The following is a 115,343-nucleotide window of genomic DNA, read 5'->3' as shown; positions in this document are numbered from 1 at the left end:
GCACGCCCACACCGATGTGCGGCCCGACTGAGGATGTCTTCTCGATCGGCGTGACACCGCCGTCGGACGGGTCGTATTCCACCTGGCTGACGTTGACGCCCGCATCGACGAAGATGTCCACGTTGCGCGCCGCTTGCTCGGGCAATGGCTCGATCGGTCCAGCGAACTCTTCCCGGGCGCCCGGCGAGTAACGTACGAACGCGCCGACGCGACGAAAATCCTCACCGAACACATCGCTGCCGACGTTGACCTCGGCGCCATAGACGAATTCGTTCCAGCTGCGCGAGTATCGGAGTGCGACGTCATGCTCGCGTTGATAATCGCCGACCCCGTAGTCTTCATTCTGCAGCGTTCGATAGCGCACATCGAACGTTCCGCCGAACGGAGCAGCCCAGCCGACGCGCAGCATGTGACTGGTCGCGCCGACGGCATCGCGGGCCAGCCGATCGTCGGCGCCCCAATGCCCGATCACGTGACCGTCGTTGGACGTGCCGTCTGGATAGACGCCGTTCACGTACCAGGCGTTCTGCCAATCGGAGACCTCGTAGGTCATATCGAAGCGCCGCCAGATCCGCGGAATGTCGATGCCCGCGGACAGCGACACGTTACCGAGACGCCAACCTTCCGCGCGCGAGCCGTCCTCTCCGGCATACTCGAAATACACCGAGAATGGCACCCGCGCGGGAAACACGAACTTGCTGGTCAGCGCCGCCACCTGGTTGCCGAACTGATCGTCGCTGCCGGTCTCGTCGCTGATGTTGTCGTAGCGCGTCGGCGAAAAGAACGCATTGAACAGATCACCGAACGAGCGCTTGCGCTCGCCGCCCCCGTATTGCAATACCCGACTTGCGCCAAGCGACCAGCCCAGCACCGGCTCGATAGCCAGGTTCACGCCCGCGAGTCGCGGATAGCCGGCAGTCGTCCCGCCCTGGTAAGCGATATCCTCGACGTAGTCCATGCGTGCGATGAACGCTTCATACGTGAAATTCCAACCGGTCATCGGCTTGTAATTCGATAGCGTCACGCCAGGCATGGTCTGCGCCTGCGTGCCGATGAGCATGGCGCTGTCGCTCATCGGCGACCACCAATGATCCCGATAACCGATATCCAGCTGAAAGTAATGATTGCCGATGCTGAGCATGGAACCGGACGGAATGATTTCGTCGGGATAGGCGACTGCGCCCAATTGCAGCTGCATGTAATCGAAAATACGAAACTGGCCGGCCACCGATGCCGACCATTCATCCCCCGCGCTCATTCCGAAACTATTCGGCAGAGTCTTTTCGGAATTGCGCGTTCCGGCTGCCTCGAGACCGACGTGCGCGACCCCGAAACGCTCGGTGTAAGAGCTGAGATAGGCGCGCACCCGCTCGCAGAGAAGCGAATCGACCTGACAAGCGGCGGGCAGCGCCTCCAGCACTGTGACGGCCGCAATCGGACGGCGCACGATCGGGCGGCCCGCCAGCAGCAGCACCTGATCGATCTGACGTTCGATCTCGGGCGCCATTTTCAGGGGGAGATAAGGACTCGGCCCCTGCGCCAGCGCGGCGCTTGACGAAAACGCAGCGGCCACCGCGACGGCGACCTGGACCCTTCGACTGCTGCTCAAACTTGCACCTTTCCCGCGCGTATCCAACCTTCCATGATTATTGTACCGACTCGAGCAGCGCCGATCTCACTCGCAGCGGAAAATCGTCCCGGTTGCTCTGGAACCAGCGGCGCGCGTTAGCAGACATGCGCGCCCACTCGCTGTCGCTCATTGCCACTGCGCGCTCCACTGCAGCTTCCAAGCCAGCGGTGGAAAAATAATAAGTGCTCGTCAGGCGCTGCTCGCCGACCCGCTCGTACGGCACTAGCAAGCCACGCTCCGCGGTGACCAACTCATCCATCGGCGGCGCCGCCACCGTCAGCACCACCGCTCCGACGCTCAGGGCTTCGACGATGTAGTGACCCCAGCCCTCCGACAAGGACGGGCAGACATGGAACATGCAAGCGTTCTGCTGTTCCAGCAATTCGGTTTCGCTCAGATAACCGTGGCGACGATCGATGTTCGCAGCCTGAATTTCCGGCGCGTGCGCATCGCGGCCATGCTGAATCACCGTCAAGGTCGGCCAGTCGGGCCGTTGCGCCCAGAGACGCAGCAAGCGGTCCGTTCCCTTCATCGTGCTCTTGCCGGCGAGGTGAAAAAAGCGCCGCTCCCGCGGCACCTCGGGGCGATGCCGATCGTCGCTGTCGAAGCTCAGGAATAACGTGTCCCGGCCCAGGCGCCGGAAAATATCTTCGCTGTGACGGGTCTTCGCCCAGACGTGATCCACGTGCGGCAGGAAACGAACGTCGTGACGGTCGAACCATTCAGGATTGGGCACCACGACGCTGCTGCGCGCCAGCGGCAGGAATTCGGCCCAGACGTGCTCCAGCATGATGTTCAGGTCGACATCGCGCGGTGTCGCGCGCGGCCGACCGAGCCGCAGCTTCAGGAGCAATTGGCGGAGGCCGGAGCGCCGCCGCTTGGCTGCATCGGCGTCAATGGCATGCACGCTCACGTCGTGCCCTTCCAAGCGCAAGCAATCGCTCAGCAATTTGATGTCACGCGTCAACCCGACGCCGTTGACTTTACCGATGATGCGGATCTTGTAAGGAGTTGCCACTCTATTTAGCACGTGTATCGCTGACCTCCGGCGCACTGGGCGCGCGCCGCTAACCGGGCCATTGGATATTACCCACCATGAACGCCGCCTTGATAGCCGAACCGGCCAGGGAGCGGGACGCTCGTGCCATTCTACTGGCACGCCCCATGCGACCGATCGTGTACGCGCCGTTTCCGCAAGCGAAGGCTGAAGCGGCGACGCCAAACGCGTCGCCACGGCGATTCGCTCGTGCTCGCGCCTCACGACTCAGCGTGGTCGGCACGATATGCCAGCGCATGACCCGCCCGCCCGCGCCACTGCAGCCCTTGCCCCACCTGCCGGCCATGCCGTTCCAGCCGCGCCTGAATGCCGGCCATGGTTCGGTCATGTGCCTGAGCGAGTTGCGCAATCGACTGACCGGCGTCGAATCTTTCCAGTAAATCACGATCCTCCTGTTCCGCCCACGGCTTGCCGGCATTGACCGGCAGTCGCGCGCGGTTGCCCCGGCCCTTGGATCGATTGCTCAACTCCAGCGCGCGGACCGCGACATACAGTGCGCGGATCACATCCGCGGCCTGATATGGCGAGTCGATCTCGAACATTTCACCGGTCTGCGGGTTGACGCCATTCGCCAGCGCGGACACGATGCTCAGAGCCTTGTTGTCATCCATAATGCTGTTCTCCATAAAAGCGTTGCACTCGATGAATCAGAATCCTTTCCGCCTCGGGGCGCGCAACCTCGAGGCCGACGGCAGTGTAGGCGCGCGCACGCCGCGCAGATCCGCCGTATACCTGGCGATTCATCGAGAAATGGCGCGCTTTCCGACGCGCGATCTGTTGTTAAGCGCTCGCTGACCCATGCGCGCGTTTGCTTTGTTCGTCGCGCTGCTTGCGGGCTCGCTGCTGGTTGCCGCGGTCTTCACCTATCCGGCCTGGTGGCTGGTCAGCCTCGTTTCCATAGAACCGGTTCACCGCGTCATGCATCGCATCGCCATGCTGTTGGCGCTGATCGGACTGGTGGTGCTGACGCGCCGACTCGGACTGACAGATAAGGAATCGCTGGGGTACGGCTTGCCCCGCCGTGAATTTCTCCGGCAGATGAGTATCGGGTTCGTGTGCGGCATCGGCCTGATGCTGCCGCTCACGGCATTGTTGCTCGGCCTCGATATTCGCGAAGTGAAGCCAGGCTTCGACGGCGCGTGGCTCGGCCTCATCGCGGGTGGCCTGCTCACGGGCGTGACCGTAGCGTTTATCGAAGAAACATTTTTCCGCGGCGTGTTGTTTACCGCTGTCTCACGAACGTCGGGCGCGGCTGCGGCCGTGATTGCACCGAGCGTGCTTTACGCATCACTGCACTTTCTGGGCGGAAAATTGCGCGTGCCGCCGGAAGAGGTGTCGTGGGTGCACGGCTTCGAGGTGCTGAGCAAGCTGTTCGAACGATACGTGCAGCCGCTGACGTTCGCTGATTCGTTCGTCGCGCTCGCGATGTTGGGCGTGTTGTTTGCTCTCGTTCGGCTCCGCACGGGCGCGATAGCAGGGTGCATCGGATTGCACGCCGCGGGTGTGGCGTTCATCGCCGTGCTCCGTGAAGCGACGCTCGTGAACCCGAGCACGGAGTTCGCGGCGCTGGTCGGCAATTACGACGGAGTTATCGGTTGGGCGGCGCTGGTCTGGTTCGCGGTGATCGCCGCTATGTTTGCTGTTTTGAGCCGGCGCCGGATTGGGAACTAAGAGACGTTGGAGAACAAGCGTCGACTTAGTCCAATGGATGAAAGTCCTCTAGTAACGACTCCTCGATCGTCGGCACCCTGGGGATCGTCGCGCGGCGGGATTGTTAGCCGCAAGTGGGTTGGGCCCGCCAGCTCATGCTCAGGTGACAGGTGACTCAGGTTGCTACGACAGGCGCGCACGGCGGCGCGCACCGCAGTCTCAAGCCTGCCGAATATCCAACCGTTCCCGCAGCAGCCGCAGCCGCTCCACCGCGTTATCCATCTCCAGGCACTGCTGCTTCTCCGGCATGGGCAGCGGCAGGATCTCTGCCAGCCTCATTCCCACCCAGCTCGCGTTCTCGAAGTGCGGCGGCTCTGCTCCGTACGCCGTCCCCACTTGCACGAACGCTTGTTTCAACAGCTCGGCCAGGATCGCGAGATCGTCCGGAATTTCCATCGCCGGCTCGTCCGGCAGAAACTCGACGTCGGCGACGTTCAACCCATCGCTCTGCGTTTTGACTTCGATGATGCTGAAACGCTGCCCGCCCCGCGCAGTGATGCCGAGCAGCCCATCGTCCAGACGTTCGAAGTCGACGATGCGTGCAGTTGTGCCAACGACCGTGGTGCGCGCAGTGCCTCCAGCCTCGCGCCCCTCAGTGATGAGCGCGACGCCGAAGTTGCTGTTCTCGCGCATGCAGCGGCTGATCATGTCGAGATAGCGCGGCTCGAAGATGCGCAGGCGCAGCGGGCCGCCCGGGAACAGCACGGTGTTCAGCGGGAATAAAGGCAGGACCACCGACATGTGTCCTCCTCGCGCCCTCAACGCTTCCGCAAACGGTCCAGCAACTTTCCGTGGATGCCGCCGAAGCCGCCGTTGGACATGATAAGCACATGATCTCCGCTTACCAGCGACGCGTCGAGCTGGGTAATGAGCTGATCCAGATCCTTCACCGTCTCCGCCCGTTTACCGAGCGCAGCGACCGAGCCCGCAACATCCCAAGTGACATTCGGTCCTTGATACATCCATACATGATCGGCCTGTGACAACGCGCCCGCCAGAGCCGCGGAGTGCGTACCCAGCTTCATCGTGTTGGAGCGCGGCTCCAGCACAGCGATCAAACGCGCCGAACCGATCTTTCGTCGCAAGCCATCGATGGTGGTCGCCACCGCGGTCGGATGGTGTGCAAAATCGTCATAGACGGTAATGCCATTGACCACACCGCGCACTTCCATTCGCCGACGCACGCCCTGGAATTCCTTCAACGCGGCAACCGATGTTTCTATCGGCACGCCGGCGCTGCGCGCGGCGAGGATGGCAGCCAGTGCATTTTCGGCATTGTGACGGCCCAGCATGGACCAGTTCACCTCCGCCACTGCGGCGTTGCCCTCCATGATGGAAAAACTGCTGTAGTCCCCGCCCGGCGGCGCGATCGCATACCACGCCGTGTCGCCGTGCGTGCCGGTTGAGAAACGCTCCACCGGCGTCCAGCAGCCCATGTCGATCACGTGCATCACGTTCGCGTCGCCCGAGTTGGCGACGACCAGCCCGTGCCTCGGCACCATGCGCATCAACTGATGGAACTGCCATTGGATGGACGCCACGTCGGGGTAGATATCCGCGTGGTCGTGCTCGAGATTGTTGATGATGGCCGTGCGCGGCCGGTAGTGGACGAACTTGGCGCGCTTGTCGAAGAACGCGGTGTCGTATTCGTCGGCCTCGACCACGAAATGCTGACCTGTGCCGAGGCGCGCGGTCACGTTGAAATTGCCCGGCACGCCGCCGATCAGGAAGCCCGGCTCCAGGCCGCCGTATTCCAGCAGCCAGGTGAGAATGCTCGAGGTGGTGGTCTTGCCGTGCGTGCCGGCGACCGCCAGGGTCCAGCGCTTGTTCAACACGTGCCGCGCCAGCCACTCCGGCCCCGACGTGTAGGGAATGTCGCTTTCCAGCAGCGCTTCGATCAGCGGATTGCCGCGGCTCATGACATTGCCGACGACGACCACGTCGGGTTTCAGCTTCAGCTGCTCCGGCCCGTAGCCCTCGATGATGTCGATGCCCAGCTCGCGCAGCTGATCGGACATGGGCGGATAGACGCTCTGGTCCGATCCAGTAACGCGATGGCCCGAGGCGCGCGCCAGTGCCGCGATGCCGCCCATGAAGGTGCCGCAAACGCCAAGAATGTGAACGTGCATGAATCCTCTATCTTTCCTGGCCTTAACCGCGCAGATCGAGCATCAGCTGCACGACCGCCTGAGTGGAATAAATGATTGCGATGGTGAGCGCGATGCCGGTGATCAGGCCGCGATCCAGCGCCAGCATGAAAACGCGGCCGAGCACCAGGGCGACGACCAGAAAGCGCAGCTTCAGCCAGGTCATCGACACTTCATTGCCCCAGCCCAGCGCCAGCTGCGCCGAACGGATCGTCACATCCAGCAGCAATACCAGCAGACCGACCCCCAGCGTCGCCGTGATGGTCTGCACGAAACGCTGGCGGCGCCCGAAGAACGCCAGCACCAGCCACAGCCAGGCGCCGAGCATCAAAGCGTCGACACAGATGAACAACAGCGCGGTCGGCCGATCGAGCGTGAACAGCCGCATGCGCAGGAAGCCGGTGCTCAGATAAGCGATCAGGGCCAGTGTCGCCAGAGTGCTCGAAGCCGGCAGGTCCTGCGGTCCCTTTCGCCAGAGCGCGATATCCAGGAAGCTTTGCAGAAATCGCAAAATGACCATGAGCGAAACGCGTGTTGTACCGGCGAGCCATGCCGGCGGACTCCCCTATAATGCGATGAATTGTACACGCACGCCCATGCAGCCACCGCCAATAGTCACCACGTCCGCTGAACTTCTACACGCGCTCGAACAGCTTCGCGCTGCCGACTTCATCGCGCTGGATACCGAGTTCATGCGTGAGAGCACGTACTTTCCCAAGCTCTGCCTGGTGCAGATGGCGGCGCCCGGTCGCGACGGAACGACACCGTGCGCACTGGTCGATCCAGTGGCGGTCCCCGACCTGCAGCCATTGTGGGATTTTCTGAACGACCGCGCCCGGATCAAAGTCGTGCACGCCGCGCGCCAGGATCTGGAAGTCCTGGCGGTTGCCATGCGTGGCGCGCTTCAGGGTCCGATCTTCGATACCCAGATCGCGGCCGCCCTGCTCGGCCAGCCGGCGCAAATCGGCTACGGAGCGCTGGTGGCCGCGCGGCTCGATCACCAGCTGGAAAAAGGCCATACGCGCACCGATTGGTCGCGTCGACCGCTGAGTCCCGAACAACTGCAGTACGCCGAGGACGATGTGCGCTATCTGGTGCCGTTGTATCAGAACCTGCGCGACGCCCTGCAAGAAGCCGGACGCATCCCGTGGCTCTATGAAGAGACACGCGAGCTGGAATCCCCCGCGCTCCATCGCACCGAGCCGGAAGCAGCCTGGAAACGCTTGAAAGGGCTGGATCGGTTGCGCCCTGAGCAGCGCGCCACCGCTAAATTGCTCGCGCACTGGCGTGAGGAAACAGCGATCAAACACGACAAGCCGCGCGGCTGGATTCTGGCCGACGATGCGCTGCGCGAGATCGCCGAGCGCTTGCCAGGCACGGCGGCAGATCTGGAAAGCATCCGTACGCTGCCCGCAGGTGTTGCGCGCCGGCGCGGCGAAGAATTGCTGGCGCTGGTCACGCGCGGCCGCGAACTGGCGCAATCGGAGCCGGCCGCGTTCATCCCGCCGAAACCCGAGACTCAGAAGCTCGCGCTGGTCACGAAACTGATGAACCTCGCGCGCACGACGGCGGAAGAATTGAAGATCAGTCCGGAAATACTGGCGACCCGACGCGACGTGGAACAGCTGGTGTTCTCACGCCGCACCGACCGCCTCAGTAGCGGTTGGCGCAAAGATGTGATTGGCGATCGATTGATCGCACTTTCGCAGGAAGCGTCCGCTCGCTGAGCGAATTCGAGCGCGCCATCGGCTACGTCTTGAACGTAGCGCTTCGCATTGAATCTGGCGCTACCTCGCGAACATCGCGCTCTCAGCAGGCTGAGCGCGCTACGGCGCGCCAGCCGGCAATCGAGATTATTTCTTCTTGCGAGCCTTGGTCGCGCGACGCGCAGCTTTCTTGGCCGGCGCCTTGCGAGCAGCCTTCTTGGGGCTGCGAGCGGCAGTCCTGGAAGATTTCTTCGCCGACTTCTTGGCGGCTTTGCCTTTCGCGGCCGGCGCCTTGCTCTTGGCAGCAGACTTCGACTTCGACTTGGCCTTGGCCTTGGCCGACTTCGACGCAGTCTTGCTGGCGCTCCTGGCCGCCGGCTTCGCCGACTTGACCGCTGAGCTCTTGCGTTTGGCCTGCGCCGGCGTCTTCGTGACTTTCACTTTCGAGGCCGGCACCGGCTTCGCCAGCGCGGCGGCTTCCATGCGCTCGGACACTTCTTCCAGCTCGCCCTCGCCCGCGACTTTGCGCAGCAGGCCCAGCTTGGAATAGTGCGCAATCAGCGGCTTGGTCTGCTGGTCATACACAGACAGACGCTTGCCGATGACTTCTTCCTTGTCGTCGGGGCGTTGATACAGCTCCGTGCCGTCCTTCTCGCAAGCGGTGGTACCGGCCGGCAGCGAGTGAATGTTGTAAACCGTGCCGCACTTCGGGCAGATGCGACGGCCGGCGAGGCGTTGCATCAACGTCTCGTTGCGCACGTCGAGCAACAGCACCGCGTCCAGCGGCTGGCCGATTTCTTCCAGCAGCGCATTCAGCGAATTCGCCTGGTCGATGTTGCGGGGGAAGCCGTCGAGGATGAAACCATTGGCGGCATCGGCACGGCTCAGGCGTTCGCGAATCAGGCCGAGCACGATGTCGTCGGAGACCAGCTGGCCGGCGTCCATGACCGATTTGGCTTGTTTGCCGAGCTCGGTGCCCCGCGCCACGGCATCGCGCAGCAGATCGCCGGAGGAAACCTGCGGCACGCCATATTTGCCCATGAGGCGCTGCGCCTGAGTTCCTTTGCCCGAACCGGGTGCCCCCAGTAATACGATCCGCATCATTTTTGAATCCGACCTCCCGACAAGAGCCGGGGAGGGTACAGAAAGCGCCGTTCGAGCGCTATCCTTCGCGCCGACGATCTTGGTTCCATTGCACAGGTCGAAACATGCCAAAAAAGACTGGGAACAGAGTTACTAACTCGAAAACTGGCCGGGCGAAGAAGACCGCCCGCCCCCGCAACGCCTTTTACGCCCAGTCCGGCGGTGTTACCGCTGTCATCAACGCGTCGGCGGCCGGCGTCATCGAAGCCTGCCGCCGCGCCGGCAGCCGCATCGGCAAGGTCTATGCGGGCCGCAACGGCATCGTCGGCGCTTTGACAGAAGACCTGATCGACACCAGCAAGGAGTCGGCCGCGGCCATTCGCGCCCTGCGTCATACGCCCTCGGGCGCGTTCGGCTCAGCACGTTTCAAACTGAAAAAATTCGAGGACAATCCGGCGCAATATCAGCGCCTGATCGAAGTGTTCCAGGCGCACGACATCGGTTATTTCTTCTATAACGGCGGCGGCGACTCGGCCGACACCTGCCTGAAGGTCTCGCAGCTGGCCGACAACCTCGGCTATCCCATTCAGGCCATCCACGTGCCCAAGACCGTGGACAACGACCTGCCGATCACCGACTGCTGCCCCGGCTTCGGCTCGGTGGCGAAATATGTCGCAGTATCGATCCGCGAGGCGGGCTTCGACGTGGCCTCGATGGCCAAAACCTCCACCAAGGTGTTCATCATGGAAGTGATGGGCCGCCATGCAGGCTGGATCGCAGCCGCCGGCGGGCTCGCCGCCGAGAAGGAAGGCGACTCGCCCCACATCATCCTGTTCCCGGAAATCACATTCGACGAAGACAAGTTCTGCGCGCGCGTGAAGGAGTGCGTGGAGAAGTACGGCTATTGCGCCATCGTCGTGTCGGAAGGCGTCAAGACCGCGGACGGCAAGTTCCTGTCCGATGCCGGCCTGCGGGACGCGTTCGGTCATGCGCAGCTCGGCGGCGTCGCGCCGGTGATCGCGCAGCTGGTCAAAGCCAAGCTGAATTACAAATATCACTGGGCTGTCGCCGACTACCTGCAGCGCGCCGCGCGCCACATCGCTTCGAAGGTCGACGTCGAACAGGCTTATGCGGTCGGCAAGGCGGCGGTGGAACTGGCGCTCAAGGGTCACAACTCAGTGATGCCGACCATCGTGCGCACCTCCAGCAGCCCGTACAAATGGAAGATCGGCATGGCGCCGCTCGACCAGGTCGCGAATCAGGAAAAAATGCTGCCGCGTGACTACATCACCGAGGATGGCTTCCACATCACCGCCAAGGGGCGCCGGTATTTGAGCCCGTTGATCCGCGGTGAAGACTATCCGCCGTATAAAGATGGCCTGCCCCAGTACGTGACGCTGAAGAACGCACCGGTGAAGAAAAAGCTCGACACCCCCTTTGTGCTATAGTTTCGCGACTTTTTTCCGGCACTTAGTCACTGCTGAGGCCGGACAAGCTTGCTCTGAGACAGCCCGCGCCGGCGACTGCCCGGCGCGGGCTCGATTCAACGTTTGATTTGGAACTGCCTTACTGACGATCTGCCTGCTCTAAAAATTTGCTCACAACGATGCACCCGCAAGGGGGAGGAAGTTGATGTCCACAGATGTCGCGCTTTGGCTCGCGATCGGCGCCGGTGTTCTGGCCGTGCTGTATGGCGTAATTTCGGTCGGTTGGATCAACAAGCAGCCTGCGGGCAATGAGCGAATGCAGGAGATCGCCGCGGCGATTCAGGCAGGCGCCAAGGCATATCTCAATCGTCAGTACTCCACCATCGCCATCGTTGGCGTCGTTCTATTGATCGTGCTCGGCCTGGCGCTGGACTGGGCGACTGCGGGCGGCTTCGCGGTCGGCGCCATCCTCTCCGGCCTCGCCGGCTACATCGGCATGAATGTTTCGGTGCGCGCTAACGTGCGCACCGCACAGGCTGCCAGCGTCGGGCTGAATCCCGCTCTGCAAGTCGCCTTCCGTGGCGGCGCCATCACCGGCATGTTGGTGGTCGGCCTCGGCATGATCGGCGTCGCCGGTTATTTCACTTTCATGCGTGGAGTCATCGGCGATGAGCATGCGCTGCATTCACTGGTCGGCCTCGCCTTTGGCGGCTCGCTGATCTCCATCTTCGCGCGTCTTGGTGGCGGCATCTTCACCAAGGGCGCCGACGTCGGCGCGGACCTGGTCGGCAAAGTCGAAGCCGGCATTCCTGAAGACGATCCGCGCAACCCGGCCGTGATCGCCGACAACGTCGGTGACAACGTCGGCGACTGCGCCGGCATGGCAGCTGACTTGTTCGAAACGTATGCGGTGACCGTGGTCGCCACGATGGTGCTCGGTGGTTTGATGTTCACGGCGGCCGACGGCGGCCTCGACATCCGCTACATCATCTATCCGCTGGTGCTCGGCGCCGTTTCTATCGTCGCTTCCATCATCGGCTCGTACTTCGTGAAGGCGCGCGACGGCGGCAAGATCATGAACGCACTGTATCGCGGCACGGCCGTGTCGGGTGTGCTCGCGCTGATCGCGTTCTATTTCGTGACCCCGATGATCATGGGTCCCGAACTCGCCAGCGACCTGTTCGCCTGCGCCGTCATCGGCCTGGTGCTCACCGCCGCATTGATCGTGATCACTGAGTACTACACGGCGACGGAATACGCGCCGGTGCGTTACGTCGCAGCTGCTTCCCAGACGGGTCACGGCACCAACGTCATCGCGGGTCTCGCGGTGTCCATGAAGTCCACCGCACTGCCGGTGCTCGCTGTGGTCGCGGCCATCTGGGGCGCGTATTACATCGCTGATCTGTACGGCATTGCCATCGCAGCCACCTCGATGTTGTCGATGACAGGCATGATCGTCGCACTCGACGCGTACGGTCCGATCACGGACAACGGCGGCGGCATCGCCGAAATGGCGGGGCTGCCGAAAGATGTGCGCAAGATCACCGATGCGCTCGACGCGGTCGGCAACACGACCAAGGCCGTGACCAAGGGCTACGCGATCGGCTCCGCTGGTCTCGCCGCGCTTGTGCTGTTCGCGGACTACACCCACAACCTCGAAGCGGCGGGCAAGCTGCAGGTGTTCTCGCTGTCCGATCCGGCTGTGATCATCGGCTTGTTCATCGGCGGCCTGGTGCCCTATCTGTTCGGCGCCATGGCGATGGAAGCCGTCGGTCGCGCCGCGGGGTCGGTGGTCGTGGAAGTGCGCCGTCAGTTCCAGGAAATCAAAGGCATCATGGAAGGCACGGCCAAGCCGGACTATTCCAGGGCCGTGGACATGCTGACGCGCGCCGCAATCAAAGAAATGATCGTGCCGTCGCTGCTGCCGATCCTGGTGCCGGTGGTGGTGGCGTTCGGCATGAACTTCCTGATGGGTCCGGGCGCAGGCATTCGCGCACTGGGCGGCCTGCTGATTGGAACGATCGTGACCGGCCTGTTCGTCGCCATCTCCATGTGTACGGGCGGCGGCGCCTGGGACAACGCCAAGAAGTACATCGAGGAAGGCAACTTCGGCGGCAAGGGCTCGGACACGCACAAGGCGGCCGTGACCGGCGACACGGTCGGCGATCCGTACAAGGACACGGCTGGCCCGGCGATCAACCCGCTGATCAAGATCATCAATATCGTGGCGCTGTTGCTGGTGCCGCTCCTCTAACAACGCCGCCAAGGCGATATTTGCAAACGGCGCAGCTAACGCTGCGCCGTTTTCGTTTCAGCCGGCGGCACGTGGTGCTATTTGGATTGACGGATCGGCTAGGGATAAGGGCAAACTCCGCCGATGGATCACACCCGCAAACCCCTGCCCACAGTGGTGCGCTATCTGCTGCTGGTGTTTGCGGTCGTGTGCCTCGCGATCGGGGTGATCGCGCTTTTCATTCCCGGCCTGCCCACCACCGTCTTCATTCTGATCGCCGGTTGGGCGGCGGCGCGCAGCTCGCCGCGATTTCACGACTGGCTGGTAAACCATCGCCACTTCGGCCCGATGCTGCGAGATTGGCGAGCGCACGGCGCCGTGAGTCGTCGGGCGAAAATCATGGCGACCGTCATGATGTCCGGGTCTGCGGTGATCTTCTTCATGGTGAGTCCGCGAAGGTGGGTCGCGGAGCTCCTCACCGCCGTGATGGCGCTGGTACTGATGTGGCTATGGCTACGGCCCGAGCCGCCGCCGAAAGCCGAATAATCTCAGCCGATGCTCCGCGCCGGCACGACGCGCGCCAGCGGTTGGGGCCGCCCCAGATAGAAACCCTGCAGGAAATCGACGCCCATCTTCTTCGCCGCGTCGAGCGCGCCGGCATCTTCGACCTGCTCGGCGATCACCTGGAAATTCAGCGTGCGCGCCAGCTTGATCATCGCAGCGACCATGGCCTGGTTCACCGAGTCCACCGCCAGGTTGCGGATGAACGTGCCGTCGATCTTCAGATAATCAAGCGACAGGTTCTTCAGATTGCCGAACGAGGACAGCCCGCGGCCGAAGTCGTCCAGTGCGAACTGGCAGCCCATGCCGTGCAATACGCCGATGAAGCGCTGCGCATGTTCAATGTTCGTAATCACGGAGTTCTCGGTGACTTCGAAGCACAGCTGGGTCGGCGCCACGCCGGTACGATCGAGCACGTCGACGACGAACTCCAGGAACTGCGGGTCGCCGAGAGTCTGGCCGGAAAGATTGATCGCAAGACTGCGGCTCGACGGCAGACGAATGCCGCCGCGTCCCAACGCCGTCAGCGCCGTCTGCACCACCCAGCGATCGACGTCCGACATCAATCGATAACGCTCCGCCGCGCGCAGGAATTCCGCCGGCGAGATGCCGCCCGGCACATTGTCGTCCTGCAAACGAAGCAGCACTTCGAGCGCCGGCCCTGTCTCCGTCGCCGAGGACGCGATGATGGGCTGAGCCATCAGCTCGAAACGATTGTCCTTGAGCGCGGACTGCAGGCGCTGCAACCACTGGATCTCGCCACGATGACGCGCGACCGCTTCATCGCGCGCCGAATAAACATGGACGTGATTGCCCTGCTTCTTGGCGACGTAGCAGGCCGAGTCGGCCGCGCTCATCACTTCATCCGGCGCGCCGCTCTCGCGTGAGATCTCGATCAAGCCGACGCTGATGCCGATGTTGAAGATCTTGTCCTTCCACACGAATCGGTAGTCACTGATCTTCCTCACGACGTCGTCGGCGATCTGCCGCGCTTTGTCGAGCGGACAGCCGACCAGCAGCAGACCGAACTCGTCGCCGCCGAGACGGCCGACAGTGTCGGAATCGCGCACTGTTTCTTTAATGAGCGCCGCAACCTCGCGGAGCATGCCGTCGCCGGCCATGTGACCGCAGGTGTCGTTCACGGCTTTGAAGCGATCGAGATCGAGGTAGCACAGCACGTGCTTGGCTTCGTTGGTGTGCGCCGTCTGCAGCGACTCTTCCAAGCGACGCTCGAACTCGCGGCGATTCACCAGGCCGGTAAGCGCGTCGTGACTCGCCTGGTACGACATCTGCTTGGTGATGCCGCGCAGCTCGCTCACATCGCGCACCACGACCACCGTGCCGACCAGCTCGCCCTTCTGCCCTTTCAACGGCGTGACAGTCAGCTCCACCGAGCGCTCTTCGCTGCCGTCGCGGGAGATCATCACACCACGGCGACCGGCAGAGACTTTCGACTGGGTCGCGAGGCAATGACGCACGGGGTCGCCGAGCGAGCGGCGGTCGCTTTCATCCAGCAATTGAATGATGTCGGTGATGCTCTTGCCGAGCGCATCCACGGCACTCACGCCCATCAGCTGCTCGCCGGCTTGATTCACGTAGTCGATGCGGCCGCTGACATCGGTGGTGATGATGCCCTCGCCGAGCGAATCGAGCGTTTCCCAAGCGGTAGGCCGCCCACTGCGCGCCGGTATCGACGCCGGCAACGAACGCGGCCCCATCTCGAGCAGCGTCAACAACAAAGCCGGGCCGCCCTGATAGTCGATACGCACGGCGCTCAACTCGACCCGCGCGGTCCCGCCCTCGGTATCGGGGTGCAGCTCGATCTCCAGCCGCTCCAGCCCCGGCTCGCCGGCCAGCGAGCGACGCAGATGCTCGACGACCAGCTCGGTGTAATCGGGGTGCAGCAGCTCGGCGATCTTCTTACCGGTGAGATGCTCGGCCGCCGCGGCGCCGGTCAGCGCGGCGAAGCGCTCGTTGGCAAACACGATGTGATCGCGATGGACGGCAACCGCTTCCTGCAGGCCCGCCAGCAAGCCGACCAACGAGCGCTCACGCTCGCCGATCATCAGATCCTTCATCGCCATCTGCTCGAGCAGACGGTTCGCATTCTCGGCGAACTCGGACGCCGGGCCAGCGACGCGGACGCGCTCGGCGAATTTCCCGGAGCGAACGATAGCCTCCAGTTGTCCGGCAGCGCGAGTCAGGGCCGCGCTCCGGCGCTCCCGCCAGAGGATGAAACCCAGCAGCAGCAAGACCGCGACGGCGAGAGAAATGGTCAAAGTCCCCAACAGGGCACTCACATGAAAACGCTCTTTGCTTCGATCCCCTAGGTTGCCGCGGCGAGCCCCGGCACCCGGTAAATTGGAGTGGCGCTGAGAAGAGACGAGCGCAGGCACCTAATTAGCCGGGAAAGGAGCATAGCGAACGGCTGAACATCTGCCGGGGGGATTGACCATATTGTATGCGGCGAGCAGGTAAATATTGGCCTGAATGCGGCCGAAGAGGAAAATTCAGGGTTCCCTGCAGGCGCATCGGCACTGCGCCATGCCCGCCGGGGAGCTGTCCGCCCTTTAACTTGTACCGCCGAATCAAAGTCCGTACCCTTGCCGCCGCCAGCCTATCCGGCCTGATTTGTCTACGAATTTGCCTATGAATATCGAGTTGGCCCGCCAGCAGATGATCGAACAGCAGGTGCACGCCTGGGACGTGTTCGACGAGCGGGTGTTGAGCACCATGCGCACGGTCCGGCGCGAGCAATTCGCCCCGGCGCCCTTCAGCCAGGTCGCCTTTGCCGACGCCTCGATTCCGCTCCCGGGCGGCCAGTCGATGCTGCCGGCCAAGGTTCACGGCCGCATCCTGCAGGCGCTGCTGCCGAATCCGGCGGACGTCGCGCTGGAAGTCGGCACCGGCAGCGGCTACCTGAGCGCTTGCCTGGGCATGTTGGCGGCTCGTGTGCGCACCGTCGAGATCCTGCCTGAGCTGGCCGAGATCGCCCGACGCAACCTGTTTGCCGCCGCGGTCAACAACGTGGCCGTGGAGGTGGGCGACGGCATGCAGCTCACCGAACAGTCCACCTACGACGTGATCGCCGTGACCGGCTCGCTGCCGTTGTATGACGAGCGCTTCCAGCAGGCGCTGCGTATCGGCGGCCGCTTGTTCGTGGTGGTCGGTCAGGCGCCGGTGATGGAAGCCTGGAAAGTCACGCGCGTCGGCGAACGTGAATGGCAGCGTGAGAGCCTGTTCGAAACCGTGCTCGCGCCGCTGGTGAACGCGCCGCGCCCGTCCGAATTCGTGTTCTGATCAAGTCTCCTCGCCATCATGAGCACTCCACAGATTGCCGAGATCACCCCGACCGAATTCGTCGCCCGCCGCCAGCGCGGCGATGTGCTGACGCTGCTCGACGTGCGCGAAGCCTGGGAGCTCGGCGTCGCCAGCGTGCCGGCCGATCAGCAGGTCGTACACATTCCCATGGGCGAAGTGGCCGAGCGCATCGGCGAGCTCGACCAGAGCAAGGAAGTGGCGGTGTTGTGCCGTTCAGGACGGCGCAGTCTGGAGGTCGCCAGGTATTTGCAACAGAACGGTTTCCGCACGGTCAACGTAGCGGGCGGCATCCTCGCGTGGTCGCGCGAGCTCGATGCAACCATTCCGACTTATTGAGCGTCTCAAGCCGCATCACTGACCTGGCCGCTGTATGGCACCCACGGACGGTGGCTGAACGCGCCGGGTCTGTGGCATGAATGGTTAAGCTCGTCCGGCGCGCGTGGTCTAGACATAAATTAATTCGCCAGCGTGTCATCATCCGGCGAACGCAACTGGGACTGGAACGAAACAAGATGAAAGTACGCGCTCCGCTCATCGTCGCCGCTTGCAGTCTGATCCTGGCTTCGGCGGCGGCCGATGCTGCCGACCTGGTCACTGTTTATCAACGCGCCTTGCAGAACGATCCGCAGATCAGAGAAGCGGACGCGCTTCGTCTCGCCAGCCGCGAATCCAAGCCGCAAGCGCTGGCGGCGTTGCTGCCGCAGATCGAAGTCGGAGGCTCGTACAGCAAGTTCGATGAAGACAGCGGCCGCACCACGCTGACCCGCAGCGACCCGTCCGATCCGCTCAGCCCGCTGGTGCCGATCGATATCACCAGCACCTCCGATATCACCGCCAAACAATATGACCTCACCCTGCGGCAGAGTCTGTTCCGCTGGGATCAGTGGATGACGTTGAAGCGCGCCGACGCCGAAGTCGCGCAGGCCGAAGCGGATTATATGTTCGCCCAGCAGGATCTGATTCAGCGCACTTCGGTGCGTTACTTCGACGTGCTGGCCGCGCAGGACACGGTCGACGCCGCCGCGGCGGCGCTGGAAGCGTTCTCACGTCAGCTGGAACAAGCAAACAAGCGTTTCGAAGTCGGCCTGATCGCCATCACCGACGTTCAGGAAGCGAAGGCCGCGCACGACCAGGCAGCCGCTGCCGTGATTGCAGCCAAGCGCACACTGGCGACGGCTCGTGAGTTGTTGCGTGAGTTGACCGGCGAATCGTTCGATACGTTGGCGACACCGGTCGACGACATGCCTTTGCAGTCGCCCAATCCCGAGGACGAGGAGCAATGGGTGAGCCGCGCGTTGGAACAGAATCTGGCGGTCATCTCGGCGCGGCTCGCAACTGACATCGCCAAACAGGACGTGCGGGTCGCGCGCTCGGGTCACCTGCCCTCCATCGACCTGGTCGCGAGCCGAGGCGATCAGGACTTCACCGGCGACCAGGTCGGTCGCAATGAAGGCGGCGTGTCGCGCGCCCCCGCCGATCAAACGCAGACGACGGATTCGATCGGCATTCAGGTCACCGTGCCGATCTACTCAGGCGGCGCCACCTCCTCGCGGGTGCGCCAGACGGTCTATCTGCACCGCGCCGCCCGTGAGCGTCTGGAGCGAGCCAATCGCGAAACCGAACGCTCCGCTCGCGACGCTTATCTCGGCGTGCTGAGCGAAATCTCCCGCGTGCGCGCGCTTCGCCAGGCGCTGGAATCCAGCCGCACGGCGCTGCAAGCCACCGAGGCGGGATTCGAAGTAGGAACTCGCACCACCGTCGACGTGCTCGATGCGCGCCGTAGATTGTTCGAGGCGCAAACCAACTACGCGCGCAGCCGATACGACTACATCCTGAATGTATTACAGCTGCAGTTCTCGACCGGCACGCTCGACCGGGCCGACCTGGAAGAGATCAACGCCTCGCTGAGAGAGCGAACGATTACCCGCTGATCCGTTGTTGTCATCGGCCGGGGTGCACGCCCGGCGCTTGGACATCCTGTCCATCGGAACTCGACCGGCCTCGGCGCGTTGCCCATCTTATTCACGCTAGGGACCTGGCGCCGAAGGATCGGGCTTCGACGGAGGCTCTCATGAGCGTCGCTACTCAGCACCCACCTGGCCGCGAACAACTCGGGACGTTCAGTCCCGAGCCGCAGCCGTTGTCCTTGCTCATCAACGGTGAAGTGCGCACAGCGCTCGCCGATCCCGCCACCACACTGGTGGAATTCCTGCGCGACGCGCTCGGGCTCACCGGCACCAAGATCGGTTGCGATCGAGGAGCGTGCTCGGCGTGCACGGTATGGATCGATGGCGAGGTTGCGGCCAGCTGCATGACGCTCGCGCTCGACGTGCGCGAACGGAATATCACCACAATTGAAGGCTTGAGCCGTGCAGGCGAGCTGCACCCGGTACAGCAGGCCTTCATCGAGCACGATGCGCTCCAATGCGGCTTCTGTACGCCTGGCATGGTGATGAGCTGCGCGCAGCTCGTGAACCGGAATCCCGATTGCACGCTCGACGATGTGAAGACCGCAATCTCCGGCCACCTGTGCCGCTGCGGAACCTATCCCAACATCTTCAAAGCCACGCTGGCCGCCGCAGCCGCCAGCCGGAAAGGCAAAACGAAATGAGCGCGGACGCTTTCGAACAGCGCTCGCTGCCCGCGGGCATCGTCGGCGATGCCGTCAAACAGGTCACTCGCAACGTACCTCGAGGCGAGCCGCCTGCGTGGCCTGCGAACGCGGAACTGCAGGTCGTCGGCAAAGATGTGCCACGCATGGATGCGCTGGACAAAGTCACCGGCCGGGCACGCTACACCTTCGACGTGCAGCTGCCGAGAATGCTGTACGCGCGGACACTGAACAGCACGGTGCCACACGCTCGCATCAAGTCGATCGATACCTCGCGAGCGGAAAAGTCTCCGGGCGTGCGCGCCGTTCACGTGCTCGAACGCTTACTCATGATCGCAGAGCTGCGCGATCCCGGTGACGAAGCAAGCGAGCCTTATCCTATCGTGCGCTTTACCGGGCAACCGATCGCGGCCGTCGCTGCGACATCCGCTCGAGCCGCGGAAGCCGCGCTCGAATTGATTCGAGTCGAATATGAGCCCATCCCTCATGTCACGGAGTTCGAGGACGCGATCCAGTCGAGCTCTCCTCCGGTATTTCCTGGTCCCACCGAGCAGCGAGCCACCGCCGGTGGCGGCGGCGCGGCGCAAGGACTGCCGCAAAAAGGTAACCTGCGCGGCCCGAGCACAGGCGGCTCACGAGGTGAGATCGAACGCGGCTTCAAGGAAGCCGATGTCGTCGTCGAGGGTGAATACCGCACTCAGGTTCAGACTCATACGCCGCTCGAGCCTCATGGCATCGTTGCCGATTGGCGTGACGAAGAACTGACGATCTACGCATCGACGCAGCACGTCATGAGCGTGCGCGATGAGGCCGCGGAGATTTTCAAGCTGCCGAAGGAAAAGATCCGCGCCATCAGCGACTACACCGGCGGCGGGTTTGGCGCGAAATACGGTGTGGGCAACTACGGCACGCTCGCCATTCACCTGTCCCGCAAGGCGGGCGCCCCCGTACGCCTGGTGCTGGATCGACGGGAAGAGCATGTCTCGGTCGGCAATCGTCCCAGCACGCTACAACGTCTGAAGATCGGTGCGAAACGCGACGGCTCGCTGACGGCAATCGAGTTGCACAGCTTCGGCACTGGCGGCGTCGCCGCTGGGGCGGGCGTTGGCATGTGCCATCACAGCATGTATCCGTGTCCGAACGTGAGCATCGAGCACTACGATGTTTTCACGAACGCCGGCCCCTGCGCTGCATTCCGCGGCCCGGGCCAGACACAGGGAATATTCGCGCTCGAGCAGGCCATCGACGCGGTCGCTGCGCGCCTCGGCATCGACCCCATCGCCATGCGAGACAAGATCGATACGCGTGATGCCGACGACGTTCGCGCTCGCGCGGCAGAGCGTCGCATCGGTGCGGAAAAATTTGGCTGGTCGCGCCGACGCGCACCAGGCAGCGATGCAGGACCGATCAAGCGCGGCATCGGCATGGCGCAGTCCATGTGGCCTTACATCGTGAACAGCTACACCACATGTGAGATCCGCATTGCAGGCGACGGCACGGTCGACGCCTTCTGCGGTACGCAGGATATCGGCACGGGCACGCGAACCGTGTTCGCTCAAGTCGTTGCCGAAGAATTGGGCTTGCGCGCAGAAGATGTGCGAGTTCATGTCGGCGACTCACGCTTTCCTCCCGGCCCGCCCTCTGGCGGCAGTCGCGTCACCAGCTCTCTTACGCCCGCTGCGCGCAATGCTGCTCATGCAGCGGCCCGCGACATTGCTTCGCGAGTGGCGCCGTTGCTGAAAGCACCAGCGGACGAGCTCATCTTCAAGAAGGGCCACATCGAACGTCGCGGCGACTCGAAAACCTCGCTCGGCTTCGCCGAAGCTTTACGGCGCGCTGGCATCGAGACGCTCGTGCACCGAGCCGATCGCCGCGACGACTACGAAGGTTACGCCCGCAAGGCCGGCGAGCTGAATATCAGCCCGCACGCCATCGGCGGTGTGCAGTTCGCCGAAGTCTGCGTCGATACGCAGACGGGCGCGGTGAAGGTTGAGCGCATGCTCGCCGTGCACGATTGCGGACGGCCCATCAATCCCAAGCTCGTCGAAAGCCAGATCCTCGGCGGCGTCGTTCAGGGCGTGAGTTACGCACTCTACGAAGACCGCCGCCTCGACGCTGCGACCGGCGTGCAACTCAATGCGAACATCGATCAATACAAGATCGTCGGCTCTCGCGAGACGCCGCAGATCGAAGTGCATTTGATCGAACTGATCGGCGCCCAATCTTCCACGGACGCGCGCGGCGTTGCCGAGCCCGCCAATGTTGCTACCGCCGCCGCGATCGCCAACGCGTTCTTCAACGCCACGGGCAAGCGCATCTACACGTTGCCCATGACACCCGCGAACGTCCTCGCGGCTTTGCGCGCGGAGTGATCATGCGAAGCTTCGAGTGGGTGGATGCAAAGTCGGTCGATGAAGCCGTCTCGCTGCTTACGGCAACGACGGCGAACGCGCCGGTGATTGCGAAAGCAGGCGGCATGGATTTACTCGACCTGATGAAGGAAGGCATCGTCCAGCCAGCGCGGGTCGTCAATCTCAAATCGATTCCTTCGCTCGGCGATGTGAAGCTCGACAACTCAGGAATGCAGCTGGGCGCTCTGGTGACCCTGGCTCAGATCGAACGTCAGCCGGGCATTCGATCGCACTACCGAGCGCTGGCTGACGCGGCAGCACACGCCGCTACGCCCCAAGTGAGAAACGCGGCCACCATCGGCGGCAACCTGCTGCAGCGGCCGCGCTGCTGGTATTTCCGCAACGAGCATTTTCATCGCGTCACTGAAGCTGACCATAGCGAGCATCAGCATCACGCGATCTTCGAGAACCAGCAGACGGTGATGGTTCATGCCTCGACACTCGCCACGCCGCTGCTCGCTTATGACGCCAGTATTCACCTCACGTTGGGCAAAGGCGCGTCGCGCAGCGTTGCGCTGAAGGACTTCCTGCTGCCGCCGTCGATGACGCGAGACCGTGACACCATCATCGCCGACGGCGAGATCCTGACTCACATCAGCGTCCCACCAATTCACCCGAGCACACGTTGCGCGTATCACAAGCAAACCGAGCGAGACAGCTACGACTGGCCGATTTGTGACGTGGCCGTCGTGCTGCAAATGAATGGAGATACGGTGGCGAGCGCGAAGGTCGTTCTAGGCTGGGTAGCGCCCGTCCCACGGCGAGCCGTGGATGCCGAGGAAATATTGGTCGGCCGTTCGCTCGACGACCAATCCGCCAGCGAAGCCGCTGCAGCGGCTATCCGAAGCGCGACTCCGCTGGCGAGGAACGCTTACAAGGTCCCTGTATTGGAAACCGTGATCAAACGGACCATTCTCGCCGCGAAGTAACTGCATCAGCCCCGGTAGCCCAACAGCCGGGCCGGCAAGAACAGCACGGCCTTGATGAAGGCAAACAACGCCTCCAACACCACCGCCACCGCCCGGAAAGGCAGCGACAACAGCCACAGGAGCGGCAACAGAAAAATGGCGAGCAGCGCCAGCGGCCAGGCAACCACGAACAGCACGCACCAGACGAGCACTACCAGCACGAAAGACATCGCCCTCTCCTCCTCCGACCTGCGCCGATCCGAACCGGCGCTCTTGGAGTTGAGACGTGGAATTGGCGCGTAAGGTTGCAGTGGTGGCTTGAAGAGCTGGAGGCGTCGGTGGTCTACGTGGACGGGTAGTGTCCTGACTCAACGTTGCTGTCGGAGGCGTCGGTGGTCTACGTGGACGGGTAGTGTCCTAGCTCAACGTTGCTGTCGGAGGCGTCGGTGGTTCGCGTCGCCGGGAGCGACCTACCTCCTTCCGGGACCGGGCGCCCGCCGGAGCGCAGTGCGCTCCTCGCGTCACGTCCATGGTGAGCCCTGCTGTTTCGGCCCCGTCCCTGTGCCGAAAAGCTGCCGGAAGGAGGTAGGTCGCTCCCGACGCCGCCGAGACGTCAGCTGCGAAGTCGGACGGGCGACCTGCGGTCGCGGCTACCGCGCTCCAACGAGCGCTCACGTTTCTTGCTATCGCGCGAAACTAGACGAGTCGTCTTCGCGACGACTCGCGGAAGAGAGCTGCCCGATCGAACTGCGGCGAGGCCACTGACTCGCAACAGAGATCTGCTCGACCGAACTGCTGTTACGTCACCCGGCGGCCGCGCCAGCGCGGCCGCAACTGAGCGTCGACATCGATCAACCTCAAACTCACAACCAACGGTTGCACGGTCGGAGCAGAGTCACGCGCGAATGCGCCAGTGACGTTTCGGCGGCGTCGGGAATGTCCTAGGTCTTCCCGGCAGCTTCGGACGAGAGGGACCTCGCCGGAGCAGTGCGCCCAGGGACGGGACCCAAGGAATCCGCGCGATAGCGCGAGTGACGGGGAGCACGGTGCCGGGAAGACCTAGGACGTTCCCGGCGCCGCAGACCACCACGCCTCCGACAGCGACGCCGAGCTAGGACATCCCCGGCGACGCAGACGACAAACTCAGGCGTGATCAACTCCCCCGAGTAACTGGCATCTCCACGTCAGCTCCCGCCCTCGGGACGTGCCGCGCCAGCTCCAACTTGGCAATCGCATTCCGGTGAACCTCATCCGGTCCATCAGCAAGACGCAGCGTCCTCTGCCCCGCCCACAACTTCGCCAGCGGGAAGTCATTCGACACACCGCCCGCGCCGTGCGCCTGAATCGCCCAATCCAGAACCTGCAGAGTCATATTGGGAACAACGACCTTGATCAGCGCGATCTCCTGCTTCGCGACCTTGTTGCCAACCGTGTCCATCATGTATGCCGCCCTCAACACCAGCAGGCGCGCCTGATCGATCATGCAACGCGCATCCGCGATTCGCTCGTGCCACACCGACTGCGCCGACACCGGCTTGCCAAACGCCACACGCGAGCTCAACCGTTTGCACATCAACTCGATGGCCCGCTCCGCGACACCGATCGACCGCATGCAGTGGTGAATGCGCCCCGGCCCCAAGCGACCCTGCGCGATTTCGAAGCCCCTGCCCTCGCCGAGCAAAATGTTCGACACCGGCACGCGCACGTCTTTGAGATCGACCTCCGCGTGACCGTGAGGCGCATCGTCGAACCCGAACACCGGTAAGTGCCGCATCACCGTCACACCCTTCGCGTCCGCCGGCACCAGGATCATCGACTGCTGCTGATGTTTGCTCGCCTCGGGATTGGTCTTGCCCATGACGATGTAGAGCTTGCAGCGGGGATCGTTCGCGCCGCTCGACCACCACTTGCGGCCGTTGATCACGTACTCGTCGCCCTCGCGGCGAATGCTGCATTCGATGTTGGTCGCATCCGACGACGCCACCGCCGGCTCCGTCATGAGAAACGCCGAGCGAATCTCGCCCTTGAGCAAGGGCGCCAGCCATTTATCTTTGTGAGCTTCGGTGCCGTAGCGCTCGATCGTTTCCATGTTGCCCGTGTCCGGCGCGGCGCAATTGAACACTTCCGGCGCCCAGGGCACGCGGCCCATGATTTCGCACAGCGGCGCATATTCGAGATTCGACAAGCCTTCCGGCGCGCGCGGCGAATGGGGCAGGAACAGATTCCACAAGCCCGCGGCCCGCGCTTTGACCTTCAAGTCCTCGATGATCTTGGTCGGAATGAAGGCATCGCCGTTGCGGCGGTTCTGCGCCACTTCGTTCTCGTAGACTTTTTCGTTCGGATAGATGTGCTCGTCGAAGAACTTCAGCAGGCGCGCCTGCAGTTCGCGCACGCGTGGGCTGTATTCGAAATCCATGCTCGTCTCCCCTCGAGGGTAGCTTCAATCGGTCGCTCGATGCGCTAACTTGCCGTCTGGCCGGGCCGGGGCGCCAATGCATTGTGTGAATGCAGCCCAATCAGCGGTATGCATAGTGGTGCCCATGCCCGACAATAGCAGCCAGACCATGGGCGCCGGAGGCTCGATGCAGCTGTCCAGGATCGATCTCAACCTGTTTACCGTGTTCGACGCGATCTACCGCGAGGGTGGCATCACGCCGGCCAGCCGGCGTCTGCACCTGTCCCAACCCGCGGTCAGTCACGCGCTCGGGCGTCTGCGCGAGCTGCTGAATGATCCGCTGTTCGAACGCCGGGGGCACGAGATGATCCCGACGCCGCGCGCGCGCTCGCTGGCCGACAGCATCGCCAGCTCGCTCGGCAACCTGGAACAGATGCTCCAGCGCGTCGGCCACTTCGAGCCCGGCACGGCGCAGCGCTGTTTCACCATTGCCGCCCGCGAATCGCACGAGCTGACCTTCCTGCCGGCGCTGATGAGCCGCATCGGCGAGGAGGCCTCGCACATCGATATCGCTTCGGTACGCATCGACCGCCGCGATCTCGAAGAAGATTTGCAAAGTGGCGAGATCGATCTGGCGATCGACGTGGCGCTGCCGTTATCGAATGACGTGCGACGCGAGCGCATCGGGGCCGAGCCGCTGGTGGTGCTGGCGCGCGCCGATCATCCGGTCGTGCAAGGCAAACTGGACATCGAAACGTATACGTCCCTGTCGCACATTCTGATTACCGGGCGGCGGCGGGGCGGCGGCTATGAAGACGGCGCGCTGGCGCGGCTGGGAATGTCACGGCACATCAAGATGCGTTGTCAGCACCATGCGGCCGCCAGTCAGGTGGTGAGTCGGTCCGACCTGCTGGCGACGATGACTCGCGGCCAGGCGGTGATCGTCAATCGGGCAACCGCCAATCAGCTGTTGCCCTTTCCCATCGAAGTGCCGCCGTTGGAGTCCTTCCTGTACTGGCACTCCAACGTCGACGAAGACCCGGCCTCGCAATGGTTCCGGGCGCAGGTGAAGGCTTGCCTGGCCGAGCGATCAGGCTAGATCTTTGTACGACTCGACCACTCGCGACACGATGCCGTAATCGATCGCTTCGTTGGCGCTCATCCAGAAGTCACGTTCCAGATCGACGACGACCTTCTCGTACGGCCGGCCGGTCTGCTTCGCGATGGTGCGCGCGATGCGCTCGCGGGTGCGCAGGATTTCCTTGGCCTGAATGGCGATGTCGGCCGCAGGACCGCCGGCGCCGCCCGCAGGCTGATGGATCATGAAGCGGGTATTCGGCAGGCACACGCGGTTCTGCTTTTCAGCCGCCAGGAAAATGTGCGTGCCGGCGCTGGCCACCCAGCCCGTGCCGATGGTGATGACTGGCGCATTGATGAAACGAATCATGTCGTGAATCGCGTCGCCGGATTCGACGTGGCCGCCGGGCGAAGAAATCAGCACGCGGATCGGTGCATCCGATTGCTGCGACAGAGCGATCAATCTCTCGCACACGCCGCGCGCGACCGTGTGATTGATCTCGCCGAACACCAGCACGAAACGCGACTTGAACGACAGCTGCTCCGCCAGCGTCTCCGGACGGTCGGTCTTCTCGGGCTGCTTCTCTTCTCGCTCGGCGTTAAAGATGGGGGCGGACATGGAACAGACTCCTTGGAGCACTAAATCTCGTACAGACATGCCTTGGGCGGACGCGGATTCTACCACTCGCCGGTGTTGCCCATGGACTTCCAGGGCTCGCGCGGCTCGAGCGAGCCGCCCTGCTGCAACAACTCGACCGAGATATTGTCAGGTGAGCGCACGAACGCCATGCGGCCGTCGCGCGGCGGACGGTTGATGGTCACGCCATGATCGATCAGCCGCTGGCAGGCCGCATAGATGTCGTCGACTTCATACGCCAGATGGCCGAAAGCGCGCCCGATGCCGTACTTTTCCGGGTCCCAGTTGTAGGTCAGCTCGACCTGAGCCTGCTCGTCGCCCGGCGCCGCCAGGAACACCAGCGTGAAGCGACCCTTCTCGTTGTCGATGCGGCGAATCTCGCGCAATCCAAGCGCCTCGCAGTAGAAGCGCAAGGAAGCCGTCAGATCCGTGACGCGCACCATAGTGTGCAGATACCTCATGGGCGATACCCTCGACGACAGAACAAGACCAGCGATGATAAACGCAGCGGCGGGCCCACAAGGAACTCCGGCAATGGGATTGCGTTGATTTCCCCGAGGCTACCGGCAAAAAAAGGACATATGGGTGCGGATGCGCCAAGACTCGACGCAGTTCCACGGTCATGGTTATCGCCCCTGGCGATAGCGCTGGCGCTGCTATGGCTCCTGATCTGGAGCAGCCATGCCCTGGCGCAAACGCCCGAGCCCGGCCCACAACCGGCGCCCCAGCAGGGTGAACCCGTTCAGCCCGATCCCGATATCCCGGACGACGCCCCGGAACAACCCGAACAGCCGGGCGACAAGCCCGAGCCCAATCCGCAGGATGTGAATCAAGGTCCGTTGCGCGACCCGGTCTTGCAACAGGACGAAGCCGAGCCGGGCACGCTGGAGCGCGAGCCGCAGACTGAAGATCCCGAAGCCGCCGGGCCGCCGCAAGATAAAAAGGTGGAAGCGGGCCCGATGGAGATCTGCGCACAGCCGCCCGCCGGCGATGTCGGTGTCCTACAGCGCGTGCGTCGCAGCCTCACGGTCGGGGCCTGCGCATCGTCTGCATGGCTCGATGGCTTGTTCGGCGATCAGATCTACCGCGACGAATATCACGCAACGTACGGCACTGTAACGACCGGCCTTCTGTGGAGCGACTACGACGGCTTCGATCCACGCCTGCGCTTCCGTGCGCGTCTGCAACTGCCGCAGTGGGACGAGCGCATCTCCGCGTTCGCCGGCCGCGTCGGCGAAGACGATTACATCAGCGATACCGAAGGCGACTTCGACGCGTTGCCGACGCGTCAGTTCGGCACGCTCGAAGACGAGAGCGTGCTGGTCGGCTTGGGCTATTCCAGCCCCGAGCGCACCGGTAACGATTTCGATGCGGGCGTCGGCGTGCGCATCGACCTGCCGCTCGATCCGTACGCGCGCGCTCGATATGAAGTGGTGCGCTCCTTCGCCGAGCGGTATGTTTTCACCGCACGCGAAACCGTGTTCTGGCAGAACACCGAAGGGTTCGGCACGACCACGCGCATCAATCTCGATCGCGTTATCTCCGATCGTTTCCTGCTGCGCTGGGCGAACCTCGGCAAGTTCACCGAGGAAACGATCGGCCTGGAGTGGTACTCGCAATTGACCTTGTTTCAAAGCGTCGGCCAGCGCACCGGCCTCGCGTGGCAGGCGCAGGTCGAAGGCGAGACCGACAACGAAGTACAGATGACACGCACGGCGGCGCGCTTGATCATGCGCCGTCAGCTCACTCCCGAGTGGTTGATTCTCGAGCTGCGCGGCGGTGTTTCCTGGCCGCGCCGGAAGCTCAGCGAAGAACGTGAAGCCAGTCCCGAAATCGGCATCGCCGTCGAAATGCAATTCGGCCAGAAGCGCGATCGACTGCGCCCTCCGCCGCCCAGCCAGCCGATGATCAAGCAGTAGTCATGAAATAAACGGACGCCGCGGATTCAAAACTCACCGTCACGAGCTTTGTGGTCCGCGGCGCGCCGACACCCAGCAGATCCGTTGCCGGCGGTGTTCTCCTTCTTCACTGTCACACTGAGAGGAGTGACACCGCCACCCTGTCGGATCGGCGGCCTATATTCAACACATATCGCCCGCGGTATTTTCGCGATGACTGGGAAGCAACTCAGCGGCGCTCGGACCGCATATCGACGCTACGCGCTATATGAACGAGATGTCGTAGCACCGCCGTGCCCGGTCCAATCCGTGTGGAAGAATTGACCGCGCGGCTGATCGATACGCTCGTAGGTGTGCGCGCCGAAGAAATCGCGCTGAGCTTGCAACAGGTTTGCCGGCAGCCGTTCGGCACGATAGCCGTCGAAATACGACAAAGCGGCACTCATGCACGGCACCGGAATGCCACTCTGAACCGCCGCGACGATCGCTCGACGCCAGCCGGCCTGTCGGCTCGACACCGCCTCCCGGAAGAAAGGATCCAGCAGCAGGTTGACCAACTGCGAATCGCGCTCGAAAGCTTTCTTGATGTCTCCCAGGAACGCCGAGCGAATGATGCAGCCCGCGCGCCAGACCAGCGCGATGCCGCCGTAGTTCAGATTCCACTGATAGGTCTTCGCGGCCGCGCGCATCAACTGATAACCCTGCGCGTAGCTGATGATCTTCGACGCATACAACGCCTGGCGAAGATCGTCGATGAGCTGCTTGCGTTCGCCTTTGAACTCGCTCACCACCGGCTTGAGTTGTTTGGACGCATTGACGCGCTCTTCCTTCGCCGCCGATAGCGCACGAGCAAACACGGCCTCACCGATCAGCGTGAGCGGCGTCCCTTCATCCAGCGACTCGATCACAGTCCACTTGCCCGTGCCCTTCTGGCCGGCCGCATCGAGGATCTTGTCGACGGTCGCTTCGCCGTTCTTGTCGAGGAAGCCGAGGATGTCGCGAGTGATCTCGATCAGATAACTGTCCAGCTCGGCGCGATTCCATTCGGCGAACACGTCGTGCATCTCGGCATTGCTCATGCCCAACACGCGCTTCATCACATCGTAGGTTTCGCAGATGAGCTGGATGTCGCCGTACTCGATGCCGTTGTGGACCATCTTCACGAAGTGGCCGGCGCCGTTTTCGCCCATCCAGTCGCAACACGGCTCGCCGTCCGGAGTGCGCGCGGCGATCGCTTGGAAAATCGGTTTGATGTGCGGCCACGCGGCGGCGCTGCCGCCGGGCATCAGCGAAGGACCATGCAATGCGCCCTCTTCGCCGCCCGACACGCCGGAGCCGACGAACAGCATGCCGCTTTCCTCAACTCGCTTCGTGCGACGGATAGTGTCCGTGAACAGGCTGTTGCCGCCATCGATGAGAATGTCGCCGCGCTCCAGCAGCGGCAGCAGCTGATCGATCAATTGATCGACGGCGGCGCCGGCCTTCACCAGCATCACGATCTTGCGCGGCTTTTGCAAAGACCCGACGAATTCCTTCAAGTCATGGGCGCCGATGAAGCGCTTGCCCCTGGCGCGCCCCTGGATGAAATCGTCGACCCGTGCAGTGGTGCGATTGAAGACAGCGACGCGAAAGCCGCGGCTCTCCATGTTGAGCGCCAGGTTCTCGCCCATCACCGCGAGCCCGATCAAACCGACGTCTGCAAACTCAGTCATACCTACCTCCAATCGCTGCGCCGGTTATACGAGACTTGCTGGCGCAACGCCAGGAATGGACGTGCGTAGTTTGATTCACCAATTCACGATCCGGACGCGGGCGCACCCCTGACATCCAGCCGCAACACCTGAGTCGTCAGTCGCACCGGACGCAGCGGCTGATGGCGAGCGTCGCCAGTTGCCTGCCAGTCGCTGAACGGCGCAGCGCGTTCGTCGGCTTCACTGACCGGATCGATGATATCCATCAACCCGACGAGGTCGTGCCCGAAGGGCGCCGCTGCGCCAACCTGAAAGCTCACCTTCTGATTCCAGCGCGCGCCGGTCTTGCGCGCCGTGTTCTCACCGGCAACGGCGCCGGCGCCGAAGCGAGGATGCGTCACGATCTGGGTGTACTCGAATGCCGTTCCCGGAGCGGTGGCATCGACGACGACCCGCCACAATCCAGGACGCGGCGTCGCAACCGACAGCGACTTGGTTGCAGGTCGCGTAAAGACTTCACTGCCCCACAACTTGCACGCGCCGGTGACACAGTCATACAAGTAAAGGCCGATGCGAGCGCGCCCGTCGGGCGGCGACGCCGCGACTCGTAACGTCGTGCTGCCAGGCTCGACTGAAATGTTGTACGCACGCATGCCGCCCGCGCCGCCAACGTCTTTCAGCACGCGACGCGCACCGACTTCCGCGACGATTTCGCTCCGTTGCAGAGGCGCGTAGATATTGTTCAGCCAGAACGTAGTCGAGTTGACGCCCGGCACCTTGTCGTCCAGTTGCGAATCGACATAGCGAATGGATGCAGCGACGCTCACATCCTTCGCGCCGGCACTGGTCGGCAGCACGGTAACTTCATACACGCCGGGCGGCGGATACGGCACGAGCAACACGGCCGGCTGGTTTGGCGCAATGATCTTCGATGGCAGCAAATCGAGCTCGCCGCCGGTGAGCATCAGTTGCACCTGCCCGGCGCCGACCCCCGCCTCCAGCCGCAGCGAGCCGATGTTCGGCGCCACGTCCAGAAAATATCTTTTCACGCTTGCGCCGGGCAGCGATTGCTCGCGAAGCTCGACGCGGTAGTTGTTCGCTGCCGTGAACGGCTCCGCCGCGACGATCGTGGTCATGAGCGCGTGTACCGGCAATCCGCTCGCCTTATCGATCAGATACAACTGCGCGCTGTGAACGCCGACATCCGCGGCCGAAATCTCGAGCGGAATCTCGACAGGCTCGTTGAACGGCAGCGACACCTCTTGCTGTGCCGTCTTGAATGTTCCATCGTTGCCTTGCCACTGCAGTGAATAAGTCAGCGGGGTATCGGCGCCGCTTTGACGGAGCAAGGTGATTTTGCGCGTGTCCTTCTGGCGCGCCAGCCACCCCTCGCGTTCATACAACCCCTGGCCAATGCCCGGCTCAGGCAGGAAACGCGACAGGTATGTCTTGACCGGCGCGCGCGTCTGAATATCCGGCAAGTCCAACTTGCTGTCGCGCAACTGCTTCAGCAGTTCCAGCGCGCGAGCGGTATCGATGACACCGAAGCCCTGCTGATGCGCTTGCAGGCTTTCGACTCGCCGCGCGCTCATGCGGAGCGCCCAAGCGATATGACGAGCATCGGCAGGAAGGTTCTCGGCTCGCGCGGCGGCGATCAGAGCTTCGGTCTCGCTGGCAGCGTTTGCAAAGCCGCCCGGCGCAAGGACATCGGGCTTCGAAGCGCCATCTGCAGCCGGGCCGAGCGAAGCCGTCACCGCAAGCCGATTGTCTGCAAACTCGCCAACAGAGATCACGCGTCGCCCGCTCGACGCGCCCGTCACACTTTCCACGCGGCCAAACGCGCCAGCGGCAAATAACAGCGGCGTGCTGTGAACTTCGAAAGCGCGATTCGCCATGAGCGCGAACAGATCGAGCCCGCCGCCCGGCAATCTGCCACCATCCTCATCGCGCGCCAGAACTTTGTTCTCATTGCTGACCGCGGCAGTCAGGAGCGACTCGATCTCGATCGCGAGCGAAGACGAGGCAGAGCCGACATCGTTGCCTAACAAAGTATCGGTCGACTCTGGCGACTGCCGGTGCGTGGCTGGAGATTGATCCGCGTCGCTCAATGGATAGCGGACCAGGTCGCGATCGTTGGCATACAAACCGTGCGCACCGCCACCGTCGAGGTGCGCCATCAGCACGTTGGGTAACGCGCCAACTTCGGCGAAGCGATCCAGCGCGAGCCTCACTCGCAGATAGCCGACCTCGTCGAAGCGCGTTTGAATGTCGCCGCCGAGCGCGGCGATCGCGGCCGCCACTTCCTTGGTCTTGCCGACCTCGGTGGCCACCATGACCATGGCCTCGGTGTCGCCCTTGGCCGTGGCGTTGGCGAGCAGCAGACGGTCGTGCAGATCGGGGCTCGCGGCTTTCCAGGAAGAAAGCGACAGCCCTTGTTTGCTGAGGGGTGGAGGCGCCGGCGGCGGTTCGGGCGGCGCTTTACTGCAGCCAGCCAACGTGGCGATGCCCAGCATCGCCACGGGCCAAGCCCGGCGCATCCACGCCGGGCGCAATGTCACCAGATCTTTACTCGCTGCTCTGGCGCCAGGAACAACTTGTCGCCAGGCTTCACGTCGAATGCGGCATACCATTCGTCCATGTTACGCACAGCGCCATTGACTCGGAAATACGGTGGAGCGTGCGGATCCGACAGCACCTGCGCGCGCATCGCCTCGTCACGGATCTTGGTTCGCCACACCTGCGCCCAGGACAGGAAGAAGCGCTGGTCGCCGGTCAGGCCGCCGAGCACCGGCGCCGGCTTGCCCTGCAACGAGTTGTGATACGCCTCATAGGCCATGTTCAGGCCGCCGAGATCGCCGATGTTCTCGCCGAGCGAGGTGGCGCCGTTGACCTTCAGCCCCGGCAGCGCGTCGAACGCTGAGTACTGATCGACCAGCACCTTCGTTTTGGCGCCAAACGCATCGGCGTCGGCCTTGGTCCACCAGTCGGTCAAGCTGCCGTCCGGCGCGAACTTGCGGCCTTGATCGTCGAAGCCGTGGCCGATCTCGTGACCGATGACCGCGCCGATGCCGCCGTAGTTCACCGCGTCGTCGGCGGCCGGATCGAAGAACGGCGGCTGCAGGATGGCGGCCGGGAACACGATCTCGTTGTTGAGCGGGTTGTAATAGGCGTTGATGTCGGTGACGTTCATGAACCATTCGTCACGATCGACGGGCTGATCCAGGCGCGCGACCTGCCGGTTCCAATCCCAGATCGACGCACGACGCACGTTGCCGATAACGTCGTCACGCTTCACTTCGAGCGCCGAGTAGTCCTTCCATTTGTCGGGATAGCCGATCTTCGCAACGAAGGTGTTGAGCTTCTCCTCGGCGCGCTTGCGCGTATCCGGGCTCATCCAGCTCAGATTCGCCAGTCGCTCCTTCAGCGCCGCGCGCAGGTTGCCGACCAGCACTTCCATCTTGGCCTTCGACTCGGGCGGGAAATATTCCTTGACGTAGACCTGGCCGACCAGCTCGCCGAGCGCGTCGTTGGTGATCGCGACACCCCGCTTCCAACGGTCACGCTGCTGCGGCTGGCCACGCAGCTGCTGCCCGTAGAACGCGAAGTTCGCTTGATCGAAGCGCTTCGGCAGGAACGGCGAATTCGTGCGCAGCAGATGGAACGTGAGGTAATCCTTCAGCGTATCCAGCGACGTTTTGTCGACGACCTTCGCGCTGTCGCGAATCGCGGTGAGCGGACCGAGCACGAAGTTCTCGCGCGCACCGACATCGGACGCGTCGAAGAACGCCTGCCAGTCGAAGCCCGGCGCGTAAGCAAGCAACTGAGCCTTGGTGCGCGGGTTGTAATTCGCCTCGGCGTCGCGGCGCTTCTCCAGCGGCCATTGCACTTTGGCCAGCGCCGTTTCGAATTCCAGGATGCCGCGCGCCTTTTTGGCCGCATCCGGGACCCCACCGAGCGTGAGCATCTGCTCGATGAACTCCAGGTACTTGGCGCGATGCTCTTTGAGCTTGGCATCGTCTTTCAGATAGTAATCGCGATCCGGCAGACCCAGCCCGCTCTGGCCGATCTCGATGGAATAGCGGCTGGGATTCTTCATGTCCGGCGAGATGCCGACGCCGAACGTTGACATGAAGCCCGGCAAGCCGAACAAAGTCGCGATGTCTTTCTTGGTCTTCGCCGCCTGGATGCGCGCGAGATCCGCCTCGATGGGCTGGACGCCCCGAGCCTCGATGCCGGCCTCATCCATGAAGCTCGCGAAGTAATCGCCGACCTTCTGCTCCGGCGTGCCGGCGGCCGGGCTGGCCTGCGCGGCCTGCTCGATCAGCTTCTTGACGCGCTCCTCGGAGAGATCGCTGAGCTTGTGGAACGGGCCGTAGGACGAGCGATCCGGCGGAATCTCGAACGTGTCGTACCACTTGCCGCTGGCAAATGCGAAGAAGTCGTCGCCGGGCTTGACCTGAGGATTGCCGGCGGTCAGGTCCAAGCCGAATTCTCCCAGCTCAACCTTCGGCGCGGCCGGAGCATCGGCGTTGGCGTCCGCGACCGGCTTCGGCTCCTGTTTGGCACAGCCAGAGCTCAGCGCCAGCGCCACGATCAGCAGCAATGATTTTTTCATGCCCTACCAGGTTCCTGTCAGTGTTATCCATCATGCATTCACAACCGCGGGCTGCACCTGCTCGTCCTGCTGGGCAATGCGCCCCTCCCGCAAGTATTCATGGACATCGCCCAGGATGGAAAGTGCGGTCGGCCAACGGCCCGCGCCCTTCCCCGCCAGACGCACTACCTGGCCGTTTCCTGCCACGATCTCGACCCGATTCTGTTCGGCCCGCGCCCCTGCCAGGAAATCGCTCGCCGGCAGCTCCTGAAGTTTTACTACACCCCGGACATGCCCTTCACTTCGCTCGCAGACGCCGACCAGCTTCAGACTCAGCCCTTCCTCGCGCACCAACGCCGCCTGGCTGGCCGTCACTCCGACTATGCCGCGCACATTCAGCTCGAAGTGCGAGGCCTCGCCAAAGGCGGCTCGTGCAATCAATTCCAGCTTGCGCGCAGCATCCAGTCCCACCAGGTCGTCATGCGGATCGGCTTCGGCGAAGCCGTTAGCCTGTGCCTGCGCGAGCGCCGTGTCGAAGTCTATCCGCTGCTCGAGGGCGTCGAGAATGAAGTTGCACGTACCGTTGAGGATGGCGCGCACCTGCAAGACACCGGCATGACGGGCCAGCGCGCTCACGGTTTCGAGCACCGGCACGGCGCCGCCGACCGCGGCGCCGAATTTCAGGAGAGGTTGGTTGCCCGTGGCGAAGCGCGCCAGCTTTTCCCACCAGCGGGAAGCGATCAGCGCTTTGTTTGCTGTCACCACCGCGCGCCCGCGCAGCAGCGCCGCGTGCACGATCTCCCCGGCCGGCTCGAGGCCACCGATGGTCTCGATGACCAGATCAGCGGGCTGCGTAACGGCATCCCAGGGGTCGACCGATAGCAACGACTTCGGCACCTCCAGATTGGCTTCGTCGATCCGCCGCGGCTTGTCCAGGTCTCTGACGACGATGCGCACGACCTGAAACAAATCCGGCCGGCGGATCAAATGCGCATACACGCCGAGACCGACCGTGCCCAGGCCGAGCAGCACGACGCGCACGGGTTGGATGTTTTCGTGAGGAACGGTCGCAATGTCGTCGGGACCGTGATCGACCAGTGTAGACAAGTTCGACCCCACACACGCGACTTCGAACGACTGCCCATGCGACTGGGCGAATTGCAGCGCACGCGGTTGAATGATTCGTCCGCCGATCTCCAGCGCCGTGCGCCAGCTCAACCGATTGAAACGTTGCGCGTGATTCTCCACCACCGCTGGATCGCTTTCATAAACGCCGTCGACGTCCTTCAACAGACGACAGCGCGCTTCCAGACTCTTGGCAAGGAACAACGCCGTGAGGTCTGAGCCGCCGCGACCCAGCAATACCGTGCGGCCTTGAATATCCTGCGCGATGAATCCGGGCACGACCAGCACTGCGTGATCGCACAGATGGTCGTGGAGATAACTGGCGTTCAATGCAACCGGCGTGGACTCGTGCGGTTCGCCATGCGCGCGCAGCCCCGCTTCGCGGGCATCGACGTAACGGGCCGACACGCCGTTGGCGATCAACGCCGCAGCCAACTTGGTGCCGGATTCTTCTTCGCCGCCTGCGACCCAGGCGGCCTGCTCGTGCAGATCGTTCGTGACAGCTCGAGTCTGCGCAAAGCGCTGATCTGTGACGCCCGCAAAAGCCGAGACCACGGCGATCACTCGCCGGCCAGCACGCCATTCACGGTAGATCTCATCGATCGCTTGCGGCAGATCCGCTTCGGTCTGTAACACCGAGCTGCCGAATTTGAGCACGACAATGGAAGGATTCACGCCACTCTCCAGCCTGTTCCGTTGGTTCAAGGCGTCGACGAGGGCTGGCGGGAAAGAGACGGCGACCGGGGTCGGTGGTCGGCAAGCAGGCATAAAAAAACCCGCTCGCCAAAGCTCAAGCAGGGTTGCTTCGCTTTAGCCGTATTTCTTACGCGCCCGCAAGCTGAACTCAAATCGGCGCAAGGCGAACGCTAAAGGCTCGGGCCGGGGCCTGTCAAGGAACCCCTGGCCCGCTGCGCATCAATGTGCCAGTCTGGCCGGCGAGGGACCTTATGTTGACCACTCTGGCCGTCGCCAACTACCGCTCGCTGCGCTCCGTCATCGTGCCCCTGACCGCATTGAACATCGTCAGCGGCGAGAATGGCACCGGGAAATCCAATCTGTATCGCACGCTGCGGCTGCTCGCCGATACGGCGCAGGGCAATGTCATTTCTTCATTGGCGCGCGAGGGCGGACTCTCGTCGACTCTGTGGGCGGGGCCGGAAACGATTTCCGCCGCGATGAAACGCGGCGAGCACGCGGTGCAAGGCGGGCCACGCCGCGAGCCAGTGAGCTTGCGATTGGGCTTTGCCGGCAGCGACTTCAATTACGCCATCGATCTGGGCCTGCCCACGCCGAGCACTTCCGCATTTGCGTTCGATCCGGAGATCAAACGGGAGTGCATCTGGACCGGACCGAAGTTCCGTCCGTCGTCATTGCTCATCGATCGTCGCGGCCCTGTTGTTCGCACACGCGATGCCCGAGGCGAGTGGCGCATCATCGCTTCCAGCCTCGCGACATTCGACAGCATGCTGACGCAAGTTCTCGATGCCGAACGCGCGCCCGAAATTCTCACCGTCCGCGAGCAGATCCGTGCGTGGCGTTTCTACGATCACCTTCGTACCGACGCCGACTCTCCCATTCGCCAGCCGCAACTCGGCACCCGAACACCCGTACTGAGTCACAACGGCCACGACCTGGCGGCGGCGTTACAAACGATTCGTGAGATCGGCGACGTGGCGCAATTGAATCAAGCCGTCGCCGACGCCTTCCCGGGCGCATCGATCGATATCGGCCAGACTGGCAATGCATTCACGGTGGAATTCCACCAGCACGGTTTGTTGCGCCCGTTGAGCGCCGCCGAGCTCTCCGACGGAACGCTGCGATATTTGCTGTGGATCGCCGCTCTCCTCACGCCGCGTCCGCCGCAGCTCATGGTGTTGAACGAGCCCGAAACCAGCCTGCATCCCGACCTGCTGCCAGCGCTCGCCCGCCTGATTTCCGCCGCGAGTCGCTCGACTCAACTGTGGGTCGTCTCGCACTCCGCTCGCCTGCTCTCCGCGCTTCAGCAAGACGAGCGCTGCAATGCCATCCAACTCAGCAAAGAATTCGGCGAGACCGTCGTCCAGGAACAAGGCCTGCTCGATCGACCGTCATGGCATTGGCCGGAGCGCTGACCGCGCACGTCCGCAAATATCCCACAGCCAACAAGTTGAACTTTGCGAAGCCGCGAGCCGTTACTACGGCGCGGCGCATGAGCGCGACGCGGACCAAGTTGATATCGGAGACTCTCATGGGCATGAACAGAGATATTGCAGGCGGCAACTTCAAGCAGCTCAAGGGCAAGATCAAAGAGCAGTGGGGCAAACTTACGGACGACGAGATCGACCAGATGGAAGGCCACGCTGAGATTCTCGCTGGCAAGCTGCAGGAGCGTTACGGCTTGGCGCGTGATGACGCTGAACGTCAGGCGCGCGACTTCCAGACCCGCAACAATTGGCAGTGATCGTTTAATGCGTCGACGCCTCGGCCGCCCCGGCCGAGGCTCGACGCTGTTATTCGGCCAGCGAGTCCGGCATGTGACGCGGGTTCTCGTATAAATCCTGCGCCTTGCCCCAGAAGCGTTTGGCTTCTTTCTCGCGGCCCCGGCGCATCAGATAAACATAGCCGGCGCGGCCAGCCTCGTCGGTCAGCTCCAGATTCTGCTCGATCGCGAGCAGCAAATGTTTCAGGCCGCGGTCGTCGTTCCGATCCAGCAGCATCCGGCCCATCAACAGATGCGCCCTGGGATACTCGCCGTCCCGCGACAGGATGTGCTCGAGCGCCTCCATTGCCTCGACGTCCCGGTCGATTTCGAGCAGCAGCAGCACCTTTTCCCAAACCTCCTTGTCGTTGAGCTGCGCGTTCTCGGCATCCTCGAGCAGCGTGAGCTTGGCCTTGGCCTCGGCGATTTCGGTGTGACGCTTGCGCCACTTCGGCGTCGTATCCTGCTGCCACTCATCGTCGAAGAATTTCACCAGCGACGGCGTCGCCGGATGAAACAACGTCAGCGCCAGGCGTTCCGGATCGTGCACGGGCGTGACCGGCTCGACCTCGAGCGCAGCCAGGCGCTCGGCGAGACTGGGATGCGTATCGTCATCGGCGGCATAGCGGCGCAAGCTCTGTTGTAACCAATCCGGTCGCGCCCACTGCTGCTCCGCTGCTTTGAACGCACGCGGCATCAGAGCGTGCGGCATGTAAGGCGGATCGGGTTGTCGCTCGACTTGATCGTACAACCGTTTCCAGAACACCTCGGACAGGAATCGTCCGGCCAGCTCCAGCTTGGTCAGCGCGGCAGCGATCGCAGCAGGGCTGGTAACGTTCGCGGCCGCGCGATCTGCAAGGTATTCGTGATTGCGCGCGAGCACGAAGCTGTATGCATAAAAGTACGGCGCGTACCAACCGTAGAACGCGCCGAGGATCTGATCGAAGATTCCGACGGGATTGCTGAACTTCGACTCCAGCGCATGCCACGTGACGCGCTGGCGATAAATCCACGCCCCGAACTTGCCGTGCGCCTGTGACAAATGCCCCATCTCGTGCGCGATCACCGCCTTCAACTCATCGATGGTGAGCACCATCGCGAGCGGCAAGCCGATCTCGAGATGATTACGATAGTTGCCGAAGATGCCCCAGCTCGGCGTCTGCACGATGCAGGCGTTGAACTCGGCGCTGACGGAGACGGAATCGACGCGCACGCCGCCGATCTTCGCCGCGACTTCATCGATGGCGGCGAACAGCTGCGGTGTTTCTTCGCGAGTGACACGCAATCCCGCGGGCTCGGCGATGCGCACCCAGAGGGCGCGAATCATTCCAACCAGTGTGATGAGCCCGACGGCGCAAGCGACCACGAGCGGCGCACGGAAACGCTCGCCCGAGAGCAGTGGACTGAAGGTGTACCAGAAGGTGACGAGGATGATGACCGCGAGCAGAAAGATAGACGCATAGCCCAGCGCTGCGAGCGCACCGACTTTCATCGCATAAAACTGGGGATTATCGTCGGCCTGACGTTCCAGACGCCCGATCAGGGCCGAGAACTCATGTCTTTCCATAATCTGTCGCCAACGGCGGTGAACCGAGGCGAGGTTACGGAATTCGGTCACGTTTGCCGCGTGACGCGGTTCTCATTATTGCTTTATGTGCTGACCGGGAGGAAAGACTGGTTCTTCAGCTCGGCGAAAGACCCACCCCTGCCCCCCTCCCGTGTACGGGAGGGGGAAACCATTTTTATTTTTTCTCCTGCGGAGGGCCCGGAACCCAGAGAGCTTCCTGTTCTACAACTTAGTAAAACAAGCCGCTCACGACGCTGACCACCAATCCACTCGTAACAGCAGCAAGGACCACGTCATTGTTCACCCGCACCCAATGGTGACCCCGCGGGGGCGCGTGCAAGTGGTAGCGGCCGTAGTCGCTGACGATGTACCGGCGCTCGCAGTAAGAGCGCGGCAGATAGTCGCCATGTCGCCAAGAACGGACATAGTAGCCACGCGGGACGATGTAGTGACCTCGGTCGTACCGGCGCTGGTCAACCCGACCGTTCAAGTAGCCGGCGCGATACGCATCGCGGCGGTCGTAGCGCCGATCATGATCGCGACGCTCATAGCGACGATCGTGATCGCGGCGATCCCAGTCGCGACGGTCGTGATCGCGGCGATCCCAATCCCTTCGGTCGTCACGGTGGCCGCGATAGTCGCGACGATCCTTGCCGTGGTCGTCGTAGCGACGCTCGTGACGGCCGCGATCGTTGTCCGCGTACGCCGTGGCCGCCGTGCCCATCAGCATCGACACCGTCACCGCAGCAGCAAACAGGGTCTTCATCGCCATCTCCTCGTAACACCGGCAGTGCCGGGTTGGGAGACACTATTGACCAGCCCATCTGATCGGAAGCTGAACGACCCACCATAAATTATTGTCAGCTTGCGTTCAGCTGGTACTCTTCGGGCGCCTCAGACGTTGAGCCTTTCTCGTCAGCCACTTGGACCACTCATGCTCCGACGCCGCGACTTCCTGCACTCCGCTGCCCTGCTGTCTACATTGTCTGCCTCCGGTCTGGTCTCCGCCGCCGAACAGGCGTTTCGCGGGCCCGCCCGCCCCTTCGATTACGCCGTGCTGAAAGGCCAGGCGCGGGCGCTGGCGAGCAAAGCGTACGAGCCGCCGAGCAAACTCGCGCCGAGGGCGCTGCAAGAGCTGGGCTACGACGAATATCAATCGATCCGCTTCAAGCGCGAAGACGCGCTGTGGGCCGATGTCGAAGGCAACTTCCGTCTGGAATTTTTTCACATGGGCCGCGGCTTCAAGGAGCCGGTGCGCATGCACGAGATCGTCAATGGTCAGGCGCGCGAGCTTCTGTACCGCCCGGAGCTGTTCGACCTGAGTCGCAGCGGCATCAATCCGCGCTCGCTGCCGAAGGACCTGTCGTGGGCCGGCTTCCGCATTCACACCGCCACCGATTGGGAACGAGACGTGGCGTCGTTCCTGGGCGCGAGTTATTTCCGTAGCATCGGCAACGATACGAGACAGTTCGGCTTGTCGGCCCGCGGCCTGGCGATCGACACGGCGCTCGATCCCGAGGAGTTTCCGCGCTTCTCGGAATATTACTTCGAGCGCCCGTCGCCGGACGCACGCACCTTGGTGATCTATGGGTTGATGGATTCGCCCAGCGTCGCCGGCGCCTATCGCTTCGCGCTGACGCCAGGCGCCCCGCAAATCGTCGAAGTAGACGCGGCCATTTATCCGCGCAAGGCGATTCGACGCCTTGGCATCGCGCCGCTCACCAGCATGTATCAAGTCGGCGAGAACGATCGCCGCATGGGTTACGACTGGCGGCCGGAGATCCACGACTCGGACGGCCTGTCGATGTATCGGGGCAATGGCGAATGGCTGTGGCGCCCGATCAGCAATCCGCCGCTGCTGCGGTTCAATTCGTATTTCGACGAGAACCCGCGCGGCTTCGGCCTGTTGCAGCGGGACCGTGACTTCGACAACTACCAGGACGACGGCGTGTTCTACGAGCGCCGCCCGAGCTTGTGGATCGAGCCGAAGTCGCCCTGGGGCAAGGGCTCGGTGCAGCTCACGGAAATTCCGACGGTGGATGAAACGTTCGACAACATCGTCGCGTTCTGGAATCCCGAGACGCCGGTCAAGGGCGGCGAAGAGCTGCTGTACAGCTATCGCATGTACTGGGGCACGCAGATGCCGGTGTCTTCGAATCTCGCCGAAGCGGTGGCCACACGCACCGGTCTCGGCGGTGTCGTCGGGCAGCGCCGCAGATATTTCTCGTGGCGCTTTGCCATCGACTTCAAAGGCGGCGAGCTCGCGACGCTGCCGGAACGCGCGAAAGTGGAGCCGGTCATCACCGTATCGCGCGGCGAAGTCGAGATCACTTCAGCGCGCCCGCTCAAAGCAATCAGCGGCTATCGCGCGATGTTCGATGTGAAATTGCCCGACGAGAGCATGGACCCGGTCGACATCCGGCTGTACCTGCGCATCGGCCACACGGTCCTCAGCGAGGTCTGGACCTATCAGTGGTCGCCGCCGGCGATGAAAGATCGATTGCTGATGTTGCAGCAAGCCGGCCACTAGACGCATGGGGGCCTCCACTGGAGGCCCCTCTTGCTTTGGATCAGAAGGCGTAACGAAATCCCGTCTTACCCGTCCACGAGTACTCTTCATACTGCAGCAGTCGCTTGCGGCCGCCCAGGTTCTGATACGCCACGTACGGCTCGTCGCCCAGGTTCACGAACTCGGCGAACACCTGGAACTGCGGTGTCACGCGATACTTCGCGCTGAGATCGAACTGGATGTGATCTGCGACAAAACGATCCTGCTCCGGATCGTCGCCCAGCTCGTCGAGATACTTATCTCGATACGCCGCCGTCAGCCGTAAGCTCAGCGGCCCCTTCTCGTAACCCAGCGACGCGTTGAACGTATTCTCCGCCGAGGCCGGCAGCGAGATGGTCCGATCGCCGATCTCACCCTCGGCGTCCGTGTACGTGTAGTTGAAGCCGACGATCACCCCATCGAGCGCTCCCGGCAGGAAGTTCAGGGACTGCTGATAGCCCAGCTCGAAGCCCTTCACCTTGGCCTCATCGCCGTTCTGCGGGATCGTCGCTTCGCTGAACTCGACGCCGAGGAACTCAGAGTCCTCGAACACCACGTTGACGATGAAATCCTCGATGCGCTTGTAGAACACACCCGCCTGCAGCACGCCGTTGTTGCCCAGGTACCATTCGGCGGACAGATCGACGTTCCAGGCGTCATAGGGCTTCAGCTCGGGATTGCCGAACTCGCCCTCGCGCAATATCACTTCCTCGCCGGTATCGTCGTCCTCTTCGGTCGTCTGCTCGACCACGAAGCGCGGCGCGAGCTGCCCGATCTGCGGACGCACGAGGCTGCGATACACGCCTGCGCGCAATAGCACATCCTCGGCAGCCTGATAGCGAACATTCAGGCTCGGCAGCACATCCGTGTAGTCGCGCTCGAATCTGGTCGGCGTGACATCGACGTCGGTATCGTCCTCGCCTTCCACCAACTCGACGGCGTTCGCGCGAATGTCATTACGCGTCTGCTCGATGCGCACGCCGCCGATCAGCCGCAGTGGGCCCTGATCGAGTCGCCCGAGCAGGTAGCCTGCATAGATATCCTCATCGACGCTGTAATAGGCGATGTTCGATTCGAACGCCGTATCCACATCGTTCAACTCGAAGTCGGCGATGTTGCTATCGATGAAATCGCGAACCGCGGGCCCATTGGGCACCGGGCCGATGCCGACGAGCCCGTAGCTCGGCGAGCCGATCACGTCGGCGAGCGTGAAGTCGCCGTCGAAGCCGTCGAAGATATCGGCCTGTTTGTCGTAGGTCTTCTCGCGCAGCCGCCCCTTGGCGCCGATCTGGAATGTGAACTGGCCGTTGCTCAAGGCAAAGTCGCGCGAGATATCGAAGCGCGCCGCAAACTCCTCATCTTCAGCCAGGCTGAACGTGGTGCGCTCGATCTTGTCGAACTCGAACTCAGCGGGATCGCTGACTGCCGCGACGTTGTTGCCGCTCAGCGTGTAGCGCGGCAGGCGCCAGTCGCTGTAGTCGAAGCTCACATCGAGCTCGTCATCGCCGTCGAACTCGCGCTGGAATTCGACCGGATCGAGCGAGCCGGCCTCGCGCTCCTTGGCGGCCGACCAGGAACCGTTGTACTTGAGCGTCCAGGCGCCGGCAAACGTTTCGCCGCCCAGGTTGAGCGACGTGATGGTCTGCTTCTCGAAGCGATCCTTGATGTCGCGAACCGCCTGGATCTCGCCGTCCGCATCCGAAAAGCTTGCCGTGTTCGCGTCGCCGCTGTTGGGATCTTCCTCCATCTCGAAAATCAGGCGGCCGCGATATTCCTGATCCTCGAACTCACTGCGCAGGAAGCGCGCATACAAGGTGGTTGTGTCGCTGGCGCGAAAATCGAGCGACAGAGAACCTCCGAGACGCGTGCGCTCCACATCGTAGTCGCGATACTCGACCGTGTTGGCGAACGCCACGTCATCGCTCGCGCCCCAGCCGTCCATCTCGATGTTGTCGGTCGAGAACTCGCGCTTGTAATAGGACAAGCCGCCGGCGATGCCGAGGCGGTCATTGATCGTGGTGGAGAAATCGAGGCTGCCCTTCGGCGACCATTCGCGGTTCAAGTCGTTGAACGAGCCTTCGCCCGAGAACGACAGGAACGGCTCGTTGCGATCGAAGGCGCTGGTGGTGTTGATCTCGATCGACGCGCCGATGGTGTCGGCATCCATGTCGGGCGTCAGCGACTTCTTGATCTCGATGGATTCGATCAGCTCGGCGGGAATCACGTCGAGCGCGACGGAGCGCACATCGGCTTCAGGCGCCGGCACGCGCGCGCCGTTGATGGACGCGGCATTCAGATCCGGCGACAGGCCGCGCACGGCGACGAAGCGGCCTTCGCCCTGATCGTTCAACACATTGATGCCGGCAACACGCCGCAACGATTCGGCAGCGTTCTGATCGGGAAACTGACCGATGCCGTCGCGACTCAGCACGCTTTCGACACCATCGGCAGCGCGCTGCCGAGACAAGGCGCTTGCCAGGCTGGCGCGCTGGCCGACGACCAGCACGTTATCGATATAGCCGCCATCGGCGCGAGCGGCGCCGAGCAGGATGTCGGCGCTACGCGTGTCACCTGCAACGTCAACTTTTATTTCGACAGGATCGGCCCCCACGTACTGCGTGCGCAATGTATACGAGCCGTCGGGAACATCGCCGAAACGAAACGCGCCGTCGCTGCCGGTCTGCGCGCGACGTTGCAGCTCGACGATCTCGACCTCGGCGCTCTGCAGCGACTTGACGCCGGAAGCATCGCTCACGCGACCGGACAAAGAGCCTGCCAACGCCGCCGACGTCACACAGGAGCCGGCCACGACCAGGGCCGTCAGGCTCACCGGTGTGGACCAAATACCACGGCCATCTCTGCGCCAATGCGCGCCTTTGTTAATTTTCACGACATTGCTCCCCGATCTGTAGCGGCGATTCGCGGGAGGCTTTATGAAGCGCAGTCGTGACGGTTTCGTTGCGAGCAGATGACGGTGCCGAGAAGGAACACCGGGCGAGCAGGACGGTCACTTCGGAAAGCAGCACTGCTCGCGGGCACTGTCATGCAACTATCATCTGTACCGAGCCGCAAGGACAGTACGGGAACAGCGGCCCGTCATACCCGGCCCCAATGAGCAATTCTGAACACATCGTTCATTTTTTCCGCAGCGACGAAGAGTACGTGCGCGCGGCCGGCTATTTCCTGCGGGAAGGCCTGCTGGCGCACGAGACCTGCGTGGCAGTCGCAACCGCCGAGCATCACCGCCAGCTCGACCGGTATCTGCGCGAGGCCGGGTTGGATCCCGACACGCTCTCGGCCGAATATCGTTACGTGCCGCTGCAAGCCGAACAGCTGCTGCCGACATTCTGCGATGCGCACGCCGGTATCGATCAGGACCGCTTCCATCGCCAGTTCAATCAGCTGATCATTCAGGCGGCCTCACGCGGGCAACCGGTGCGACTTTTCGGCGAAATGGTTTCGTTATTGGCGGAGCAAGGCCGGCCGGCGCTGGCGATCCAGCTCGAAGAGCTGTGGAACGAGCTGAGCCGTCAACACAGCTTCAGCCTGTTCTGTGCCTACAAGGTGTCGCCGTTCACCGAGAATCCGCGCTACCGCAAGCTCCTGCACAGCATTCACAGTCACGTGGTGTGCGAAGGCGCCTGAAGCAGCGGCTCGATCAACTCCATCACCCGGCTCAGAGCGCCGCGATTCGCGGTCACGATGGCATTGGCCTTCGCCCCCATGTCGGCGCGAGCCGCCGGATTCGCGCATAGCTCCAGAACGGCTGCGGCGAGTTGCTCCGACGAGCTCACCTCTCGCGCAGCGCCGCTCTCGATCATCAGTTGCGCGATGTCGGGCGCATTGAAATTGTGAGGCCCGACCAGGACCGGACGCTCGAGCACCGCCGGCTCCAACAGGTTGTGACCTCCGACGGTCGCGATCAAACTGCCGCCCACGAACGCGATGTCGGCCGCGGCATAAAACATCATCAACTCACCGAGCGTATCGACCAGCAACACCGAGGTTGACGGCGTCACTGCTTCATTGCGACTGCGCGAAGCAAATTCGACCTGCTCGCTCTTCAACCAGGCACGCACGGCGTCGAACCGATTTGGATGACGGGGCACGAGCACGAGCAACGCATCGGAGCGTGCAGCAGTCACAGCGCGATGTGCGGCGAGGATCTGTTGCTCCTCACCGTCGTGAGTGCTGCCCGCGACCCAGACGGGACGATTCGCGAACTGCGCAGCTCGCAAAGTTTCTCCTGCCTCGCGCGCCGCCTGCGGGGCTTCGATATCGAATTTCACATTGCCCGTGACCAGGACACGCTGCGCGCCGATCGAACGATATCTCTCGGCATCCTGCGATGTCTGCGCCGCCACTGTGACATTGCCGGAGAGTGCGTCACGAAACAGTGTCGCAAACTTCCGATGCCGGACCGCAGAACGTTCAGAGATGCGTGCGCTCGCGAGCAGAATCGGAATGCGACGACGCTGGCACTCGGCAAACAGATTCGGCCAGATCTCGCGCTCCATCACGACGGCCAGCGAAGGTCGCACACGATCCAGGAAACGACGCACCGCGCCCGGCAGGTCGTAGGGCAAGTAGGCATGACGCACCGAGTCGCCGAACATTGCCCGCACCCGCTGCGCGCCGGTAGGCGTCGCAGTCGTGATCAACAGCGAGTGCTGCGGGTATTTTTTCAGCAGCGCTCGAATCAAAGGCGCGGCGGCCTGCACTTCGCCCACCGACACCGCGTGGATCCACAGGCAAGGGGCACTGCCGGCCGGCGGAACCACCCGCGTGAATCCCAATCTTTCCGACAGCCGGTCCCGATAGGCGGGATCGCGCAGCCCTCGCAAGGCGGTGGCCGCCAGTGCAATGGGCGCAAATACATAAAGGAGTGCGGTATAGACGGAACGCAGCATGTTGTGGTGTTCTTCTATAAGATGGTACCCGCAACTGCTGCCATCTATGAAGTGATGACTACATCACCGCCGGCCCCATCCACTCAGCGCGTGCCGCTCTATCGCTTTCTCGGACCCAGGTTCTGGCCCATCTGGCTGGGGCTCGGCGTGGTGCGCGCCCTGAATGTTTTGCCACTGCGCGTGCAGCTGGCGGTGGGCCGCGCACTCGGACGGCTGGCTTTTCGCTTCGCGCACCGGGATCGCCGCATTGCTTCGATCAATATCGCGCTGTGCCTGCCGGGCTTGTCCGCGCAAGAGCGTGACGAACTGGTCCGCGAACACTTCGAATCGCTGGGCTGCACGCTGCTCGAGACCGGCCTCGTCTGGTGGGCCAGCGACGCGCGCCTGCGCAGGCTCATTCAGTTCGAAGGCGAGGAACATTTGCACGCCGCGCTGGCCAAGGGCCGTGGCGCGCTGATGCTGAGCGCCCACTTCACGACCTTGGAAATGGGTGCGCGCGCACTGACGCTGCTCGGCCCGACCAGCGTCATGTATCTGACGCCCAGCAATCCGCTGATCGCCGAGCTGTCGCGCCGTAACCGGGAAAAACATACCGTCCAGGCGGTCACCAGCGAGCAGATCCGCGAGCTGCTGACCAATCTGAAAAACAATCTGCCGGTCTGGTACGCGCCCGATCAGCGCTACACCGGCAAGAACAGCGAGATCGTGCCGTTCTTCGGCGTGCCAGCCGCGTCCAACGTCGCCACTTCACGACTGGCGAAGATCTCCGGCGCACCGGTGCTACCCTACTTTCCTGAGCGCCGCGCGGACAATTCCGGCTATGTGATCGTGATTCATCCGCCGCTGGAGAATTTTCCTTCCAGCGACCCGGTGGCCGATACGCGCCGCTTTCACGAGCTGATCGAAGATCATGCCCGCCGCAATCCGGCGCAGTACCTGTGGACCTACAAGCGCTTCAAGCGCCCGGACGACGACCCGTATCGACGCTGATGAAGACCCTGTTGCCCTTGCTCCGCCCCCACTATTGGCCGACCTGGCTGGCCCTTGGCACGCTCAAGGCGCTGGAGCCGTTGCCCTATGTTGTGCTGGCGGCGCTGGGCCGCGGTGTGGGCAGCCTGGCGGCGCGTCTCCCTCTGTCCTTCGTGCGCATCGCGCGGACGAACATTGGGATCTGCTTGCCGGAGTTGTCCGATCAGCAGCGCGAGCTGCTGGTCAAGGAACATTTCAAGAGCCTGGGCGTGGGCATTTTCGAGACTGCGCTTTCATGGTGGGCCTCGAAATCGCGCATTGCCAAGCTGACGCAGCTGGAAGGCGTCGAGCATTTGCGAGCTGCCCTGGAGCGAGGCCGAGGGGCCATCCTGCTCAGCGCACACTTCACCACGCTGGAAATTGGCGGCCGGGTGCTGTGCGACGGACACCCCGGCAGTGTCAACGTCATGTATCGGCCGACGGGAAATGCAGTGCTGGAGCGGTTTCTGGCGCGTAACCGCAGCCGCCAAGCCAAGCGGGCGATTCCTCGCGATGACGTCCGCACGCTCATCACGTCGCTGAAGGCGAACGAGCCGGTGTGGTATGCACCCGATCAGGCGTATCGGAAGAAGGGCGCGGAGATGGTGCCGTTCTTCGGTATTCCGGCTGCAACCAATACAGCGACGTCGCGCCTCGCGCGCATGACCGGAGCCGCCGTGCTGCCCTACTTCCAGGAGCGATTACCGAGCGGCAAGTACCGCATGGTGATCTATCCGATGCTGGAAGACTTCCCCAGTGACGATCCGGTCGCGGACGCCAAGCGTTTCAACCATCTGATCGAATTGCAGGTGCGTCGCACGCCCGAGCAGTACCTGTGGATTCACCGCCGCTTCAAAGGGCTCACGCCGGACTATCCGGATTACTACAAGCGCAAACCCACGATCAAAACGTCAGGGTGATGACGATCGTGTCGCTGTACGCGCCAACGTAGGCATCCTGGCGCGCAGGGATTCGGCCATAGACAGTGTGGATGGCCGCCAGCTGAGTGTTGCTGAGGGTCGCCGAATGGCCGGTGCCATCGCCCCAGACCGTGCTCAGGGTCGCATCGGTATAGAGGTTGTAGAGCAGCTGGTGCAGGCCGCTGGTCATCACTCGCTGCTCGTACGTGCCGCTGCCCGTGCTCAACGCGATCGAATACGACGCCGGCTCGTCGCAGGTGACGGTGATAGTTGCAACACTGTCGAGGCTCTGCGCGACAAAGGGATCGTAAGCGCCGAAGGCGATGCCGCTGGTGCTCAACGTACAGCTGGCGGCCCATGACCCGCAGCACAGCAGCGACAGTACGACGCCCGACAAGGCGATGAGCGGCGACCTCATCGTTCGCTCCACCTGCACGCAAAGGCGCCGAGGTGCGGCAACGGATCGTCCGATTCTGGAAAAGAAACCTGCAGGTTGCAGCGTTGCTGACCCCACAGCGCCACCAGTTGATTGCTGGCATCGAGTCCGGTCACGTAAACCTCACCGCCCAACCCCACGGGGAATTCTTCACTGCTCCCGGCAATCGTCACGACGGCGCCGGCCGGCATAGGCTCGCCGTTCTCCAGCACGATATTGAAGACAGCACCGCGGGAGCGTTGCACCGGAAAAGCCAATCGCAACCCGCTGCGCAGGTAGGGTATCGCATCGAGCTGAAGCGTCCCGATGGTCGCATCCATGGGCAGATCGGCTGACTCGATGCGCACCGAGTTGACCTCGTACGGGCGCAGTCGCGAGATCAATGCCACACCTTCGTCATTCGTGCGAGCGACCGCCTGGTTGTCGCGATAGACGTTCACGCCTTCATATCCGGGCACCGTGACGACGGCGAAGCTGCTATCCACGCGCCGGCTGAGGAATGCATCGCCGCCCAGCAACGCGACACCGCCGCTGGCGTGAGCACGATAGCTCGTGGAGTCATCGATCTGCCCCACTCCCACTTCATAGGCGCCGATGCCGCCCTGATACGCGAGCGATGCTTCTCGCAGGTCAGATTCCGCAAATCCACTGACCATGCGATAACCAAAGCCTTCGCCCTGTGGCAGGCCGCGCTGTAAGCGCACGCTCCCGCGGGTGTCATCCGCATCTTTCGAAACAAACAAACTGCCCGTGTCGCGCGATCCGAGCAGCCGGGTGAAATTCAAGCTCGCTATCGACTCCGACGAATCCCCCATGATTCTCACCAGCGACAAACTCAGAAATCCGGCACGGCCGAGCGTCACCCCATAACTTGCATTGATCAGCTCGGTGCGCTCCGCGTCCCGCGGCTCCTGATAGGAATAGCTCACCGATACCGCCCCGGCGCGACCGATCGAGACATTGACGAACGCCTGTGCGATCGCGCGAGGCGCAGGCCGCCCCTCCTCCAGACCGAGCTGGGCAAATTCAGCGCTGCTCCATTGCACCGATGCGCCATAGCCCATGCGCCGTTGCTGTGCTTGAAAGCCGAGATTGAACAGTGAGCCGGTCGCCGAGTTGCGTTGGCTGCCCGCCATGGAAGCGCTGAATACGCCGACGGCCGGCCACAACCATACGCTGCTGATACCGGCCGTCTGCTGCTCTTCCAGCAGCTCGGCGTGCACCTCCGACGTCCAGCGACTCGTCATGCCGCGCCGGAACGTGCCCACGGCCATCGCTCGGCCATAGTTGTTGCTCACCAGGCCGTAGTCTTCACGAATCGCGCCGATCTCATACGAATAGGCGTTCAGCCCGGTGTCGAGCAGACGCGGACTCGCGTAGTAAGGCGCCACGATCACTTGCTCACGGCCCAACAGATCGGTGACGACCAGGCGGGCCTCGCCCTGCCCCGTGACTACCGGCATATCCTGAATCGAGAACGGCCCCGAGGGCACATCACGCTTCAGTCGCAACATGTCGTTCACGTACAGCTCGAGCGTTGAGGGCAGCGCCGCTTCACCTTGCATCGCCGGCCGCGACACACTGCTGAAGCCCGGCTGCGTGGCGAAGTTGGTCGCCCATTGCAGCCCGCCGAAACGCACTGCTCGTCCCCAAGCCCCCGCACCGCTGATCAGATCGCCGGCACGCGCGCTGACCATCTCCTCCGGACGATCGTCGGTCCAGGTAGTCTCCAGGCGAATCAGCCGGTCGCCCTCGGGCAAATCGCGTCGAACGAAGTTGCCGACTGCAACCCCGAAGCCATTGAACACGCCGATCTCCGCCAGAGCGTTGGTCGCGCTGCGCCGTTGATCGCTGGTGGAGAAGACGTCGTAGTTGAAGAATCCGCCCAACGGCGACGGCATCGGCTTCGTGAACACTCCTCGCTTCGCCTCGACGCGGGTCAGCGAGAACAGGACGGCCGGTGCATCGATCAGCAGCAGCTGTTGCTGATCGTCGATTCGGTAGGAAAGACCGTTCAGGCCGTGCAAGGGAGCGAGCAACTCTCCGTCCCAGGACACCACCTCATTGGGAACGTGCAAGCGCCACTGCAACAGGTCTTCACGGCGCACCCAGAGACGCTCCCCGATGCGCGCGATGACCGTTCCCTGCGTCACCCTCTGACCGTTGATGGCCACTGCCAGCAACAGTTCTTCGACTTCTCGCGCGTCGACGATTGCCGGCGCCGCTGCATCGGCGCTCGAGTCGGCCACTGATAGCAGCCCCCAGAGCAGGCCCGCCACGACACCGATGTTATTTTTCTTTTTGCGTCCGGGCATGGGCGGGGCATGAGCATCTCAGGGTCCCGCCACCGCGACGCTGGCCTGCACGTCACCCGCATCGGTTCTTGCTTCGATCCGAATGTCGCTGCCGGCCGCAGGCGCCGAAGTGAGTCGCAGAGCCCATTCGCGACGCTGCCCGGGCAGCAGATAAGCAGTCTCGACCGGCGACGCCACCGGCAATTCCACGCCGCCCGAGAACAGCTTGAATCCCAGCACCTGCACGTGCGCATTGCCGGTATTGACGGATGAGATCCTCAAAGCGTGCGAATCCGGAGTCGAAGTCACATTCGCTTGCCACGTCAGCGCCGTCGTCGGCGCCACGGCCGGAGCGACGAAGACCGGCACGCTCAAGCGCAACGCCACTTGCAGGCCGCGAAACTCCGGCTTCGGCGGGGGCGGCACCTCTTGCAGGATCAATCGGTAACTGCCTTCGATTTGTGCAGCGGTTCGCTGCCGCAGACCGACCCGCACCGTCTGCGATCCACCTGCGGGAACAGTGAATATGGGCGGCGTGGCGAGCAGGTCTCGGCTCGGAACGAGGACGTCTTTGCCGTCCTGCTGCGACCAGGTGACGATCTGCAATTGCACGACGCTGGGCTCGGCGCCGCTGTTACGCACGACCAATGGACTGGTCGTTTGCGTCGCGCTCAAGTTCACCCGAATGGGATTGACTGCAATCGAGCCGGCAAACGCCGGCCCGATCGCTGCAAGGAGCAGCACGCCGCCGAGCAGGCGGCGCGCCGTGCGATCGAACATCGCGTTCATCAGAACGTGACCGTCGCAACCACTGTGTCGGCATAAGCCGTGGCGTCGGAGCCGGCGATCACGTTCTGCTCGGCCGGAATCACGCCATACACAGTCAGATCGGTGGCGGTGCCATCACCCACGTGGTTGAAGCCAGTCGTCGGAGTGTTGCCCCAGACATCCGTGTGAGTAGCCTCGGAATACAGGTGATAGGTCATTCGGCCCGCGCCACCGGCGCCGCCGGCCATCTGACGCACCGGCACGTCAGGCGTGCTGGAGGCGTCGGCATTCGCGCCTTCACCCAATGTCACATAGCCGGCCGTGCCATTCGTGCACAACACGGTCACGGTGCCGGTGCCCTCGAGGTCAGTCGCCGAGGTCGGGTCGTAGGCGCCGAAGGCAACCGGCGCAGTGGAGATCGTGCAGGTCGCCGTCACGGAGGCGGAGACCAGCAGGTTCTCCGTATCGTCGGCCGCGAAGCTGCCGCTCGAGCCGATGATGCCCGCCGTTGCGGCGGCAACCAGGGCCAGGCGGATGTGAAGTCGTCGTGAACTTGCTTTCATCTTAGTCCCTCGAATATTTAGTTGTGTTCAATGAAACGGGTGCCGTGCGGCAATGCGCGGGCACTCAAGTTCTTGACGGCTGAAGAGCGGCGATCTGAATTGGCCCCTGACGCCGGCGTAAGCCATCGGCGCAATCCGTCACACTTGCCCCTACTGATTTCCCCTTGTTTGTGACGGGGTTCCGCAAAGATCCGATAGACAGGCGGCGAACCGCTGCCTTTGCGGAGCAAAAAAGTGAGATCGATTTGGAAAGTAGCGCGTGAGCTAAGTCACGGAAGCCAGCAGCCACTGCCACTGCTGCTCGCCGAATCTCACATCGGCACGCTGGCCTTTGATCTTTTCGAGCGAACGTCGCAAGCGCGCCAGCACCGCCTGCTCCCAGGCGCCGCGCGGCTCGATCCGGCCGCGATCGAAGTCGAGCACATAGACGTCGGGCTGACTTGCGGCGAGCAGAATGTTGTTGGCGTTGAGATCGGCGTGGTGCACGCCTTCGCGATGGAAAGCTGCGATGGTCTTGCCGACGGCGCGCCAGGTCGCTTCGGGTAGGTCGTGACCGGTGATCGCATCGGCGAGCGTGCGAGTGCCGACCAGAAATTCGGTGATCAAATCGGCGCGATACGTCATCCCGCCGCGAACGTAACGAGCTGCGATCGGCGCCGGCACCGGCAGCCCTCGCCGACGCAGCTCGGCGAGCAAGCGCCATTCAGCAAAGGAACGGGTGCGAGCTGCGCCAGTCCACAGGTAGCTGTCCTGCGACAGCTTGGCGATCAGGCCGCCGCGACGATAATGGCGCAGGACCCAGGGAACCGCCTTCGAACCAGCGCGCGCCGTGGCCACGTTCAGCACGGCGATCGAGCTGCGGCCGCCGGCGACCTCCTCCAGCGCGCCGAGCGACGCCCAGTGAGAACGCGAGAACAATTCTTCGACTGGCTTACTTAGACGCGATGCGTCGTATAGGATGCCGCCGCCGGCGGTGGCGATGAATTGCTCGTCGGTCATTCGGACAGCAATGTATAACGACACTCATTCACCTGCCAGCGTCTGCATCCTGCGGCTCTCGGCGATCGGCGATACCTGCCACGTGCTGCCGGTCATCCGCACTTTGCAACGGGCCTGGCCCAGCACCCGATTCACCTGGGTCATCGGCCGTCTCGAGGCCAAGCTGTTCGGCCACCTGCCCGATATCGAGTTCATCGTGGTGGACAAGCGCGAGGGCACGCTGAAAGCACGCGCCAAGCTGCAAGAACAGCTGCGCGGCCGAAGCTTCGACGTGCTCATGCACATGCAGCTGTCGCTGCGCGCGAGCATTCTCTCGACCGCCATTCGCGCGAAAATCCGGCTGGGCTTCGATCGCAGCCGCGCGCGCGAGATGCAATGGCTGTTCACCAACCTGAGCATCGCGCCGGCAGCGCGCCAGCACGTGATGGACAGCTTGTTCGGCTTCGCCGAGAAGTTCGATGTTTATGAGCGGCTGCTGCGCTGGGATATTCCGCTCAGCGCCGACGCCGTCGCTTACGCCGAGCGGATCATCCCCGAGCCCGGCAACACCGTGATCATCAGCCCCTGCTCGAGCCATCAGCTGCGCAACTGGCGGCCCGAGTACTACGCGGAGGTCGCGGACTATGCGGTCGCATCGCTGGGCTTGCGCGTGGTTCTGTGCGGCGGGCCGAGCGAGATCGAGCGGCGCACCGGCGAGCAGATCGTGAGCCTCATGAAGCAGCAATGCCTGAACACCATCGGCCAGGACACGCTGCTGCAATTCTTCGCAACCCTGGAGCGCGCGACGCTGCTGGTCACGCCCGATTCCGGCCCGGCGCACATGGGCACCGCTGCCGGCATTCCCGTGATCGGGTTGTATGCAGCGACCAATCCGGCGCGCAGCGGGCCTTATCTGAGCCGTCAGTGGTGCGTCGACAAGTACGACCTCGCGGCCAAAAGGCTGTTGGGCAAGACCGCCGCCGAGATCCCCTGGACGACCAAAATCGAGCGGCCCGGCGTAATGGACCTGATCACTCCCGACGACGTGATCAAGAAAACGCACTCGCTGCTGCTGAGCCTGGCGCGGAACAAGAAATAAGCTGACCGACGCTCCGGGACAGCTGCTTGAGACAAGGTCGGAACGCTGCGAAACTGATCGGATGTCCGGCACCCCATTTTTACCGATCACGCTCCTGATCATCGCGCGCAACGAAGCGTCCGCGATCGGCCGCTGCCTGGACAGCGTGCCGTTCGCTGCGGAAAAACTGGTGATCGACTCGGGCAGCACCGACGGCACGCAGGAAGTCTCAGAACGTCATGGCGCCCGGGTGGTCCATCAGGACTGGCTGGGCTTCGGACCGCAGCGCAATTTCGCCAGTACCCAGGCCAGCCACGATTGGATCCTGGTGCTCGATGCGGACGAAGCCTTGTCGCCCGAGCTTGCCGGCGAGCTGCGCGAACGCCTGCCGCAACTCATGCAGTCGTCGAACGCCGGCGCGATCCTGCGGCGGCAAACCTGGTACATGGGCGCGCCGATGCGCTGGTACCGACCGATGGTCGGCGAGCGCATGGGCCGCCTCTACCATCGCGGCCGCGCGCGCTGGACCGACGTGCGAGTGCATGAGTCGCTGCGCTTCGACGGCCCGACGCCGACGCTCAAGCACCCCTTCATTCATTTGAACAACCCGACCCTGGTGCACAAACAGCTCAAGACGCTCCGCTATGCCGAGCTGAAGGCGCGAGACTGGCTGGATCGCGGCAAGCCGGTGAACATGTGGATGACGCCGTTTGTTTATTTGAGCGCGTTCATCAAGGACTACTTCCTGCGTCTGGCGTTTCTGGATGGCTGGCGCGGCTTCGTGGTATCGCAGACGGCCGCGACCTACGCGGCCTACAAGCGCATGCGTTACTACGAGATGCGCCGCAATCCGGAGTCGCGAGACATGGCGGCGGAGCTGTTGCACGGTTACGGACTCGACCCTTAACAACTAACACCAGTGATCAAGCACTATCTTCTCTACGGTTCGGAGCGTTACGCGCTCGCCATCCTTCGTCCGCTACAGGAAGCGATCTGGGCGCGCGGACACAAAGCCGCCTGGTTCTTCGACGGCCCGGGCGGCGAAGAGCTGCGGTCGAACGAAACATTCCTTCGCACGACGCGCGAGGTGCGCGAGTTCAATCCGATCGCGGTGCTCACCTCCAGCAACGCCGTGCCGCATTTCTTTCCGGGCGTAAAGGTCGAAGTGTTCCACGGCTTCGATGCCGGCAAGCCGCGCCATATATACATTCGCGGCTTCTTCGATCTGTACTGCACGACCGGCGCTCGCGACACGCAGGCGTTCACCGAGAAGTCGCAAGAGCTGGGTCATTTCGCCGTGAAAGAAACCGGCTGGCCCAAGCTCGATCCGTTCATGCGCGAGCATGGCTCGCCCGAGCCGCCGCCGGTGCGCGCCCAGCCCGTGATCTTGTATCACTCCACATTCTCGCCTTCGTGGAGCGCGGCGCCCATCCTCTACGACAACATCCGTGACATGTCGCGCACCGGGCGTTGGCGCTGGATCGTGACATTGCACCCGAAGAGCGCGCCGGAGACGGTCGCCAAGTACAAGGCGTTGGAGAACGAATATCTCCGCTTCGCCACCGAGGACAATATCCTCGACCTGTTCCCGCAGGTCGACATGATGATTTCCGACACCTCATCCGCGCTCAACGAGTTCCTGCTGACCTACAAGCCGGTCGTAACGTTCAAGAACCGCCGGCCCGGTCCGCAATTGATCGACATCGATTCGCCGGACCAGCTGCTACCTTCCATCGAACGGGCGCTGTCGCGGCCGCCGGAGCTGATGCAGGCGGTCCGCGAGTACGCCGATTCCATCCATCCGTACCGCGACGGCCGCTCCAGCGAGCGCGTGCTCGACGCGGTCGACGAATTCATCGCCGGCGGCGCCCGCAATCGCAAGCCGAAACCGGGCAACTGGTGGCGTAAGATCAAAATCCGCAAGCGCCTGGGCTATTGGGGCCCGGCCTGAGAGTTGACCATGAGCACCGAAATCAAAGTCCCGATTTCCCCCGGCGAACTGATCGACAAGATCACCATCCTGGAGATCAAGGCCGCCAACATCAGCGACGCAACCAAGCTGGCCAACGTCAAGGTGGAACTGCAGCTGTTGCAGGAGACATGGCGCAGTTCACCTCATGCCACGACCGACATCGACGCCGAGTGGCAACAGCTGCGCGACGTGAACAAGAAGCTCTGGGACATCGAGGACGATATCCGCGACAAGGAGCGCCAGAAGCAATTCGATCAGCAATTCATCGAACTGGCTCGCGCCGTCTACATCAGCAACGACGAGCGCGCGGCGGTGAAGAAGACGATCAATACCAAGCTTGGTTCGAAGATCGTCGAAGAGAAGAGCTACGCCAAATACTAGCCGCCAGCGGATGACGGTCGGCGGTCCGATCAGACCGGGAACACCGCCATACTGACCAGGGCCAGGGTAGCGCCGATGATGGCGCCTGCGGCTACATCGGTCGGGTAGTGCAGGCCCAGCACTACGCGTGACGCCGCCACCAGCGTGGCGAACGGCGCCAGCAACCAGGTCAGCTCCGGGAAACTGGAGATGGCCAGGATCGTGAAGCTCACCGCGTGCAGCGTGTGGCCCGATGGAAAGCTGTAACGGTCCAGGGCCGGCGTGCCCGGCACGATGCCGGCGAGCGAGATGTACGGACGCTCGCGCACCAGCCGCGACTTCAGATACTTGTACAGCAGCACGCCGACGCTCCCGACCACAGCCATACGCACGGAAGGCATGACGGCCGTTTCGCCGTAGATCGCCGGCAACAGAAAGATCAGGACGTACCAGAACGCGCCATCGCCGAGTTTGCTGACCGTGGCGAACAGGTCACGGACGAATCGCCGCTGCTGACAGCCCCGGTTCAGACGCAGGCACCACGCATACTCGTACGCGTCGACTCTGCGAAATATTCCATCCACACGTGCCGTAGTCATGACGACTGCTCCTATGATCGAAAGCCGAGACCCTTTCGATACGCTCGTCAAAGGCGTGACTTTTGCTGAGCTACCCGCGACACCTTCGCGCAGTGTCAATTTGCGCTCGACATGCTGCGACAGCTTGACGGCGCCGTGACATTTGTGTGATGGCAGGCCGTAACTGCGCTTGCCTCTCGTTTTCCAGGTATTTCCCGGTAGCAAGCCGCGTTCGGCGTACAATGTGACAGCTATGTGTCGTTGCCACCGCCGATATTTCGTCCCATGCGCCTGCTGCTGATCGAAGACCACCGTGACATCGCCGCCAACATCGCCGAGTTCTTCGAGGCGACGGGCGACACCGTCGAGCACGTGCTCGAGGGCGAGCGTGGGCTGCAGTTGGCGCTGAATCAGCCGTACGACGCGATCGTGCTCGACCTGATGCTGCCCGGCCTGGACGGCTTGTCCTTGTGCCGTCAGCTGCGCCAGGCCGGCCACACGCGCGTGCCGGTGCTGATGCTGACGGCGAAGGACACGCTCCAGGACAAGATCGAAGGCTTCGAGGCCGGCGCCGACGACTACCTGGTCAAGCCGTTCTCGCTCGCCGAGCTGGACGTGCGCCTGAAGGCGCTGCTCCGTCGCGCCAACGTGCCGCCGGCGCAACGACTGCTGACCGTCGGCGATCTCACATTCGATCTGGACACGCTCGAAGCCGAGCGCGGCGGCGAGCGCATCAAGCTCAATCCGACCACCCGTCGTCTGTTGATCGTGCTGTTACAAAACTCGCATCGCGTGGTGACGCGCCAGGAGCTGGAGAAGGAGCTGTGGGGCGATCAGCCGCCGCAGGGAGATTTCCTGCGCGCCCACATGCATGCGCTGCGCACGGCCATCGACAAGAACTTCACGACCAAGTTGCTACACACCGTTCATGGCACCGGTTATCGACTTTCGGCGGAACCGCCTCGTCCGTAGGGCGATCGAGTGGTTCGCGCAGCTCAGCCTGCGCGCACGCATCGCGGGCACGATGATCGCGCTGCTCGCCGGAGCAGGCTTGATCCTGAGCGCCTGGGCCTATCTCGCCGACGAGCGCCTGAAACGAAACATCACGCTCGATCTGCTCTCCGAAGAGCTCACGCACTTCGAACAGCGCTTGCACGCGGATCGAGGCGCCGAGCCCCTGCGCTCCGCGCGCCTGAGTATTTATCGATCCAGCGATCTCGCCGAGTTGCCCCGACACATCGCCATGCTCAAGCCCGGCGAAATGCACCGCGTGCGCAACGGCAAACGTTTGCTCGACGTGCTGGTGCGCGATGGCAATTTCGGCCGGCTCTACATCACTTACGACGTGACCAGCTACGTCGTCCAGGAAAGGATCGCGTTGTTCGTGCTCGGTCTCGGCGTGGTCGGCGTCGTCATCGTTGCCGGCCTGGCGGCGACGGCCATCTCGCGCCGGCTGGTCGAGCCCGTGACCGTGCTGGCCGATCGACTCACGCAGATCGATCCGGGCCAACGACACGTCCGCATCGGCGCGCAGTTCGCGGGCAACGAGCTCGAGCCGATCGCCCGCTCCATCGACACCTTCATGGAGCGGCTCGACGGCTTCGTCGAGCGCGAGCAATCGTTCACTGCCACCGCCAGCCACGAATTGCGCACGCCGCTCGCGGTCATGCGCGGAGCGGTCGAGCTGCTCGAAACGCAGACCGCCGGGCAGCCCGGCGCGAGCAAGGCCCTCGCCCGCATCCAACGCGCCGTGCGCGAGATGACTGAATTCACCGACGCGCTGCTCGCCCTGTCGCGCGAGCCCCAGCTCATCGCGCCGGCCGAGACGACTTGCGATGTCTATGCAGTGCTGGCGCGCGTGGTCGAGGACCAGCGCAGTGTTGCACCGGAAAAGCACATCGTCGTCGAGCTTCGTGGCGGGCCGCTGCGCGTCGCCGCCCCGGAAAGCATGGTCGCCATGACCCTGGGCAACCTGGTGCGCAACGCCGTCCAGCACGGCGCTGGCGCCGAGATCCTGTGCCGTTCCCAGGGCCGCGAACTGGTGGTCAGCAATGCGGGCGCCCTGCCCGCCGGCCAGCTGGAAAACATCCCGCCGCGCTTTACGACGCATCCGGGCGGCCACGGCATGGGCCTGTACCTGGTCCGGCGCATTTGCGAGCGCTACGGCTGGGCGATCCGACTGGAAAATGCTGGCAGCGGCGTGACCGCGACCGTGAATTTCTAGAAGCGGTTAGCGGTTGGCGGTTAGCGGTTGGCGGTGGGTTAAAGAGCCGGAACTGAAGGCTTTTTTCTGACTAACCGCGAACCGCGAACCGCTAACCGCCAACCGCTATGTGTTAGCATGCCGGCCCCCAAAATACCGGCAATACCCTCCTTACGAACCAGCTCCACGGAGTTCGTCGATGTCGACCGCAGTAAAACTGAATGTGCCCCCGCAGGGGCAGAAGATCACCATCCAGAACGGCAAGCTCAACGTTCCAGACCAACCCATCATCCCCTTCATCGAGGGCGACGGCACCGGTCCGGACATCTGGCGCGCTTCGGTGCGCGTGATGGACGCAGCCGTGCAAAAGGCTTATGGCGGCAAGCGCAAAATCCATTGGATGGAGGTGTACGCCGGTCAGAAGTCGAACGACATGTTCAACACCTGGCTGCCGGAGGAAACCGTCCAGGCCTGCCGCGACTACCTGGTGTCCATCAAGGGCCCGCTGACCACGCCGATCGGCGGCGGCATCCGCTCGTTGAACGTCGCGCTCCGTCAGATGCTGGATCTCTACGTGTGCCTGCGCCCGGTGCGCTGGTTCAAGGGCGTGCCTTCGCCGGTGCGCACTCCGGACAAGGTCGACATGACCATCTTCCGCGAAAACACCGAAGACATTTACGCGGGCATCGAGTTCGAAGCCGGCTCGCCGGACAACAAGAAGTTCCTGGAAGCCTTCAAGGCCGCGTTCCCGAAGCAGTTCGCGAAGATCCGCTTCCCCGAAACATCGGGCATCGGCATCAAGCCGGTGTCGCAGGAAGGCACCGAGCGCCTGTTCCGCTCGGCCGTGGAGTACGCCATCGTCAACAAGCGCAAGAGCGTGACGATCGTGCACAAGGGCAACATCATGAAGTTCACGGAAGGCGCGTTCCGTAACTGGGCGTATGCGCTGGCGGAGAAAGAGTTCGCCGCTCAGACCTACACCTGGGATCAGTGGGAGCGCACCAAGGCCGCCAAGGGCGAGAAGGCCGCGAACGAAGAACAGGATGCCGCCATCAAGGCCGGCAAGATCATCATCAAGGATGCGATCGCCGACATCACGTTGCAGCAGGTGCTGACGCGTCCGGCGGAGTTCGACGTGATCGCCACCATGAACTTGAACGGCGACTACCTGTCGGATGCGCTGGCCGCGCAGGTCGGCGGCATCGGCATCGCGCCGGGCGGCAACATCAACTATGTGACCGGTCACGCGGTGTTCGAAGCGACTCACGGCACGGCGCCGAAGTACGCCAATCTCGACAAGGTGAACCCGGGCTCGGTGATTCTCTCCGGCGAAATGATGCTGCGTTACATGGGCTGGACCGAAGCGGCCGACGCCATCATCAGCGCCATGGACAAGACGATCGGCCAGAAGACGGTCACTTACGACTTCGCGCGCTTGATGGAAGGCGCCAAGGAAGTGAAGTGCTCCGAATTCGGCGACGCTTTGATCAAGAATCTGTGACGTAGATATAAGCATCCCCTCGCAGGGGAATGCTTAGTGCTCGCTTGAGGGGCGCCCTCTGCCTTGGCAGAGGGCGCTTCCCGCCGGACTTCCCACCATCCCGGCTGTCGCGCCTGCACAGCGGCGCGCTAATATCTCAGACATCTTCATGGACCCATTGAACATGTCAGCATCAGCAGCCACCGTTCTTTCTCGTGACGCATTGGTCGATACGTGCGCAGGCGCGCTGGTCCAATCGTTCGCGGATTACAACGCGGAATTTCGTTCCATCACGCGGCGTGCGCCCCAGAAGTTCGAGGCTCGCGACTGGCACGGCAGCCTGCGCGATGCTGTCGAGCGTATCGAGCTCTACGACAAGTGCGTCGATCGCGCCGTGCACCAGATGCAGGCGCGGCTCGGCGACGACGTGACCGAGCGCGCGCTTTGGAGCAGCATCAAACGTCGCTTCACCGAGCTGATCGACGCCCTGCCCGACCTGGAATTCGACAAGACTTTCTTCAACTCCGTCACGCGTCGCACGTTCGGCACGATCGGCGTCGATCCGGCGGTGGAGTTCGTCGCGCTGGATCTCGATCCGATCGCATCGGTCACCTCCGCGATCGAAACCAACGTTTACGTGAACCGCGGCTCGCTCGAACTGCTGTTCGAAGAAGTGCTCGCCGACTTCCGCTTCCGTACGCCCTACGTCGACTTCGACCGCAGCGTCCGTACCATCAGCAACGAAGTGCGCGCCCAGTGCGAAGTGGATGCCGATGCATCCAAGCCGCCGCTGCAGGTGGAGCAGATCGAAATCATCCGCACCGTGTTCTTTCAGATGACGCGTGCGTACCTGGTCGGCCGCATCTCCGGTCCGGGCTGGCAACTACCCTTCGTGCTGGCTCTGCAAAACACCGAGAGCGGCGTACGCATCGACGCGGTGATGATGGACGAAAGCACCGTCAGCATCCTGTTCAGCTTCACGCGCTCGTACTTCCATGCCGACCTGGCGCACGTCGGCCAGGCCATCGTGTTCCTGAAGAGCATCCTGCCGCGCAAGCCGGTGAGCGAGCTGTACACCGTGCTCGGCCGCGCCAAGCAGGGTAAGACCGAACGCTATCGCGAGCTCTTCAAACATTTGCAGAAGAGCGAAGATCAGTTCGTGCACGCGCCGGGCGACAAAGGCCTGGTGATGATCTGTTTCACGCTGCCGTCGTTCGACGTGGTGTTCAAGATCATTCGGGATCGCTTCGCGTACCCGAAGAACATCCTGCGCGAAGAAGTGCAGAAGAAATACGAAATGGTCTTCAAGCACGATCGCGCCGGCCGCCTGGTCGACGCGCAGGAATTCAAACGCTTGAAGTTCCCCGCGGCCCGCTTCTCGAAGGAGCTGGTTGCCGAGTTGCAGGACGAGGCCGCCAACACGGTGCACTTCGAAGATGGCGACGTGATCATGGATCACGTGTACATCGAGCGCCGCCTGACGCCGCTCAATCTGTACATCCGCAATGCTTCACGGGAAGACGCCGAGAAGGCCGTGCTCGACTACGGCCAGTGCATCCGCGACCTCGCTGTCACGAACATCTTCGCCGGCGATTTGCTGCTGAAGAACTTCGGCGTCACGCGGCACGCTCGCGTGATCTTCTACGACTACGACGAGCTGTGCGCCGTCACCGACTGCCGCTTCCGCGACGTCCCGCAATCGAAGTTCGATGAAGACGACATGCGCGCCGAGGCCTGGTTCCACGTCAACGACAACGACGTGTTCCCGGAGACTTTCATGCAGTTCCTGGGCTTCGACGCACACCTCAAAGAAGTCTTTCTGAAGGTGCACGGCGAAATCATGACCGCCGACTGGTGGCGCGGCATTCAGCATCGCCTGAAAGATGGCGAAGTGCTCGAAGTGCTGCCCTATCACCGCCACCGCGTGCGCGTGTTCAGCAGCATTTGAATCATTTGAGCTCGACGCAGTAGCCGCCGAGCAATTCGGCGTGCTCCTGCGTCGACGTGCGCAGTTTCGAGCCAACGGTCAGCTCGGCCATCGCGCAGGGCGAATACTTGGTCACCGCTCGGATCTGCGAGCCGACGCGCAGCAGTATGTGATCTGTCCAGCCGCGCTCAGACAGCACGATACGGATCTCATTCACCGGCGTGAACTCGTACGCCCGGCTGCGGCCTACCATCAGCTTCACGTCGCGCGCCGGATCGAATAAGGCGTGCACGAATCTGGGCTGGGAGAGCGCTGCCTTCCAACGCTTTTCGGTCTTCAAATAACCGGTCGACTCGACACTCGCGGATTCCGCCAGGGCGATGACCTTGGCCGCCAACTCCTCTTGCCGACCCGGTGTTTCTTGCCGGAAATCGATATCGACCCCCTGCTGGACGACGTGGACTTCGTCGCCCTCGGCAGCGCCCAAAATCAGCATTGCCGCGATGAACGCGCACCCGATGAACAATTTCACGGTTGGACTCCATTCGGACGACGTCGGAACCCTCGCTCGGATATTCCTCCCAGGCCCGAGGTCTGGCAAGCCAACTGCGGCAACCCGATCCGGCAGGTCACAATTCACCGCAATTCGACGCTTTCGTGCATGAGCTATGCAATCGCCCGCGACGGGTTCCGGCGCACTGGATGACCCCGCAGCCGTTGCCTAAGATCGGCCGCTTCGCGCTCTCCTCCAAAGGAATTCACAACATGCATCGATCGCTTCTGTCTCGATCCTCCCTGGCACTGGCCGGAGCCATGGCCCTGCTGAGCTCGGTGTCGAGCACAGCCCAGGCGCCGACCCCCATCAGCAAAGTTGTTTATATCCACGCCGGGACACTGCTCGATCGGCCGGACGCCGCGCCCCGCGGCAACTCCACCCTGATCGTGCGCGATGGAAAGATCGAGGCGATCCGCGATGGCTTCGTTGCACCGGAAGGGGGCGCGAAGCTGGTCGATCTGAGCAAACAGTTCGTGCTGCCGGGCCTGATCGACATGCACGTGCACATCTTCAACGACGATAACAAGATGCGCGCCCGCATCGAGCAGAACAACCGCGACGTGGAAGACAGCTTCGTCATCGGCATCGACAACGCACGACGCACGCTCGAAGCCGGCTTTACGACGCTGCGCGACCTGGGCTCCGACGTCCATAGCGTCACGGCGCTGCGCGACGGCATCAACAACGGCGTGTTGGTCGGCCCGACGCTTTATGTCGCGGGACGCAGCATCTCCATCACCAGCGGCCACGGCGATTCATCCAACAACACCAATCGCGACATCGCCGAGATGGTGCATGAGCACGCCAACAACACCTGCAATGGTGCAGACGATTGTCGCCGCGCCGTCCGTGCGCAAATCTCTCAAGGCGCGGACGTGATCAAATTCGCCGCGACCGGTGGCGTGAACAGCAACATCGCTGGCGGTCTGAACCAGCAAATGTTCGCTGACGAAATGAAGGCCATCGTCGACACCGCGCACATGTTCGGTCGCAAGGTGGCCGCGCACGCCCACGGCAACAATGGCATCAAGGCGGCGCTCGAAGCGGGCGTCGATTCGATCGAGCACGGCACGTACACCGACGCGACCACGAACGCACTGTTCAAGAAGCGCAATGCCTGGTTCGTTCCGACCATGGTGGCTCCGCACGCCGCCCTGGCTCAGGCGCAAGCCGGCGCACGCTCGCAGAACACCTTGCTCAAAGCTCAGGAAGCCGTAGCCAGCCACGCGAAGAACACAGCGGCCGCGATCAAGGACGGCGTGAAGATTGCGTTCGGCACCGACTCGGGCGTCGGCGACCACGCCAAGAACGCGAAGGAGTTCGCGCTGCTGGTACAGGCAGGCATGACGCCCGCCGCCGCAATCCGCTCTGCGACTCTCGATGCCGCCACGCTGCTCGGACAGGAAGCACGCATCGGCTCGCTGGCGCCGGGTAAGGATGCGGACATCATCGCCGTCAGCGCCAGCCCGCTCGACGATGTGACCCGCCTCGAGAGCGTCGACTTCGTGATGCGCCGTGGCGTCGTGCACAAGCTCGACGGCAAGCGCCAGGCGTTCCCGGAACAACTCTCGAGCACCTGATCGAGGCTCGTCGTGGCGCTGACCGCAATGGTCGGCGCCACGCGCCGCCAGTCTCATGGCGAGCGCATTATTCAGGATCAGGAACAAAATAACGCCGCGAAAGTCATCACTTTCGACCGGCGCGCGTCGACCGTGGCCCCAGGGACCACTTCATGGCGCCGCCGGCTATGCTAATTTCGGCATTATTTCCGCTCGGTCGGGAGACTCGCCGTGTCGGCGCGAACCATTCATCTGCCCCGTGACGTGGCCTGGCCGCTGCGGAGCGACTTCAAGACCTCGTTGATCTGCTGGGGCGGGTTCATCGCCCTGTTGTCGTGCTATTGCATGCTGTACGAGGTGCTGATCGCCAATAAGCCGGCGGATCTGGCCAGCTCGTTCCGTCACGTATTCAAGAACTGGGGCGTGTGGCTGGTGACCACACCGCTGCTGTTCGCGGCGCTCCGCAAATATTCGACTAAATGGCACAACCGCGCCGTTGAGCTCGCCGCCCTGGTGGCGGTGGTGGTGTTCATCTCGGCCGCCGTACCGGTCGCCATCGATTTGCTGACAAACGCGCGGGATGCCGCCACCAGCCTGATGATCTTTCTGCCCCGTTATGTGGCAGTCGTCGGCGTCGTCTATCTCGTCTGGCACGTCTTCCTGAGAGAGCGGCGAGCGGTCGCCGAGACCGTCGATGTCGCGCCCGCGCCGGCCATCGAACTGCAACCGCCCGCCCCGGCCGCGCCGGAACCCCAGCCGACCGCGGCCGGGCAAGATGCACTGCTGGTCAGCAAGGGCGCCGACCAATGTTTGATCCTGATCAATCGCATCGAGTGCGTCAGCGCCGCCGGCAACTATGTCGAGATCATCGAGCGCGGCCAGCGCTATCTCATGCGCGCCACGTTGAAGCAGGTCGAGGACCTGCTGCCCGCCACTGATTTCATCCGCATCCATCGCTGCCATCTGGTCCGGCGGGACGAGATCGAGCGCATCAAAACCCAGCCCTCGGGCAACGGCACCGTGCAACTGCGCGGCGGTCAGGCTCTGCCCATGAGCAAAAAGCACAAACAAGCCCTGCAGCGCTACCGCCCGGCGGAATAACACGCCAGGACGTTCGTCCCAGCGGCCAGCCATTCGTCCCTCGGGCGTTGGCAACTCGTCACATCGCGCCCTTCAGTCATCACATTTCGCTCGCGGGCATCGCGCGCCATCGGTTCAATGGACTCACCGCCAAGGAGAGCCCGCCCGTCATGCGCCCGCCGGCCACAGCGCCTCATCTGGACCGTCGTAGTTTTCTGAAAGCGTCGGTGTCGGCCGCCGGCGCGCTGCTGATTTCGATCCCCCTGCCTCCCCGTTCGTCGCTGGCTGCGCGAACGGCGGGGGCTTCACCCTCCTGGTGCGTCTATTTGACGCTGCACCCGGACAACAGCGCCGAGCTGATGTCGCCAGTCATGGAGATGGGGCAGTTCATGCGGACCACCGGCCCGATGATTCTGGCCGACGAAATGGACCTGGACTGGGCGCTGGTGACGGTCACCAGAGACGAACCCGTCCGCATGATCCGGAATGACAAAGGCGAAGTCGGCTACGAATATGGCCAATCCGCCGCGGGCGGCAGCCAGACCGTTCGCAACAACTGGGACTACATGCGCCGAGCAGGCGCGACTGTTCGCCGCATGCTGATGGAAGAAGCGGCGGCCCGATGGCAGGTATCGGCAGACACGCTGACCACCCGAGACAGCTTTGTCATCGACCCGAACCGCGACCGTCGTCTGAGCTATGGCGAGCTCGCCGGCAAGGCCGCCAGCCGCCAGGTGCAACCCGAGCAGGTCAAGCTCAAGCAACGCGCCGACTATCGCATCATGGGCAAGGACGCCGGCGTCGTGGACGTTCGCGACATCGTCATGGGGCGGCCGTTGTTCGCCATCGACGAGGATTATCCCAGCGCGCTGCAGGCGGTGATCGAGCGCGCACCGGCGCTCAACGCAGAGATCGCGGGCTACAACAAGGATGCGGTCCTGGCCATTCCAGGCGTCCGCCACATCATCGAGCTGCCGCGCAAGGTCGAAGACCATTGGCCGGGCGGCGATGCGCAGGTTCTGGCAGCGGGCATTGCCGTGCTCGCGGACAGCATGTGGGCCGCGATGCAAGGTCGCAAAGCGCTGCAAGCTCAATGGAAGAATGCGGCCACCGACGACTCGAACCAGCAGATCCAGGAATTTCATCGCCTGGTCGCGGGCAACGGCGTAGCAGACAAACTCGTCGATGACGGCGACGTGGACGCCGCGTTCGCCACCGCCGACCTGGTGCTCGATCACACGTACGAGAAGCCGCTGTTCGCGCACGCGTGCATGGAGCCGCACAATTGCATTGCCGACGTGCGCCGCGACGGCGCCACTATCATCGTTGGCCATCAGGTTCCGCACACCGTCGCGCGCGAGGTCGAGCTCATTGCAGGCCTCGATGCATTGAAGGTCAAAGTCATTAGCAAGCGCATGGGCGGCGGCTTCGGCCGGCGCGGCGAGCTCGATTTCATCCGCGAAGCAGTGACGTTGAGCCACCGGATCAAAGCCCCGGTCAAAGTCACCTGGACGCGCGAAGATGAGATCCAGCGCGATTTCTTCGATGCCGCCGCGGTCATGCGCGTGCGGGCAGCGGTCAAGGACAAGCGCATCACCGCCTGGCAGCATCGCCAGGCCCAAACCCGCGGCCGACCCGAAGCCAGCGACTATTTTCCGGCGAAGGTCGTATCGAACTATCGTGTCGAGCAGTTCCCTTCCACGTCGAACATTCTCGTTGGCCCGTGGCGCGCGCCCACCATGTTGCAATGGGCTTTCGCCACCGAGTCCATGCTCGACGAACTGGCTCACGCGACTGGCCAGGATCCGCTCGCGTTTCGTTTGCAGTGGCTGCAACCGTATCAGGAATATTCCATCAATAACTGGGCGGCGAAGAGCATTCATTCCGGCCGTATGGCGAAGTGCTACGAAGCAGCCGCGCGGCTTGCGGATTGGAACCGCCCGCGCCCCAAGGGCACGGGGCTGGGCATCGCCGGTCACTTCACCTTCGGCACTTATGCAGCGTGCGTGCTCGAGGTCAGCGTCAGCGACACCGATGAGTTGAAGATCCTGCGCGCCTGGGGTGCGATCGACTGCGGTTTCGCGATCAACCCGAATCACATCCGCTCGCAAATGGAAGGCGGCTTCGTCGACGGACTGAACGCGGCGCTGTTCAACGATGTTCGCGTCAGCGAAGGCCGCGTCGTCAACGATAACTTCAACACCTTGCGCTGGATGCGCCTGCGCGAGGCGCCGATGTCCATCGAAGTCGAAATCATCGACAGCGGTTACGACCCCACCGGTGTCGGCGAGCCGCCACTCGCACCCGCCGGCGCAGCGCTCGCCAATGCCATCTTCGCCGCTTGCGGCAAACGAGTGCGCCGCATGCCCATCGCGGACACGTTCAAAATCTGAGCGAACCCATGCCCATCGAATTCACCCTGAATCGCCAACCGGTCGCCGCGCCCGATGACAAGGCAGACATGCCGCTGTTGTGGTTCCTGCGCGAAGACTTGCGACTCAAAGGCACGAAGTTCGGCTGCGGCATCGGGCAGTGCGGCGCTTGCACCGTGCTCGCCAACGCCAGCACCGTTCGCTCCTGCGTGATGCGCCTTGCCGACGCGAAGGGCCTGTCCATCGTCACAATCGAAGGCCTGGCGCGCGACGAACAACATCTGCACCCAGTGCAGCAGGCATGGATCGAAACCGACGTTGCTCAATGCGGCTACTGCCAAGGCGGCCAGATCCTTTCCGCCGTCGCGCTGCTCGAACGCACGCCCAATCCCAGCGACGCCGATATCGACGCGGCCATGAGCAACATTTGCCGTTGCGGCTCTTATGTGCGAATCAGAAAGGCCGTGAAGGCAGCGGCCCTACGCAGCAAGACGACTCAGCTGTGATTCAGATCTTGATCTTGCCGGTCCAGATGTCCCGATACATCACCCAGTCGCCGCGAAAACTGTAGAGCGGCCGGCTAAAGCTGGCGGGCTTGTTCTTTTCGAAGGCGAAGTGGCCGATCCACGCGAAGCCATAGCCGCACAACAGGCCGACCAGCAGCCAATAGCCGTCGCCGGTGCCTATCAACAGCACCAGGCACCCCAACGCCAGGGTCGAACCGATGAAGTGCAGCAGCCGACAGGTGCGGTTGCTGTGCTCGCTGAGGTAGAAGGGATAAAATTCCTCGAAGGTCTGGAATGACTTCGGGTCGACGGCAGTCGCGGGCTTGGTGTCCATGCGGCTTCCCCCAGCAATCGATTTACCGCATACCTTGCGCCTCTGCGCGTTAAACAGCAATGAGTTACGACGATATCCCCGACGTCCGCGATGGCCTGACCCGCAAGGAACGTATCGTGCTGTACGTGCTCCATGAGACGCAGCAAGAGCGCGGCGACCACAATGTGCCGACCCCGATGCTGTGGGGTCGCGTTTGTGAGTATTTTTATATCAGCCCCGAAGAGCTTTCCAAGATGCTGGCGCGGCTCGGCGCCATGAAGTATCCAGGCCAGCGCTAGCGGCTAGCCCAGGCTCGCATTCGCCTCCGCCGCGATCTGATATGACCGCAGGCGCGCCGTGTGATCGTAGATCATGGACGCGACGATGATTTCGTCCGCACCGGTGACTTCTGCAAACGCCTTCAACTCACGACGCACCGTCTCCGGCGAGCCGATCGCCGAGCAGGTCAATACCTCGTCCAGGATCGACCGATCGTGCGGGTGCAGGTTCTCGTAATAGCCCGGCATCGGCGGCTGTAACTTCTTCGGCGTGCCAGAGCGCAGATTCACAAACGCCTGCTGCATCGAGGTCACGAGCACCTTCGCTTCTTCATCCGTATCCGCACCGAATACGTTGAAGCCCACCATGGCGTAAGGCTTGTCCAGATACTGCGAAGGCTTGAACCGTGCTCGATAGATTTCCAGCGCATGCATCATCTGCGCCGGTGCAAAGTGCGAGGCGAACGCGAACGGCAATCCCAGGGCCGCCGCCACCTGTGCGCCAAACAGGCTGGAGCCGAGAATCCAAAGAGGAACATTCAGTCCCTGCCCCGGCACCGCCTGCACCCGCTGTCCTTCCTGCAACGGCCCGAAGTACGCCATCAGCTCCATCACATCCTGCGGGAACGCATCCGGATCCGAATTGAGCGTGCGGCGTAACGCACGGGCCGTGGCCTGATCCGAGCCTGGCGCGCGCCCCAATCCCAGATCGATACGACCCGGGAACAACGATTCCAACGTTCCGAATTGTTCAGCCACCGTCAGCGGCGAATGATTCGGCAGCATGATGCCGCCCGCTCCGACTCGGATGGTGTTCGTTCCGGCGGCAACGTGACCGATCACGACGGCCGTGGCCGCGCTCGCGATACCGGGCATGCTGTGATGCTCGGCGAGCCAGAACCTTCGATAACCCCAACGTTCCGCGTGTTGGGCAAGGTCGAGCGAATTGCGCAAGGACTGCGCGGCGTCACTGCCCACCGGGATAGGCGACAGGTCGAGGACGGATAGAGTAGCCATGACCGCAGAATACTTGAGCCGCGGCCCGCGGATTCAAGCCATGCAGGAACGACAGAAGTTCACTCGGTGGTCTGACGGCTCGAGCCGCGGCTACTGATGTCCTGAATTTACTTATCAGGTCCGCACTGGACGTTGCCCGACGTGCACGGCTGGCCCGCTGCTCGGGTGTAGCCGTTCAACGACGAAAAAAAGCCCGCCTCCTTCTGGAAGCGGGCTGGTCAGGTCGGGTCGGGACAGCGCGAATTACTGTCTGCGAGTCTCTTCGTTGTGTTTGGCTTCGTGGATGTCGTGGCTCTGCTGTTTCAAGTCCTGATGCAGGTCGATGCGCTCATCCCGAGTCAATGCGCCATCGGCCTTGTACTGCTGTTCGGTCTGACGAATCTCCCGCCGTCCGTCGCGCAGCTCCTGCGCCTCGTCGTGGGTCAACTCACCTGTCTTGACCCCGTCGACGATCCGACCGGTTTGGTTCACCTGCCGCTCATTCACTCCGGGATCGCGGATCGCTGCGGGTGTAGCTACGGGTCGATCCTGTGCGTCGTGCTTTTGTTTGTAGATGTCGCGGCTGGCCTGGTTCTGCTCGTGGTGCAAATCAACGCGCTCGGCACGGGTCAGCTGACCATCGGATTTATACGCCCGCTCCAACTGCCGAATATCACGTTGCCCCTCAGCCAGATTCCGAGTCTCTCGCCGCGTGAGCTCACCAGAACGAACGCCTTGCCGCACGCGCTGATGCTGATTCTGCTGCCCAGCATTGACACCACGATCCCGAACGCCCGCCTCAGCCTGACTCAGGCTGGCGACACTGACGACGCCGGCAACCATCAACACCAAAGTGAAGCGACTCTTAGTGACGTTGAAGACGTGCATACGACCACCCTCGTGTTGTTCCTGAGGCGTACAACGCAGGTCGGCGTTGGTGGTTGACTGGAGGGTTATTGTTAAGAGGCCTGTGTGGTATGCGGCGTGTTGCTATAGGTGACGTTGGTGGCTCCGTCGGGTTGCTGTAAGAGGCGTTGGTGGGCTGCGCCGGGTTGCTATAGGTGACGTTGGTGGCTCCGTCGGGTGGTTGCTCTAAGAGGCGTTGGTGGGCTGCGCCGGGTTGCTCTAAGAGGCGTTGGTGGGCTGCGTCGCCGGGAGCGACCTACCTCCTTCCGGCACCGGGCGCCCGCCGGAGCGCAGTGCGCTCCTCGCGTCACGTCCATGGTGAGCCCTGCTGTTTCGGCCCCGTCCCTGTGCCGAAAAGCTGCCGGAAGGAGGTAGGTCGCTCCCGACGCCGCCGAAACGTTGGAGCGGAGTCAGGCGGGCGACCTTCGGTCGCGCTATCGCGCTCCAACGAGCGCTCACGTTTCTTGCTACCGCGCGAAACTTACGAGTCGTCTTCGCGACGACTCGCGACAGAGCGCTGCCCGATCGAACTGCGGCGAGGTCACTGAGTCGCAACGGAGATCGGTACAACCGAACTGCGGTGACGTCACCGGGCGGCCGCGCCTAGCGCGGCCGCAACTGCGTGTCGACATCCCGCAACCTCAAACTCAAAACCAACGGTTGCACGGTCGGAGCAGAGTCACGCGCGAATGCGCCAGTGACGTTTCGGCGGCGTCGGGAATGTCCTAGGTCTTCCCGGCAGCTTCGGACGAGAGGGACCTCGCCGGAGCAGTGCGCCCAGGGACGGGACCCAAGGAATCCGCGCGATAGCGCCAGTGACGGGGAGCACGGTGCCGGGAAGACCTAGGACGTTCCCGGCGCCGCGAACCATCAACGCCTCCGACAGCAACGCCGAACTAGACACCCTCGGCAGCGACGCAGACCACGCCCGCTCCGGAAGAGCGCTAAGAAGCCGCCAACGCCTGCTGCAAATCCGAGATCAAATCCTCAACGTCTTCAATCCCAATCGACAACCGCATCGTCCGGTCGGAAACCGCAGCCCAGCGCAGCTCAGCTTCATTCAAATCCCGAGGCATCATCAACTGTCCCGGCTGCACGAGCGACTCCGTCGACCCGACGCTGGCAGAAATAGCAAACAACTTCAGCGCATTCGCAAAGGCCGTCGGCGCCACGCCCTTCTCTTTCAACTCGATAGAAACGATCGAGCCACAATCCTGCATCTGCCTCTGTCCCAACTGATATTGCGGATGCGAGCTCAACCCCGGATAGGTAACGCTCGCCACGCTCGGATGCCCTTCGAGGAACCTCGCCACCTCCAACGCATTCGCGCACTGCCGCTCATATCGAAGCGCATAGGTCTTCAACCCGCGCTGAATCAAGTACGCCGTGTGCGGATCCAACGTCGCACCGATCACAATGAAATCAGTCCGCATCTTGTCGATGAGCTCTCGCCGGGCGATCACCGCCCCGCCCATCACATCGCCATGCCCCGACGCATACTTCGTCAAGCTGTGTACGAACACATCGATGTCGAACTGCCCGTGGTTGTGAAAGCCTGCAAACGTGTTATCCAACACCGTCAGCGCGCCATGCCTCTTCGCCGCCGCCGTGATCGCTTCGATGTCCGCGATCTTGAGCACTGGATTGGTCGGCGTCTCGAAAATCACCAACCTCGTCGGCTTGCTCGCCAGCGTCTGCTCGATACCCACCGCATCTTCGATCGACAGCATCGTGTGCGTAACCCCGTACCGCGCTAGCAAACGTCGGATCATGTACCGCGTCGGCTGATACATCTCCGCAAACAGCACGACATGATCGCCCTGCTTGCACAGCGCCAGTAACGCGAGATTCACCGCCGCCACGCCCGACGCAGTCAGCAAACATTCCTCTCGCCCCTGCAACTGCGCCAACGTGAGACTCAACTGCTCCAACGTCGGATTCGACACTCGGGAATACTGATATCCCTCACGCTGCCCCCGCGACTGGCGCTCCGCCTCGGCCACGTCGTCGAAGGTGAACTTTACGGATTGGTAGATCGGCGCGACCAGCGGCCGATTGTCCGCGGGCACGCTGACGCTGGGCGGATGATTCAAGCGAGTGGAAATTTTCATGGCTCGAGCCCGGTCAGGTGAAAGTCGTCCGCATCCAGGTGCGCTGGGAATTTGGCGCGGAATCCGTCGAGCGCCGTCTTGTCGAGCGACACGGTCGTGACGAATTCCTGCTCCGACGCCGGTGTCATCGGCTGACCGAGGTAATCGATCGCCGCGCTGTCGCCGGTGTAGTTGATGCCCGTGCCGTCTTTGCCGACACGATTGACGCCGATGCAGTAGCTCAGATTCTCGATGGCTCGGGCTTTGAGCAGCGTCTGCCAGGGGTAGCGCCGTCGCTCCGGCCAGTTCGCGACGTACAGCAGCGCGTCATAGCCGTCGTCGCCGCCAAGCTTGTTACGGCTCCACACCGGAAAGCGCAGGTCGTAACAAACCAACGGCAGGATCTTCCAACCTTTCAGCTCAACGACGAGCCGGCGGACGCCCGCCGAGTAGTGATCCTGCTCATGCGCCATTCGAAACAGATGGCGCTTGTCGTACGTTTCATGCGTGCCGTCCGGCCGCATCCACACGAGACGGTTGTAATAACGATCCCCGTCCCGAGTTGCGATGCTGCCGGTGATGACCGCTCCGAGTGCAGCCGCGTGCTCTCGCATCCAGGCGACGGTCGGCCCGTTGGCTATCTCGGCCACCGACTCCGCCTCCATGGTGAAGCCTGTCGTGAACATTTCCGGCAGCACGATCAGATCCGTCTGCCCCGCCAGCCCGCCCATATGCTTCTGCAGGCGCACGCGATTGGCCGCCGGGTCGTGCCACGCCAGGTCGGTCTGGATCAATGTGACATTAAGTGTGCTCATGACTGCGAAGATACGGCGCAAATCCCCGCATCGCCAGTGTTCATGGAAAAATCATTGACACCGGCGCGGCCGCGAGTAGGATGCGCGCCCCGAGTTCACAACGGCCTCAAGGAGCCGATCAATGTTCGCACCGCCCACTCTCAACCTCGATATCAACAAACACGAGCGTTAGTTTCGCGAGATGACTTGCGGAGCGCGCCCGCTCCCGCAAGTCAGGTGCGAGCCTTTTGGCTCCAACGAACCCCTGGCCGGGAAACCTGCCAGGGGTTTTGCTTTTCTGGCGTTTGAACTTTGTATTCGCGACAACTTTATGAGCATTCACAAGCTGAATCCCGAGCGCAGCGCGGCTGAGCACAGCGCGTTGGCGGTCGGTTTGAATTTTCATCACGAGATTCACCGGTTCCCCGAGACCATTCTCAAGGCGCGCGCCATTCGTGCGCTCGAGAACGTCGCGGCAAAGTATCCGGTGTATCGCCACGTACGTTACGCGTCGCAACGCAAGCTGGAAGAGCTGTTCGACGATCTCGCCCTGCACTCGGGACTGAGCGCCTGTCGCCTGGGCGCCGGCAGCCTGTTGCTGGAAGGGCCTGGGATCTTCATCAGCGCCGAAGGCTGGCGGACCGGTATGTTCGTGTCCTGCGGCTTCAATATCTGGACCGAGAGCGTGGCTCGCATCGAGGAAACACGCGAGAAGCTGCTGCGGATCATCGGCGAGGCTTTCGCGCGTCACCGGATGTTCACGCTCTCCTGGAACTTCATGGACAGTCGTTCCGGGCTGAACTTCACGACGTTCGATGAGTTGGCGAACGATGACCTGCACGACGAAGCCTATCCGGCATTCGATCGTCCGGTGCGCAGTTTCATTCGCGAGTACCTGGAGGCGGACGAGACCGTGCTGTTGCTGCTGGGACCGCCGGGCACGGGCAAGACCAAGCTGGTGCGAACCATCCTCGGCGCGATCTCCGAGCGCAAGGGCGACAGCGCGGAAGTGATGTACACGGGCGACAAGAAGGCGCTGGAGAGCGACGAGATCTTCGTCGACTTCATCACCGGCCAGCACGATGCTTTCGTCATCGAGGATGCCGATCATTTGCTGTTGGCGCGCAGCAGCGGCAATCACGATCTGCACCGCTTCCTGGCGATCGCAGACGGCGTCGTCCGTGCGCAGGGTCGCAAGATCATTTTCACGACCAACTTGCCGAACGTCGCCGACGTCGATGAGGCGTTGCTGCGGCCGGGTCGTTGCTTCGCCGCCGTGCGCACTCGTTTGCTGAGCCGGACCGAGTCGCTGGCGCTGATGCACCGACTGGTCGAGGATCGGGCCCGATGCGATGAGTTGATCGGCGGCTTGTTCCCGCCGGGTGTGCGCAGCGTGTCGGTGGCGGACGTGTATCGGGCTTCGGGGAAGACCGGCCGGCCGAGCTAGAGCTTGCAGAGCCGCTCGGCCGCTTCTTCCAACGTCGAGTCGTTCTTGGCGAAGCAGAAGCGCAGCACGCTGAGCTTCGGCGGCGACACGTAGAACGGCGAGACGGGAATCGAGGCCACGCCGGCCTCGCGCAATACGCGGTCGGCGAACTCGACGTCGCTTTGTCCGGTGATGGCGCTGAAATCCAGCAGCTGGAAATAACTTCCCGCTGCTGGAGTCCAGCTGAAACTGGAATTGCGTAGCAGCTCGAGGAAACGATCGCGCTTGGCCTGATAGAACGCGCCGAGCCCGGCATTGTGCTCGGGCACTTCTTTGAGAAAGTCGGCAATCGCAAGTTGCAGCGGATGCGCGATGCTGAACGTATTGAACTGATGAACGCGCCGGATCTCACGAGTGATGTCGGGCGGCGCGACGGCGTAACCGACCCTCCACCCCGTCGCGTGCATCGTCTTCCCGAATGAGAAGACGGCAACGCCGCGCTCATACAACTCTGGATGCTCGACGAGGCTCGCGTGGCGAGCGCCGTCGTAAATCATGTGCTCGTACACTTCATCCGATATCACGAGCGCGTCCGTGGGCCGTAGGATCTCCGCGAGGATGTCCAGCTCCTTGCGCGGGATCACCGTCGTCACTGGATTGTGGGGCGTATTGATCATCACCAGCCGAGTGCGCGGCGTAATCGCGGCACGTACGCGGTCCCAATCGATCTGGAACTTCGGCGGGTCGAGCGGAATGTGAATGGGCCGTCCACCGGCAGAAATCACCGCCGGCGCGTACGAATCGTAAGAAGGATCGAACAAGATCACTTCCTCGCCGGGGTGCACGAGCGAGACGACCGCAGAAAAGATGGCTTCGGTCGCGCCGAGCGTCACGGTGATTTCGCTGTCGAGATTGGGCACGCGACCGTAGCTCGCCCCCAGCTTGAGCGCGATCTGCTCGCGCAGCTCGGCGACGCCGATCATCGGTGCGTACTGGTTTTGACCCGCCGCGACATGATGAGCGAGCAGTTGCTTCAGCCGCGCCGGCGCGTCGTAGTCGGGAAAACCCTGCGCCAGGTTGATCGCGCCCAACTCGCGGGCGCGATTGGTCATGACCGTGAAAATCGTGGTGCCGATGTGCGGCAGCTTGGAACGGATGTTCATCGCTCTATTTAGCAGCGGCGGCCATCTGCATGTCACGCTGTCTGCGTTTTTCCTGGCGCGCCATGAAGATGCCGGCCGCGATGACGCCGAGGGTGACGAGCAACACGATGATGGTCGCAAGCGCGTTGATGTCCGGGCTCACGCCCAAGCGCACTTTGGAGAAGATCACCATCGGCAGCGTACTCGCTCCCGGGCCGGACACGAAGCTGGTGATCACCAGGTCATCGAGCGAGATCGTGAACGCCAGCAGCCAGCCGGAAACCAGCGCCGGCGCGATGATGGGCAAGGTGATGACGAAGAAGATCTTCGCCGGCCGTGCACCCAGATCCATCGCCGCCTCCTCCAATGAGTCATCGAGCGAAGACAGCCGCGACTGCACGATGACAGTGACATACGCCAGCGTCAGCGTGATGTGCGCGATCGTAATGGTCGTAAAGCCGCGCTCGAGATTCCAGCCGAAAGCCTGTTTCAACGCGCTGTCCAGGACCACGAACAGCATCAACAACGACAGGCCGGTGATGACTTCCGGCATGACCAGCGGCGCCGTGGTCATGCCCGACAACAGCGTGCGACCGCGAAACCTGCCGAAACGAGCCAAGGCGAGACCCGCCAGCGTGCCTAGAATGACTGCACCGGTCGCGTTGGTCGCGGCGATCTTCACCGACAGCCACGCGGCGTCGAGGATCTGACGGTTATCGAGCAGCCGGCCGTACCATTGGGTCGAGAAGCCGCCCCACACCGTGACCAGTCGCGACTTGTTGAACGAGTAAACGATCAGCGACAGGATGGGGATATAAAGAAACGCGAAGCCGAACGCGAGCACGGACAGGCGGAACGTCGATGACTGCTTCATCGGTGCGCTCCGCGAGCTTCAGCGGCCTGGGCCCGCTGCAACAAGACGATCGGAATGACCAGCAGCAACAGCAGCGCAATCGCTACGGCGCTCGCTGCCGGCCAGTCGCGCTTGGTAAAGAACACCTGCCAGAGCACCTTGCCGATCATCAGCGAATCGGACGGCCCCAGCAGCTCCGGAATCACGAATTCGCCGACCGCCGGGATGAACACCAGCATCGAGCCCGCGACGATGCCCGGCAGAGACAGCGGCAGCGTGATCGTCATGAATGTCTTGAACGGTCGCGCGCCGAGATCGGCCGCGGCTTCCAGCAAGGTCAGATCCATCTTCTCCAGATTGGAGTACAGCGGCAGGATCATGAATGGCAGATACGAATAAACGATGCCGACGTAGATCGCGAAGTCCGTCTGCAGCATCACGATGGGCTCGTCGATGAGGCCGGTCCACATCAGAAAATTATTGATGAGACCGTTGTTCTTGAGGATGCCGATCCATGCGTACACCCGCAGCAGGAACGACGTCCAGAACGGCAGGATGACCAGCATCAACAGGATGTGACGCCACTTCGACTCGGCGCGGGCGATTGCATAGGCCATGGGATAGCCGATCAGCAGGCAGAACAGCGTAGAAACCGCCGCGACCTTGATCGAGTTGAGATAGGCCTTCGCGTACAGGCTGTCCTGGAACATGTTCGCAAAGTTCTTCAGCTGCAGGTTGACCTGCGCGACGCTGCCATCGATCCAGGTCAACAGCGGCGCATACGGCGGCATGCCGATGCGCGCTTCGGAGAACGCGATCTTCAGAACGATGATGAAGGGGACCAGGAAGAACAGCAGCAGCCACAGATAGGGAACGGCCGTGACCGCCGTGCGGCCGGTGATTCCCCAGCGCACCAGGCGCGACTGCGTCCAGCGATACGGCGGCAGCCTGTTCAGAAAGTCGAGAATCAGCTGAACACCCGCGCTGTGCCGATGCCGGCGCGGCGCTTCAGCACGCGCGCTCATTCGCTCAACACCACGGGACTGGAGGGATGCCAGCTCAAGTACACCGTTTGATCCCAGGTGATGGAACCTTCGGCATGCCGGTAAGTATTGGGCTGCGTGATCCGCACCATCTTGTTGGATGCGAGTTGCACCAGGTACACGGACATGTCGCCCATGTACGCGATCTCCTTGACCGTGCCTTGGACGACGTTGTCGGTCTGATTCGGCCGCTCGACGGAGATATTGATCTTCTCGGGTCGGATCGCGGCGGACACCACCGCTTCGGGCGCGGAGCTGACGCCGTGATCGACGTAGATCGTGCCGCCGAGCTCGGGCGAATCGATGCGCACGTGGTCCGGCTCGTCCTCGATCAGCCGGCCTTCGAACATGTTCACGTTGCCGATGAACTCGGCGACGAACTTGCTGCTCGGATATTCGTAGATGTCCTTGGGCGTGCCGACCTGGATGATCTCGCCCTGATTCATCACGCCGATGCGCGACGACAGCGTCATCGCTTCTTCCTGGTCGTGAGTTACGACCACGAACGTGACGCCGAGCTGCTCCTGCAGGTTCACCAGCTCGAACTGCGTGTGCTCGCGGAGTTTCTTGTCCAGCGCGCCGAGCGGCTCGTCGAGCAGTAGCAGCTTGGGGCGCTTCACCAGCGAACGCGCCAGTGCGACACGCTGTCGCTGGCCGCCCGAGAGCTGATGCGGTTTGCGCTTGCCGAACTGCTGAAGCCGCACGAGCTTGAGCATGTCATCGACGCGCGTGGCGATCTCGTCCTTGGGCAAGCCGTCCTGCTTCAAGCCGAACGCGACGTTCTGCTCCACCGTCATGTGCGGGAACAGCGCGTACGACTGGAACATCATGTTCACCGGGCGCTCGTACGGCGGGATGCCCGTCATGTCGACGCCGTCGATGAACAGCTTGCCGCTGGTGGGCTCCTCGAAGCCCGCCAGCATGCGCAACAGCGTGGTCTTGCCGCAGCCCGAGCCGCCGAGCAGGCAGAACAGCTCCTTCTTGTAGATCTTCAGCGAAACACTGTTGACGGCGACGAAGTCACCGAACCGTTTGGTGACGCGCTCGATGTGCACATAAGGAACAGCTTGCGGATCGTTCCAGACCGCAAGCTGTTGCTGGGGCCGCGGATTCGTGGCCATCAGTAGCGGCGCTTTGCGTTATTGGCCGGTGGTGAACTTCTGCCACAGGCGCGCCATCGTGGCGGTGGCCTGCTCGCCGTAAGCCAGCGACGGGAACAGCTTGGCCTTCACTTCCGGCGTCGGATAGATGCCCGGATCGTTGCGCACTTCCTCATTCACGAGCGGGTAGGCCGCGGCGTTGGCGTTGGCATAGTTCACGAAGTTGGAGTTGTTGGCGGCGACCTGCGGCTCCATCAGATAGTTGATGAACGCGTGCGCGTTCCTCGGATGCTTGGCATCGGCGGGGATGGCCAGCATGTCGAACCACACGATGGTGCCTTCCTTCGGAATCGAGTACGCGACCTTCACGCCCTGGCCGGCTTCGGCGGCACGGTCACGCGCCTGCAGGATGTCGCCGCTCCAACCGATGGCGATGCACAGATCGCCGTTGGCGAGATCGTCGATGTACTGCGAAGAGTGAATCTTGCGGATGTAAGGACGGATCAGCTGCAGCTTCTCGGCGGCGGCATTCAGGTCCTCGTCCTTCTGGCTGTTCGGATCGCGGCCCATCCACTGCAGCACGACTTTGAGGATTTCATCGGGCGCGTCCAGCACCGACACGCCGCAGTCCTTGAACTTGGCGATTTCCTTGGGATCGAACAGCTGGTTCCAGGAATCGAGCGGCGTATCGCCCAGGATCTTCTTGACCTTGTCGACGTTGTAGCCGATGCCCGTGGTGCCCCACAGGTAGGTCACCGAATGTTCGTTGCCCGGATCGTGGAGCGCGACGCGCTGCTGGATGTCCGGATCCATGTGGACCAGGTTCGGCAGCTGCGACTTGTCCAGCTTCTGGAACACGCCGGCTTTGATCTGGCGCTCCAGGAACGAAGCCGACGGCACCACCACGTCGAAGCCGGAGTTGCCGGCCAGCAGGCGGGTCTCGAGCATGTCGTTGGAGTCGAAGACATCGTAGGTGACCTTGATGCCGGTCTTCTCCTCGAAGTTCTTGATGGTGTCTTCGGCGATGTAGTCCGACCAGTTGTAAACGTGCAGGACTTTTTCTTCGGCGGCAGCGGCGCCTGGAGCCTCGGACTGTTGTGCTTCTTCCTTCTTGCCGCAAGCGGCGAGCGCCAGAGCGATCGTCGTAACGGCCAGCCCGGCGCGCAGTGTACTGTTGAACGCCCTACTCATCAGGATTTCTCCCCGCAACGTTGGTTGTGCGCGGGAGGGTAACGCAGAAAAGGGGCGTGGGCTACAACCTACTCTTGTTGAATCTGCAGGGCACAGCAGCTCGCAGCGTCGGCATCAAAATCGGCGTTGGCGCTGCAATTCGTCCCGGGTTTGATCCAAAGCGAGCCGCGCTTTTTCGACCAGCTCGTCGATTTGCGCATGGGTGATGACCAAAGGCGGTGCAATGATCATGGTGTCACGCACCGCTCTCATCACCAGACCGTTGGCGATGCACAGGTCTCGGCAGAGGACGCCGACGTCGCCGGGATCGGGGAAGTTCTGGCGCTTGGCTTTGTCCTTCACCAGCTCGAGCGCGCCGATCAAACCGACGATGCGCGCCTCGCCGACCAGCGGATGGCTCGCCAACTCCTGCCAGCGTCGTTGCAGGTACGGACCCACGTCGTCGTGGACCCGCTCGACGATGCGCTCTTCACGCAGGATTTTGATAGCGGTACAGGCGACCGCGCAGGCCGTGGGGTGCCCCGAATAAGTGAAACCGTGGTTGAACTCGCCGGCCTTGGTGGTCATCACCTCGGCAACCCGGTCGCCGACCATGACGCCGCCGATCGGCAGATAGCCCGAGGACAGGCCCTTGGCGATGGGCATCAAATCGGGGCGGATCCCGAAATATTCCGAGCCGAACCAGCGGCCGGTGCGACCGAAGCCGCAGATGACCTCGTCGGCGACCAGCAGAATGCCGTACTTGTCGACGATGCGCTGGATCTCGGGCCAATAGGTCGAGGGCGGGATGATTACGCCGCCCGCGCCCTGAATGGGCTCGCCGATGAATGCGGCGACTTTCTCGGGACCGATCTGCAGGATCTTTTCTTCGAGCGCACGCGCCGCGACCAGACCGAACTCTTCGGGCGACAGATTGCCGCCTTCGCCAAACCAGTACGGTTGCCGGATATGCACGATGCCAGGAATGGGCAAGCCGCCCTGCTCGTGCATGGGCTTCATGCCGCCGAGGCTGGCGCCGGCCATGGTGCTGCCGTGATAGGCATTGTGACGACTGATGATCACGGTGCGCTCGGGCTGGCCGAGCACGTTCCAGTAGTGACGCACGGTGCGCACGACGGTGTCGTTCGCTTCTGAGCCTGAACCGGTGAAGAACACGTGCTTGAACTGCGGCGGCGTCACTTCGGACAGCAGCCGCGCCAGCTCGATCGCCGGCGGATGAGCGACCTGGAAGAAACTGTTGTAGTACGGCAGCTCCTGCATCTGCCGATAAGCGGCCTCGGCCAGCTCGCGCCGGCCATAGCCGAGGTTCACGCACCACAAGCCGGACATGCCGTCGAGGATGCGACGGCCGCCCGACTCATATAAGTACACGCCCTCGGCGCGGGTAATGACCCGCGTGCCCTTCTTGCTCAGCGCCGCATGGTCCGTGAACGGATGGATGTAATGGGCCGCATCGAGCGCCTGCCACTCGCTGGTGCTGCGTTCGGGGATAGACGACGCCATGATGTTGTTGGTCGACGCTCGTGATTATCTGAAACGACGGAAATAAGTCATGGGACACCGGGCGCTGTGTACGCCCGCCTCATACATTCAATAACAGGTGCTCGCGTTCCCACGAGCTGATGACCTGTAAAAAGGTTTCGTATTCGTTCTCTTTCACGGCCGCGTAGGCGATGACGAAACGCTCGCCGAGGATCTCGATCAGCGGCCGGCAGTCACGCAGCAGCCGCAGCGAATCTTCGATGTTGCGGGGAAGAGAGAACGGCAAGTCATACGCGCTGCCGGTGATGGGCTCGCTCGGCTTGAGTCCTTCGACCATGCCGAGATAGCCGCACGCCAGCGAAGCTGCGATGGCCAGATAGGGATTCGCGTCGGCGCCGGCGATCCGGTTTTCGACACGACGGTTTTTGGGATTCGACACCGGCACGCGTAGTCCCGCGGTTCGGTTGTCATAACCCCATTGTGTATTGATCGGTGCGGAATAGTGCCGCGTGATGCGCCGGTAGGAATTCACGTTCGGCGCGAACAGCGACATGGCAGCCGGCAGATACTTCTGCAGGCCCGCGATGTGCGAGAAGAACAGCGGCGAAGGACGGCCTTCGGCATCGCTGAACACATTATTACCGGTGCGGCGGTCGACGATGCTCTGGTGGATGTGCATGGCGCTGCCGGGCTCGCGGGCCATCGGCTTCGCCATGAACGTCGCATACATCTTGTGACGGAGCGCCGCTTCGCGGCAGGTGCGCTTGAACAGGAACACCTGGTCGGCCAGCGACATCGCGTTTCCATGCAGCAGATTGATTTCCATCTGCGCCGCGCCGTCTTCGTGAATCAGTGTGTCGATCTCGATGTCCTGCGCCTCGCAGAACGCGTACATGTCGTCGAACAACGGATCGAATTCGTTGACCGCCGCAATCGAATAGGACTGACGGCCGATTTCCGGGCGGCCCGAGCGGCCGATCGGCGGCTTCAACGGATAGTCGGAATCGGTGTTCGGCTCGATCAGATAGAACTCGAGCTCGGGTGCGACCACCGGATCCCAACCGTGCTGCGCGTAGAGCTCGAGCACGTGCTGTAACACATAGCGTGGCGCCATCGTCACCGGGCGACCGTCGGAATAAAAACTGTCGTGAATCACACTGGCAGTGGGTTCGGCGGCCCACGGCACGACACGCACAGTGGTTGGATCGGCCTTCATCACCACGTCGATTTCCGACGGGCTGATCGCGCGATCGTCATCCGGATAATCGCCGGTGACCGTCTGCAAGAAGATGCTCTCCGGCAGGCGCATGCCTTCTTCCTCGGCGAACTTCGCCGCCGGCATCACCTTTCCGCGCGGCACGCCGGCCATGTCCGGGATGATGGCCTCACACTCTGAAATGCCGTGTTCTTTGAAAAATTGTTGAATGGCGCTCATACGAATCACCTTGCCGCTCGTTGGCGGGCACGCTCGCGCGCGGCTTCGCCAAAGGCGGCGAACAGCGCACGCGAAAAAGAGTTGTCCTTGAACTTCCACTCCGGATGCCATTGCAGCCCGAGTGCGAGCGAGGGTGCGTCCGCCGCTCGAAAAGCTTCGATCACTCCATCCGGGGCGCGCGCCTCGACGACGAGGCCTTGGCCCAGGGTCTGCACCCCTTGGGAGTGCAGTGAATTCACTTTCAATCGCTGCTCGCCCGATAAGCGCGCGAGCAGCCCGTTCGGTGTCAGCTCGATGTCGTGCGCCGGGCCATACTGCTCATCGAGCGGCGCTTCGTAGTCCTCGCGATGATTTTGATAGCCGGGTACTTCGTGCAGCTTCTGCCAGAGCGTGCCGCCGAACGCGACATTCATCTCCTGGAAGCCTCGACAGATCGCCAGCAGCGGCAAGCCCGCCTCGATCACTCGCGGGATCATCGGCAGCGTCGTCGCATCCCGATGTGCGTCGTGCAACGTGCCCGGCTCGCTGGCCGGACCGTTGTACCGATGCGGCTCGACATTCGACGGACTGCCGGTGAGCAGAATTCCATCGAAGTCCGCGAGCAGCTCACGCGCTTCCAGCCCGTCACCGAGCGACGGAATCAAGACGGGAACGGCCTGAGCGCCTTCCGCCACCGCGGCGATGTACTTCTCGCCGACGCAGTGGAAGTAATGGTGGCCCAACAGACGCCTGTCTGCCGGAATACCGATGAGAGGCCTACGAGTTGACACGTTTAAGATCTTTAACAACCCGCCAGATTACTGGCGTGGTCGCGAGGCATCATTTAACCACAACCCAAGGCCAGCCGCCCGTCCGGGATTGGATGATGGGGACGAAACCTTGTATCTTCAATGGCTTATAAAGCCACCAGCATTGGACATCCACTTGCCGGCGCTCGTTGCCAATGGCTATCCTCGCTCCGGTTACAACGCTCGGGACATTCCCCGGGCGTCCCCAAATCTTAAACAGGCAAACCCTTATGGCGGTCACCGACCCCTCTGTGCTGCTGACCGCCTTCCGACAGCGATACCCCCATACGCGCTTTGTCGATGTGCTTCTCGCTGACTTGTGCGGAATCCCACGCGGAAAGCGCGTGACTATCGATGAACTGCCCGGGACGTATCGCGGCAGCTTCCTGTTGCCCGGCTCGATGTTCGCGCTCGACGTGCTCGGCGGCACGATTCAGGAAACCGGCCTCGGCTTCGACGAAGGCGATGCCGACCGCCGCTGCCTGCCGATCGAGGGCACCTTGGTTCCAGTGCCCTGGCGCGATGGCGAAGGCATCGCCCAGCTACAGGTGTCGATGGTCGACCACGACGGCTCACCGTTTTATGGCGATCCGCGTCATGTGCTGGCAGATGTGTTGAGGCGTTTCAGTGCGCTGGGCCTGACGCCGGTCGTGGCGATCGAATTGGAGTTCTATTTGCTCGACACCGAGCGAACTGTCGATGGCCGCGCGCAGCCGCCGCGCCTGCCGCAAACAGGTCGACGCGAGTATCTGACGCAGATCAACTCGATGGCGGACTTGAATGAATACTCGGCAGTGCTCGCGGAGATCTCCGCTGCCTGCGAAGCTCAGCAGATTCCCTCGGGCACTGCGCTGGCTGAATACGGGCCGGGCCAGTTCGAGGTGAATCTGAACCACTGTGCTGATGCGCTACTCGCCTGCGATCAGGCGATTCGCTTCAAGCGGCTGGTGCGAGGAGTGGCTGCCCGGCACGGCATGGAAGCGACGTTCATGCCGAAGCCCTACATGGACCACGCCGGCAGCGGCGCTCACATTCACGTGAGCATGCTCGATCGAGAGGGTCGAAATATCTTCGCTTCGGACGATCCCACCGGCAGTGCTCAACTGAAACACGCAATCGGTGGATTGGCGGCCACGATGGCCGACGCCATGCTGATCTTCGCGCCGACCGCGAATTCATATCGGCGCTATCGGTCGGAGTCGTATGTGCCGCTGAATCCGAGCTGGGCCGTGAACAATCGCGGCGTAGCCCTGCGCATTCCCGCGAGCACGCCGGAGAACCGTCGCATCGAACACCGAGTGGCCGGTGCGGATGCGAATCCTTATTTGCTGACGGCTGCCGTGCTTGCCGGCATCCACCACGGCTTACAGCGCAATCTCGACCCGGGCGCCCCGGTGGCCGGGAACGCATATCGCGACGCCGTTACTACCCTGCCGATCACCTGGCCCGAGGCGGCGCTGAAGTTCGAATCGAGCAATGTGATGCGGGACTACCTCGGCGAGAAATTCCATCGCCTGTTCGTAACGACTCGTCGCGGAGAATTACAAGCGTTCGAGTCGCATGTGAGTCCGCTGGAATATGCGTGGTATGCGCGAACGTGCTAGCTAGCCTCAAGGTGCATCGGTCGAAAACCATTGCGCTTCGAGCTTCTTCTGCAGCGGCCAAACTTCATCGAGCGTATTCGCGTCATAGAGCCGACCGTTCTTCATCACGAAGCTCAGCGAATTCGTATTCGCGATGTTGTTCAGCGGATCGCGATCTAGAATTAGCAGATCCGCATACTTGCCTGCCTCGATGCTGCCCAACTCCGCGGCGCGTCCAATCACCTCACTCGACCCAATCGTGGCCGCGCGCAGCACCTCATGAGGTGTGGCGCCACCCGAGGCATACGCCTCCAGTTCCCAGTGATAACCGATGCCCTGCATCTCTCCGTGGCTGCCCATCCCAACCAGCCCTCCGGCTCGCTGAATAGCTAGTGCATCCGCAGCGAAGGTCGAATAGGTTTGATCTTCGTGCCGCATCCACTTCTGCACTCGTGTTTTGACATCGAGCAAACCGCCCGGAATGAATCGCTGCACCTTTGCATCCGCCTGCGGCACGTGGCTGATCGTCATTTCGAAGAGCGCCGGCTTGCCTCCATACAGCACGCTGATCGTCGGCGTGTAGGCGATGCGACTCTTGGCGAACAACTCGATCACATCCTTGTGCAGCGGTGAGATCGGCAGTGCGTGTTCGTTACCCGCAAAACCATCCAGCGCATGCGTGAGATTCAAGCGCAAATCCGACGCGCCCTCCGTCGTCGGCATCATGCCTAGCGCGCTCGCGCCTTGGATCATGAACTGCCGTTCCTTGCGTCCGCCAACCATATAAGACTTGATGTTTCGTGTGCGGTAGTAATCGCGATAACGCGTCAGCACGTTGCGCGCATCTGCTTCCGAACGGATTTCGCTGTTGACGAACACGCCCGGCCCGGTCGAGTACGCACGGGGTCCCAACATCAAGCCGGCATCGATCATGTCCTGATAGCCGAAGGCATCGACGGTGAACGGCTGCACGTCGAGCCCGGACGTCACGCCGTACGCGAGATTCGCGAGAAACGGCCACTGATTCGGCTCGAGAATGTCACGCCGGATTTCGGCCCAATGCGCATGCGTATCGACAAATCCCGGCACGATGAACTTGCCTGAAACATCGCGAACGACAGCGCCAGCGGGCACCTGCACGCTACCTTGCCCACCGACTCCCACGATCTTGTTGTTCACGACCACAACGTCAGCGTTGGAAAGCACTTCGTCGCCGCGCATCGTAATCACAGTCGCGCCTCGCAACACGACCGCGCCTTCCGGAACGTCGCGCTTGAGCTCGACAACGGCATCGAAGCGCTCCGCTGATTTCTCAGCATCTGTGACATTGCTCAACGGAACGCGTCGGAACGACGGGCCCACCGACCAGGTGATCGTGCGACCTTCATCGGCCCAGCCGAAGTAGTCCGCGCCAACCGCCGTGAGCTTGACCACCTTCGTGCTCGGGCTCTGCAAATTTACGACCGGCGGCTCATCACCCATCCTCGGCGGCACCGCGACGAGATAAAGCCGCGAAGCGGCCTTCGCCAGCGCCCGCGTGCCATCGGGATTGAGTCGCACTTCTTCGACGGGCGCGGGGCCCTCGACATATTGAGACGGATGGCGCGCGAGGACCACGACAACGCGTCGCGGCTCCGACGACGGCTCGTCGATGCGCAGCGTCTTCACACCTTCGGGCGTGAAGAAACGAATCAGATCAGGCTCGCTTCCGAAATCCAGAAAGCGTGCGCCATAAGCGTGTGCGATGAGTTGCGCATCGCCGCCGCCTGCAGGCAAGCGAATGATGTCCGTCGCACGGCTCGGATCGATCTCGGAGCGGGCGCGCAAGCGATCATAATGACTCGCACGCAGCGCCAGCACGCTCTTGCCGTCCGGCGAGAATACGGGCTCGGTGTAATACGCTGGCTCCTCCGTCAGTTGCTTCGGAGCGCCAGGCCCCCGAGCTGGCACCGTCCACACCTGCCCTCCCTCATGCGCGTTCCAGGTAACGAAAGTAATTGCGCGTCCGTCGTAGGACCAGGAAGGTTGATAGCCCGCGCCCAACGCACGTGGCTTCGCATTCGCCTGCAGATCGAGCAGATACAACTGTCCCAACGCGGAGAACACAATGGAGCGGCCATCCGGCGACTGCCGGGGCCGCTGAATCACTCGCACACGAACCGGGCCCGTTTCTTCGTGCTGCTCGACACGCGTTTGCGGCCCGATGTCGAGCTCGACTTGCGCGGTGAAAGGAATATCGGTGAGCTCGCGATCTGCGAGTTCGAGCCGCTTGATCTTGCCGCCGACGCTGAGAATGAGTGCACGGTCGTCGGATGTGAATGCATAACGCGGCAACAGGTTGGCGTAGTAACCGCCGTCATGCCCGTCGCGATCGACGGGATACAACAGCCATTGATCGTCCCCCGAACTCAGATCTCGGATGCGCAGGCCCGTGTCGTTCAGATGGCGGCTGGCATACACCAGCTTGCGACCATCGTGAGATATCGCCGGCTGCAGGGCTTCACCGAGCGATTGGATGATCTCCTCGTCCTTGCCATTGCGCAGGTCCCGGCGAGTGATGGACCACTGCGGCGGCTCCTTCTCCGTCCACGTCGTGCCGGCCTTCGAGGAGAAGTACAGGTAACGCCCATCGGGCGAAACCACCGCACCCAGCACATTGCGCCGACTTTCCCAATCTTCCGTTCCCGACGGCTTCGCCTTGGTCACCTGCGTGCCGAGGCCGCCGTCCTTGTTGAACATGAAGACCTCGAACGCGAGCGTCGCGTGCACCATGCGCGAGGCGTAAATGTATTGGCCATCGGGCGACCAGCTCGGCCCGGTCCACATCACTGCTCCATCGTCCTGTGAGATCTGCCGCGGATGGCTGCCGTCCGCATCGGCGACCCAAAGATTGTTGGCGCCGGACCGGTCGCTGATGAAGGCGAGCTGCCTGCCGTCGGGCGAGAACACGGGATTGGCGTCGAACGCGGCGCCGGTCATGAGCGGCCGCGCCTGGCCGCCGGCGCTGCCGATCGAATAGAGGTCGCCCAGCAGATCGAACACGATGCTCTTGCCGTCTGGAGACACATCCGGCGCCATCCAGGTGCCCTCGGCGGTCTCGAACGAGATGTGCCGCACCGACGCCAGCGGCAGAGACGCGCCGGCGGTCGCCGTGCCGAGCGACAGCAGCGAAGCAACAAGAGCCCTTTTGATCATGCTTTCGATCCCCATTGGATGAGCCTGCCCTATGAAAGACGCACTGCTACGGAAAACCGTAAGATACGAGCCCGGCACCGGAGCACGATTTGACCACGGACCCGAACACAGCGATCTCCTACTACGCGGCTTCCGCGAACCCGTCACCGGAGCATCCACAGCTTCAGGGCGACGTGAGCGCGGACGTTTGCGTCATTGGCGGCGGCATCGCAGGCTGCTCGACTGCGCTCGATCTCGCGGAGCGCGGCTATAAGGTCGTGCTGCTCGAAGGTCAACGCATCGGCTGGGGCGCCTCCGGGCGCAGCGGTGGGCAAGCGATCAGCGGATTCGCCAGCGGCCAGAGCAAGCTGGTCCAGCAAGTCGGCGCCGAGAACGCGAAGCGGATGTGGGACATCTCGGTGGAAGGCCTGCAACTGATCCGTGATCGGGTCGCCAAGTACAACATCGACTGCGACCTGCACTGGGGCCAGATGCACGTCGCCATCAAGCCCCGTCAACGCGACGTGCTGCTGCACGAGCAACGCGAGGCAGAAGAAACTTACGGCTATCGGCAGCTCGAATTCCTGGAGCGTGAGCAAGTCGAGTCGCTGCTGGAAACCAAACGTTACATCGCCGGCCTGTATGACCGCGGCGGCGGGCACCTGCACCCATTGAATTACACGCTGGGCCTCGCTGCGGCCGCCAGTGCCGCGGGTGTTTCCATCCACGAGCGCTCGCTCGTTACTAAACTCAGCTACGACCAACCTGCGATCGTGAGCACTGCCACTGGCAGAGTCCGTGCGAAATACGTCGTGCTGTGTTGTAACGCGTACTTGAATACGCTGGTGCCGTCGCTGCGCTCGCGCATCATGCCGGTGGGCACATATATCGTCGCGACCGAATCGCTCGGCGAGGCGCGCATGCAACGACTCATGCGCGAAAACATCGCCGTCACCGACATCAATTTCGTGCTCGATTACTTCCGCCGCTCGGCGGACTTTCGTTTGCTGTTTGGCGGCCGCGTCAGTTATTCAGGCTTGGATCCCTTCAACACCGCGAACGCCACCCGCAAGCGCATGCTCAATGTATTTCCACAGCTGTCGGACGTGCGCGTCGAATACGCCTGGGGAGGCTATGTCGACATCACCATGAGCCGCGCCCCGGATTTCGGCCGCCTGGCTCCGCATATCTACTATCTGCAAGGGTTCTCCGGGCATGGAATCGCTCTCACCGGGATCGCCGGCCGCCTGGCCGCCGAGGCCATTGCCGGCCAAGCTGAACGATTCGACCTGTTCACCCGCCTGAAACATCGAAACTTCCCGGGCGGCGAGTTGTTACGCATGCCCGCGCTGGTCCTGGCCATGCTTTGGTACCGAGCCCGCGATTTGCTGTAGCCAGCGGCGCGCCGCTGGAACTTCTCTCTTTTTAGAGCATTTACAATTCGCGCTCGGCGGGTCTGGCAGCCGAGATTACCTGCGGACGCCACAAAACATAGTTGGTCGCCGATCGCGGCGGCCAGGTTACCTCAGTGTGCGAATGAACCAGGCGACGGATACCGGCTCGGCGCCCGAAGCTTCGACGGGCGCCACTCCTGCCCCCTCGGCCGAGGCGAAGCCACGCACCAGCATTCTGCTCGTCGACGATCAGCCCGCTCGCCTGCTGACATATGAGGCCGTGCTTTCCGGCATGGACGTCGATTGTGTACGCGCCCTGTCGGGCAGAGAAGCACTCAAGCACCTGTTGAGCCGCGAGTTCGCGCTCATCCTGCTCGACGTGAACATGCCGGACATGGATGGCTTCGAGACCGCTCGCGTGATTCGCGAACACCCGCGCTGGGAGCGAACGCCCATCATTTTCGTGACCGGCATGAATGTCTCGGAGCTGGATCAGCTCAAAGGCTATGAAGTCGGCGCCATCGATTACATTTCCGTGCCGGTCGTGCCGGAGATCTTGCGCACCAAGGTCTCAGTGCTGGTGGAGCTGCACCAGCGACGGCGGCATCTAGAAGCGCTGAACAACTCGCTGACTCAAGCGCGCAGCGAACTGGAAGCTCGACACGCAAACGCGATTGCCGAGCGCGACGCGCAGTTGCACGCCGTCTTCGAACATCCCACGGAGATGTTCGTCGTGCTGCAAGCCGTGCGCGACCCTTGCGGAACTATCGTGGACTTCCAGTACCGTGACGCGAACACGAACTCGCTGGAACTGCTCGGCTACACCCGCAACCAGCTGCTCGGTTGTCTGCTCACCGAGATTTTCGATCCGGAGCAGGCGAGCCGCGCCATCGCGCAGGGCGCGCAAGTGCTGCAGACACGGCGGGTCCTTCGTTACGAAGGGCAGCATGGCGAGAAGGATTTTTACATCACGCTGTTTCCGATGGGGCCGGACTGCGTCGTCAGCTCCGGCACCAACATCACCGAACGCAAGCGGGCGGAAGCCGCACTCAGGCACAGCGAAGCACGCCAGCGCGCGTTGCTAGACCATGCGCCGGTCGGAGTCGCCCACCACTCGCTGGACGGCAAGTTCGAATACGTCAATCGGGCCTTCTGCAAGCTCACCGGCTATAGCCCCGAAGAGCTTTACACCAAGTGCTGGCAGGATCTCACTCATCCGGAAGACATCACGCGCGATCGGGTGTTGGCGCAGCAAGTCGTCGCCGGCAAGCTCGACGACTACACCGTCGAGACGCGCTATATCCGTAAAGACGGGAGCATTGTCTGGGTGAGTCTGTTCGGGAATTTCGTCGCGGACGATCAGGGCCGCGCGGTGCAAGGCCTCGCCGTCGCCATCGACATCACCGACCAGATCAACTCGCAACGTCTGCTGCGTGAGAGCGAAGCGTGCTTACGTGACGCCAACGCGCGCAAGGACGAATTCCTCGCGATGCTGAGTCACGAGCTGCGAAATCCTGCCGCCGCCATCGGCAACGCCGCGCAGGCGTTGTCGCGGCTGGCTGTGAATCGCGAGAAAGAACAATCGTTGATCGGCATCGTGGAACGACAGATCGGCCAGCTTGGCCATTTGCTGGATGACTTGCTGGATGTCTCGCGAATCACCCAAGGCCGCATCGAGATCAATCGGGAGCGCGTCGCGTTACAGTCCTGCATCGACGTCGCGCTCGAGACCACGCAGCCGCTGGTTCAGGAAAAGAAACATCGGCTCACCTTGAGCATGTGCCCGGAGCCGCTCTGGGTCGACGCGGACAAGGTGCGGCTCGCACAGTGCATCGCGAATCTCGTGACAAACGCCGTGAAGTACACGGACCCGGGCGGCGAGATCAACGTGCGAACCATGACCGAGAACGGTGCGGCGGTCGTGTCGATCACGGACAACGGGATAGGCATGCCCGCTGAGCTGATTCCTCGTGCGTTCGAGTTGTTCGAACAGGGCGAGCGCGGGCTGGATCGCTCGCAAGGCGGGCTGGGCATCGGACTCGCGGTATGTCGCATGCTCATGGAGATGCAAGGCGGGACCGTGACCGGCAGCAGTCCCGGCATGGGCCATGGATCGACGTTCACCCTGCGCATGCCGCTTGCGAACGAAACGCACGATACGCCCACAGACGAGAGCGCAGACGACGGTGGTCCCGCGCGCGTCATGATCGTCGATGACAATCGCGACGCCGCCGATTCGCTCGCGTTGTTACTGCAGCTCGAACAGCACGCCACGTTGACCGCGTACTCCGGCTCTGATGCGTTGGAACAAGCGGCCCGATTCAATCCGCAGTTCGTGCTGCTGGACATCGGCCTGCCGGAAATGGATGGTTATGAAGTGGCGCGCCGCTTGAAGGCCATCGTCCCGCAGGCGCGATTGATCGCAGTAACGGGCTATGGCCTCGCCGGAGACAAACAACGCTCTGCCGATTCCGGCTTCGAAGCCCACCTGGTGAAGCCGGTGAGCCTCACCGCCATCCAGACGACGTTCGCGACCCTGACGGGCTGAACAACCGCTTACTCGCCGCGGTATTCGCAGCCGCTGGTGCAGGTCTCGTGAATTACTACCTTGGCCAGCAGCGGCAGCACCGGCTTGGCCTGCCGCCACACCCAGCGCGCCAGATTCTCGCTGGTGGGATTCTCCAGCCCCTCGATCTCGTTCAAGTAATGATGATCGAGCCGATCGTAGATGGGCTGAAACGCCGCCTTCACCTCGGCGAAATCCATCACCCAGCCGGTGACCGGATCGACCTCGCCGCTGACGTGCAGCTCGATGCGAAACGAGTGGCCGTGCAGGCGCGAGCACTTGTGCCCGGCCGGAACGTTCGGCAGGCGGTGCGCAGCCTCGATGGTGAAGACACGGAAAATGTTCATATGTGAAAAAGGCGCCGCAAGCGGCGCCTTTCGATTATCTCAGCTGCAAAAACTTTACGCAGCTTTGCGACGACGCGAGCTGGACGCGCAGCTGCAGGTGCCACAAGTGCAACGGATGCTGCTGCAATCGGTGCAAACGGTGAAGTCCACCGAGCCGTAATGACGGCGGCACGACTCGCAGTACGGCTTGCGACGGCCGGTGCGGGCGTTCCGATACGATTCCACCGCAGCCGCGCTCTGATCGGCTGTTTCTCCCGTGCAAGCGCTCAGATCCTTGCTGACGATGCCGCGCATGAAGGTGCTCGAGGTCATCGAGCCAACCTTGAACAAGCGCATCTGTTCGCGGGCCAAGCCCATCTGTGCGACGGGGTCGTAGATCACCACGCCCAGCTTGGGATGAAAATGAACCTGGAACGGGTCGCCGCTCATAACAATCACTTCGGAAATGGGGTAAATGGCCAGACTAGGGCCTGTAACGCGGCCGCAATTGTGCTGCAACAGGTCCGTCATAGCAATGCGCTGGCACCCGTATTTGACGCTTTTTGAGCGATCTGGCGCAGCATTTCCGTGAAGGCTGCGTTCGCGGTGGACGTTAGCCCCACTGCAAGTGGGGGTCTTTCGCTCAGCGCACGGCCGCTCCGCCAGCAGAATTTTCAGTAACTCCTGCAAGCGCATCGGTCGCTGCGCGATGCCGTAAGACATAACAGGCATGGATGCGCGGATTGCGCTCGAAGTCCTTCGGCAGCGTGCGCCGGCCGATGTCTTCGATCTCGAACGCTGCGAGCCCGTCGCGATCCAGACGAAAACGCGTGTAATTATTCGAAAACACAATGGTGCCGCCGGGGGCCAACAGCTCCGCAGCAAGCGTCAATAACTGGACGTGATCCCGCTGCACGTCGAAATCCTGTTCCATGCGCTTGGAGCGTGAATGCGTCGGCGGATCGATGAACATCAGATCCCAACGGCGCGACTTGTCCCGTTGGTCCTGCAGCCAGGCCAGACAATCGGCCTGCACGAAGCCGTGCTCCGGTCCCGCCAGATTGTTCAAAGCAAGGTTGCGCTTGGCCCAGTCGAGATAGGTGCGCGACATGTCGACTGTGGTCGATGACGTGGCGCCGCCGCCGGCGGCGTACACCGTCGCCGTGCCCGTGTACGCAAACAAATTCAGAAACCGTTTGCCACGAGCCAGCTCGCCCACATAACGGCGCGTCAACCGATGATCGAGAAACAAGCCCGTATCCAGATAATCGGTGAAGTTAACCGCGAAGCGATACGGCTGCTCGCGAACGATGTGATATTCGCGCTCGTTATCCAGCTTTTCATATTGAGTGCCGTCTTTTTGCTGGCGGCGCTCGCGGATGAACAGTCGATCCTCGGCGAGACCCAGCTCGTGCGGAATCACCGCGAGCGCCTCGTTTCGGCGCTGCCTCGCAGCCCTGGGCTCGATGGTCTTCGGTGGCGCGTATTCCTGCACGACCACCCAGCGATCGGCCTCGCCACTGCTGTATTGATCGATGGCGAATGCGTACTCGGGCATGTCGGCATCGTAGATTCGATAGCAATCGACGTTCTCGCGCCGCGCCCAGTCCTGCATCGACTTCAGATTCTTGCGTAATCGATTGGCGAACATTTGTGCGCCAGGCCGCTCGCGAATCTCGGCCGCATCCGGCGGCGGCTTGCGCTCGCCGATGTAGTCGCCTGGCGTGACATCGAAGCGCAACAGCCGGCATTCGATGCGTCCGTTGAAAAGCGTATGCGTGCGACGCGCATTGATGCCCACCGCCTTGGCGAGCGGCGGGTTACCGGTCAGCACCGCAGCTTTCCAACCTTCGAAGTGCTCGCGCAGCTTCGCGCCTAATGTTTGATACAGGACCTGTAGCCGCTCCTGTTCGCCGATGCGCTCGCCATACGGAGGATTCGTGACCACCAACCCGGTTGCCGCCTCGCTCTGGCGCGTCAGCTGCTCGAGGTCGCGTCGTTCGATATGGACAACGCCGCGCAGCTTCGCCCGCTCGACGTTCTCGATGGCCGCGCGCACGGCCGTCGCATCGGCATCGTAGCCGCGCAATGTGACTTTTCTCGTCGCCGCTGCTTCTCGACGGTCGCGAGCTTCCTGGATCAGCCGCTCCCACAACGCGCGATCATGACCACGCCAGCCGATGAAACCGAAGTAGCTGCGCAGCAGCCCGGGCGCAATGTCCAGCGCCATGAGCGCCGCTTCGATGGGCAAGGTGCCCGAGCCGCACATGGGATCGACCAGATCGCCGCCCTCTTCCGCGATGGCTGGCCAGCCACAGCGAAGCAACACGGTGGCGGCAAGATTTTCCTTCAACGGGGCAGCGACACCTCGAGCGCGATAGGCGCGTCGATGCAGACTGTCGCCAGAAAGATCCAGGCTCACCGTGGCGCGGTCGCGATCGACACGCACATCGATACGAACGTCGGGCTGCTCCAGCTGCACCGAGGGCCGTTCGCCGGTGCGCTCACGAAACTGATCGACGATGGCGTCCTTGGTTTTCAGCGCGCCGAAATGCGTGTGCGTGATGCCGCTCGAGGCGCCCCCGAAGTCGATGGCAATCGTGCCATTCGGACGCATGTGCTGTTGCCAGTCGATGCTGGCGACACCCTCATACAGCTGATCTTGAGTCGCGGCTGGAAAGGTGCCGAGCGGCAACAACACACGACTCGCGGTACGCGACCACAGACACGCGCGATAAGCGACTTCGAGCGAGCCTTCGGCCTGGACGCCAAGCTTGAACTCGCGAATCTGAGTCGCGCCGCAATTACGCAGCTCCGCGGCAGTGAGATCCGCGACGCCCGGCGGACACGAAACGAAAATTTGCATGAATGTGACTTAGCGCGCTCGCTGTTGGCCGTCGAGCGTCATGATGGGCCCGTACAGCTCGGGACGACGATCGCGAAACACGCCCCAAGCCTGGCGGTAGTTGCGGATCGCATCGAGATCGAATGTCGCGGTCAAGACCGCCTCGCCCTCGCGCGCCGCCTGCTTGACGATCGCACCGGTCTGGTCCGCGATGAACGACGAGCCGTAGTAGGTCACCGTCCAGTTCGCACCCTTCTCGGTGCCGACTCGATTGGAGGCCACCAGCGGCATGATGTTGGATGCGGCGTGGCCCTGCATCGCGCGCTGCCAATGATCGCGGGAGTCGATGCTCAGATCCTGCGGCTCCGAACCGATGGCCGTCGGATAGAAAAGAATCTCCGCGCCTTGCACGGCCATGGCGCGCGCCGACTCGGGGAACCACTGATCCCAGCAGATCGCCACGCCGATGGTGCCGAAGCGCGTTGGCCACACTTTGAAGCCCGTGTCGCCAGGCGAGAAATAAAACTTCTCGTGATAGCCCGGGCTCTCTGGAATGTGCGCCTTACGATAGGTGCCGAGCAGCGAGCCGTCGGCGTCGATGATGGCAACCGAGTTGTAGAACGCATTGCCCGCACGCTCATACACGCTGCACGGGAGCACGACGTTCAACTCACGCGCCAGATCCTGAAAGCGACGCACGGCCGGGTTCTCTGCAATGGGCATCGCCACCGCGAAACACTTCGGGTCGTGCTCCTTACAAAAATACGGCGTCTCGAACAGCTCCTGGATCAGGATGATGTTCGCGCCCTGCCTGGCCGACTCACGCACCAGTCGCTCGGCGGTGGCGAGATTGGCCGTGCGATCCGGCGTGCTGGCGAATTGGGTGGCGGCAACGGTGGTCTTCATGGCGTGTTGTTAGGCGCTCGGAAGCGGAAAAGTTCAGAAAGTCGGCGGCGTGCTGGCACTGACGATTTCGCAGGGCTCCTCGCCGACATTGCGGAACCGGTGCGGAACCGCGCTGGCGAAATAGTACGCGTCTCCGGGCCCGAGCACTCTGCTTTGACCACCGACGGTCAATTCAATATGGCCCGTCAGAATGATGCCGCCCTCTTCGCCCTTGTGACTCAGCATGTCCGCGCCGGTGTCCGCCTTCGGCCGATACCGTTCGTGCATGATAGTCATGGCGCGATTGGTCCGCTTCGCCGCCACCAGCCGGAGCGACACGTCGCGGTCGCCGATGTCCGCCAGCTCCTCGCGGGCGTAGAACACTTGGGGAGTTTCCTGCAAATCCAAGGTGAAGAAGTCGGCGAGCGACATCGGCACGCCGTCCAGCACCTTCTTCAGCGAGCTCACCGAGGGGCTGACCCGATTCTGCTCGATCAGCGAAATGGTGCCGTTGGTGACGCCGGCGCGCTTGGCCAGCTCGCGCTGGGACAGCCCGTACATCATGCGGACCGCCTTCAGATGACCGCCTACATCGATGCTCATGGGCCGCCTCGCTCCAGGGAAGTGTTTAGGATAATAGACAATTTTCTTGGACACCCACCATCTTTTCGGCGTGGACCCTGGGCACATTTGAGCCGCGTGTCCATTTTTCTTATCATCGGCACGCTCCCCGTCCTCCAGCGAAACAGGCGGTTCCCATGTCTTCGGCCCTCACGCGCGACGCCCTCGAAGCCTTCTGGATGCCGTTCACCGCGAATCGGCAATTCAAAGATCAACCCCGCCTGCTGGCCCGAGCCGAAGGCATGCACTACTGGACGCCCGATGGCCGCAAGGTGCTCGACGGCTGCGCCGGCCTCTGGTGCGTAAATGCCGGCCATGGCCGCAAAGAGATCACCGCCGCCGTCGCCGAGCAGATGGCGACCTTGGATTACGCACCGACTTTTCAGATGGGCCATCCGGCCGGCTTCGAGCTGGCGAACCGTCTCATCAAGCTCACGCCGGGCGATCTGAATCATGTGTTCTTCACCAACTCGGGCTCGGAATCGGTGGACACCGCGCTGAAAATTGCGATCGCGTATCACCGCGTCAAAGGCGACGCCTCACGGCAGCGACTGATCGGTCGCGAGAAGGGCTATCACGGCGTCGGCTTCGGCGGCATCTCGGTTGGCGGCCTGTCGAACAATCGCAAGTACTTCGGCGCGATGCTGCCGGGCGTGGACCATCTGCGGCACACGCTCGATATCGAGCACAACGCATTCACTCGCGGCTTGCCCGAATGGGGCGTCCATCTCGCGGATGACTTGGAGCGCTTGGTGGCGCTACACGATGCGTCGACCATCGCTGCCGTGATCGTCGAACCGATGGCGGGCTCGGCGGGTGTCATTCTTCCGCCGAAGGGCTATCTGCAAAAACTGCGGGCCATCTGCGACAAGCACGGCATCCTGCTGATCTTCGATGAAGTCATCACCGGCTTCGGCCGCCTGGGCACTGCGTTCGGCGCACAGTATTTCGACGTGATGCCCGACATCATCACGACCGCGAAGGGGCTAACCAACGGCGCGATTCCGATGGGCGCGGTGTTCGTGCGCAAACAGATCTACGACGCGTTCATGAAAGGCCCGGACGGCATCGAGCTCTTCCACGGCTACACCTACTCGGCGCATCCGGCCGCCTGTGCCGCCGGTCTCGCGACTCAGGAAATCTACGAACGCGAAGGCTTGCTGACGCGCGGCGCCGAACTGGCAAAAGCGTGGGAAGATGCGGTTCACTCGCTGCGCTCATCGCCGAACGTCATCGACATTCGTAACCTCGGCCTGGTTGCCGGCATCGAGCTGCAATCTCGCCCTAGTGCAATCGGCGCGCGCGGCTACGAAGCGCTGGTGAAGTGCTTCGAGAAAGGCATCCTGATCCGCACCACCGGCGACACCATCGCACTCTCGCCGCCGTTGATCATCTCAACAGCCCAGATCGACGAGCTCATCACGCGAATCGGAGCAGTGCTGAAGACCATCGCGTAGGCCCTGGCCTACGCGCTCGCTTCGGGCGAGCGCAACCCTCGGATGCAACGACTTCTCAAGGATGAGATGCATCGCTCAAATTGAGCATCCGCTCATGGATAGTCGCAGCTGTGCTTCGCAGACTACGGTACTGCCAAGGTAGAGCTGCTCTCGGCGTCCAGATCAACGTGGGTTATTTTCGATCGATCCGTGAATTGCGCCAGTGGCTCGCCGCTGTGCGTACGAGACTCGCCGTCGCCGGCCTGTTCTCGTCATGGAGTATTTCGACGCGATTGATGGTCGCGTTCGCCAGCGTCGCGGTGCTCGCCGCCGCCGCAAACTTCATCGCCGAGCGCAGCGCTGCGATCGTCGCTCCCCCGATCGTTGTCGCGACTCCGGCGCCGCCCAAGCCTGTCACTGAGGTGGTCGCGGCCGCTGCACCTGTTATCGAGACTCCCGCGCCCGTCGAAACGCTGTCGGGCGATGAGCTGATCCGCAGCATCGAACGTTTCGACGAGTCGGTCTACTCGGCGGTGCAGTCCAGCTCGGTCGAAGCTCAAGCCCGCTATCGCCAGTTCGGCAAAGAAGTGGACCGCGTGACCGCGCAGTTCATGGAGCGCGCGCAAGCACTAGGCAATCGCTCTTACAAATCCGTTCCGACCACGATCCAACAGCACAAGCGCAACGCTGAGCGTTGGATCCAGCTGGCGCAGGATCGTCGCCAGCTGCTGCGCGAATATTCGGAAACGCTGGAGCAGATGAACGGGCGCGTGAATGCGTCGCTCGACGGTGCGTTCAAGATTTTCGGACGCGTGGTCGCCCGGCAATCGCTCGTACAACTCAACACCAGCTTGAGCGGGCTGCGCGACAGCTTTGCCGCCGCCGTGCGCTCTTTCAGCTCGGCGCCGGAGGTCTACGATCGCATCGGCAAAGCAGAAACTGCTTTCGCGCAGTCATTACAAGACAATGCCAAGAGTCTGCGGCGTGCCGAGAGCGATGAGTGGTTTGCGGAGATGGAGAGGGACTTCGTCAGGCTGACTACGCTGCGCGTGGCGCTGGTGAAGACACATCAGGATTTGACGACCACCGCCAACAGTTTCGTCGCTCAACGAAACAAACTGCTGGCGCGGATGCCGAAGGAGCCAGCTGTCCAGCCCAAAGCGCAACCGTCACGCACGGCGACTGTCGATGCAGCGGCCGCGCCTCTCACTGAGGATGCGGTACGACAGACAGCACCTGTTGAGGCAACTGCGCCGGCACAGCCAGTGAGCACCGGCGCTGTGTCCACTATGACTCCGACAATGCTCTCGGAGGCCGAGGAGTCAAGCCGCGCCGTCGTCGCATGGATCAGCATCGCCGTTCTCGTGCTGCTCTTGTGGATCTCGATCGCTACCGTACGCAGCGTCGTGCTTCCGGTGCGGCGCTTGATCGCCGCCTCGGAAAAAATCGCGGCCGGCGAACCCGACGCTCGTGTCGTGCGCGGCGGTATCAAGGAGCTCGACTCGCTCGCTGTTGCCTTCAACAACATGGCCGAGCGCTTGAGCCAGGCTCAGGTCGCCGCACTCGACGCGCACCATCAGCTCGAAGAGAAAGTCGCCGAGCGCACGCGCCAACTCCAGGAACTGGCGGAAGTCGATCCGCTGACCGGCCTGCCCAACCGACGGCAACTGTTCAAACTGCTGAATGCGAGCCTGAAGCGCGCCTCGCAGACGAACCGCCGCGTCGGCGTGTTGTTCCTCGACGTGGACAATTTCAAGAACATCAACGACAGCATCGGCCACTCGTTCGGCGACCGCGTCCTGCGCGGGATCGCGCAACGATTGCAGACCGCCGCTCAGCCGCTGGGATTCGCAGCTCGCCTGGGCGGCGATGAGTTCACTGTCATCTGCGAAGACGCGCGCGATCTCGAGCAGATCCGCGCCGCGAGCGAGCAAATCATTCGAGAGTTCCAGACGCCGATCGATGTGGACGGCCGGGAGTTGATCATCGGCGTGAGCGTCGGCGCCAGCATTTATCCCGATCATGAGCAGGACGCCGAAGCGTTGCTGATCGCAGCGGACACCGCGCTATTCCACACGAAGGCTTTGGGTCGCGGCCGCGCGAGCATGTTCACACCAGAGCTGCTGGCTCGGGCCTCCAACAAATTCCGCGTCGAGCAGGACCTGCGCCGCGCGATCGAGCGCGACGAGTTCGAACTGTTCTTCCAGCCCGAAGTGGGCATCGAAGATCTGCAGACGCAGCTGGTCGAAGCGCTGATCCGCTGGCGCACGCCCGATGGCCGCTATATCCCGCCCGGCGAGTTCCTGAACGTCGCCGAAGAATCCGGGCTCATCATCGAGATCAGCGATTGGGTGTTACGTACCGCGATTCGTGCGGCGGCCGAGTGGCATCGCGGTCCGTGGCCGCAGGCGCGTGTGGCGATCAACGTCTCGCCGCGACAGCTGCTGGATTATCGATTCGTCGATCGCGTGCGCGAACTGCTCGCCGAATTCGATGTGCCGTCCCGTTGTATCGAGATCGAGCTGACCGAGTCGGTGCTGCAAACGGGACGATCTACGATCGAGCAGCTGCATCGCTTGCGTGCGCTAGGCATTGCGATTGCGCTCGATGATTTCGGCACAGGCTATTCATCACTGTCTTCACTGGAGCGCTTGCCGCTGACGCGGGTCAAACTCGATCGCAGCCTCATCGAAAGCATCGATACGAACGCGCGGTCGCGTTCCATCGTTCGCGCCATGATCGATATGTGCAACGGCCTGGGCCTGCAAGTGACCGCCGAAGGCTTGGAACGGGCCGAGCAGTTCGAGCGCTTCCTCGGCTGTAAGAATCTCTCGCTGCAAGGCTATCTGCTGTCGCGACCGGTCGCGATGGACCAGGTGTTCACGGCTATGGCCAACGCCGCGCAGCGCGCGCAAGAGCTGGTGCTGCTCTCCAAGCCCAACGCGGTTGCCGCCGTCATCAAACAATTGCCCACAGCGCCGAACCGCTCGGCGAGCGCATAAAGAAAAGCCCCGCACTTGCATGCGGGGCTCTTGTTTCAAACCAACCTCAGCGAGGGGCTGTCGATCAGTCAGCGCTCCACGGGAAGGTGGTGGCGATCGTGAAGATCACGCGGCCTTCGTTGTTGAACACGTCGTCGCGGACGACCGCATCGGTATCGGTGTCGACGTATTTCAATGCCAGGTTGAACTGGTTGATCGTGTAGCCAACGCCGAGCGAGTAGTCGATCGTCTCGTCGCCAATGGCGTCCCAGTAGTCGCCCCAGCTGTAACCGACGTGCGCCAGGACCGAGAAATTCTGCGGCAGCGGGAACGTGCCGTTGGCTTCCAGGTAGAAGCCCTCGGTATCGCCCGGCGTGCTGTCGCCGCCGAAATCGTTCGAGAACCACAGCTTGCCCTTGAACCAGTCCTTGCTGACGCTGCCGTAGGCTTCGAAATAATTGAAGTCGCTTTCGTCAGGATAGGCGTAGTACACGACGCCCACGTCGTAGCCGAGACCGCCTTCGCTTTCGCCGGCAAAGCCGGTGTACAGGTCGACTTCGAGGTCGACATCGGCTGCGCCGAAATCCACGTTGCTGCCCCAGGCGCCGAGGTACCAGCCGCTATCCGCGGCATAGTCGACGCTGCCTTGGACTGCAGGATCCTTGGCCGACTGAGAGTTGCCGCGGAAGTCGTAGTCGTTGGTCAATGTCCAGGTCGATGACACACCGGCGTTGGCCACCGTCGCCGCCCCGAGCAACCCGAGTGCCGCCAGAATCCTGAAATTTCGCATGGGTCTCCCCTTTGTGGTGAGAAAGAAACATGCCGAGCCCGGCATGTGGTTAGAGTTTACTTTAGTCGGCCAGATTCCCGCCAAGCTGCGGCAGAAAAGCCACAAGCGCGTCCACGAAGTCATAATGCAGCAAGCATGCCAGGGCGCCCAGAGTGGCCGCCCTCACCTCACAGCCCAGCATTGGCGCGGGCCTGTATACCGAAGACTCGGAGTCGAGAATCGCTGCTAGTGCCCGCAGATGGGGCAGACCGCCCCAGATTGGAGCAGCGCTCGGATGCCCTGCACTAAGCCGGCTCGTAAATCACATACAGCTTGGCGGTAGGCTCGAGCACCTCCCATACCCCGGCGAACCCAGCAGGAATGACGAACGAGGCCCCGGCGGAGAACGTCCAGCCGCGGCCCGATTCGTGCTCGATGCGCACGCGGCCGCGGGTGATATAGCAGAACTCGTTTTCAGAATAACGAACCCGCCACTTCCCTGGCGTGCTCTCCCAGACACCTGCGAAAAAGCGGCCGGTGCTGTCGCTGAAGTAGTTGCGCGCGACCTGTTCGGGATGGCCGGCGATCAAACGATCGGCGGGCGGCTTGGAGTGCGTGGTCTCGGGAGCGGTCGCACCGAAGTCCACGATCAACGAACTGGCGATTTCGGACATTACGATGCTCGCTAAACACATTTCAGGAACCCGGACTGTAGAAGGTGACAGAGGTCATGGCTACTGCAAATGTCGTGAAGAAAGCGGCCGGTGGCCTGGGCCACCGGCCGTATACACGAGCATCACTCGTTACGAGCCACCGCAGAGGTGGCTGTGGGGCGGATGGATAGACTCACCCGACGCTCCCACGCATACGCCTCGAGATCTCCTTGCGGCGCCGTAGTCAGATCCGAGCCATGAGCAGACAACTGAATCTGCTCCGGCGCAGCACCGCCACGAATCAAAGCCTCCCGCACTGCATTCGCACGCTCCAGCGACAGCTCGAGATTCTTCTCGGACTTGCCGCGCGGATCGGCGAAACCGTGCAGCTGCACTTCCAACTCACCGTGCAGCGCGAGCAGCTTGCCGAGGTCCTCCAGCTTGCTCACCACATCGGCATCCATACTCGCGTCGTTCGTACGGAACAACACATCGGCGTGCAGCCGCTGCGCCAGCGCGTCGAGCATTTCATCGCCACCGGTACGCTCGCTGGCCTTGGCCAGCGCGATGCGCGTGTCGATCAACTCCTGCTCGAGCTTCTGCGACTGCTCTTCCACCTGCTTGGCGTGCAACTGCGCACGATTCGCCGTGCCGACGCTGTCGCCGAGAATGCCGCCGAACATGAAGCCCACCGCCGCACCGATCGGGCCACCGACGATGGCGCCCGCCGCCGCGCCGCTGAACATGCCGACGCCTTCTTCCTTCGTGAACTTGTTCTTTTCACCCGCGTGAGCCGCACCCGCACTCATCGCCAGGGCCACCGCAGTAACCAACACTTTCTTGAACATAGTCGCGCTCCTCATCGAACCCCCGTCGTTGCTCCCCTCGTGGGAGGCGGGTGACGTTTGCCCGTGAGTGCTATTCAAGGCCCGGATGCGGACGCAATCCGTGGTGCGCTATGGCGAGGCAGCGAAGGAATGTGGCGAATTGTGGCCGCGGACGCCGCTCTCGATGGGCCGCGCTTGACGCGCCTGTACGTCGGCTCGTTATCCGCCGCAAAGCAGGACACGAGCAACGCCGCAGCGGATGAGTATGAGCGCCTCCGCTGAGACGATCGGCGAGGTCAACTTCAACGAGACCGCCTTTACGGACATCCAGAACAACTCCAGCGTTACTGATCGACGCTGCCGAACTCACAAGGCAGGGACGGCCCGCTCTCTCGAGCGAGGAACGATCTTTAGAGATTGCTGCTGAGATGGCCGCCGTCGACCACGACAGTGGCGCCACTCATATAACTCGACGCATCCGAGGCCAGCAGCAGCAGCGGCCCCTCCAGCTCTTCGAGCTCGCCGAGCCGTCGCGACGGCATGCGCTTGATCATCGCCAGGCCCCCATCGGTATCGAAAAATTCTTTGTTGATGTCGGTCGCGAAATATCCCGGCGCGATGCCATTCACGCGAATCTTGTAACGCGCGAGCTCCAACGCCATCGATCTCGTGAGCTGAGTGAGCCCCGCTTTCGATGCGGCGTACGGCGCGATCTGCCCGGCCTGCCTGAAGCTCAAAATAGATTCGATATTGATGATGCTGCCGCCCTTGCCGCCAGCTTTCATCCGCCGCGCCACCTCGGTAGCAACCAGAAACGCGCCGCGCAGATTCACATTCAACACGGCATCGAAATCTTCCTCGGTCTGCTCCAGCAACGGCTTGCCAATCGACACACCCGAGTTATTGACGAGCACATCGATGCGCCCCAATGCTTGCTCGATCGCTTGCACCGCCTGCCGCACCGATGCGCTGTCAGCCACATCGAGCTTCGTCGTCGCAGCCACCCCGCCCGCTTCGCGAATCTGCGCCGCGATCGACTCCAGTGCGTCCACCCGGCGGGCAGCCAATCCCACCTTCGCCCCTTCACTCGCCAGCACGCGCGCGAAATGAGCGCCGAAGCCGCTCGACGCGCCGGTGATCAACACAACTTTGCCCCGCACTGAAAATCGCTGGCTGTTACTCATGGACCTACCCCCCTTGAACGCGGGGACTGTAGCAAACCAACCTTGCGGAAAAGCGATGGGAAGCGACCTGGACAGGCGCTCCCCGGCGCAGCGTTCGCTGCGGTTATGAGGCAAAGCCGGCATTTTCGCCCCAGAAGGCGCATTCCCCGGCCGCTCGTCTTGACACCCCGGACGCCCCCCTGGAGAATCGCCGCCCCCGCTTCCCGGGAACCGCCATTCGCGCGGCCCCACTGGCGGAAAACGGCTTGGAAAGGTAGCTCAGCCGGTTAGAGCACGGCACTCATAATGCCGGGGTCGAGGGTTCGAGTCCCTCCCTTTCCACCATACATTTCCCTTAACATTCCGCGAGTTACGCATTCGTAGCGTGGTTCCAGTGCCAATCCAGTGCCAAAACGCTGGGTGGGCGGAAGAGACGCTTGGGGATCGACCTCTAGTGTCGGCTCGGCCGGGCCCGTGAGCAATGTTGCTGGCCTCCTCTCCATGGCCTGCCGGATCGCCTCGATGTCCTCCTGCTGGGAGCCATCGATCCAGGTGGCATACGTGTCGAGCATCGTCTGCACGCTGTGCCCGTGCTGCTTGGCGACCCACAGCAGATTCTTGCCCAGCATCAGGTTCCAGCTCACGAACGAGTGGCGGGCGTTGTACGGTTCGCGGTATCGACCCTTGACCGTCATGCTCAGCGACCAGCGCCACCGGTCGTAGGGATGTCTGATAAGCCCGAAGGGTTTGCCATTCGCGCGGAAGAACAGATGGTCGTGTTTGATTCGTCCGGCCTGCTTCATTCGCTCCCTCAACGCGAGTTGGCGCTTGAGGACTTCGAGCGCTCGCGGGCATAGCTCGACGATTCGATCGACGCCGGTCTTGGTGCGATCCTTGTCGCGGTTCATCACGCGAGCCTTGGTGACCTTGAGCTTGCCCTGCTCGAGATCGCAATCCTCGACGAGCAGTGCGAATTGCTCCGAGGGACGCAGGCCCGTGAAGAAACGAAACTCATCATAGTTGCCCTGCGCCTCGCCCCAATCACGGTGGATCGCAGCGATCAGCGCTTCGGCCTCTTGAATCGAGAATGGATCCGGGGCCGGGCGATCTTTCTTCGTCAGGCGAAAGCACTTGAGCACAGACGCCGGGTTGCTCTTCCCGGGATGATCGCGATAGCCGTACTCGAACGCGCAGCGGATGACGCTGACGATGTTGTTGTGGGTCTTCTTCGAGATCTCCAATTTCGCATCAATGATCTTCGCCAACGTCGAATACTTCACCTCTTCGAAGATCAGCTCGCCGATGGCGGGCCGCCAGGTCGACTCCAGGATCTTTCGATAGCTCTCCACCGTCGCGAATGCGAGATCCGTCTTCGCCATGCGCGCTTCGTTGTGCACCATGAACTCATCGAAGACTTGGTTGCAAGTTCGCGGCGCTTCGACGGGAGCGAATGTATGGAGATCGCGGAACTCCGGAAACTCCTCAGCGAACACGAACGTTCCGAGCGCGATTCGGCGCTTGATCTCTTTAAGTTGGACGTGCGCGCGCCGCAGGTTGGCCTCGGATGGAATGCGCTTGAGCGTGGGCCGGTAGCGCCGGCCCTGATACTCGAAGTCGAACTGGATGCGATCCGGTCCTTTGGCGCGCACACCAACCGTTAGCGACTTTCTACCCACCGATGATATCCCTGCATGTCGATCATGATGTGGCCATCCGGCGCATGCCGCCAGACTTTGCCCTCCTGCCAGTCACCGCGCTCAATCTTCCGTTCCATCGCCTTGACGGTGTAGCCGGTGAGCAGATGGGCGACGGGAAGCAAGACGTAGCGGGCTGGCGCGAGGACCATCCTCTCTGTTGTGGCGATAGCAATCTCATTGGGCACAGCAGACATGGCGAGTTACCTCCACGATGTGTTGGCGGCTGAATCACTGATGGCGCGCCTGATGCGGCAAAACATTCCAAGAAAGATTCTGTCGATTGCTCTATCCATGATGACCTCACCATTGTTCCGAGCGCCTGGAGCCGCGTTTTCACGAGTACAGCCTTGTTCATCCGCGCACCGAAGTCACTATCGAGTTTCGCGGAAAATTCGGCCGATATAGGCGGTAAAACGGAGTCGCTGTTTCGCCGATATATCGGCGAAACTCGCCATCGTTCAGGTTTGCCTTTCGCATGCTCCGCTGTGCCTCCGCGAACGTCACGCGCCAACTCGCCGCCGGGCGGCAGTCGATTTGTTGTGCTCCTCCAGCACGTCGAGGATCCGAACGACAAAGCGCTGCTGTGTTTTGGATAGCGCCTGGAGACGCTCAGCGTGGCGCATCGCTCTCGGCGAAAGACGCCGCTTCCTGGCCGGCGGCTCTGCAGCGAAGCCGAGGAACTGGTCGATGTTGAGGCGGAACAGCTTTGCGAGCCGTTCGAGAACGAGGACGGAGATCCGCCTGTCGCCGATTTCGTAAGCGAACACCGCCTGCTGGGAGACACCGATCGCGCGAGCCAACTCCGCTTGCGTCATGCCTCGTGACTTTCGTAGCTGCGTGACTCGTTTGCCGAGCGCAGCGAAGTAAGCGCGACTTTCCTTTTTGATCTGGGGCGACTTCGGTGCTGCGGATTGCGTGTCGCTCATTTGTGCGCTCCACGCCCTCTACGCCGCACCACCGGGGCCGGCATCACCCGAGGCTGCCTTGCTGGGCGGTGGGCCGAACTCGCCGGCTCTGAAGCGCCTGACGATCTTCTCCAGCGCATCGACCGACTCTGCAATCAACCTCGCGATGACATGAGCCACGTCAGCGTGCATCGTTCCGTCATCGTCATCGGAGTACAGCAACACGTCGTACAGACACCGGGCCATCCCCTGAACCTGCATGAGATTGGTGCGCTCCGCTTCGATGAGTTCTTCGAGAGTGCGGCCGGCGGGAAGTGCTTCGTAGGTTTCCTTCTCCGCCATGAGTTGTTACCTCTTGCGGAGCGGTGTGCTACACAACCGCTCGATGGCTTCTGCGCCACCGATTAGTCGTTCGTGGAGGGCCGCCTGCCCCTCGTGGCATTGCTGAGCCGCGTCGCGAAGACCGTCGGCGACGAAGAGCGCTTCGGTGACGTCATCGTTCGCTGCTTCGCCAGTGCTTGAGCTTGCGAAGAACTTGCTTCGGGTCATGAGGATCGCGTGTATTAGGAGGCGGGTGCGCCGGAGCGATGCCACATCACCCTGGGATCGGCACCATGACTCGGTCTGCCGCACGCTGGCGAGCAGCGCATTGAGCCCCATGCTGAGGACGACCATGTCTTCGCGGGTGGCGCGGGTCATGACTCGAACCTCGCGCAAGGTTTGCCGGTCTGTGACCTGAGCTGGCCTAAACGGTTGTTAAAAGATACTGGCGAGTAGTTGCGAACGCATTCTCGCCGCCGGTTCATGGCCGCGCCCTGCCCGATGAACTTCGGCGGAGCACGGCAAAGCCGCTTGTTCTGTGAGATACACACGCACCTACCCGCGCTAGCGTCGGGTGCGCCATAATGAAGGTAGCCATAACTGCCTCGAAGCAGGCGTTGTGGTTAGGCCCTCGTCGATGTTTCCAGCATCGGCGGGGGCCGCCTTACGCGGATGCGATCCGCGCGGACACACTATTCCTATAGAGGATCACAAGTCCAGTGCTTTGGCCCGCCTGGATGCTAGCAACTCGTCCGCTCGGATGCTCCGTCGGACGCAAATTCCGAGGCTCTCGACACCGATACCAGCATTCGTTTGCCCTGGGGAATGCTTGCGTTTCGAACCCGGAAGTTTCCCAACACCAACGGACGAATGCTTAGGCGTGCTTTCTCTGGAACTCCTGACGAGAAGCTTTCAGTTTTAATTGCGCGACCTTGTCGTCGAGCGAGTAACCCGAGGTCTTCTCCAAGTGCTCCTCGATTCTAGCGAGAATCTTAGGATAGTCCCGATGGAACGTTCGATCCGGCGACTCAATCATGGCTTCTACGATCTCAGACAAACCAAGGAACGCTTCTCGCCAAATGTCTAGCTGCACGACATTGAGAGCTTCGATTTGCTGGGAGATGGTCGCGTTTATTTCAGTATTTTCCCTGTTGAGGGCGACTCTCCACTGCCCATGAGCGACCTTATTTCGCACCAGACTCGGGTCTTCGATGTAAGTCCTAACGAGTTTTTCGAGTCGCTTGCGGATATTAGGCACATAACTCCCAGTCTGCTTACCGACCTTCGCAGCTGCCAACTCAATGCACTTCTTCCACGCGTTGACAATGCTGGAATGCTGAGCACTTTTTATCTGCTCGATTTCTGAGAGATCAAATCCGTGTGGCGTATGGACAAGCTTTGATAAGACTGCCTCCGACCAAGCGCAGTAAACAAGAGCTAGTGTCTTCGTATGAATTCGTGCTGAGGATTGCTGATCGCTCACAAGATCGGCATGGATGCTTCTCTTGAGGTGCCGCCAGGCAGTATCAAGCTCTTTGACGTTTAGAACTTGCGCTTGGAAAATTCTTAGTTGATGTTCGCGGTTCATGAGTCAATGTCGGCAAAGAGCACTGCTCGATAACAATGCGCTTTGCCGACCTGGAATCGAACCAGGATCTCCTGCCGCCAGCGGCAAGCGCCTTTCCATATTAGGCTATCGGCCCGAGCGCATTCTAGCCAAAGCCCACGATGTCGTGGCAACAAACTTTCGTGAACTGCGTCGCGAGCCCAGACCTAAGCGCAGCGAACCGCACACCGACTGCGCCGCGATTCGGAACTGTAGGCGAACCCAACTGGCCGAATTGAGAATCGATAATCTGACCTACGTTCGCGTGCGACCCAACAGCGGACGCTGGACCTAGTTCACGAAACTCGATGCTTCTATCCTGCTCGGCGCCTGCCGACTACTCACGCTTGAATCGCCAGCGCAGGGCCAGCAATGACAGCGCGAATAGCGCCGTCGTCAACAATGACTCAATCGTCGCAGCTACCTTCAACGCGTTTGGCCAATTGGTCGACCAGGGCAGTTCTGTCGTTCGCCAGACCCAAAAGGGATTGACCACTTGCTGCAGACTAAAGGTGAGACCGCATACAAGCCGCTCGCCATCAAACGGTGCTGAAAGAGCGATCGGCCAGCTGATCCATGCCGCATACATCGTGCCGAACACCAGCATCGTCGCGAGCAACCAAGCGATCGGCCGCCAGAAGTTGACTCCGTAGGCACTTAAGCCATCGTAGAGCGCGGAAGCCATGTTTTCCCAGCGGGTTTGCCGTCCAAGAATGCGGCGTAGGGTCTTCTGCTCGAGCGCGTAAAACATCGCCTCCTCGCTCCGCGCGTTGTTCGACTCCATTGCCTGGCGAAGCGTTCGGTAAGCGGCGGCCGCATCCTCACTTTCTCTGTCTTTGAATGCGTGGATTAGCGGAAGCCGGGTATCCTGATGAAGCGTCGCCCCATGAAACTCCGGCGCCTGAAAGAATTCACAGGTCGAAAAATTTGTGGTGGACCCGAAGGTGCGATTGGTGAACAACACTGCCCCTCGAAAGCTCGTGCCTTGAAAACCGATAGCGTTCAGTGCGGCGCTCTTATCTTCCGTACTCTCAGGTGCTGAAAAGTCCGCCTGCTTTTCGAACGCGCAATCCTCGAACATTGCCGGACCGACAAACCGGCACGTGAATCGCGCGCGCTCCTCAAAACGACTTCCGCTGAAATCCGCCGCAGCGCAAAGGACGGCGCGGCGCAAATCAACTCCTGACCGGAAATGACAGCCCTTTGAAGTGAACTTTCTATTCGCCTCGCCCGAGAAGGACATCGCGCCCGAGAAGCAAGATCCTGAGCAATCAATCTCCGCGCTGTATTCACCCTCGGCATGAAACCGCCCTTCAAACGTAGCCTCCTTGAGTTCGAGATCCGCAGCGAAATTCCCCGATGGCTTGAGCGTGAAGCTATCTTTACAGCGAATTCCGTTGAAGCGGACCACATGCTTCCCGCCCTGAGTAGCGATGTTGATATTGGCGCTCCCGTCGAAACGTGCCTTTGAGAAATCCAGTGCTGCCTTGGCGCTTGCCCGAAACTCGAACTTGTCCTTGAAATGAGCTTCCGAGAAGCTCGCGTCAGATCGAAATGTACATTGATCAATTTGTACGGGCGCTGAGAAAACCGTCCCGCTGAAATGCCTACCGCCGCCAAAATGCGAGGCGCGAACGATGAGCTGCGCTAACACAGCATTGCCGAATGATACGTCGCGAGGAATCACGACACCGGCGAGATCGACTGGCGTGTTTGATTCCACACAACGGGCAATGACCGAGTTCAAGGCTCGTTGGACGACCGGCGTGCGCAAATCGCTCCAGCTCGCTTCGTCATCCGGACTAGAGTGAAGCACGCAGCGTGCGCCCGCTTCCAGTTCGGCATCCGAGAAGCCAAGATTGCAGCGATCATCACCTATCCTGAATTTGCACGGCATTCTTATTTCCTACGAGAAGTGCGTACAGCAGTGTCTTCGTCGTTTTTGGTAACAATCAACGGGCTGACCGCGAACGCCCCAGGGCTGCGCACAAATCAAACGCGATTCACTGCGCCGTTCCGCTCAGTTGTGCTCGCTAAGGCGCAAGCGCCATGCCAGCTAGCACCGTCGCTGCTCTAACGCGCCCTAGCCGACGTGCCTGCACCAGTAGCTCCGCTGCCTGACAGGATTATCGCATGCCACATGCCACATGCCGACTGCACAAGAGTGCGCAATACTGCCGGCCAGCATGAGGGGCCAGGGTTTACGCCTTGAGACGCTTCCGCATCGGGTCGATACAAGACATCCAGGCAGACCGGAGCGCAGGCCCACGGGTCGTCAATACTAACGAACAAGCGGCTTGTCTTTCGACCGAACCTGGCGTGAATGCTCGATCAGCTCTTGCGCCAACCACGCGTTCTCTGTGCGCGGCGGCGGCATTTGGTTGACGAATCTCCCCACAAGATCCGCGAGTTGATGCTGGCCCTCAACGAGCAGACGCTCCCGAATGGCATTCCACCCGGTCACTACCTCCCTTCTTGTCTGCTGCAGCCGTGCAGCGCCAGATCCATCGAACGAGCCAGTTTTCAGCTCACGGGCGACCCCGCGCACTCGCGCCGACATGTGTGACGACTCGCCTCGCTGAGTCGCTCTGAAAATCGAATCCAGCTTCGACGCCCGGCTCTGCCCGCGAACGCTTCGCTCGGTCGCATTCGCCTCCACCCCATGCGCCCGCAGGTGGTGCGCAAACTCCTGGCGCCAGTGCCGCAGCGTGGCCTTGTCAATATTGAGTCGCACGCCGGCTTCACTGACGGCCTTCACGACCACATGCACATGCGGGTGGGGCTCGTCCGTATGCAGCACCATCGCGTATCGATGCTGAAGCCCGAACTCCTCTCGGGCGAAGTCGCGGACGGCCGCGAGCACCTTCTTGGGCGGCGTGCCGGCCGGCATGGAGAAGATCAGCTTGTGGACCAGCTTCGGTGCGGCTCGCCGATTCGCAGCGAACAGATCCGGCCGCTCTCGATCTTCGTCCAGGTCCAAGTCCCAATCTTGGATCAGATGCCACCCAACGCCCCGGCCACTCAAACGCTCGCCGTCGTCTGTCTCGATCTCAAAGTCACCCCGCCTGCCGATGTAGTTGAAATGAGCGTTGACGCCATGACTGGTGTTGGCACCACCGCCGCCGGTCACCTTTACCATCACCTCGGGCGTGTGGCGCACGGTGCGGGCGATGAGCGCCACCTCTGCGGCGGACAACGGGTCCCGCTGTCCCGGCCCTCGGCGAGCGTAGCTCGTCAAATCCCATATGGCTCCGCCACGATCAAGATGGAACGCTGTCATGACCGACGGTAATCCCCCCGTTTATAGCTGCAGCCAGAAGTGGAAAGGAACTAAGCAGCCATCGCCAACTTCTGTATCGGCGTGAACCCACCTAGCGCCATGTTGGGACGCTCATTGTTGTACGTCCAGAG

General features: G+C 62.3%; 96 protein-coding genes, 1 tRNA gene and 1 pseudogene (1 of these 98 running past the window's edge). 41 read left to right on the top strand and 57 right to left on the bottom strand.

Going from position 1 to position 115,343, the window contains the following annotated elements; all coding sequences use genetic code 11:
- The 3 genes from EK373_RS14385 to EK373_RS14375 all read right to left on the bottom strand — a co-directional run.
- Positions 1–1,609, bottom strand: the 5' portion of a protein-coding gene (locus tag EK373_RS14385; RefSeq protein ID WP_129644014.1) for a capsule assembly Wzi family protein. The gene continues 362 nt to the left of window position 1, outside the view; the window shows 1,609 of its 1,971 coding nt (coding positions 1–1,609); it begins with the start codon at positions 1,607–1,609; the stop codon falls past the left edge of the window.
- A gap of 37 nt (positions 1,610–1,646) precedes the next feature.
- Entirely contained in the window at positions 1,647–2,648 is a 1,002-nt protein-coding gene (locus EK373_RS14380; RefSeq protein ID WP_129644011.1) for a glycosyltransferase, read from the bottom strand.
- Between the two features lie 239 nt (positions 2,649–2,887).
- A complete protein-coding gene (locus tag EK373_RS14375; RefSeq protein WP_198683346.1) occupies positions 2,888–3,313 on the bottom strand; it encodes a hypothetical protein in 426 nt (141 codons plus the stop codon).
- Between the two features lie 172 nt (positions 3,314–3,485).
- Between EK373_RS14375 and EK373_RS14370 the strand changes: the two genes are divergently transcribed.
- Positions 3,486–4,358, top strand: coding sequence for a CPBP family intramembrane glutamic endopeptidase (locus tag EK373_RS14370; RefSeq protein WP_129644005.1), 873 nt, complete (start codon positions 3,486–3,488; stop codon positions 4,356–4,358).
- 198 nt (positions 4,359–4,556) lie between these two features.
- On the opposite strand, the gene EK373_RS14365 is transcribed toward EK373_RS14370, so the two are convergent.
- Genes EK373_RS14365 through EK373_RS14355 form a run of 3 tightly spaced genes read right to left on the bottom strand, consistent with a single transcriptional unit; the run spans position 4,557 to position 7,064 of the window.
- Positions 4,557–5,138 carry an LON peptidase substrate-binding domain-containing protein gene (locus EK373_RS14365; RefSeq protein ID WP_129644002.1) on the bottom strand — a complete coding sequence of 194 codons (582 nt, stop codon included), beginning with the start codon at positions 5,136–5,138 and terminating at the stop codon, positions 4,557–4,559.
- Positions 5,139–5,155: 17 nt separating this feature from the next.
- Positions 5,156–6,526 carry a UDP-N-acetylmuramate:L-alanyl-gamma-D-glutamyl-meso-diaminopimelate ligase gene (gene mpl, locus EK373_RS14360; protein ID WP_129644000.1) on the bottom strand — a complete coding sequence of 457 codons (1,371 nt, stop codon included), beginning with the start codon at positions 6,524–6,526 and terminating at the stop codon, positions 5,156–5,158.
- 22 nt (positions 6,527–6,548) lie between these two features.
- Entirely contained in the window at positions 6,549–7,064 is a 516-nt protein-coding gene (locus EK373_RS14355) for a hypothetical protein (protein ID WP_129643997.1), read from the bottom strand.
- A 76-nt stretch (positions 7,065–7,140) separates the two neighbouring features.
- On the opposite strand from EK373_RS14355, the gene rnd reads away from it, so the two are divergent.
- Positions 7,141–8,271 carry a ribonuclease D gene (rnd, locus tag EK373_RS14350; RefSeq protein ID WP_157994369.1) on the top strand — a complete coding sequence of 377 codons (1,131 nt, stop codon included), beginning with the start codon at positions 7,141–7,143 and terminating at the stop codon, positions 8,269–8,271.
- A gap of 126 nt (positions 8,272–8,397) precedes the next feature.
- Here the strand turns inward: rnd and EK373_RS14345 are convergent, their stop codons facing one another.
- Entirely contained in the window at positions 8,398–9,354 is a 957-nt protein-coding gene (locus EK373_RS14345; protein WP_232831111.1) for an adenylate kinase, read from the bottom strand.
- Positions 9,355–9,458: 104 nt separating this feature from the next.
- On the opposite strand from EK373_RS14345, the gene EK373_RS14340 reads away from it, so the two are divergent.
- From EK373_RS14340 to EK373_RS14330, 3 genes are all read left to right on the top strand, one after another.
- A complete protein-coding gene (locus tag EK373_RS14340) occupies positions 9,459–10,781 on the top strand; it encodes a 6-phosphofructokinase (RefSeq protein ID WP_129643991.1) in 1,323 nt (440 codons plus the stop codon).
- A gap of 184 nt (positions 10,782–10,965) precedes the next feature.
- On the top strand, positions 10,966–13,014 hold the full coding sequence (locus EK373_RS14335; RefSeq protein WP_129643989.1) for a sodium-translocating pyrophosphatase: 2,049 nt from the start codon (positions 10,966–10,968) through the stop codon (positions 13,012–13,014).
- 123 nt (positions 13,015–13,137) lie between these two features.
- Positions 13,138–13,539 (top strand): YbaN family protein, encoded by a 402-nt coding sequence (locus tag EK373_RS14330; RefSeq protein WP_129643987.1) that lies wholly within the window; start codon positions 13,138–13,140, stop codon positions 13,537–13,539.
- Between the two features lie 2 nt (positions 13,540–13,541).
- Here EK373_RS14330 and EK373_RS14325 read toward each other — a convergent pair whose 3' ends face one another.
- Complete coding sequence (locus EK373_RS14325; protein ID WP_129643985.1) at positions 13,542–15,854, bottom strand: EAL domain-containing protein; 2,313 nt, start codon at positions 15,852–15,854, stop codon at positions 13,542–13,544.
- 361 nt (positions 15,855–16,215) lie between these two features.
- Here EK373_RS14325 and EK373_RS14320 point away from each other — a divergent pair, with 361 nt between their 5' ends.
- The 6 genes from EK373_RS14320 to EK373_RS14295 all read left to right on the top strand — a co-directional run bounded on the left by EK373_RS14320 (position 16,216) and on the right by EK373_RS14295 (position 22,826).
- Complete coding sequence (locus EK373_RS14320) at positions 16,216–16,854, top strand: protein-L-isoaspartate O-methyltransferase family protein (protein ID WP_198683345.1); 639 nt, start codon at positions 16,216–16,218, stop codon at positions 16,852–16,854.
- 18 nt (positions 16,855–16,872) lie between these two features.
- Positions 16,873–17,211, top strand: coding sequence for a rhodanese-like domain-containing protein (locus EK373_RS14315; RefSeq protein ID WP_129643981.1), 339 nt, complete (start codon positions 16,873–16,875; stop codon positions 17,209–17,211).
- A 176-nt stretch (positions 17,212–17,387) separates the two neighbouring features.
- On the top strand, positions 17,388–18,806 hold the full coding sequence (locus EK373_RS14310) for a TolC family outer membrane protein (RefSeq protein WP_157994368.1): 1,419 nt from the start codon (positions 17,388–17,390) through the stop codon (positions 18,804–18,806).
- A gap of 140 nt (positions 18,807–18,946) precedes the next feature.
- A complete protein-coding gene (locus EK373_RS14305) occupies positions 18,947–19,486 on the top strand; it encodes a (2Fe-2S)-binding protein (protein ID WP_129643977.1) in 540 nt (179 codons plus the stop codon).
- Positions 19,483–21,858 (top strand): xanthine dehydrogenase family protein molybdopterin-binding subunit, encoded by a 2,376-nt coding sequence (locus EK373_RS14300; RefSeq protein ID WP_129643975.1) that lies wholly within the window; start codon positions 19,483–19,485, stop codon positions 21,856–21,858. Before EK373_RS14305 ends, EK373_RS14300 begins: the two co-directional genes overlap by 4 nt.
- Positions 21,859–21,860: 2 nt before the next feature.
- A complete protein-coding gene (locus tag EK373_RS14295; RefSeq protein ID WP_129643973.1) occupies positions 21,861–22,826 on the top strand; it encodes an FAD binding domain-containing protein in 966 nt (321 codons plus the stop codon).
- A gap of 5 nt (positions 22,827–22,831) precedes the next feature.
- Here the strand turns inward: EK373_RS14295 and EK373_RS14290 are convergent, their stop codons facing one another.
- Together EK373_RS14290 and EK373_RS14285 are read right to left on the bottom strand one after the other, a co-directional pair.
- Positions 22,832–23,035, bottom strand: coding sequence for a hypothetical protein (locus EK373_RS14290; protein ID WP_129643971.1), 204 nt, complete (start codon positions 23,033–23,035; stop codon positions 22,832–22,834).
- Between the two features lie 923 nt (positions 23,036–23,958).
- The gene (locus tag EK373_RS14285; RefSeq protein ID WP_129643969.1) at positions 23,959–25,221 is read right to left on the bottom strand and encodes an acyl-CoA dehydrogenase family protein; all 1,263 of its coding nucleotides are present in this window, start codon (positions 25,219–25,221) and stop codon (positions 23,959–23,961) included.
- Positions 25,222–25,345: 124 nt separating this feature from the next.
- On the opposite strand from EK373_RS14285, the gene EK373_RS14280 reads away from it, so the two are divergent.
- A complete protein-coding gene (locus tag EK373_RS14280; protein ID WP_198683344.1) occupies positions 25,346–26,299 on the top strand; it encodes a LysR family transcriptional regulator in 954 nt (317 codons plus the stop codon).
- Here the strand turns inward: EK373_RS14280 and EK373_RS14275 are convergent.
- Both EK373_RS14275 and EK373_RS14270 read right to left on the bottom strand, forming a co-directional pair.
- Complete coding sequence (locus EK373_RS14275; RefSeq protein WP_129643967.1) at positions 26,291–26,896, bottom strand: ATP-dependent Clp protease proteolytic subunit; 606 nt, start codon at positions 26,894–26,896, stop codon at positions 26,291–26,293. The genes EK373_RS14280 and EK373_RS14275 overlap by 9 nt on opposite strands.
- 59 nt (positions 26,897–26,955) lie before the next feature.
- Entirely contained in the window at positions 26,956–27,375 is a 420-nt protein-coding gene (locus EK373_RS14270; RefSeq protein ID WP_129643964.1) for a VOC family protein, read from the bottom strand.
- A gap of 120 nt (positions 27,376–27,495) precedes the next feature.
- On the opposite strand from EK373_RS14270, the gene EK373_RS14265 reads away from it, so the two are divergent.
- Entirely contained in the window at positions 27,496–28,833 is a 1,338-nt protein-coding gene (locus EK373_RS14265; protein WP_129643962.1) for a hypothetical protein, read from the top strand.
- Positions 28,834–29,069: 236 nt separating this feature from the next.
- On the opposite strand, the gene gnd is transcribed toward EK373_RS14265, so the two are convergent.
- The 4 genes from gnd to EK373_RS14245 form a co-directional block, all read right to left on the bottom strand.
- A complete protein-coding gene (gene gnd / locus EK373_RS14260) occupies positions 29,070–30,524 on the bottom strand; it encodes a decarboxylating NADP(+)-dependent phosphogluconate dehydrogenase (protein WP_129643959.1) in 1,455 nt (484 codons plus the stop codon).
- An 83-nt stretch (positions 30,525–30,607) separates the two neighbouring features.
- A complete protein-coding gene (locus tag EK373_RS14255) occupies positions 30,608–33,061 on the bottom strand; it encodes a S8/S53 family peptidase (protein WP_129643956.1) in 2,454 nt (817 codons plus the stop codon).
- Positions 33,058–35,118 (bottom strand): M13 family metallopeptidase, encoded by a 2,061-nt coding sequence (locus EK373_RS14250; RefSeq protein WP_129643953.1) that lies wholly within the window; start codon positions 35,116–35,118, stop codon positions 33,058–33,060. Before EK373_RS14250 ends, EK373_RS14255 begins: the two co-directional genes overlap by 4 nt.
- Before the next feature lie 30 nt (positions 35,119–35,148).
- Positions 35,149–36,897 (bottom strand): homoserine dehydrogenase, encoded by a 1,749-nt coding sequence (locus EK373_RS14245; protein ID WP_198683343.1) that lies wholly within the window; start codon positions 36,895–36,897, stop codon positions 35,149–35,151.
- 272 nt (positions 36,898–37,169) lie between these two features.
- Between EK373_RS14245 and EK373_RS14240 the strand changes: the two genes are divergently transcribed.
- Positions 37,170–38,333: an AAA family ATPase gene (locus tag EK373_RS14240; RefSeq protein WP_129643947.1), complete on the top strand. Its 1,164-nt coding sequence runs from the start codon at positions 37,170–37,172 to the stop codon at positions 38,331–38,333.
- 122 nt (positions 38,334–38,455) lie between these two features.
- Complete coding sequence (locus EK373_RS14235) at positions 38,456–38,662, top strand: CsbD family protein (protein ID WP_129645847.1); 207 nt, start codon at positions 38,456–38,458, stop codon at positions 38,660–38,662.
- Between the two features lie 49 nt (positions 38,663–38,711).
- Here EK373_RS14235 and EK373_RS14230 read toward each other — a convergent pair whose 3' ends face one another.
- Together EK373_RS14230 and EK373_RS14225 are read right to left on the bottom strand one after the other, a co-directional pair.
- Positions 38,712–40,247 (bottom strand): M48 family metalloprotease, encoded by a 1,536-nt coding sequence (locus EK373_RS14230; protein WP_129643944.1) that lies wholly within the window; start codon positions 40,245–40,247, stop codon positions 38,712–38,714.
- Positions 40,248–40,476: 229 nt separating this feature from the next.
- Positions 40,477–41,013, bottom strand: coding sequence for an RcnB family protein (locus EK373_RS14225; RefSeq protein ID WP_129643941.1), 537 nt, complete (start codon positions 41,011–41,013; stop codon positions 40,477–40,479).
- Positions 41,014–41,181: 168 nt separating this feature from the next.
- On the opposite strand from EK373_RS14225, the gene EK373_RS14220 reads away from it, so the two are divergent.
- The gene (locus EK373_RS14220; RefSeq protein WP_129643938.1) at positions 41,182–42,777 is read left to right on the top strand and encodes a glucan biosynthesis protein; all 1,596 of its coding nucleotides are present in this window, start codon (positions 41,182–41,184) and stop codon (positions 42,775–42,777) included.
- A 40-nt stretch (positions 42,778–42,817) separates the two neighbouring features.
- On the opposite strand, the gene EK373_RS14215 is transcribed toward EK373_RS14220, so the two are convergent.
- On the bottom strand, positions 42,818–45,685 hold the full coding sequence (locus EK373_RS14215; protein ID WP_198683342.1) for a TonB-dependent receptor: 2,868 nt from the start codon (positions 45,683–45,685) through the stop codon (positions 42,818–42,820).
- Between the two features lie 221 nt (positions 45,686–45,906).
- On the opposite strand from EK373_RS14215, the gene EK373_RS14210 reads away from it, so the two are divergent.
- Positions 45,907–46,440 carry an MEDS domain-containing protein gene (locus EK373_RS14210; protein WP_129643935.1) on the top strand — a complete coding sequence of 178 codons (534 nt, stop codon included), beginning with the start codon at positions 45,907–45,909 and terminating at the stop codon, positions 46,438–46,440.
- Here EK373_RS14210 and waaA read toward each other — a convergent pair.
- The gene (waaA, locus tag EK373_RS14205) at positions 46,416–47,705 is read right to left on the bottom strand and encodes a lipid IV(A) 3-deoxy-D-manno-octulosonic acid transferase (protein ID WP_129643932.1); all 1,290 of its coding nucleotides are present in this window, start codon (positions 47,703–47,705) and stop codon (positions 46,416–46,418) included. The genes EK373_RS14210 and waaA overlap by 25 nt on opposite strands.
- A gap of 21 nt (positions 47,706–47,726) precedes the next feature.
- Here waaA and EK373_RS14200 point away from each other — a divergent pair, with 21 nt between their 5' ends.
- Together EK373_RS14200 and lpxL are read left to right on the top strand one after the other, a co-directional pair.
- On the top strand, positions 47,727–48,695 hold the full coding sequence (locus EK373_RS14200; protein WP_198683341.1) for an LpxL/LpxP family acyltransferase: 969 nt from the start codon (positions 47,727–47,729) through the stop codon (positions 48,693–48,695).
- Positions 48,695–49,633: an LpxL/LpxP family Kdo(2)-lipid IV(A) lauroyl/palmitoleoyl acyltransferase gene (lpxL, locus tag EK373_RS14195; RefSeq protein ID WP_129643927.1), complete on the top strand. Its 939-nt coding sequence runs from the start codon at positions 48,695–48,697 to the stop codon at positions 49,631–49,633. Before EK373_RS14200 ends, lpxL begins: the two co-directional genes overlap by 1 nt.
- Here lpxL and EK373_RS14190 read toward each other — a convergent pair.
- From EK373_RS14190 to EK373_RS14170, 5 genes are all read right to left on the bottom strand, one after another.
- Positions 49,617–50,051 (bottom strand): Csu type fimbrial protein, encoded by a 435-nt coding sequence (locus tag EK373_RS14190; protein WP_129643925.1) that lies wholly within the window; start codon positions 50,049–50,051, stop codon positions 49,617–49,619. The two genes, lpxL and EK373_RS14190, sit on opposite strands and share 17 nt — an antisense overlap.
- Complete coding sequence (locus EK373_RS14185; protein WP_129643922.1) at positions 50,048–52,384, bottom strand: fimbria/pilus outer membrane usher protein; 2,337 nt, start codon at positions 52,382–52,384, stop codon at positions 50,048–50,050. Before EK373_RS14185 ends, EK373_RS14190 begins: the two co-directional genes overlap by 4 nt.
- Positions 52,385–52,402: 18 nt before the next feature.
- Positions 52,403–53,152, bottom strand: a complete 750-nt coding sequence (locus tag EK373_RS14180; RefSeq protein WP_129643919.1) for a fimbrial biogenesis chaperone — start codon at positions 53,150–53,152, stop codon at positions 52,403–52,405.
- Entirely contained in the window at positions 53,152–53,694 is a 543-nt protein-coding gene (locus EK373_RS14175) for a Csu type fimbrial protein (RefSeq protein ID WP_129643916.1), read from the bottom strand. The genes EK373_RS14180 and EK373_RS14175 overlap by 1 nt, the downstream gene beginning before the upstream one ends.
- 264 nt (positions 53,695–53,958) lie before the next feature.
- Positions 53,959–54,693: a 3-deoxy-D-manno-octulosonic acid kinase gene (locus EK373_RS14170; RefSeq protein ID WP_129643914.1), complete on the bottom strand. Its 735-nt coding sequence runs from the start codon at positions 54,691–54,693 to the stop codon at positions 53,959–53,961.
- Positions 54,694–54,703: 10 nt separating this feature from the next.
- Here EK373_RS14170 and EK373_RS14165 point away from each other — a divergent pair, with 10 nt between their 5' ends.
- From EK373_RS14165 to EK373_RS14150, 4 genes are all read left to right on the top strand, one after another.
- The gene (locus EK373_RS14165) at positions 54,704–55,771 is read left to right on the top strand and encodes a glycosyltransferase family 9 protein (RefSeq protein WP_129643911.1); all 1,068 of its coding nucleotides are present in this window, start codon (positions 54,704–54,706) and stop codon (positions 55,769–55,771) included.
- Positions 55,772–55,832: 61 nt separating this feature from the next.
- Positions 55,833–56,657, top strand: a complete 825-nt coding sequence (locus tag EK373_RS14160) for a glycosyltransferase family 2 protein (protein ID WP_129643908.1) — start codon at positions 55,833–55,835, stop codon at positions 56,655–56,657.
- A gap of 12 nt (positions 56,658–56,669) precedes the next feature.
- Positions 56,670–57,701 carry a CDP-glycerol glycerophosphotransferase family protein gene (locus tag EK373_RS14155; protein WP_129643905.1) on the top strand — a complete coding sequence of 344 codons (1,032 nt, stop codon included), beginning with the start codon at positions 56,670–56,672 and terminating at the stop codon, positions 57,699–57,701.
- 9 nt (positions 57,702–57,710) lie between these two features.
- Entirely contained in the window at positions 57,711–58,103 is a 393-nt protein-coding gene (locus tag EK373_RS14150) for a DUF6165 family protein (RefSeq protein WP_129643902.1), read from the top strand.
- Between the two features lie 29 nt (positions 58,104–58,132).
- On the opposite strand, the gene EK373_RS14145 is transcribed toward EK373_RS14150, so the two are convergent.
- Entirely contained in the window at positions 58,133–58,681 is a 549-nt protein-coding gene (locus tag EK373_RS14145; protein WP_129643899.1) for a phosphatase PAP2 family protein, read from the bottom strand.
- A gap of 264 nt (positions 58,682–58,945) precedes the next feature.
- Between EK373_RS14145 and EK373_RS14140 the strand changes: the two genes are divergently transcribed.
- The 4 genes from EK373_RS14140 (at position 58,946) to aceK (ending at position 64,291) form a co-directional block, all read left to right on the top strand.
- Positions 58,946–59,632, top strand: a complete 687-nt coding sequence (locus EK373_RS14140; RefSeq protein WP_129643896.1) for a response regulator transcription factor — start codon at positions 58,946–58,948, stop codon at positions 59,630–59,632.
- Positions 59,589–60,884, top strand: a complete 1,296-nt coding sequence (locus EK373_RS14135; RefSeq protein ID WP_198683340.1) for a sensor histidine kinase — start codon at positions 59,589–59,591, stop codon at positions 60,882–60,884. The genes EK373_RS14140 and EK373_RS14135 overlap by 44 nt, the downstream gene beginning before the upstream one ends.
- Before the next feature lie 178 nt (positions 60,885–61,062).
- Positions 61,063–62,364 carry an NADP-dependent isocitrate dehydrogenase gene (gene icd, locus EK373_RS14130; RefSeq protein ID WP_129643890.1) on the top strand — a complete coding sequence of 434 codons (1,302 nt, stop codon included), beginning with the start codon at positions 61,063–61,065 and terminating at the stop codon, positions 62,362–62,364.
- 163 nt (positions 62,365–62,527) lie between these two features.
- Entirely contained in the window at positions 62,528–64,291 is a 1,764-nt protein-coding gene (gene aceK, locus EK373_RS14125) for a bifunctional isocitrate dehydrogenase kinase/phosphatase (RefSeq protein WP_157994367.1), read from the top strand.
- A 1-nt stretch (position 64,292) separates the two neighbouring features.
- Here the strand turns inward: aceK and EK373_RS14120 are convergent, their stop codons facing one another.
- On the bottom strand, positions 64,293–64,802 hold the full coding sequence (locus EK373_RS14120; protein ID WP_129643884.1) for a hypothetical protein: 510 nt from the start codon (positions 64,800–64,802) through the stop codon (positions 64,293–64,295).
- 233 nt (positions 64,803–65,035) lie between these two features.
- On the opposite strand from EK373_RS14120, the gene EK373_RS14115 reads away from it, so the two are divergent.
- The 5 genes from EK373_RS14115 (at position 65,036) to EK373_RS14100 (ending at position 70,343) form a co-directional block, all read left to right on the top strand.
- Positions 65,036–66,406 (top strand): metal-dependent hydrolase family protein, encoded by a 1,371-nt coding sequence (locus tag EK373_RS14115; protein WP_129643881.1) that lies wholly within the window; start codon positions 65,036–65,038, stop codon positions 66,404–66,406.
- 12 nt (positions 66,407–66,418) lie between these two features.
- Positions 66,419–66,580, top strand: coding sequence for a hypothetical protein (locus EK373_RS33740; RefSeq protein WP_157994366.1), 162 nt, complete (start codon positions 66,419–66,421; stop codon positions 66,578–66,580).
- A 150-nt stretch (positions 66,581–66,730) separates the two neighbouring features.
- Positions 66,731–67,486 carry a LytR/AlgR family response regulator transcription factor gene (locus EK373_RS14110; protein ID WP_129643879.1) on the top strand — a complete coding sequence of 252 codons (756 nt, stop codon included), beginning with the start codon at positions 66,731–66,733 and terminating at the stop codon, positions 67,484–67,486.
- A gap of 149 nt (positions 67,487–67,635) precedes the next feature.
- A complete protein-coding gene (locus EK373_RS14105; protein WP_129643876.1) occupies positions 67,636–69,858 on the top strand; it encodes a xanthine dehydrogenase family protein molybdopterin-binding subunit in 2,223 nt (740 codons plus the stop codon).
- A gap of 8 nt (positions 69,859–69,866) precedes the next feature.
- A complete protein-coding gene (locus EK373_RS14100; RefSeq protein WP_129643874.1) occupies positions 69,867–70,343 on the top strand; it encodes a (2Fe-2S)-binding protein in 477 nt (158 codons plus the stop codon).
- Between the two features lies 1 nt (position 70,344).
- Here EK373_RS14100 and EK373_RS14095 read toward each other — a convergent pair whose 3' ends face one another.
- A complete protein-coding gene (locus EK373_RS14095) occupies positions 70,345–70,677 on the bottom strand; it encodes a DUF962 domain-containing protein (RefSeq protein WP_129643871.1) in 333 nt (110 codons plus the stop codon).
- Between the two features lie 59 nt (positions 70,678–70,736).
- Here EK373_RS14095 and EK373_RS14090 point away from each other — a divergent pair, with 59 nt between their 5' ends.
- A complete protein-coding gene (locus EK373_RS14090) occupies positions 70,737–70,955 on the top strand; it encodes a hypothetical protein (RefSeq protein ID WP_129643869.1) in 219 nt (72 codons plus the stop codon).
- A 3-nt stretch (positions 70,956–70,958) separates the two neighbouring features.
- On the opposite strand, the gene EK373_RS14085 is transcribed toward EK373_RS14090, so the two are convergent.
- Positions 70,959–71,951, bottom strand: coding sequence for an LLM class flavin-dependent oxidoreductase (locus EK373_RS14085; protein WP_129643866.1), 993 nt, complete (start codon positions 71,949–71,951; stop codon positions 70,959–70,961).
- A 267-nt stretch (positions 71,952–72,218) separates the two neighbouring features.
- Here EK373_RS14085 and EK373_RS14080 point away from each other — a divergent pair, with 267 nt between their 5' ends.
- On the top strand, positions 72,219–72,875 hold the full coding sequence (locus EK373_RS14080; RefSeq protein WP_129643863.1) for a hypothetical protein: 657 nt from the start codon (positions 72,219–72,221) through the stop codon (positions 72,873–72,875).
- A 905-nt stretch (positions 72,876–73,780) separates the two neighbouring features.
- On the opposite strand, the gene EK373_RS14075 is transcribed toward EK373_RS14080, so the two are convergent.
- Both EK373_RS14075 and EK373_RS14070 read right to left on the bottom strand, forming a co-directional pair.
- Positions 73,781–74,947, bottom strand: a complete 1,167-nt coding sequence (locus EK373_RS14075) for a trans-sulfuration enzyme family protein (protein WP_129643860.1) — start codon at positions 74,945–74,947, stop codon at positions 73,781–73,783.
- Positions 74,944–75,741 (bottom strand): amidohydrolase, encoded by a 798-nt coding sequence (locus EK373_RS14070; RefSeq protein WP_129643857.1) that lies wholly within the window; start codon positions 75,739–75,741, stop codon positions 74,944–74,946. Before EK373_RS14070 ends, EK373_RS14075 begins: the two co-directional genes overlap by 4 nt.
- A 310-nt stretch (positions 75,742–76,051) precedes the next feature.
- On the opposite strand from EK373_RS14070, the gene EK373_RS14065 reads away from it, so the two are divergent.
- The gene (locus EK373_RS14065) at positions 76,052–77,167 is read left to right on the top strand and encodes an AAA family ATPase (protein WP_157994365.1); all 1,116 of its coding nucleotides are present in this window, start codon (positions 76,052–76,054) and stop codon (positions 77,165–77,167) included.
- Here EK373_RS14065 and EK373_RS14060 read toward each other — a convergent pair.
- From EK373_RS14060 to EK373_RS14025, 8 genes are all read right to left on the bottom strand, one after another.
- Positions 77,164–78,309, bottom strand: coding sequence for a methionine aminotransferase (locus EK373_RS14060; RefSeq protein WP_129643851.1), 1,146 nt, complete (start codon positions 78,307–78,309; stop codon positions 77,164–77,166). The two genes, EK373_RS14065 and EK373_RS14060, sit on opposite strands and share 4 nt — an antisense overlap.
- Positions 78,310–78,313: 4 nt before the next feature.
- On the bottom strand, positions 78,314–79,162 hold the full coding sequence (locus EK373_RS14055) for an ABC transporter permease subunit (protein ID WP_129643848.1): 849 nt from the start codon (positions 79,160–79,162) through the stop codon (positions 78,314–78,316).
- The gene (locus tag EK373_RS14050; protein ID WP_129643845.1) at positions 79,159–80,166 is read right to left on the bottom strand and encodes an ABC transporter permease subunit; all 1,008 of its coding nucleotides are present in this window, start codon (positions 80,164–80,166) and stop codon (positions 79,159–79,161) included. Before EK373_RS14050 ends, EK373_RS14055 begins: the two co-directional genes overlap by 4 nt.
- Entirely contained in the window at positions 80,163–81,305 is a 1,143-nt protein-coding gene (locus EK373_RS14045; protein ID WP_129643842.1) for an ABC transporter ATP-binding protein, read from the bottom strand. The genes EK373_RS14050 and EK373_RS14045 overlap by 4 nt, the downstream gene beginning before the upstream one ends.
- 18 nt (positions 81,306–81,323) lie before the next feature.
- Positions 81,324–82,475: a polyamine ABC transporter substrate-binding protein gene (locus EK373_RS14040; protein ID WP_129643839.1), complete on the bottom strand. Its 1,152-nt coding sequence runs from the start codon at positions 82,473–82,475 to the stop codon at positions 81,324–81,326.
- 114 nt (positions 82,476–82,589) lie between these two features.
- Positions 82,590–83,978: an aspartate aminotransferase family protein gene (locus tag EK373_RS14035; RefSeq protein WP_129643836.1), complete on the bottom strand. Its 1,389-nt coding sequence runs from the start codon at positions 83,976–83,978 to the stop codon at positions 82,590–82,592.
- 79 nt (positions 83,979–84,057) lie between these two features.
- On the bottom strand, positions 84,058–85,392 hold the full coding sequence (locus tag EK373_RS14030) for a glutamine synthetase family protein (RefSeq protein ID WP_129643833.1): 1,335 nt from the start codon (positions 85,390–85,392) through the stop codon (positions 84,058–84,060).
- Positions 85,393–85,397: 5 nt separating this feature from the next.
- A complete protein-coding gene (locus EK373_RS14025; protein ID WP_198683339.1) occupies positions 85,398–86,162 on the bottom strand; it encodes a gamma-glutamyl-gamma-aminobutyrate hydrolase family protein in 765 nt (254 codons plus the stop codon).
- Between the two features lie 362 nt (positions 86,163–86,524).
- On the opposite strand from EK373_RS14025, the gene EK373_RS14020 reads away from it, so the two are divergent.
- Positions 86,525–87,784, top strand: a complete 1,260-nt coding sequence (locus tag EK373_RS14020; RefSeq protein WP_198683338.1) for a glutamine synthetase family protein — start codon at positions 86,525–86,527, stop codon at positions 87,782–87,784.
- A gap of 6 nt (positions 87,785–87,790) precedes the next feature.
- On the opposite strand, the gene EK373_RS14015 is transcribed toward EK373_RS14020, so the two are convergent.
- Positions 87,791–90,958, bottom strand: a complete 3,168-nt coding sequence (locus EK373_RS14015) for an amidohydrolase family protein (RefSeq protein ID WP_198683337.1) — start codon at positions 90,956–90,958, stop codon at positions 87,791–87,793.
- Between the two features lie 89 nt (positions 90,959–91,047).
- Here EK373_RS14015 and EK373_RS14010 point away from each other — a divergent pair, with 89 nt between their 5' ends.
- Together EK373_RS14010 and EK373_RS14005 are read left to right on the top strand one after the other, a co-directional pair.
- A complete protein-coding gene (locus EK373_RS14010) occupies positions 91,048–92,331 on the top strand; it encodes an NAD(P)/FAD-dependent oxidoreductase (protein ID WP_129643825.1) in 1,284 nt (427 codons plus the stop codon).
- A 142-nt stretch (positions 92,332–92,473) separates the two neighbouring features.
- The gene (locus EK373_RS14005; protein ID WP_129643822.1) at positions 92,474–94,879 is read left to right on the top strand and encodes a hybrid sensor histidine kinase/response regulator; all 2,406 of its coding nucleotides are present in this window, start codon (positions 92,474–92,476) and stop codon (positions 94,877–94,879) included.
- 8 nt (positions 94,880–94,887) lie between these two features.
- On the opposite strand, the gene queD is transcribed toward EK373_RS14005, so the two are convergent.
- The 5 genes from queD to EK373_RS13980 form a co-directional block, all read right to left on the bottom strand.
- The gene (queD, locus tag EK373_RS14000) at positions 94,888–95,244 is read right to left on the bottom strand and encodes a 6-carboxytetrahydropterin synthase QueD (protein ID WP_129643820.1); all 357 of its coding nucleotides are present in this window, start codon (positions 95,242–95,244) and stop codon (positions 94,888–94,890) included.
- A 54-nt stretch (positions 95,245–95,298) separates the two neighbouring features.
- The gene (locus tag EK373_RS13995; RefSeq protein WP_129643817.1) at positions 95,299–95,673 is read right to left on the bottom strand and encodes a hypothetical protein; all 375 of its coding nucleotides are present in this window, start codon (positions 95,671–95,673) and stop codon (positions 95,299–95,301) included.
- Positions 95,674–95,866: 193 nt separating this feature from the next.
- Positions 95,867–98,089, bottom strand: coding sequence for a bifunctional 23S rRNA (guanine(2069)-N(7))-methyltransferase RlmK/23S rRNA (guanine(2445)-N(2))-methyltransferase RlmL (gene rlmKL, locus EK373_RS13990; protein ID WP_129643814.1), 2,223 nt, complete (start codon positions 98,087–98,089; stop codon positions 95,867–95,869).
- Between the two features lie 9 nt (positions 98,090–98,098).
- Positions 98,099–98,974 (bottom strand): N-carbamoylputrescine amidase, encoded by an 876-nt coding sequence (aguB, locus tag EK373_RS13985; RefSeq protein WP_129643811.1) that lies wholly within the window; start codon positions 98,972–98,974, stop codon positions 98,099–98,101.
- Between the two features lie 33 nt (positions 98,975–99,007).
- Positions 99,008–99,556 carry a cupin domain-containing protein gene (locus EK373_RS13980; protein WP_129643809.1) on the bottom strand — a complete coding sequence of 183 codons (549 nt, stop codon included), beginning with the start codon at positions 99,554–99,556 and terminating at the stop codon, positions 99,008–99,010.
- Between the two features lie 155 nt (positions 99,557–99,711).
- On the opposite strand from EK373_RS13980, the gene EK373_RS13975 reads away from it, so the two are divergent.
- On the top strand, positions 99,712–101,031 hold the full coding sequence (locus tag EK373_RS13975) for an aspartate aminotransferase family protein (protein ID WP_129643806.1): 1,320 nt from the start codon (positions 99,712–99,714) through the stop codon (positions 101,029–101,031).
- Between the two features lie 215 nt (positions 101,032–101,246).
- Positions 101,247–104,012, top strand: coding sequence for a putative bifunctional diguanylate cyclase/phosphodiesterase (locus tag EK373_RS13970; protein ID WP_129643803.1), 2,766 nt, complete (start codon positions 101,247–101,249; stop codon positions 104,010–104,012).
- A 64-nt stretch (positions 104,013–104,076) separates the two neighbouring features.
- On the opposite strand, the gene EK373_RS13965 is transcribed toward EK373_RS13970, so the two are convergent.
- The 4 genes from EK373_RS13965 to EK373_RS13950 all read right to left on the bottom strand — a co-directional run bounded on the left by EK373_RS13965 (position 104,077) and on the right by EK373_RS13950 (position 107,424).
- A complete protein-coding gene (locus EK373_RS13965; RefSeq protein ID WP_157994364.1) occupies positions 104,077–104,781 on the bottom strand; it encodes a TorF family putative porin in 705 nt (234 codons plus the stop codon).
- 284 nt (positions 104,782–105,065) lie between these two features.
- Positions 105,066–105,434: a cupin domain-containing protein gene (locus EK373_RS13960; RefSeq protein WP_129643797.1), complete on the bottom strand. Its 369-nt coding sequence runs from the start codon at positions 105,432–105,434 to the stop codon at positions 105,066–105,068.
- 122 nt (positions 105,435–105,556) lie between these two features.
- A complete protein-coding gene (locus tag EK373_RS13955; protein ID WP_129643795.1) occupies positions 105,557–106,261 on the bottom strand; it encodes an OmpA family protein in 705 nt (234 codons plus the stop codon).
- A 389-nt stretch (positions 106,262–106,650) separates the two neighbouring features.
- Positions 106,651–107,424 (bottom strand): SDR family NAD(P)-dependent oxidoreductase, encoded by a 774-nt coding sequence (locus EK373_RS13950; protein ID WP_129643792.1) that lies wholly within the window; start codon positions 107,422–107,424, stop codon positions 106,651–106,653.
- 247 nt (positions 107,425–107,671) lie between these two features.
- Between EK373_RS13950 and EK373_RS13945 the strand changes: the two genes are divergently transcribed.
- A tRNA-Met gene (locus EK373_RS13945) sits at positions 107,672–107,748 on the top strand.
- Positions 107,749–108,017: 269 nt separating this feature from the next.
- Here EK373_RS13945 and EK373_RS34275 read toward each other — a convergent pair.
- The 8 genes and pseudogenes from EK373_RS34275 to EK373_RS13895 form a co-directional block, all read right to left on the bottom strand.
- Positions 108,018–109,052 (bottom strand): annotated as a pseudogene (locus EK373_RS34275) (Arm DNA-binding domain-containing protein); the annotation flags it as partial.
- Between the two features lie 8 nt (positions 109,053–109,060).
- Positions 109,061–109,294, bottom strand: coding sequence for a hypothetical protein (locus tag EK373_RS13930; RefSeq protein WP_198683336.1), 234 nt, complete (start codon positions 109,292–109,294; stop codon positions 109,061–109,063).
- 306 nt (positions 109,295–109,600) lie between these two features.
- Positions 109,601–110,026 carry a helix-turn-helix domain-containing protein gene (locus EK373_RS13925; protein ID WP_129643789.1) on the bottom strand — a complete coding sequence of 142 codons (426 nt, stop codon included), beginning with the start codon at positions 110,024–110,026 and terminating at the stop codon, positions 109,601–109,603.
- Between the two features lie 18 nt (positions 110,027–110,044).
- Entirely contained in the window at positions 110,045–110,347 is a 303-nt protein-coding gene (locus EK373_RS13920; RefSeq protein WP_129643786.1) for a hypothetical protein, read from the bottom strand.
- A gap of 6 nt (positions 110,348–110,353) precedes the next feature.
- On the bottom strand, positions 110,354–110,704 hold the full coding sequence (locus EK373_RS13915) for a hypothetical protein (protein WP_129643783.1): 351 nt from the start codon (positions 110,702–110,704) through the stop codon (positions 110,354–110,356).
- A 496-nt stretch (positions 110,705–111,200) separates the two neighbouring features.
- Positions 111,201–111,914 (bottom strand): hypothetical protein, encoded by a 714-nt coding sequence (locus EK373_RS13910; RefSeq protein WP_129643780.1) that lies wholly within the window; start codon positions 111,912–111,914, stop codon positions 111,201–111,203.
- Between the two features lie 355 nt (positions 111,915–112,269).
- Positions 112,270–113,829 (bottom strand): pentapeptide repeat-containing protein, encoded by a 1,560-nt coding sequence (locus EK373_RS13900; RefSeq protein ID WP_129643777.1) that lies wholly within the window; start codon positions 113,827–113,829, stop codon positions 112,270–112,272.
- 384 nt (positions 113,830–114,213) lie between these two features.
- Entirely contained in the window at positions 114,214–115,128 is a 915-nt protein-coding gene (locus EK373_RS13895) for a relaxase/mobilization nuclease domain-containing protein (protein WP_157994362.1), read from the bottom strand.
- Between the last annotated feature and the right edge of the window lie 215 nt (positions 115,129–115,343).

Source organism: Peristeroidobacter agariperforans, assembly GCF_004138335.1.
GTDB lineage: Bacteria > Pseudomonadota > Gammaproteobacteria > Steroidobacterales > Steroidobacteraceae > Steroidobacter > Steroidobacter agariperforans.
Note: the sequence above shows the minus strand (reverse complement) of the source record. Positions and strands in the feature narration are given on the sequence as shown.

What these genes read in the sequence shown, in the direction of transcription:
- lpxL (WP_129643927.1), top strand. Translation starts at nt 48,695, where the DNA reads ATGAAGACCCTGTTGCCCTTGCTCCGCCCCCACTATTGGCCGACCTGG.
- EK373_RS13910 (WP_129643780.1), bottom strand. Translation starts at nt 111,914, where the DNA reads ATGAACCGCGAACATCAACTAAGAATTTTCCAAGCGCAAGTTCTAAAC.
- EK373_RS14145 (WP_129643899.1), bottom strand. Translation starts at nt 58,681, where the DNA reads ATGACTACGGCACGTGTGGATGGAATATTTCGCAGAGTCGACGCGTAC.
- EK373_RS14235 (WP_129645847.1), top strand. Translation starts at nt 38,456, where the DNA reads ATGAACAGAGATATTGCAGGCGGCAACTTCAAGCAGCTCAAGGGCAAG.
- EK373_RS14180 (WP_129643919.1), bottom strand. Translation starts at nt 53,152, where the DNA reads ATGAACGCGATGTTCGATCGCACGGCGCGCCGCCTGCTCGGCGGCGTG.
- EK373_RS14305 (WP_129643977.1), top strand. Translation starts at nt 18,947, where the DNA reads ATGAGCGTCGCTACTCAGCACCCACCTGGCCGCGAACAACTCGGGACG.
- EK373_RS14295 (WP_129643973.1), top strand. Translation starts at nt 21,861, where the DNA reads ATGCGAAGCTTCGAGTGGGTGGATGCAAAGTCGGTCGATGAAGCCGTC.
- EK373_RS13930 (WP_198683336.1), bottom strand. Translation starts at nt 109,294, where the DNA reads ATGTCTGCTGTGCCCAATGAGATTGCTATCGCCACAACAGAGAGGATG.
- EK373_RS14150 (WP_129643902.1), top strand. Translation starts at nt 57,711, where the DNA reads ATGAGCACCGAAATCAAAGTCCCGATTTCCCCCGGCGAACTGATCGAC.
- EK373_RS13965 (WP_157994364.1), bottom strand. Translation starts at nt 104,781, where the DNA reads ATGCGAAATTTCAGGATTCTGGCGGCACTCGGGTTGCTCGGGGCGGCG.
- EK373_RS14200 (WP_198683341.1), top strand. Translation starts at nt 47,727, where the DNA reads ATGGTACCCGCAACTGCTGCCATCTATGAAGTGATGACTACATCACCG.
- EK373_RS14115 (WP_129643881.1), top strand. Translation starts at nt 65,036, where the DNA reads ATGCATCGATCGCTTCTGTCTCGATCCTCCCTGGCACTGGCCGGAGCC.
- EK373_RS13955 (WP_129643795.1), bottom strand. Translation starts at nt 106,261, where the DNA reads ATGTTCAAGAAAGTGTTGGTTACTGCGGTGGCCCTGGCGATGAGTGCG.
- EK373_RS14055 (WP_129643848.1), bottom strand. Translation starts at nt 79,162, where the DNA reads ATGAAGCAGTCATCGACGTTCCGCCTGTCCGTGCTCGCGTTCGGCTTC.
- EK373_RS13995 (WP_129643817.1), bottom strand. Translation starts at nt 95,673, where the DNA reads ATGAGCGGCGACCCGTTCCAGGTTCATTTTCATCCCAAGCTGGGCGTG.
- EK373_RS14290 (WP_129643971.1), bottom strand. Translation starts at nt 23,035, where the DNA reads ATGTCTTTCGTGCTGGTAGTGCTCGTCTGGTGCGTGCTGTTCGTGGTT.
- EK373_RS13920 (WP_129643786.1), bottom strand. Translation starts at nt 110,347, where the DNA reads ATGGCGGAGAAGGAAACCTACGAAGCACTTCCCGCCGGCCGCACTCTC.
- EK373_RS14300 (WP_129643975.1), top strand. Translation starts at nt 19,483, where the DNA reads ATGAGCGCGGACGCTTTCGAACAGCGCTCGCTGCCCGCGGGCATCGTC.
- EK373_RS14250 (WP_129643953.1), bottom strand. Translation starts at nt 35,118, where the DNA reads ATGAAAAAATCATTGCTGCTGATCGTGGCGCTGGCGCTGAGCTCTGGC.
- EK373_RS14370 (WP_129644005.1), top strand. Translation starts at nt 3,486, where the DNA reads ATGCGCGCGTTTGCTTTGTTCGTCGCGCTGCTTGCGGGCTCGCTGCTG.
- EK373_RS14355 (WP_129643997.1), bottom strand. Translation starts at nt 7,064, where the DNA reads ATGGTCATTTTGCGATTTCTGCAAAGCTTCCTGGATATCGCGCTCTGG.
- EK373_RS14230 (WP_129643944.1), bottom strand. Translation starts at nt 40,247, where the DNA reads ATGGAAAGACATGAGTTCTCGGCCCTGATCGGGCGTCTGGAACGTCAG.
- EK373_RS14135 (WP_198683340.1), top strand. Translation starts at nt 59,589, where the DNA reads ATGGCACCGGTTATCGACTTTCGGCGGAACCGCCTCGTCCGTAGGGCG.
- EK373_RS14190 (WP_129643925.1), bottom strand. Translation starts at nt 50,051, where the DNA reads ATGAGGTCGCCGCTCATCGCCTTGTCGGGCGTCGTACTGTCGCTGCTG.
- EK373_RS14085 (WP_129643866.1), bottom strand. Translation starts at nt 71,951, where the DNA reads ATGGCTACTCTATCCGTCCTCGACCTGTCGCCTATCCCGGTGGGCAGT.
- EK373_RS14015 (WP_198683337.1), bottom strand. Translation starts at nt 90,958, where the DNA reads ATGATCAAAAGGGCTCTTGTTGCTTCGCTGCTGTCGCTCGGCACGGCG.
- EK373_RS14375 (WP_198683346.1), bottom strand. Translation starts at nt 3,313, where the DNA reads ATGGAGAACAGCATTATGGATGACAACAAGGCTCTGAGCATCGTGTCC.
- EK373_RS13980 (WP_129643809.1), bottom strand. Translation starts at nt 99,556, where the DNA reads ATGAGCATCGATGTAGGCGGTCATCTGAAGGCGGTCCGCATGATGTAC.
- EK373_RS14335 (WP_129643989.1), top strand. Translation starts at nt 10,966, where the DNA reads ATGTCCACAGATGTCGCGCTTTGGCTCGCGATCGGCGCCGGTGTTCTG.
- EK373_RS14220 (WP_129643938.1), top strand. Translation starts at nt 41,182, where the DNA reads ATGCTCCGACGCCGCGACTTCCTGCACTCCGCTGCCCTGCTGTCTACA.
- EK373_RS14100 (WP_129643874.1), top strand. Translation starts at nt 69,867, where the DNA reads ATGCCCATCGAATTCACCCTGAATCGCCAACCGGTCGCCGCGCCCGAT.
- EK373_RS14070 (WP_129643857.1), bottom strand. Translation starts at nt 75,741, where the DNA reads ATGAGCACACTTAATGTCACATTGATCCAGACCGACCTGGCGTGGCAC.
- EK373_RS14050 (WP_129643845.1), bottom strand. Translation starts at nt 80,166, where the DNA reads ATGAGCGCGCGTGCTGAAGCGCCGCGCCGGCATCGGCACAGCGCGGGT.
- EK373_RS14160 (WP_129643908.1), top strand. Translation starts at nt 55,833, where the DNA reads ATGTCCGGCACCCCATTTTTACCGATCACGCTCCTGATCATCGCGCGC.
- EK373_RS14045 (WP_129643842.1), bottom strand. Translation starts at nt 81,305, where the DNA reads ATGGCCACGAATCCGCGGCCCCAGCAACAGCTTGCGGTCTGGAACGAT.
- EK373_RS14310 (WP_157994368.1), top strand. Translation starts at nt 17,388, where the DNA reads ATGAAAGTACGCGCTCCGCTCATCGTCGCCGCTTGCAGTCTGATCCTG.
- EK373_RS14185 (WP_129643922.1), bottom strand. Translation starts at nt 52,384, where the DNA reads ATGCCCGGACGCAAAAAGAAAAATAACATCGGTGTCGTGGCGGGCCTG.
- EK373_RS14270 (WP_129643964.1), bottom strand. Translation starts at nt 27,375, where the DNA reads ATGAGGTATCTGCACACTATGGTGCGCGTCACGGATCTGACGGCTTCC.
- EK373_RS14330 (WP_129643987.1), top strand. Translation starts at nt 13,138, where the DNA reads ATGGATCACACCCGCAAACCCCTGCCCACAGTGGTGCGCTATCTGCTG.
- aceK (WP_157994367.1), top strand. Translation starts at nt 62,528, where the DNA reads ATGTCAGCATCAGCAGCCACCGTTCTTTCTCGTGACGCATTGGTCGAT.
- EK373_RS14240 (WP_129643947.1), top strand. Translation starts at nt 37,170, where the DNA reads ATGTTGACCACTCTGGCCGTCGCCAACTACCGCTCGCTGCGCTCCGTC.
- EK373_RS14265 (WP_129643962.1), top strand. Translation starts at nt 27,496, where the DNA reads ATGGGTGCGGATGCGCCAAGACTCGACGCAGTTCCACGGTCATGGTTA.
- EK373_RS14095 (WP_129643871.1), bottom strand. Translation starts at nt 70,677, where the DNA reads ATGGACACCAAGCCCGCGACTGCCGTCGACCCGAAGTCATTCCAGACC.
- EK373_RS14315 (WP_129643981.1), top strand. Translation starts at nt 16,873, where the DNA reads ATGAGCACTCCACAGATTGCCGAGATCACCCCGACCGAATTCGTCGCC.
- EK373_RS14030 (WP_129643833.1), bottom strand. Translation starts at nt 85,392, where the DNA reads ATGAGCGCCATTCAACAATTTTTCAAAGAACACGGCATTTCAGAGTGT.
- rnd (WP_157994369.1), top strand. Translation starts at nt 7,141, where the DNA reads ATGCAGCCACCGCCAATAGTCACCACGTCCGCTGAACTTCTACACGCG.
- rlmKL (WP_129643814.1), bottom strand. Translation starts at nt 98,089, where the DNA reads ATGCAAATTTTCGTTTCGTGTCCGCCGGGCGTCGCGGATCTCACTGCC.
- EK373_RS14040 (WP_129643839.1), bottom strand. Translation starts at nt 82,475, where the DNA reads ATGAGTAGGGCGTTCAACAGTACACTGCGCGCCGGGCTGGCCGTTACG.
- EK373_RS14105 (WP_129643876.1), top strand. Translation starts at nt 67,636, where the DNA reads ATGCGCCCGCCGGCCACAGCGCCTCATCTGGACCGTCGTAGTTTTCTG.
- EK373_RS13950 (WP_129643792.1), bottom strand. Translation starts at nt 107,424, where the DNA reads ATGAGTAACAGCCAGCGATTTTCAGTGCGGGGCAAAGTTGTGTTGATC.
- EK373_RS14225 (WP_129643941.1), bottom strand. Translation starts at nt 41,013, where the DNA reads ATGAAGACCCTGTTTGCTGCTGCGGTGACGGTGTCGATGCTGATGGGC.
- waaA (WP_129643932.1), bottom strand. Translation starts at nt 47,705, where the DNA reads ATGCTGCGTTCCGTCTATACCGCACTCCTTTATGTATTTGCGCCCATT.
- EK373_RS14075 (WP_129643860.1), bottom strand. Translation starts at nt 74,947, where the DNA reads ATGAAAATTTCCACTCGCTTGAATCATCCGCCCAGCGTCAGCGTGCCC.
- EK373_RS13960 (WP_129643797.1), bottom strand. Translation starts at nt 105,434, where the DNA reads ATGTCCGAAATCGCCAGTTCGTTGATCGTGGACTTCGGTGCGACCGCT.
- icd (WP_129643890.1), top strand. Translation starts at nt 61,063, where the DNA reads ATGTCGACCGCAGTAAAACTGAATGTGCCCCCGCAGGGGCAGAAGATC.
- mpl (WP_129644000.1), bottom strand. Translation starts at nt 6,526, where the DNA reads ATGCACGTTCACATTCTTGGCGTTTGCGGCACCTTCATGGGCGGCATC.
- EK373_RS14175 (WP_129643916.1), bottom strand. Translation starts at nt 53,694, where the DNA reads ATGAAAGCAAGTTCACGACGACTTCACATCCGCCTGGCCCTGGTTGCC.
- gnd (WP_129643959.1), bottom strand. Translation starts at nt 30,524, where the DNA reads ATGACTGAGTTTGCAGACGTCGGTTTGATCGGGCTCGCGGTGATGGGC.
- EK373_RS14090 (WP_129643869.1), top strand. Translation starts at nt 70,737, where the DNA reads ATGAGTTACGACGATATCCCCGACGTCCGCGATGGCCTGACCCGCAAG.
- EK373_RS13975 (WP_129643806.1), top strand. Translation starts at nt 99,712, where the DNA reads ATGTCTTCGGCCCTCACGCGCGACGCCCTCGAAGCCTTCTGGATGCCG.
- EK373_RS14280 (WP_198683344.1), top strand. Translation starts at nt 25,346, where the DNA reads ATGCCCGACAATAGCAGCCAGACCATGGGCGCCGGAGGCTCGATGCAG.
- EK373_RS14005 (WP_129643822.1), top strand. Translation starts at nt 92,474, where the DNA reads ATGAACCAGGCGACGGATACCGGCTCGGCGCCCGAAGCTTCGACGGGC.
- EK373_RS14140 (WP_129643896.1), top strand. Translation starts at nt 58,946, where the DNA reads ATGCGCCTGCTGCTGATCGAAGACCACCGTGACATCGCCGCCAACATC.
- EK373_RS14345 (WP_232831111.1), bottom strand. Translation starts at nt 9,354, where the DNA reads ATGATGCGGATCGTATTACTGGGGGCACCCGGTTCGGGCAAAGGAACT.
- aguB (WP_129643811.1), bottom strand. Translation starts at nt 98,974, where the DNA reads ATGAAGACCACCGTTGCCGCCACCCAATTCGCCAGCACGCCGGATCGC.
- queD (WP_129643820.1), bottom strand. Translation starts at nt 95,244, where the DNA reads ATGAACATTTTCCGTGTCTTCACCATCGAGGCTGCGCACCGCCTGCCG.
- EK373_RS14365 (WP_129644002.1), bottom strand. Translation starts at nt 5,138, where the DNA reads ATGTCGGTGGTCCTGCCTTTATTCCCGCTGAACACCGTGCTGTTCCCG.
- EK373_RS14275 (WP_129643967.1), bottom strand. Translation starts at nt 26,896, where the DNA reads ATGTCCGCCCCCATCTTTAACGCCGAGCGAGAAGAGAAGCAGCCCGAG.
- EK373_RS14165 (WP_129643911.1), top strand. Translation starts at nt 54,704, where the DNA reads ATGTATAACGACACTCATTCACCTGCCAGCGTCTGCATCCTGCGGCTC.
- EK373_RS14210 (WP_129643935.1), top strand. Translation starts at nt 45,907, where the DNA reads ATGAGCAATTCTGAACACATCGTTCATTTTTTCCGCAGCGACGAAGAG.
- EK373_RS13900 (WP_129643777.1), bottom strand. Translation starts at nt 113,829, where the DNA reads ATGCCGTGCAAATTCAGGATAGGTGATGATCGCTGCAATCTTGGCTTC.
- EK373_RS14060 (WP_129643851.1), bottom strand. Translation starts at nt 78,309, where the DNA reads ATGAACATCCGTTCCAAGCTGCCGCACATCGGCACCACGATTTTCACG.
- EK373_RS14340 (WP_129643991.1), top strand. Translation starts at nt 9,459, where the DNA reads ATGCCAAAAAAGACTGGGAACAGAGTTACTAACTCGAAAACTGGCCGG.
- EK373_RS14065 (WP_157994365.1), top strand. Translation starts at nt 76,052, where the DNA reads ATGAGCATTCACAAGCTGAATCCCGAGCGCAGCGCGGCTGAGCACAGC.
- EK373_RS14035 (WP_129643836.1), bottom strand. Translation starts at nt 83,978, where the DNA reads ATGGCGTCGTCTATCCCCGAACGCAGCACCAGCGAGTGGCAGGCGCTC.
- EK373_RS13915 (WP_129643783.1), bottom strand. Translation starts at nt 110,704, where the DNA reads ATGACCCGCGCCACCCGCGAAGACATGGTCGTCCTCAGCATGGGGCTC.
- EK373_RS14110 (WP_129643879.1), top strand. Translation starts at nt 66,731, where the DNA reads ATGCTGTACGAGGTGCTGATCGCCAATAAGCCGGCGGATCTGGCCAGC.
- EK373_RS13925 (WP_129643789.1), bottom strand. Translation starts at nt 110,026, where the DNA reads ATGAGCGACACGCAATCCGCAGCACCGAAGTCGCCCCAGATCAAAAAG.
- EK373_RS14285 (WP_129643969.1), bottom strand. Translation starts at nt 25,221, where the DNA reads ATGGATTTCGAATACAGCCCACGCGTGCGCGAACTGCAGGCGCGCCTG.
- EK373_RS14170 (WP_129643914.1), bottom strand. Translation starts at nt 54,693, where the DNA reads ATGACCGACGAGCAATTCATCGCCACCGCCGGCGGCGGCATCCTATAC.